This window comes from Micromonospora sp. NPDC049301, assembly GCF_040678715.1.
Taxonomy (GTDB): Bacteria; Actinomycetota; Actinomycetes; order Mycobacteriales; family Micromonosporaceae; genus Micromonospora.
In genome coordinates this window covers 267,433-380,980 of sequence record NZ_JBFAQO010000001.1, presented here as the reverse complement: position 1 = coordinate 380,980, position 113,548 = coordinate 267,433, and the positions used below count along the sequence as shown (strand labels likewise).

Here is a 113,548-nt window from a genome sequence, read left to right as displayed (position 1 = left end):
CGCGCTGCTGCCCGCGCCGGCGCTGCTCGGCGCGGCCACCGGCGGCCGGCTCGCCGAGCCGGTCGCCCGGATCCTGACCGCCGCCGGGGTCGAGCTGGCCGATCCGGCCGCCACCGCATCCACCGACACCCCGCAGCGGTACGGCGCGCTGCTCTTCGACGCCACCGGCATCACCGACTCGACCGACCTGCGCCAGCTCTACGACTTCTTCCACCCGCAGGCCCGGGCCGTGCTGCCCAGCGGTCGGGTGGTCGTGCTGGGCAGCCCGCCGCAGGAGTGCCCGACGCCGCGCGAGGCCACCGCCCAGCGGGCCCTGGAGGGGCTGGTCCGCAGCATCGGCAAGGAGTTCGGCCGCGGCGTCACCGCGCAACTCGTGTACGTGACCCGCGACGGCAGCACCGCCACGGCCGCCCCCGACGAACAGGCCGGCCCGGACCATTCGGCCAGCACGCTCACGAGCCTCGAATCGACCCTCCGATTTCTCCTTTCCGGCCGGTCCGCGTACGTCTCCGGGCAGGTGATCCGGGTCGGCACCGGCGACGCGAGCGCCCCGGCCGACTGGGACCGCCCGCTCGACGGGCAGGTCGTGCTGGTCACCGGCGCCGCCCGGGGCATCGGTGCGGCGCTGGCTCGGGTGCTCGCCCGCGACGGCGCTCGGGTGGTGGCGCTGGACGTCCCGGCTGCCGGGGACGCGTTGGCCGCTGTGGCGAACGACATCGGCGGCACCGCCGTCCAACTCGACCTGACCGCGCCGGACGCGCCGACCCGACTCGCCGACCACCTGGCCAGCCGGCACGGCCGGGTCGACGTGGTGGTGCACAACGCCGGCATCACCCGGGACAAGACGCTCGGCCGGATGGACGCCGACCGGTGGGACCAGGTGATCGACGTCAACCTCTCCAGTCAGGAGCGGATCAACGACGTGCTGCTGGAGCGGAAGCTGATTCCGGCCGGCGGGCGGATCGTCTCGGTCTCCTCGATCGCCGGGATCGCCGGCAACCGGGGGCAGACCAACTACGCCACCAGCAAGGCCGGCGTGATCGGGCTGGTCGACTCGCTCGCACCGGCCCTGCGTGACCGGGGCGTCAGCGTCAACGCGGTGGCCCCCGGGTTCATCGAGACCCGGCTGACCGCGCGCATCCCGCTGGTGGTCCGCGAGGCGGGTCGGCGGATGAACAGCCTCGCCCAGGGAGGGTTGCCGGTCGACGTGGCCGAGACGATCGGCTGGCTGGCCTGGCCGGCCAGCGGCGCGGTCAGCGGCAACGTGGTCCGGGTCTGCGGCCAGAGCCTGCTGGGGGCGTGATGAGCGCCGCGGACGACCAGCCGGTGCGGGCCACCGTCGAGCTGCCTCGGCTGCCGGCCACCGGCCCGCTGTACCGGCGGGCGCTGCGGGGCGCGCTGCCCGGTGGCCGACGCGACCGGGCGGTGCCGGCGGTCGCGCTGACCGTCGCCGGCGTCCAGGTCGACCGGGCACACCTCGCCGACTACGACCGGGTCTGCGGTTTCCCGCTGGCCGAGCGGCTGCCGGTGACGTACCCGCACGTGCTGGGCTTCCCGTTGGCGCTGCGGCTGATGACCGCGCCGGAGTTCCCGTTCCCGGTGACCGGCCTGGTGCACGTGGCCAACCGGATCACGACCCACCGCCCGGTGCTCGCCGGTGAGCTGCTGGACTTCACCGCGTACGCCGAGCACCTGCGACCGCACGAGCGGGGCCGGCAGCTCGACGTGGTGCTGGTCGCCTCGGCCGGCGGGACCGAGGTCTGGCGCGGCGTCGCCACGTACCTCAGCCGGGAGCGCGGCGACGGCGGCGGTGCCCGGCGCGACCGGGGTGACCGGCCCGCGACGCCGGCCGCCACCGCCCATTGGCGGGTCGGCACTCGCGTCGGCACCGACTACGCACGGGTCTCCGGCGACCACAACCCGATCCACACCTCGCGGCTGGGCGCCCGGCTCTTCGGCTTCCCCCGGCCGATCGCGCACGGCATGTGGACCAAGGCCCGCTGCCTGGCCGCACTGGAGAACCGGCTGCCGGACGCCGGCACCGTCGAGGTGGCGTTCAAGCTGCCGGTGGCGCTGCCTGGCACGATCGGCTTCTCCGCCGAGCGCGCCGAGGACGGCTGGGACTTCGCCCTGCACGACCCCCGCACCGGCCGGCCGCACCTCGCAGGCACCGTGCGCTGACCGAACGGGTCGGGTGGCGCAAAGTCGGCGAAGCGCCACCCCCCGGCGGCCGGCCACCGAGCATTGGGGGCATGGACGCCCTGCTCGACCTGCTCCGGGGGACGGTCACCTCACCGTGGGTGTACCTGGTGATCTTCGGGCTCACCGCGGTCGACGCGTTCTTCCCGGCGGTGCCGGGCGAGGCGGCGGTGATCACCGCGGGGGTGCTGGCCGCCGACGGAGCGAACCCCAACCTGGTCGCGGTGATCGCCAGCGCCGCGGTCGGCGCCCTGGTCGGCGACCACATCTCGTACGCCATCGGGCGGGGCGGGGGCGCGCACCGGCTGGCTCACCTGCCCACCGGCAGTCGTCGGCGGGCCAGCTCCGACTGGGCCCGGCGCGCGGTGGACCGGCGCGGAGGTCTGATCCTGACCACCTCCCGGTACCTGCCGGGCGGCCGGACCGCGGTCACGCTCACCATGGGCGCGGTGCGCTACCCACGCCGGTCGTTCCTGCTCTTCGACAGCATCGCGACGGTCACCTGGGCGTTGTACTGCGGCCTGCTCGGCTACTTCGGCGGGCTGGCCTTCGAACGTGATCCGATACGGGGTGTGCTCGCCGGCGTGGGGCTCGCGGTGATCGTCACGTTCGGCATCGAGGGCGTTCGTCGGCTGCGCCGCCGGGCGGCCGCCCACCGCTGACCGTCCCGGCGGGCCGGCCCACGCTCGGCGAACGAGCTGATCAGTCGCCGGGTCACCGTCGGGGCGAGCATCGCGTTGCCGGCGGCCACCGTGCGGACGGCCGCGGCCAACTCCCGAGCCGGCGAGCCGGACACCGGCGCGATGACCGGTCGGGGCGTCAGTCGGTGGGCGGGCGCCAGGTGACGCCGTGCAGGAGTTGGCCGGCGCCGAGCCAGGCCACGTTCATCATCCGGGTGGCGGTCTTCTCCGGGTCGGCATCCGGGTGGTCCGCGAGCCAGTCGGCCAGCGACTCGGTCGCGCCCACCAGGGCGTACGCGACGACCTCCAGGTCGGTGGCGGCCACCTCGCGCCCCTCGGCGCGCAGCGCGTGGTCGAGCATCCCGGCGACGACCTCGACCAGTCGGGCCCGCATGGTGGCCAGCTCGCCGGCGAACGGCTGCTCGCCCCGGGCCTGCCGGTAGAGCACCGCCCAGCCGTCGCGGTACGCGCCGACGAAGCCGAAGAAGGCCCGCAACCCTCGCCAGAGCCGCTCGTCGGCCGGCAGGTCGGGGGCGGCGGCGCCGGCGATGGCCTGCATCATCCGGGTGCCCTCCCGGTGCAGGCAGGCGACGAACAGCTCCTCCTTGGTGCCGAGGTACGCGTAGACCATGGGCTTGGAGATGCCGGCGTCCTCCGCGATCTCGTCCATGCTGGCCGCGTGGAAGCCACGTCGGGAGAAGACCTTGACGGCCGCGTCGAGCATCTGCTGCTCGCGGACGGCCCGTGGCAGGCGCTTGAAGGTGGGAGCGGTGGACACCTTGCGAGCATACCTACTCGTGCGTAGGGTTACGCCGGAGTAACCAAGTCGGACGGCCCGAGAGGTGTTTCCCCCATGACTGACTTCGACCCGGCAAACTTCGCCAACGTCGGCCCCAAGGAGTTCGCCCAGCTGGTCAAGTCCACCCCGGACGACAAGATCGCCCAGGTGATGTCCGGTGACCAGCGCGGCAAGATCCTGGGCGAGGTGTTCGGCCGGATGCCGTCGCTGTTCCGCGCGGACCGGGCCGGCTCCACCAACGCGGTCATCCACTGGGTCATCACCGGTCGCCCGGACGGCGGCAGCGACACCTACGAGGTGGTCATCGCCGACGGCAAGTGCGACGTGAACGAGACCCCGCAGCACGACCCCAAGCTGAGCCTCACCATGGGTCCGGTGGAGTTCCTGAAGATCGTCTCCGGTGGCGCCAACCCGGTGATGATGTTCATGACCGGCAAGCTGAAGGCGAAGGGCGACCTCGGTCTGGCCGCCAACATCGCCAACCTGTTCGACATCCCCAAGGCCTGACATGGCCGAGTTCTCGCTCGACCTGACCGAGGAACAGCGGGATCTGCGCGACTGGGTGCACGGCTTCGCCGCCGAGGTCGTGCGCCCGGCCGCCGCAGAGTGGGACGCGCGGGAGGACACCCCGTGGCCGGTGATCCAGGAGGCCGCCAAGGTCGGCCTCTACGGCTTCGAGTTCCTCGCCACCTGCTGGGCCGACCCGACCGGGCTGTCCCTGCCGATCGCCAGCGAGGAACTCTTCTGGGGTGACGCCGGCATCGGCCTGAGCATCTTCGGCACCTCGCTCGCCGTCGCCGCCATCTACGGCGCGGGCACCCCCGACCAGATGGTCGAGTGGGTGCCGCAGTGCTTCGGCGACGTCGACTCGCCGGCCGTCGCCGCGTTCTGCACCAGCGAGCCGGAGGCCGGCTCCGACGTCGGCTCGATGCGCACCCGGGCCGTCTACGACGAGGCCACCGACGAGTGGGTGCTGACCGGGCAGAAGGCGTACGCCACCAACGGCGGGATCGCCGGCGTGCACGTGGTCACCGCCTCGGTCGACCCCTCGCTCGGCTCGCGTGGCCAGGCGGCGTTCGTCGTACCGCCGGGCACCCCCGGCCTGGCCGCCACCCGCAAGCTGCGCAAACTCGGCCTGCGCGCGTCGCACACCGCCGACGTCTTCCTCGACGGGGTACGCGTGCCCGGCCGGTGCCTGCTCGGCGGCCGGGACGCCCTGCTGGAACGCCTGGACCGGGCCCGCTCCGGTCAGCGGGCCACCGGGCAGGCCGCGATGCGCACGTTCGAGCTGTCCCGACCCACCGTCGGCGCGCAGGCGCTCGGTGTGGCCCGGGCCGCCTACGAGTACGCCCTGGAGTACGCCAAGGACCGGGTCCAGTTCGGACGGCCGATCATCGAGAACCAGGCGGTCGCGTTCGCGCTGGCCGACATGCGGATGGAGATCGACGCGGCGCGACTGCTGGTCTGGCGGGCCTCCTGGATGGGCCGCAACAACCGCCCGTTCACCGCCGGCGAGGGGTCGATGTCCAAGCTCAAGGCCGGCGAGGTGGCGGTGTCGGTGACCGAGAAGGCGGTGCAGCTGCTCGGTGGGGCCGGCTTCCTGCGCGACCACCCGGTGGAGCGCTGGTACCGGGACGCGAAGATCTACACCATCTTCGAGGGCACCTCCGAGATCCAGCGGTTGGTGATCTCCCGGGCGATCTCCGGGATGCAGATCCGCTGATCACACCGGTTGGGCAGCAGGGCGGATCCGGTGCATGATCGACAAGAGAGCCCGCGGAAGGGTCCCTTCGGGGGCCCTTCCGCGCACCCCCCGAAGGAGGCCCGAGAGCATGGACCTGCCGTTCGTCGTCGCCACCCTGACCCGGCGCGGCCTGCTCACCCCCGGCCGACCCATCCGGGTAGCCTCGCAGCTCAACGCCCTGCGTACCTGGGGTTGGAGCCTCGCCGGTGAACTGCGCCAAGCCGCCGCCCGGGACCCCGGCCGGCCGGCGGTCATCGACGAGCACGGCACCGAGCTGACCTACCAGGAACTGCTCGACCGGTCCGAGCGGCTCGCCCGGGCACTACGCGCCGCGCTCGGCGTGCAGGCCGGCGACCGGATCGGCATCCTCTGCCGCAACCACCACGGCCTGATCGAGACCATCGTCGCCGCCACCCTGCTCGGCATCGACGCGGTCCTGGTCAACACCGGCCTCTCCGCCGCGCAACTGGCCACCGTCGCCGAGGAACAGCGACTGCGCGTGCTGGTGCACGACGACGAGTTCGCCGAGCCGGTCCTCGGGCTCCCAGCCGAGCTGCACCGCGTCGACGAGCGCGCCCACGCGGAGCTGATCGCCGGGGCGCTGCCGGGCGAGCTGCGCCCACCGGAGCGCGACGGCCGGATCATCGTGCTGACCTCCGGCACCACCGGCTCCCCCAAGGGTGCCCGCCGGCCCACCCCGAACGGCTTCGGCCCGCTGGTGTCCATCATCGACCGAATCCCGCTGCACGCCCGGGACACGGTGATGATCGCCGCGCCGATCTTCCACACCTGGGGCTTCGCGGCGCTACAGGTGTCCTTCGCGCTGCGGGCCACCATCGTGCTGCACCGCCGCTTCGACCCGACCGCCACGCTGGCCGCGCTCGCCACACACCGGTGCGACGCCCTCTTCGCCGTACCGGTGATGCTGCAACGGCTGCTGGAGGTGCCACCGCCGGACCCGCGCCCCACGCTGAAGGTGGCCGCGGTCAGCGGCTCGGCGCTGCCCGGTGGGCTCGCCCCGGCGTTCATGGACACCTACGGCGATGTGCTCTACAACCTGTACGGCTCGACCGAGGTCTCCTGGGCCTCCATCGCCGGGCCCGCCGACCTGCGGGAGGCCCCGACCACCGCCGGCCGGCCGCCGCACGGCACCCGGCTGGAGATCCTCGACGACAGCGGCGAGCCGGTGCCCGGTGGCCGGGTCGGCCGGATCTTCGTCGGCAACGAGATGCTCTTCGAGGGCTACACCTCCGGCGCGAACCGGGAGACCCACGACGGTCTGCTCGACACCGGCGACCTCGGCCGGGTCAACACCGATGGTCTGCTCTTCGTCGACGGCCGCGCCGACGACATGATCGTCTCCGGTGGAGAGAACGTCTTCCCCTCCGAGGTGGAGGACCTGCTCGCCCGGCTACCGCAGGTCCGTGAGGCCGCGGTGATCGGCGTGCCCGACCCGGAGTACGGCCAGCGGCTGTCCGCCTTCCTCGCCCTGCACCCCGGCGAGACGCTCGACCCCGAGGCGGTCCGCGAGTACGTGCGGCACTACCTGGCCCGCTTCTCCGTACCCCGGGACGTGGTCTTCGTGAAGTACCTACCCCGCAACGCCACCGGCAAGGTGCTCAGCCGCGAACTGCGCCGCTACTACGGCTGACCGACCGCTCAGGGGCCTGCGCCAGCTCGACTCGGTGTGATCCTGACCACTCAGGCTAGATCAAGTATCGGGCGACCCGGCAGCCTTGCCGCGTGACAACCCTGGTGCGGCCTGAGAGCAGCGGCGTCGCGGTCGCGCCCGCCACCCGCGACCCGTACATCGACAACGTCAAAGGGCTACTGATCGTCCTGGTCGTACTCGGCCACACCGTGGGTCAGACGGTGGGCTCCTCGCCGGGTGGCAGAACGATCTACACGTTGGTCTACCTGTGCCACATGCCGGCCTTCGCCATGCTGTCCGGGATGCTCTCGGCAACCGAGCTCACCGGACGCCGGGCGGCGTCGCTGGTCCGCGATCTGCTCGCGCCGTACGTGGTGTTCCAGCTGCTCTACATGGGCTTCTACACGGCCATGGACCAGCCCATGGACTGGACGGTCAACCAGTTCCTGTCCCCGGTCTACCACCTGTGGTTCCTGCCCGCCCTGTTCATCTGGCGGTTGCTCGCTCCGCTCTTCGCTCAGCTCCGCGGAGCCATCCTGATCGCGATCGGGGTCTCGCTCCTCGCCGGAGCAACGACGGTCCTCAGCCACGCCCTGGCGCTGAACCGGGTCGCCGGCATGCTGCCCTTCTTCGTCCTCGGCGTCTGGCTCGGACGCGGCAAACTGGCGTACCGCCCGTCTCCTCGGGTGCGGCTCGCCGCGGTCGCCGTTCTCATCGCTGCCGTGCCGATCGCCTACCTGGTCGGTTCGCGCCTGCCGAACCTCTGGCTGTACTGGAACAGCGCCTACCAGCGCATCGGGGTGGACCTGACCGACGGCGTCCTGATCCGGCTCGGACTGATGGCCGTCGCGTCGGCGATGACCTGGGCGATCATGATGCTGGCACCGCGCCGCCAGACGTTCCTCACGGGTTGGGGTGCCAACTCCATGTACCCGTACCTGCTGCACGGGTTCGGCGTGCTGGCCTTCGCGTGGTCCACACTCGACAGCCGAGTCGACAGCATCCCGGCCCTGCTGGCGCTCGTCGCCGTGGTGGTGGCGGTGGTCTGGATCACCGCCAGCCGGCCGGTGGCGTGGGCGCTGCGTCCGCTGGTCAGCCCGCCGGTCGGCTGGCTGCTCCGGAAGGGCCCCTCGGGGCAGCCCCCGGTGGGGGTACGCGCCTAGGACCTGGGCGGCGGAACTCGACCGTCCGGTCGTACGGCGGTCGGGTCGGCGCGACCCCCGCCACTCGATGCCACGATCATCCGACGTGGCCGTGCGGGTGGCGGCTGCGACGGGGGTTACCGATCAGCCGGGAATCGTGATCCGGCCGTCGACCGCGGCGGCGGCGATGTCGGTGCGGTGCTGCGAGCCGGCCAACTCCACGCCGTCCACCAGCGCGTACGCGGCAGCGCGGGCGGCGGACAGGTTGGGGCCGGTGGCCGTACCGCAGAGCACCCTGCCGCCGGCGGAGAGCAGAGCGCCGTCGTCGGCCCGGCGGGCGGTGCCGGCGTGGATGATGCCCGGCCGGTCCGCGCCGGTGATCACGTCGCCGGTGCGCGGCGCGGCCGGATAACCCTGCGCGGCGAGCACCACGGTGACCGCGGCACCGGGACGCCAGCGCAGCGGCGGGTGCCCGGCCAGCGTGCCGGTGGCCGCCGCGTGCAGCAGCCCGCCCAACGGCGTCTCCAGCAGCGCCAGCACCACCTGGGTCTCCGGATCGCCGAACCGGGCGTTGAACTCGATCACCCGGGGGCCGGCGGCGGTGATCGCGAGCCCGACGTAGAGCAGGCCGGCGAACGGGGTGCCCCGGCGGCGCAACTCGGCCAGGGTGGGGTGGACCACGTCACGCATGACCTCGTCGACCAGGCCGGACGGGGCCCAGGGCAGCGGCGCGTACGCTCCCATGCCGCCGGTGTTCGGGCCGGTGTCGCCGTCGCCGATCCGCTTGAAGTCCTGCGCGGGCAGCAGCGGCAGCGCCGCCTCGCCGTCGGTCACCACGAACAGGCTGACCTCCGGGCCGTCGAGGAACTCCTCGACCACCACGCGGCCACACTCCCGGGCATGCGCCAGCGCGGCGGACCGGTCGTCGGTGACCACCACGCCCTTGCCGGCGGCGAGGCCGTCGTCCTTCACCACGTACGGCGCGCCGAACTCGTCGAGCGCCCGTGCGGTGCTCTCCTCGTCCGTGCAGACGTACGCCCGGGCGGTGGGCACGCCGGCAGCGGTCATCACATCCTTGGCGAACGCCTTGGAACCCTCGAGCCGGGCGGCCTCGGCCGAGGGGCCGAACACGGCGATGCCCTTGGCGCGTACGGCGTCGGCGACCCCGGCGACCAGCGGCGCCTCCGGCCCGATCACCACCAGGTCAGCCGCGGTCTCCACGGCCAGCGCGGCCACCGCGGCCGGGTCGGTCGGAGTCACCGCCCGCAGCTCGGCCAACCCGGCGATACCCGGATTACCAGGCGCCGCGATCAGCGCGGTAACGGCCGAATCGTTGGCCAACCCGAGCGCGAGCGCATGCTCCCGCCCCCCACCACCCACCAGAAGAACCCGCACGACCCAGGATCCTACTGTCCCCCACCCCCACCCCCGTTGATCATGAAGTTGTTGCCCACCGCCTCGGCGTGTCCTGGCAACAACTTCATGGTCAACGGCGTCGGGCGGCGGCCATCGCCTGGCGGACGGTCCAGGGGATGTAGTCGGGACGGAGGGTGTCCGACCAGGTGAAGCGGAGCACGGTCCAACCGGCGTTGACCAGGCGGTTCTGGCGGCGGCGGTCCGCGAAGGCCGCCTCGGGAACATCATGCGGGCCGCGACCGTCAGCCTCGGCGATCACCCTCGGGCCGCGCCAACCCAGGTCACCGATGCCGAGGAGATGGCCGTCGTCGTCGCGGACCTCTAGCTGCAACGCGTCGGGCGGCACTCTGCCATCGACGCACCGGAGCCGGGTACGGGTCTCCAGCGGCGACTGCGCCCGCCCGTCCGCCTCGCCAAGGTAGCCACGCGCCGCCACCGCACCCCGCCGGCCCCGGATGAGACGCGGAACGGAGAGCAGGTCATCTGCCGCCACGAGGCGACGGTTCAACGCCGAATCCAGCACGCTCACCGCCGAGAAACGATCAGCCCGAAGGCAGAGGTCGGCAAGGGTTCGCAGCGGCCCGGTGGCGCCGATTCCGTCCACCCGGACGAGGTGCTCGGGCGGGATGACCAACTGATGGACCACCACCTCCGGATGGGCCAGTCGAGCCGGCCGGGCGACCGGACCCGGCACCGACAGATGAATCAGCTCGGTGACCCGCATTCCGGCCAGTCCGTGCAGCTCCGCGGCCGTCGCGAGAACCGCGGCGGCCGCCGGGCCGAAGGAGGCGACCGCCGCCCTGATGAGCGCCCGCCGGGGCACGCCGTCATACAGGTCGGCGTCCACGAGATAGCTGCCCCGAGCCACGACCCGCCAGCGCCCGGACCGGCACAACCGCTGCACCTCATGCGTGCTCAAACCGGCGGCTCGCGCCTGCGGGAGCGTCACGATGCCGTCCCGCTCGACCGCAACCCGCCGCACAACGTCCAAGGCATCCACCCGGCCACCCTGACCGACCCCGAAACCCCAGACATCCCCCTGTGGACAACCCGACCGCCCCTGTGGATAACCCCTGCGACTAGCGAACGTTGATCATGAAGTTATTGCCACGACACGCCGAGGTGGCAGGCAATAACTTCATGATCAACGCGGAAAGGGCCGGGCGGGTGGGGTGGGTTAGGGGAGGAGGGGGTGGAGGAGGACGTTTTCGTCTCGGCCTGGGCCTACGCCTACGACGCTCACTCGGGTGTTGCAGAGTTCCTCTACCCGGGCGATGTAGCGGCGGGCGTTCTCCGGCAGCTCGTCAGCGGTACGCGCCTTGGTGATGTCCTCCCACCAGCCGTCGAGCTCCTCGTAGACGGGCTTGGCGTGGTGGAAGTCCGTCTGGCTCATCGGCATGTCGTCGACCCGGACGCCGTTGATCTCGTAGCCGACGCAGATCGGCACCTTGGGCAGGCCGGTGAGCACGTCCAGCTTGGTGATGACCAGGTCGGTGACGCCGTTGAGGCGGCAGGCGTACCGGGCGACGACCGCGTCGAACCACCCGCACCGGCGCTCACGCCCGGTGGTGGTGCCGTACTCCGCGCCGATCTTGCGCAGGTGATCACCGTTCGCGTCGAACAGCTCGGTCGGGAAGGGGCCCGCACCGACCCGGGTGGTGTACGCCTTGCTCACCGCGATCACCTTGTTGATCGCGGTGGGCGGGATGCCGGCGCCCACGCACGCGCCGCCGGCGGTCGGGTTGGACGAGGTCACGAAGGGGTACGTGCCGTGGTCCATGTCGAGCATGGTGGCCTGGGCGCCCTCCAGCAGCACCGTCTCGCCCCGGTCCAGGGCGTCCCAGAGCATCGCCCGGGTCTCCGCGATGTACGGCTTGAGCCGCTCCGCGTACGCCAGGTACTCCTCGACGGTCGCCTCGAGGTCGATCGCCTTGCGGTTGTAGACCTTGAACAGGATCTGGTTCTTCTCGCGGAGCGCGAGTTCCAGCTTCTTGCGCAGGATGCCCGGGTCGAGCAGGTCCTGGAGCCGGATGCCGATCCGGGCGACCTTGTCGCCGTACGCCGGGCCGATGCCCCGACCGGTGGTGCCGATCCGGGACGAGCCGAGGTAGCGCTCGATCACCCGGTCCAGCGCCCGGTGGTGCGGCATGATCAGGTGCGCGTCGCCGGAGATCCGCAACCGGGACACGTCCACGCCCCGCTCGGCCAGCCCGTCGATCTCGGTGAGCAGCACCTTCGGGTCGACCACCACGCCGTTGCCGATGACGATCATCGCGCTCGGCGAGAGCGCTCCGGAGGGCATCAGGTGCAGTGCGTACTTCTGGCCGTCCGGGGTGATCACCGTGTGGCCCGCGTTGTTGCCACCGGAGTAGCGCACGACGTAGTCGACCCGCTCACCCAGCAGGTCGGTAACCTTGCCCTTGCCCTCGTCGCCCCACTGAGCGCCGATGAGCACGATCGCTGGCATCTTTTCCGCCTCCAGAAGGCTCGGGTGCCAGGTGGCGACCGGTTGGCGAGCCCGGGGTGTCAGGTTAACAAGTAGTGACGGCGCGGCCGGCAGGGGTCGCGGCGAGAGGCAGGAGGCTCCTTCCGTGTACGACGTGGTGCTGCTCACCCTCGGTTCGGAGCGGGACGCTGCCGGGGGCTGCGGCAGCGGCGGGGCCTGCTGCGGCGGGGCGACCGAAGCCGACCCGGCGACCGTTGCCGGCGGCACGACCGGGGACGACGGTGGGGCGCACGGCGACGCGGACGGGTGCGCCTCCGAGCGGCCCCGGGTGCCGGTGCTGGCCTGCGCCGACGCCCTGACCGCCCGGGGCGCCCGCGTGCAGATGGTCACCGCCCGCTCGAACACGGAGATCGACGAGGTGTTGGCGCAGCTCGACGGTCCGCCGCGCCCCGACGGCCTCACCTGGCCCGACCCGGACGGCAAGACCAGGCTGGTCGTCGCCACGGCCAGCGACGGGCAGTTGCGCGCCGTGCTGCGCCGGCTGGTCCGGCGGTACGCGCCAGCGCCCAGCCGCCGCCCGGCGGACCTGCCCGCTGACCGAACCCTGCCCGACCTGCCGCCGGTGGCCGTACTCCCGCTCGATCCGGCGCGCGGCGGCACCCAGCGGGATTTGGCCGCGCAGCTCGGGCTGCCCCGCGACCCGGCGGCGGTGGCCGCCGCGGTGCTGGACGGCACGCCACGCCGGCTGGACCTGCTGCGCAACGACGGCGGCTCGGTGACCCTGGACGGCGCCCTGCTCGGTGCTGCCGACGACGCCGGCCGGCCGCTGCACTGGCGGGCCCGGGTCGAGGTGGACGACACCATCCTCACCGACGGTGATGAACCGCTGCTGGCGTGCGCGATCGGCAACGCCGGCGGGTACGCGACGCTCGACGACGTGACGCTGCTGGCCGCACCGGATCCGGCCGACGGCCAGGTCGAGGTCGCGGTGGCCGTGCCGGTGGTCGTCCGCTCGGCGCTGGGCAGGAAGCGGGTACGCCTGGAGGTGCGCCGGGCCCGCGGACGGGCGGTGGCTGTGCTGCCCCGCGAGGAGAAGGTGCCCTACCTGGACGACGGTGTCGAGGGCGAGCTGACCCGCAAGCGGTCCTGGTGGATCGAACCGGGCGCGTGGGCGGTCTGGTCGATCTGACCCTGGCTGCGCCGACCGGCCCTCGTCGGCCGATGCGCCTATCCTCGCAGGAGGACCGGGGAGGAACCGTAATGGACGAGAACGCCGACCGGGCGCAGGTGCCCGGCCAGCAGCCGGTGCCGGAGCGGGACATCGAACCACTCTGGCCACCGGATCCGGCCGACCGGGGCGCGGACGCCGCGGCACCGCCATGGGCGTCGATCTCCGCGCAGCGGGGTGCCCCGTCGTCGGCCGTGCCGCCGTCGACCGTGCCGCCGCCCGTGGCCGCGCCGCCGACGGGCCGTCCGCCGGTTCCCGGGCAGCCCGGGGCCGCACCGCAGACCCCGCCGTCACCGTCCGACTACCCGTCGCTCACGGGTGCCGTGCCCCCGCCCGGCGGCTGGGGCGTCACCGGCCCCGCCGCGTCCGGCTGGGCCCCGGCCCAGCCGAGTTGGCCACCACCGGCCGATCCACCGGCGGCCAACACTCCCGCCCAGACGGCCGACGACACCCGGCCCACACCGTGGGCACCCAGCCCTGGGCCGGAGGCAGCGGGCGCCGCGTCGGAGGCAGCCGGTCTCGCGGCAACGTCGGGATCAGGGCCCACGACCGGCACGGAGACTCCCGCGTCGGGAGCAGGCGCCACGACCAGCGCGGTGACCCCCGCCTCAGGAGCAGGCCCAACGACCGGGGCGGCGGCCCCCACGTCCGTAGCGGGCTCCACGGCCAACGCGGTCACCCCTGCGTCCGTAGCCGACCGCACGACCAGCGCGGAGACCTCCGCGTCCGGAGCGGGCCCCGTGGCCGGCGCGGAGTCCCGCGCGTCGGGTGCGGCACCGGGGCAGGCCGTTGATCCGGCCCCGGCCGCCGTTCCGGCACCGACGATCGCGCCGGCCGGCGTCGACCTGGACCTGCCGTTCTCGCTGGACCGCCCTGCGGCGTCCGCCGGGCCCACCCCGGCTGGGCCGGCGGCGAGCGAAGCCGCCACGGAGGACCCCACCACGACCGGGCCGGCGGCGAGCCAGGCGGGCGACACCGGTGCCGGTGACGGCACCGCCACTCGGGAGGACGGCGCCGCCGCCGCGCGGCCGGCGACCGAGTCGCCGTGGGCGTACCCGCCCCAGCGGCCGGCCGGGGCGACTGGGACGGCACACGACGAGGCGGCCACCGGAACGCCGCCGGTCCCCGCCCCGCCCATCCCACAGCCACCGCAGCCGGACGGAACGGCCGTCCCGCAGGCCGGGCCCGGTCAGACGTACCCGGGTCAGACGTACTCCGGCCAGTCGTACTCCGCGCAGTCGTACCCCCCGCCGATTCCCGGTCAGGCCGGGCCGGCACCGATCCCGCCCCCGCCCGACCCGACGCAGTTCGCCGACCCGACGAACGGCGGCCCGGCGCCGCAGCAGGGTGGCCAGGTGGCTCCCCCTCCGGGGCCGTTCCCGCCGTCGCCGGGCTGGTATCCCCCGCCCTGGCAGCAGAACGCCCCCGGCGCGCCGCCACCGCCGCCGCAGCCGTACCAGGAGGCCGCCGGGGTGACCCGGGTGCCGGCCACCGACTATCCGGACGCCACCTGGACGCCGGAGACCACCGCGGCGCCTACCGCGGAGGACTTCGCCCGGCGCCGGCAGGTGCGGCCCGCCGACCCGGTCGCCACGATGGGTGTCCGCGCGGTGGTCAACAAGATGGGGCTGCTGCGGCTCGCTCCGGGGCGGCACGAGCAGGAGCTCAAGCGGGACATCGAGATGGTGCGCCGCAACTTCGGCGGGCTGCGCCAGGTGACCGTGGTCAACCCCAAGGGCGGCGCCGGCAAGACGGTGGCCATCCTGCTGCTCGCGATGACGTTCGGCCAGAAGCGCGGCGGATACGTGCTGGCCTGGGACAACAACGAGACCCAGGGCACTCTCGGGATGCGGGCCCAGCAGGACTTCCACTCCCGCACGGTGCGGGACATGCTGCGTGACCTCGGGCAGTTCCAGGGCGCGCACGGGCGGGTCGGCGACCTGTCGCAGTACGTCCGCTCGCAGGGCGAGGGGATGTTCGACGTGCTCGCCTCGGACGAGTCGGCCACCGGCGGCGAGATGCTCACCGCGGCGGCGTTCGCCGAGATCCGCGAGGTGGTCAGCCGGTTCTACAAGTTGATCTTCGTGGACACCGGGAACAACGTCCGGGCGCAGAACTGGCAGGCCTCGATGGACGCCACCGACCAGCTGGTGGTCACCATGTCCGCCCGTAACGACTCGGCGGAGACCGCCGCCCGGATGCTCGACCACCTGGAGCAGAGCGGCCGGCAACGGTTGGTGCGGCAGGCGGTGACGGTGGTGTCGATGCCGCCGTCCCGCAAGGAGATCGACCTGCCGGCCATCCAGGAGCACTTCGCGGCCCGGACCAGGGCGGTGCTGCTGGCGCCGTACGAGCGGCTCATCGACAGTGGCGAGCCGATCCGGTACGGCGCGCTCTCCTCAGCCACCCGGGACGCCTGGCTCAAGATCGCCGCCGCGGTCGCCGAGGGGCTGTAGCGCGCCGACGACGACAGCCCGCCGACGGCCGGCCGGCGCGTGTGCCGGACCGGCCGCCGGGTCGGATGTCAGTTGCTGGCCAGCGCGTCCGCCGCCGACGGGTCACAGTCGCGGAGGAACTGGGCGCAGCGCGCCGCCTCGTCGGCCTCGCCGATCTCGTCGGCGGCCCGGGAGAGCACGTACAGGCAGCGGAGGAAGCCCCGGTTCGGCTCGTGCGACCACGGCACCGGCCCGTGACCCTTCCAGCCGCTACGGCGCAACTGGTCCAGGCCACGGTGGTAGCCGGTACGCGCGTAGGCGTACGCCGTCACCACCTGGCCCTGCGCGAACGACCGGGCAGCCAGCTCCGCCCAGGCCGCACTGTAGGTCGGGAAACGGGCAGCCACCTCGGCGTACGCCTGGTCGTCGCCCGCCTCTTCGGCGGCGGCCAGGGCTGCGTCGGCCTCGTTGTTCGCGGGAAGGAGGGTGGCCGGTGGCTCTGGCAAAAGGTTCTGCATCGCCCCATTCAACCCGCTGGACGGGGCGACACGCGAGCGGGTCGGCCGACGCGTTCGACTGAACGGCTGAGGAGTTGGTCACGCCTGCGGCCTATGCCGCCGCCAGGTGTTTTCCACTACAACTAATGGTCCGGAGCCTCCCCAGGACCCGGTTACGCAGGAGCCCGGTGGCCACGGCCGCCGGGCTCCTGTCGGTTCCGCCCCGGCCCCAGGGTTTGGCCGGTCCATGCGGAGGGGCAGGATGGCCGGGTGCCGACCCCACCTCCCGCGGACGTCATCGAGCCGCAGCTGCACACCGACGAAATCCAGACCCGGGACGAGTTCGACCAGCGGCTGGCCACCGGCCGACTGACCGGGCTGACCGTGCAGGGACTGCGCCTCGACCTTGCCCCGGTACCGGACCTGACCGCAGTCGAGGTCACCGGCACTCTCTTCGTCGGGTGCCGGTTCGCGTCCCGGGACGTCGGCGCCGACCTGGTCCGGCGCGGCGCGAACGTCGTGCCGCCGTTCTCCGGGCTGCCGTACCCGACGCAGCCGGCGCACCTCTACACCCCGGAGGACCTGGCCGCCGGGTTCGCCGAGGGCGGGTTCACCGGGATGTACGACACCCGGGTGTACGAGCACTACCGGGCGCACGGCGGCGCGCTGCCGGACGTCAAGGAGGCGCTCGGTCAGCGGTTGCACGACCACGGCGTGGACAACGCGCTGGCCGACGCCACCCGGGCCTGGCTGACCCGGCACGGGCCGCAGTCGGTGGTGGGCATCATGGGCGGGCACGCGGTGCGGCGCGGCAGCGCGGCGTACCGGATGGCGGCCGTGCTGGGTTGGGAGCTGGCCCGGGCCGACCGGCTGGTGGTGACCGGCGGCGGCCCCGGGGTGATGGAGGCCGCCAACCTCGGCGCCTACCTGGCGGACCAGCCGGCGGCGGAGTTGACGGCCGCCATCGACCTGCTGGCCACCGCGCCCGACTTCACCGACCATCAGCGGTACACGGCCGTGGCGTTGACGGTCCGGCAGCGGTACGCGGGCGTGCCCCGGCAGCGCGGCACCGACGCGGAATGGGCGCGGGCCGGTGGGCTGGCCATCCCGACCTGGCTGTACGGGCACGAGCCGGCGAACCTGTTCGCCGGGCGGATCGCCAAGTACTTCTCCAACGCGATCCGGGAGGACACGATCCTCCGGCTCGCCCGGGGCGGCATCGTCTTCGCCCCGGGACGGGCGGGCACGGTGCAGGAGGTGTTCCAGGCGGCCACCAAGACCTACTACGGGACCGACGGCGCCAGCGGCGCGTACATCTTCCTGGACCGCGCGTACTGGACCGAGGAGCTGCCGGTGGAGGCGCTGTTGCGTCCGCTGCTGGCGGCCTCCCCGTTCGGCGACCTGTCGGCGACGATCCACCTGACCGACGATGTCCACGAGGCCGTCCGCCTGCTCACCGCGCCCGCCTGACGAAACGACGACGGCCGGCTCCCCGAGGGGAACCGGCCGTCGGTGGACGTCGTTACCTGGACATCGTGGTGCCGGTGGAGCGCAGGTGCTCGCACGCCTCGACGACCCGGGCGGCCAGGCCGGCCTCGGCGGCCTTGCCCCAGGTGCGCGGGTCGTACTGCTTCTTGTTGCCGACCTCGCCGTCGATCTTCAGCACGCCGTCGTAGTTGCGGAGCATGTGGTCGGCGACGGGCCGGGTGAAGGCGTACTGGGTGTCGGTGTCGATGTTCATCTTCACCACGCCGTAGTCCAGTGCCTCGCGGATCTCGCTGAGCAGGGAGCCCGAGCCGCCGTGGAAGACCAGGCTGAGCGGCTTGTCCTTGCCGTACTTCGCGCCGACCGCCTCCTGGATCTGGTTGAGGATCTCCGGGCGGAGCTTGACGTTGCCCGGCTTGTAGACGCCGTGCACGTTGCCGAAGGTCAGCGCCGCCATGTAACGGCCCTTCTCGCCGAGGCCGAGCGCCTCGACCATGGCCAGGCCGTCCTCGACGGTGGTGTAGAGCTTGTCGTTGATGGCGTTCTCGACGCCGTCCTCCTCGCCACCGACGACGCCGACCTCGATCTCGAGGACGATCTTGCCCTTGGCGGCCTCGTCGAGGAGCTGGGAGGCGATCTGCAGGTTCTCCGCCACCGGCACGGCCGAGCCGTCCCACATGTGCGACTGGTACAGCGGCTGCTCGCCGCGCTTCACCCGCTCCTGCGAGATGCCCATCAGCGGCCGGACGAAGCCGTCCAGCTTGTCCTTCGGACAGTGGTCGGTGTGCAGCGCGATGTTGACCGGGTACTTCTTGGCCACCTCGTGCGCGTACGCGGCGAACGCGACCGCGCCGGTGACCATGTCCTTGATCGACGGGCCGGAGAGGTACTCGGCGCCACCGGTGGACACCTGGATGATGCCGTCGCTCTCCGCGTCGGCGAAGCCCTTGAGCGCCGCGTTGAGCGTCTGGGAGGAGGTCACGTTGATCGCGGGGTACGCGTACCGGCCAGCCTTGGCGCGGTCCAGCATCTCCGCGTAAGCCTCGGGGGAAGCGATGGGCATGTCGAACGCTCCTTACTTACCACTCTCGGCCGTGCTGGCCGCTGTTGTTCACGGGTGCGCCGGACCGCGCTGTCCTCCACACGGCAGTATCCCGTAGGTGAGGTGCGCCGGGACAACCGACCCGGCCCTCGTCCACCCGTCGGGCCGTGCCGGGGATCCGGTCACCGGGCGTCCAGGCGGTCCGGCACGATCACGCTGATCAGCCAGGTGACGACGGTCATCACGATGGCTCCCCAGAACGCCGCCCAGAAACCGTCCACCTGGAACGGCAGGTCGAGCCCCCGGGCGATCCGGTCGGTGAGCAGGAACAGCAGCGCGTTGACCACCAGCGCGAACAGACCCAGGGTCAGCAGGTAGAACACGCAGCCGACCACCTTGATCACCGGTTTGAGCACCGCGTTGACCACGCCGAAGATCAGCGCGACCACGATCAGCGTGAGGACGGTGTTGCCACCTGAGCGACCGTGCACGTCGACCCCGGGCACGATCAGCGTGGTCACCCACAACGCGACCGCCGTGATCGCCAGCCGGATGAGGAAGCCCACGGCCCCATCCTGGCACCGGGTCGCGCCAGCCAGGGGTGATTCGGCCGACTCGGCTTCCGCGCGCGGCACCGGCACAGCCCGTACGGTGGGTGGGAACCGTGCACCGAGCCCCCGGGAGGAACCATGGGTCAGCCCGACGAGGACTTCACCCCCGGCGACCACCTCGCTCCGGACGAACGCGACCCCGAGGCGGAGCCGGCCGACGCGGTCGAGCAGGCCGCGGTGGTCGGCCCCGCCGACGTCGACGGTGAGCCGCAACGCGGCCTGGAGGTCGACGACTGGGACGCGATGGAACAGGCCCGGGTGGTCACCGGGGACGAGGACGACTACCGCTGACGGTTCACCGGCCGGCGTCGACCAGCTTCGGGTGACGGGCCGTCCAGTCACCGAGCCGGTCCTCCCGCAGCGCGGTCAGGAACTCCGGGGCGAGCTTCGGGTCCAGGCGCAGGTACCGGTCCTGCCCTGTCGGCTCGACGACCGGCAGGCTGAGCCCGACCGGCTCGACCGATCGCAGCGCGGGGACGAGCCGCAGCAGGTCCAGCACGGCGGCCCGGTCGGGTGACACCACGAGGTCCGGGCCGACGGCGGCCAGCAGCTTGGTGAGGCGTACCGGATCGGTGAGCACGCCCTGGTCGGTGGCCTGGCGGACCAGACTGGCAGCGAAGAGCCGGGCGTTCCGGTCCCGGTCGTGGCCGCCCTCGGGCAGACCGTTGCGCTGGCGGAGCAGGTCGACCGACGCGGCGCCGCCGAGACGCTGACAGCCCGCCGGGAAGACCCGCTTCGTGTGGACGGAGAGCACCCGCTCGGGCAGACAGACCGGCACTCCGCCCACCGCGTCGGTCAGCGCGCGCACGGTGGGGTACGTCAGCACCACACCGGCGTCCACCCGGATCCCGGTCAACTCGGTCACCGTGCGCCGAGCCAGCTCGTAACCCTTGGTCATCTCCGGCCGGGTGAACCCGGCACCGAACGGGAACGCGGCGTTCAACTTGTCGTTGCCGTGGCCCGGGATCGGCACCCCCAGGTCACGCGGCAGCGAGATCAGGTACGGACGACTGTGGTCGGCCGGGATGTGCACCAACAGCATCGCGTCGGTGCGTGACACCTCCCGCCCGTCGCCGTCGAGGCCGAGCAGCAGGATGTTCAGCGCGCCCGTGGGCACCGGCCGACCGGACTCGCCGATCAGATCGGCGGCCGGCGGCGGGCCGGTGCGCTCCGGAGTCAGCAGGGGCACCCCGATCCCCAGTACGCCGAGCAGCGCCAACGCCGCACTGCCGGCCTGCCACCGGCGGCGACGACGACGCCGCCGCGTCACCAGGCGGTCGATCGCGACCCGCAGCGGGCCGGTCGGCGGGGTCATCGGTTCGTGCCGGGCGAACGCGGCACGCAGGTCGTCCTCGATCATGAGCAGGCCTCCACGTACTCGGCCCGGAGCGTGGCCAGGGCGCGGGAGATGGACGAACGTACGGTCCCGACGGCGCAGCCGAGGATGTCGGCGATCTCGGCGTCGGGCAGGTCCTCGTAGTAGCGCAGCACCAGGGTGGCCCGCTGCCGGCGCGGCAGTCGGGACAGCCAGGACCAGATCTGGTCCCGGTCCACGGCGGACTGGGCATGGTCGGCGGGTGCCGCCACCGTCTCGTCAGGTTCCCCGCGCAGCAGCACCCGGCGCATCCAGGAGCCGCGGCGCCAGTCGACGTACTGGTTGGTGAGCATCCGGCGTACGTAGCGCTCGGGTGAGTCCGCCCGAGCGACCCGTCGCCAGTTGAGCTGGACCCGGACCATCGTCTCCTGCACCAGATCCTGCGCCTGGTGCGGGTCGCCGGTGAGCATCACCGCATATCGCAGCAGCGGGGCCAGTCGCGTGTCCGCGAACTCCTCGTACGTCACTGCACCTCCCGGGGCTCCTGCCTCAGATGACGGGAGCGGGCGGACCGAACGTTGCGGTGACCCTGATCAACCTTTCGGATTGTCTTGGCAGCCGGGGGGTGGTTGGGGCGGCGCTCAACCTTAGCGATTCCTTAAGATCCGCAGGCTCCACCTGAATCCCCCCTCTGGAGGAACCCCCTCATGCTCACCCACTCCACCCGGCGCTGGCTCGCCGGACTGGGCGTAGCAGGCGCGTTCGTCGCCGCCTCCGCCAGTCCGGCCGTCGCCGCCGAAGAAGCTCCAATCGAGCTGGGCGTGTACTTCGGCGACACGACGATCGCAATCGACTCCGCAGGCAAGATGGAATACGCGACCGTCTACAGCAACGCTCCGGTCGTGCTCCGCGAGCTCACTGTCCGCTACGACTACCGCGGCCTGGAGGGCAAGGTCACCATCGCGGAGGAGGCGGACACAGCGACCGACTGCACCACTCCCGAGAAGGGCGTCCTGCTCTGCACCGATCCCTTCGAGGTCGGTGTGGACGAGTGGGGCCTCGGCGGCCTCTTCCCCGTCGTCATCGCGCCCACCGACAGCGCGAAGGACGGGGACGCGGGCACGGTCAAGGTGACGCTGAGCGCCGCAGGTTTCGACGCCGTCAGCCACGATGCCAAGATCCGAGTTGGCGAAGGTGTCGACCTCGCCGCCGGGCCTGGCGCGGAAGTGTCGGCGGCACCTGGCGGGAACTTCACCACTGCGCTCAAGGTCAGCAACGCGGGTGAGACGACCGCCACGGGCGCGAGCGTCATCTTCTACAACGACTACGGCATCCGCGCCGACAAGCACTACAGCAACTGCACCTACGTCGATGACGAACTGCGCAGCTGCCACTTCGAGGAGAACCTCGCCCCGGGTGCCACCTACAGCGCCAACCTCGCCTACAAGCTCGGGAAAGACGCGTACGCTCCGGGCTCCCAGTACGGCGAGATCATCTGGATGACTCCTGCCGAGTTCGAGGACTTCGACGCGTATCTCGACAGCGCAGGTGTCTCGGTAGGCAAGCCGGGGACGGACGGGAAGCTCGCCCTCACCGAGCTGCCCACGAAGGCCGGAGCCCGCAGCTTCCAGGCCGACACCGAGCCGGACAACAACCGATCCTTCCTTGAAGTCAAGGTGACCGGCAAGAACGGCACCGACCTCGAGGCGATCGGCGACAAGGCCTCAGGCAAGAAGGGTGACGAGGTCGACGTCACCGTTGGCTTCCGCAACAACGGACCGGCGACGCTCGACCACAGCCGCGGCGGCTCTTCGGTCACCCACATGAACGTGGAGATTCCGAAGAACACCACGGTCGTGGCGGCTCCGGAGTTCTGTGCTCCGATCAACGGCGAGGAGTGGGGCGAGCCCGGTGAGCCGGGCGGCCGGGTCTACGGCTGCTACCCGACGCCGTTCATCAAGGCGGGCGACCAAGAGACCGTTGACTTCACCCTTCGGATCGACAAGGTCGTCGCGAACGACACGGGCGCAGTCAAGATCAACCTTCCCTGCGAGTGCGACGGCGGCTTCTACGCCGATCTGAAGCCGGCCAACGACACCGCCAAGATCGTGGTCAACGCGGCCAACGGCGGCGGGGGCGGTGGCGACGGTGGCGCGCTGCCGATCACCGGTGAGTCGACCGGCCTGATCGCTGGCATCGGCGCGCTGCTGCTCGCCGCTGGCGTCGGTGGCTATCTGGTGGCCAAGCGCCGCCGTACCCGCTTCGTCGCCTGATCCACCCCGCACCACCGGTGCCCGTCACCTACGCGGTGGCGGGCCCCGCCTCATCTGCCCAACTCTTCGGGAGGAACCCGGTAATGCTCAAGCATTCCACCCGGCGCTGGCTCGCCGGACTGGGCGTGGCAGGCGCGTTCGTCGCCGCCTCCGCCAGTCCGGCCGTCGCCGCCGAAGACCCGTTCGAGGTCGTCGCCCAGGACATCCTGGTCGCCCCGGACCACTCGGGCTTCGCGTACGTCTACGCCGAGCCGACCAACTGGGAGCAGCCGCACCAGTTCGGCCACACCACGTTCGACCTCGACTTCTCCGGCATCTCCGACTTCGCCGTCCTGGAGCAGCCCGGTGAGGGCTGGGGCTGGGCGTGCGAGACCTCGGGCCAGGTCGTGCACTGCGAGACCGATTTCGCTGAGGACGACGGTCCCTGGCTCGGCATCTACGTGAGCGGCAAGCACGAGGCCAAGCCGGGTCAGAAGGGTCAGCTCAAGTTCGCGATGACCTCCGGTGGCAAGACGGTCACGACGACCTCCACCGTCACCGTCGCCGAGGCCGTCGACCTCCAGACCGTTCCGGAGGCCAGCGTCAGCGGCGCGCCGGGCAGCAAGGTGGCCATGCCGGCGACCGTCCGCAACGGCAGCGAGACGACCAGCCAGGGCGCGGTCCTGCTGATGAACGGCGACTACCTGGTCGAGTACGCCGGCAACTACTCGAACTGCCGGCCGTCCGAGTACGCGGGGGTGCTCTGCACCTTCGACGAGGACCTGGAGGCGGGCAAGAGCTACCGCCTCTCCGCCGATCTGCCCTTCCAGCTCAACAAGGACGTTCGGACGGGTGCGGACCTGCTCGCGACGAGCGTCTGGTGGACCAAGGACGACTGGGAGCTGACCAGCGTCGACTGGCCGCAGGACGGCAAGCCGGGCACCGGCGAGAAGCTGCGCCTGGTGGAGCAGCCCGCCGCGCAGTCACTGACGCGGCAGACCGACCCCGACATGATGAACAACTACACCGACATCTCGGTGAAGGTGACCGGCGACAACCCGGCTGACCTCAGCGTCAAGGGCGCCACGGCCAGCGGCAAGAAGGGCGACGTCGTCCAGGTGCGGCCGTCCGTCACGAACCTCGGCCCGGCCCTGCTCGAGTACCAGGACCGCCCGGTGTTCCGGGTCACGGTCCCGGAGGGCACCACCGCGGTGGAGGTCTCCGGCGAATGCCAGCCGTACACCACGGACGACGAGTGGGACCAGTGGAACGGCAACTGGGGTGAGCCGGGCGCCAAGGAGTACGGCTGCCAGATCACCGAGACCCCGAAGGACTTCGAGAACCCGTACGAGTTCGGTCTGCGGATCGACACGGTCGTTCCGGACGCCTCGGGAGCCGTCGCCGCACGCCTGGCCGGCGACCCGAACAGCAAGAACGACACCGCCAAGATCGTGATCAACCCGACCACCGTGGGCGGCGACAACCCCGGTGACGGTGACGGCGACAACGGCACCGGCGGCCAGGGCGGTGACGACGGTGGCGCGCTGCCGATCACCGGCCAGTCCACCGGCCTGATCGCCGGCATCGGCGCGCTGCTGCTCGCCGCTGGCGTCGGCGGCTACCTGGTGGCCAAGCGCCGCCGGACCCGCTTCGTCGCCTGATCCACCCCGCACCACCGGTGCCCCGCCGACCATCCCGGTCGGCGGGGCACCGTCGTTGCGGCCACCCTGGCCCTGGGGATTGCGCCGGCGGGTGGTGGGGGCCGGTCCGGCGCGGCACGGGACCCGGACTTCGGTACCCTTTGTGGCCGTGGACACAGCTGAGAAGACCCGCACGCTCGCGGAGAGCGTCGCCCTGAACCCGCTCGATCCCAAGGAGCTGTTGCAGACCTTCGGGCTGATCGGCGTCTGGGTGATCCTCTTCGCCGAGACCGGCCTGCTGGTGGGCTTCTTCTTCCCCGGCGACTCGCTGCTGTTCCTCGCCGGGGTCGCCGCCTCGCCCGTGGCGGACGCCATCTTCGGCGACGGCACCCGGCTCTCCCTGGTCGGCCTGCTGATCGGCGGTCCGATCTGCGCGATCGTCGGCGCCCAGCTGGGGCACTGGCTCGGCGCGCGGTACGGCCGGCGGATGTTCGAGCGGCCCAACTCCCGGCTCTTCAAGAAGGAGTACGTGGAGAAGGCGGAGTACTACTTCCAGAAGTTCGGCCCGGCGAAGGCCGTGGTGCTGGCCCGCTTCATCCCGATCGTCCGGACGTTCCTCAACCCGGTCGCCGGCGCGCTCGGCATGCCGGCCCGGCAGTTCCTGCTCTGGAACATCGTCGGCGCGGTGCTCTGGGTGGACGGCATCCTGCTGATCGGCTACCTGCTGGCAGAGCAGATCTACCAGGCCATCGGGGACAAGATCGACCACTACATCCTGCCGGTGGTGGCCCTCATCATCGTGATCTCGGTGCTGCCGATCTTCTTCGAGTTCCTGCGCGACCGGCGGGCCCGTAAGCGTGGCGAGGCGGTCGCGGTGGTCGCGGCGGCGAGCGCCGTCGGGGCGGTCGAAGCGGTCCGCGAGACGTTCGACCACGACGAGCACCCGCACGGCCGCCAGCGTCCGGAGCACGGCCAGGAGCGCTGACCCTCGGGTACGACGACGGCCGGCCCCCTGGTGAGGGGGTCGGCCGTCGGCATGTCGGACCCGGCCTCCGGCGGTGCGGCCGGGGACGAGCAGGCGTCATCGAGCGGTGGCGCCACCCCTGGCTCGCCACCGAACACCATCCCGGAGCGGGACGGTGTGCGGCGCCTGCTTCAGCGGGCCTTCTTGGTGGCCCGCTTACGCGGCGGGGTCAGCAGGTCGGCGATCGTCGCGATCGCACTCGGGACCAGCCGGTAGTACGCCCAGACACCGCGCTTCTCCCGCTCCAGCAAGCCGGCCTCGGTGAGGATACGCAGGTGGTGACTGACCGTCGGCTGAGAGAGGCCGAGCGGCGCCGTCAGGTCACAGACGCACGCCTCGCCCTCAGGGGCCGACTGGATCAGGCTGAGCAGCCGCAACCGAGCAGGATCGGCGAGGGCCTTGAGGACCCCCGCGAGACGCTCGGCATCGGCACGTTCGATCGGCTCACCGGCAAGCGGCGAGATCTGAGGCATAGTCATTTCGGCCAACGCAGTTCCCACGTATTCCATCCTTCCACCAGCAGCATCGATCCGCCTGCATATCAGCAGATCCGAATCGGCAAACTTTTACGCCACAAGGCCGAGGTCAGCCAACGTATAGGCCGCCCGGTACGGCAATCCGGCGGCTCGCACCGCGTCGCCGGCGCCTCGATCAACAATAACCGCCACGCCAACGACGTCGGCTCCGGCCTCACGAAGCGCCTCGACCGCGGTCAACACACTTCCGCCTGTTGTGGACGTATCCTCCACCGCCAAGACTCGGCGGCCGGCCACCTCCGGTCCCTCGATTCGCCGTTGCAGACCGTGGGCCTTACCCGCCTTGCGCACCACAAAAGCGTCCAGGGCCCGACCGGTCGGAGCAGCGGCGTGCAGCATCGAGAGCGCGACGGGGTCCGCGCCCAGGGTGAGCCCGCCGACGGCGTCGTACTCCCAGTCGGCGGTGAGGTCGAGCAGCACCCGGCCGACCGATGGAGCGGCCTGGTGATGGAGCGTGACGCGACGCAGATCGACGTACCAGTCCGCCTCGCGCCCCGAGGAGAGCACGACCCGTCCGTGGACCACAGCCAGGTCGGTAATGAATTTACGCAGGTCGTCGTGGTCCCCCATGGCGATAGAGGTTACTGCGCAAGTCTGAACGCCGTGTGTGGGGTCCACCCTGATCAGCCCGCTGGGGGACAGATGGCTGGCGATGTTCGACTACGCTCAGCGATCGGTCTGGTGGCGGCGAGCCAACGTCGCGGCAGTGGCGCCGGCCGATCGACGGCCCGTGGAGGCTCAGCGCTCGTCGCGGCCGATCCGACCTCGGGTGTCCCGGGCGACCGCCTGGAGCAGTCTGCGCGGCGCGTGTCGCAGGCCGGCGACGGCCACCTTGTACTTCCACGCCGGAATGCTGACCAACTTGCCTTTTCCCAGGTCACGCAAGGCTTCGTCGACCACATCCTCGGCCCGCAGCCACATCCACTCCGGGGTCTTCGACATGTTGATGCCGGCCCGCTGATGGAACTCCGTTCGGGTGTAGCCGGGGCAGAGGGCCATCACCCGGACGCCGAACGGGCGCGCCGACTGGCCGACGGACTCGCTGAAATTGGTGACCCACGCCTTGCTGGCCGAGTAGGTGGAGCCAGGCATCACCGCGCCGAATCCGGCAACCGAAGAGACATTTATCACTGCCCCATCGCGCCGTTCGGTCATCGGCCTCAGCGCAGCCAGGGTCAACCGCATGACCGCGTGCACGTTGAGCCGCAGCAGCCGCGCCTCATCTTCCGCAGAGGAGCGCAGGAACGGTTTGTTCAGACTGATGCCGGCGTTGTTGACCAGCAGGTGCACCGGACCACCGTTGGTGAGCCGCTGCTCCACCACGACGCAGCCGTCGTCCGTGGACAGATCCGCCGATATCGTCTCCACCTCGCGGCCGTGTCGGGAACCCAGCTCGGCGGCCAGCTCGGCCAACCGGTCCGCGTCGCGCGCGACCAGCACCAGGTGCCAGCCGTCGGCGGCCAGCCGACGGGTGAACGCAGCGCCGATGCCGGCGGTGGCACCGGTGATCAGAGCCCGTCGCTCGGCGGTCGCGGGGTCGAGCGTCACGGGCGGTCCTCACCTGGGCGGGTACGGGGGCGCGGTCTGCGCCGGCGGGGGCTGGTGCGGGGCGGGCGGGAACCCGGGCGGAGCGGACGGCACGGTCGGTGCCGGGGGGCGGTGCCGACCGAACCAGGCGTTCGCCGCGGGCAGGGCCAGCAGCGTAGCTACCACAAGGTAACCGAGGCCCTGTCCAACGGAAAGCCCCGCGTTGAGCGGGATCCACCACGACGGGTACGCGTCACCGATCAGGCCCAGCAACTCGGCGGTGGCCCGCTCACCGCCACCCAGACGCAGCGGCGCGGCCCGTTCGCCGATGAGCACCGCCACGCTGCAACAGCCGGCGAGCAGGCCGAGCCCGCAGACCACCCAGGTGGCCACCCGGACCCCGCCACGACCGGCCAGCAGCCCGAGGGCCAGGCCGGCGAGCAGCAGCGCGGAGAGCGCGGCCACCACCGCCGACGCCGCCGCGGACGCGCGCAGCAGGGTCACCACATCATCGATCTGCTGCGGAGTCGCCGAGGTGTCGCGGGCGGCGGAGCGGAACACGTCGACCGTGCGACCGAGCACCGCCAGGTCGACAACGGTGTACGCGAGTGCGGCGACCGCCATCACCAGCAGCACGGCCGTGGCCAGCAGGACCACGGCGGGCCGGCGGGCCGGTGCCGATTCCGGGTACGACACGACGAATCCCTCCGGTAGGCGTCGGGTTGCAACCTACTCGGAGGGATCGTCGGCGTCGTCGTTATCGAGCGGTCAACTCGTCGACGGCGGGGTCGGCCCGGGGCGGTCGGCCGGCGGACTGTCGTCCGGCCGGTCCGTGCCGGTCGGGCCCGACGAGGGCGCGGGACCGGGCGGCGGCGGGTAACCCGGCTCCGACCCCGGCGTCTGGCCCGGCGTCGACGGGTAGCCCGGCTCCCCGGTGGACGGGTAGCCCGGCTGACCGGGGGCCTGCGGGTAACCCGGCTGGCCCGGCGCCTGCGGGTAACCCGGGTAGCTGGCGCCCGGGGTCGGTGGCTCCCAGCCCGCGGTGGGCTTGCGGAAGAACTCGTTGGCCTTCGGGAGCGCCAGCAGGATCAGCGCCGCGAGCAGCGCGATCAGGCTGATCACGCCGAGCAGGATGCTGACCGGGGTGATCCAGGAGGGCAGCGCCTCGTCCAGCCGGCGCTGGATCTCCTCGCCGCTCGGCATGTCGCCGCCGGTGTCCCCGCCGGTGGTGAAGCTGCCGGCGGCCCCGCTGAGCAGGGTGCCACCCGTGCAGCAGACCATGATGCCGCCGACGATCCAGGTGGTGATCCGGGCGCCGTTGCGGCCCTGGTTGTTGAACAGGGCCAGCACGGCCAGGGCGACCGCGAGCAGCAGCAGAAGGATGCTGCTGCCGATGCCGAAGGCGAAGAAGAAGTCCGCCACCTGCTCGGCGCCGTCGGCGGAACTGCCCTCGTACGCCTCGCGGAGCACGTCACGGGTCTTGCCGATGGTGGCGAGGGTGAGGATCAGACTGATCACCTGGCACGCCAGGAACAGGAAGAGCAGGTAGCTGGAAATCGTCACGATGGATGGCCGCTGGCGGGCCGGCGTGCTCTGGGAATCGACCACGATTCTCCTTCCCTAAGATCGCGCCCACACCGTATCGACAACTGGCCACTCTGGCATGCCGTGACGACCCCGGCGCGCCCGCCGCGTGTGGCTCAGCGTTCTTCGGCGGCGGGTCGGATCGTCAACTCGGCGGGGTCGAGCAGGTCGCCACGGGCGACCCGCCAGCCCTCCTCGCCGTACGCCTCGAAGGAGAGCCGCGCGCCGCCGCCGGACTCGTAGTCGTGGTAGCGCATCGTCCCGGCCGCCGGCAGCCCGGTCTCCCCGGTGGCGGTGTAGCGCGCCTGCCCGGTCTCGGACCACGTGTAGCGCCGTCCGTCGAGGTCGATGGTCGGGGCGCCCGGGGTGACGGTCGCGCCCGGTTCGGCGGTCCAGAGCACCAACTCCAGGTCGGGGCCGTCCTCCACGGACAGCCGGTGGCTGGCGCCGGAGGCGTCGTTGAGCAGGTGCTGCACCCAGCTCCAGTCCCCCTCGACCAGGCGGATCGTGCCGCTCACGGCGTACTCCCGCTCGCGGATCCGCACGCGGTCGCCCGGGGCCAGGCGGTGCGGGCCGCCGCGCGGCGACTCCGCCATGCGGCCGCGCGCCGGCCCGCCGGTGGGCAGCGCGCCGCCGGGCCGGGTCCCCGCCCGCCGCCGGGCCCGCACGACGATCACGAGCACGGCCACCACGAGTACGGCCACAGCCGCCACCAGGTACGCCACCGACAGGTCCACCGACCACCTCCCCAGGTACGTCGGCGCAGACGGTAACAACCACCGACACCGGCGCGACTCTCGTCGTGACGGAAAGCTCAGCTACTGACGGCGGCCGGGAAGTCGCCGCGCGTGGTCATCTGCACTGTGGACAGATCGGGTGGATCAGGCTGCGGCGAGTCGACGGGTGGCGTATTCACCGAGGGTGGAGCGCCCCATCACGCAGCCGACGAAGGTGCTGAACTCGGTCGGGTCGTCCCGCAGCGACGTCCAGACCGTCCGGGCCGCCACCGGGTCGATCCGCTCCAGCAGCGTCGCCGCGTACGCCCGGCCGGCGGGTGAGCCCTCGGCCAGCACCCGGTCGAGCTGCCGGCGCACCTCCTCGGGGTGGTCGTCGAGGGCGGCCTCGACCCGCTGGTACGCCTCGGTCACCGGCAACAGCGTGCCGGCGAAGCCGACGCCACCAAAGGCGAGCGTGTCGGCCACCACCAACTCGTCGACGGCCGCGCCCAGTTCCCGTTCCCACTTCTTCCCGATCCCGAACATGCCCCCATCCTTTCCCCGCCCACCCCCACTCCACCCTGTTGATCAAGAGGTTTGCGTCATGAAAATGAGGTCTCGATGACGCAAACCTCTTGATCACGGAGGCTGGGCGGGGCCCCGGAGGGGTGGATTAGGCCGGGGTTACCGTCAGGGTGTTGGTGGGGGTGGCCAGGTCGACCTTGACGGTGTCGCCGTCGCGGATCGTCCCGGACAGGAGGGCCTTGGCCAACTGGTCGCCGATCGCCGTCTGGACGAGGCGACGCAGCGGGCGGGCGCCGTAGATCGGGTCGTAGCCGTGCTCGGCGAGCCAGCCGCGGGCGGCGTCGGTGATCTCCAGGCCGAGCCGGCGGTCGGCCAGCCGGCGCCGCATCCGGTCCAACTGGATGTCCACGATGGAGCGCAGATCGTCGCCCCGCAGCGAGGCGAAGACCACGATGTCGTCCAGCCGGTTGAGGAACTCCGGCTTGAAGTGCGACCGGACCACGGCGAGGACGCCCTCCCGGCGCTGCTCCTCGGCCAGCGTCAGGTCGCCGATCACCGACGACCCGAGGTTGGAGGTGAGGATCAGGATCGCGTTGCGGAAGTCCACCGTGCGGCCCTGACCGTCGGTGAGCCGACCGTCGTCGAGCACCTGGAGCAGCACGTCGAAGACGTCCGGGTGGGCCTTCTCCACCTCGTCCAGCAGGATCACCGAGTACGGCCGGCGGCGCACCGCCTCGGTGAGCTGGCCGCCCTCCTCGTAGCCGACGTAGCCGGGCGGGGCACCGACCAGGCGGGCCACCGAGTGCTTCTCGCCGTACTCGCTCATGTCGATACGGACCATCGCCCGCTCGTCGTCGAAGAGGAACTCGGCGAGCGCCTTGGCCAGCTCCGTCTTGCCGACACCGGTCGGACCGAGGAAGAGGAAGCTGCCGGTCGGGCGGTCCGGGTCGGCGACGCCGGCCCGTGCCCGGCGCACCGCGTCGGAGACCGCGGCCACCGCCTCGGCCTGGCCGACGACCCGGCCGCCCAGCGACTCCTCCATCCGGAGCAGCTTGGCCGTCTCGCCCTCCAGCAGCCGGCCGGCCGGGATGCCGGTCCAGGAGGCGACAACCGCGGCGATGTCGTCGGCGCCGACCTCCTCCTTGAGCATCGCGCCTTCGGCCTGGAGCTGGGCCAGCTCCTCCTCGGCCTGCTTCAGCTCGACCTTGAGCGCGGGGATCCGGCCGTAGCGCAGCTCGGCGGCACGCTCCAGCTCACCGTCGCGCTCGGCCCGCTCGGCCTCGCCGCCCAGGCGCTCCAGCTCCTCCTTGGCGGTGGAGAGCTTGGTGATGTGGCTCTTCTCCGTCTGCCAGCGCTCGGAGAGCACGGTGAGCTGCTCGCGCTTGTCCGCCAACTCCTTGCGCAGCCGCACCAGCCGCTCGGCGGAGGCGGCGTCCGGCTCCTTGGCCAGCGCCATCTCCTCGATCTCCAGCCGGCGGACCGCCCGCTCGATCTCGTCCACCTCGACCGGCCGGGAGTCGATCTCCATCCGGAGCCGGGACGCGGACTCGTCGACCAGGTCGATCGCCTTGTCCGGCAGGAACCGGTCGGTGATGTAGCGGTCCGACAGCGAGGCGGCGGCGACCAGCGCGGCGTCGGTGATCCGGACGCCGTGGTGCACCTCGTAGCGTTCCTTGAGCCCGCGCAGGATGCCGATGGTGTCCTCGATGGTGGGCTCGCCGACCAGCACCGGCTGGAAGCGGCGCTCCAGCGCCGGGTCCTTCTCGATGTGCTCGCGGTACTCGTCCAGCGTCGTGGCGCCGACCATCCGCAGCTCACCGCGGGCGAGCATCGGCTTGAGCATGTTGCCGGCGTCCATCGAGCCCTCGCCCTTGCCGGCGCCGACGACGGTGTGCAGCTCGTCGAGGAACGTGATGACCTGCCCGTTGGAGTTCTTGATCTCCTCCAGCACGGACTTCAGCCGCTCCTCGAACTGGCCGCGGTACTGGGCGCCGGCGACCATCGCGCCGAGGTCCAGAGAGACCAGCTTCTTGTCGCGCAGCGACTCGGGCACGTCGCCGGCCACGATCCGCTGGGCCAGCCCCTCGACGATCGCGGTCTTGCCGACGCCGGGCTCGCCAATCAGCACCGGGTTGTTCTTGGTACGCCGGGACAGCACCTGAATCACCCGACGGATCTCCGAGTCACGGCCGATCACCGGGTCGATCTTGCCGTCGCGGGCGCTGGCGGTCAGGTCGACGCCGTACTTGGCCAGGGCCTGGTAGGTCTGCTCCGGGTCGGCCGTGGTGACCCGCCGATCCCCACCCCGGACGCTCGGGAAGGCGGCGACCAGGGTCTCCTCGGTGGCGCCGGCCGACGTCAGCGCGCCGGACACCGCACCGCCCACCCGGGCCAGGCCGGCGAGCAGGTGCTCGGTGGAGGTGTACTCGTCGCCCAGCGGCCGGGCGATCTGCTCGGCGGCGCCGATGGCGTTGACGAACTCGCGGGCCAGCGTGGGCTCGGCGATGCTGGAGCCCCGCGCCGCCGGCAGGGCGTCGACCGCGCGCTGGGCGGCCCGGCGCAGCTCGGCGGGGTCGGCCCCGACGGCGCGCAGCAGGCCGGCGGCGGTCGAGCCGTCGGTGTCCAGCAGTGACAGCAGCAGGTGCCAGGGCTCCACGGTGGCGTGGCCGCGCTGGTTCGCCAGCGCGACGGCACCGGTGATGGTCTCGCGGCTCTTGGTGGTGAGGCGTTCGGTGTTCATGGGCTCCCCCGGATCGGCGTTGTCCACTGGGTTGGACACAACCAGAGTTGAGCGTATTCCGCTCAACCCTAGCGCTGTGACGCCCATCACTCTCGACGCCGCCACCGCCAGTCGAACTCTCCGGCCGCCGGGGGCGGACCGGGCAGCGGGTCGGTGTCCGGCGCCGTCGACAGGCCGGCCAGCAGCACCGCGAGCTGCCGGCGGCGCAGCTGCCCGGTGCGCTCCGCATCGGGTACGCGCACCGCGGCGCACGCCTCCAGCAGCAGCCCCAGATCCTGCACGACCACGTCGGGGCGCAGCCGCCCGCTGGCCCGGGCCCGTTCGAACAACGCCGTGGCCAGCTCGTTGGCACGCACCGCGTCCCGGCCCATCTCCTCGGTCGGGGTGAAGGTGCCAGCCAGGTGGACGGTCAGCGAGTGCACGTCGGCGTCGACCACCCGGGCCAGGAACCCGGCGAACGCGGCCCAGTCGTCCCGCTGAGCGAGGGCGGCCTCGGCCTCGGCGACGTATCGGCGCAGCCCGTCGTGGCAGAGCTGACGCAGCAGGTCCTCCTTGCCCGCGTACCGCCGATAGAGGGCGCTGATGCCGACGCCGGCGCGTTCGGCGACGGCGGCGATCGGAGCCTTCGGGTCGTCGAGGAAGACCGCGCGGGCGGCTTCGAGGATCACCTCGTCGTTGCGGGCGGCCTGGGCGCGGCGGCCGGCCAGCGGGGCGTCCGTCTTTCCGGGGGAGGTCGACATGACGTCAGCCTAACAGTGGAACGGATCGTTCCGGTCTGCTACTGTGATTGCAGAACGAAACATTCCGTTCCGAAGGAGTCCCGAGATGACCGGCACCGCGATCCGCCCGTTCCGCGTCGAGATCCCGCAGACCGCCCTCGACGACCTGGCCGCCCGGTTGGGCCGCACGCTCTGGCCCGCCGAGCTGCCCGGCGTCGGCGACGCCTACGGGATGGGCACCGACCGGGTCCGCGCCCTCGCCGACCGGTGGCGGGACGGGTTCGACTGGCGCGCCGTCGAGGCCCGGCTGAACGCGTACCCGCAGTTCCGCACCGAGATCGACGGCGAGCAGATCCACTTCCTGCACGTCCGGTCGTCCCGGCCGGACGCCACCCCGCTGGTGCTCACCCACGGCTGGCCCGGCTCGGTGCTGGAGTACCTGGACGTGATCGCCCCGCTCACCGAGCCGACCGACGCGCACGCGCCGGCCTTCCACCTGGTCATCCCGTCGCTGCCCGGCTTCGGGTTCTCCGGCCCGACCCGCAGCGCCGGCTGGAACCGGTACCGCACCGCCCGCGCCTGGGCGGAGCTGATGAACCGACTGGGGTACGACAGCTACGGCGCCGTCGGCAACGACGCCGGTTCGATGGTCGCGCCGGAGCTGGGCCGGACGGATCCGGAGCACGTGCTCGGCGTGCACGTCACCCAGCTCTTCTCGTTCCCGTCGGGCGACCCGGCCGAGTTCGCCGGCCTCTCCGAGGCGGACCAGGCGGCGCTCACGCACCTCCAGTGGTTCTACGAGAACAAGTTCTCGTTCAACCAGGTGCACAGCCAGCAGCCGCAGACCCTCGCGTTCGGTCTGGCCGACTCGCCGGTCGGGCTGCTGGCCTGGAACACCCAGCTCTTCGACGAGAGCCTGGACGCCGACTTCATCCTGGCCAACGTGGCGCTCTACTGGTTCACCGGCACGGCCGCCTCGGCGATCCGGTTCTACTGGGAGGACGCGCACGCCGGCGAGCCGCCGGCCGCGCCGACCACCGCACCGACCGCGCTGGCCATGTTCCCGGGCGACTTCCAGTCGATCCGCCGCTTCGCCGAACGGGACCACGCGAACATCGTCCGATGGACGGCGTACGACACGGACGTCCAGGGCCGGGGCGACGTCGGCGGCCACTACGCCGCCCACCAGGCCACCGACGTGCTGGTCGCCGACATCCGCGGGTTCTTCGCCAGCCTGCGCTGACCATCGCGCGCTCCGGTGCCCGCCCCGCTCTGCGGGGGTGGGCATCAGCGCATCCAGGGCTTCGGCGTCGGGCGTCGGGCCCCGGGCGTCGGGCCCCGGGCGTCGGGCTCCGTAAGGGACAACCTGCGCGGCGTCCTTTGCTCTGCTTCAACCCACGCAACACACCACGTCCGACATCCGGACGCCGGGATGTTGCGCCTGTTGAAGCAGAGCAAAGGACGCCCCACAGACCCATGACCAGGCACCCGAGGCGCACACGAGTGGTAAATCCACTCCGCTTCCGGGAAGTCGGGGCGTCCGGACTGCCGGGACCCAGCGACATCGCCGAAACCGAGTCGATCATCTCGACGAACGGGTCATCCGCGGCCATTACTGGCCGGTTCGCCGGGGCAGGCGGGCGGTGCAGGGGGTCTCGTGGTCAGCGCGCAGCACGCAGCGGCGGCCACTGTCCAGCCGTCGGTCGCAGAAGACCCAGTGCCGTATCCCCTGATCGTCCTCGGTGGACACGGTGATCCCGCCGAGGTCGATCCGGGCGAGGAAGGCCAGCGACCGGCCTGCGGTCCGGGCCAGGATCTTGGCGCGAGCCAGGTCGGACGCGGCGACCGGCAGATGAATGACAAACCGCCCGGTCACAGCCGCTGCACCAGGTAAGACATGAGCGGTGGCTCCTCCTCGCGGACGCGGATCGCTGGCACGGCCGTTCACCCGGGCGGAGCGCCCGGCCGTGCCAGCGCGGCGCGGACGACCAGGCCGAGAGGCCGGCTGCCTACCAGGCTTTCCACTCCCAAGCGCCCGCACGGACAACATACAATGCAAAGCATTGTAAGGCAATCAGTGACCATGCTTAGCACGCGAAGTGTTGGCCGACCAGCCGCCCGCATGGGAAGATCTTGGGGCCTACCAGGAGTGCCCCATGCCCCGAGTTTCGGACCGCCAACGCATAGCGCAGGACATTCGCGACAAGATCAGTTCGGGCGAATACGCGCCCGGTGACAAGCTGCCCTCGTTGCGCGAGATGATCGCGCACTATGGCGTGTCCGCCGAGCCGGTCCGTTCTGCCCTGCTGATCCTGCAAGCCGAGGGCCTGATCGAGGGTCACCAGGGCAAGGGCACATACGTCAGCGAGAAGTCCTAGATCTTGGAGCGAAACTGCCCCTGGTGGGGCGGAATTCGACCAAGATCTACGACCGGTTCATGAAGCGGTAGCCTTGGCGGGGTGCGAGTACGTGTCGAGCAGACCGCCCTACCCGGGATCGGGGTACGCCACGATCTGGTGACGGAGTCCGGCCGCCGCCTGGGCGTGGTCTCCCACCGCAATGGCCGCCGGGATCTCGTCTTCTACGACCCCGACGATCCCGACTCCTGCCAGGCGGACATCCCGCTGACCGACGACGAGGCGGAGGCCCTGGCCGACATCCTCGGCGCGTCGCTGATGCTCGGCCAGTTGTCCGGGCTGCGCGAGCAGGCCGCCGGTCTGCTCACCGAGCAGATCGCCATCCCGGCCGGGTCGAGGTACGTCAACCGGCAGCTCGGTGACACTAAGGCGCGTACCCGCACCAGCGCCTCCATCGTGGCGGTGCTGCGCGACGGCGAGGTGATCGTCTCGCCGCTTCCCACCTTCCGCTTCGCGGCCGGTGACGTGGTGGTCGTGGTCGGGACCCGCAAGGGTCTCGACGGCGTGTCCGCCATTCTCGCCGACAGTGACCCGGACGGCTGAGGCGGATGCACGAATCGACAACACTGCTCGTCGAAGTCGGCGCGCTGCTGCTGCTGCTCGGTGTCCTCGGCCGGCTCAGTCGCCGCGTAGGTCTCTCGCCCATTCCCCTCTACCTGCTCGCCGGGCTCGCGTTCGGGCACGGCGGGCTGCTCCCGCTCAACGCCAGCGAGGAGTTCTTCGCGGTCGGCGCCGAGATCGGCGTCATCCTGCTGCTGGTGATGCTGGGTCTGGAGTACTCGGCCAACGAGTTGGTCGGCAACCTCCGCTCGGCAGCCCCCGCCGGCCTGATCGACGCGGTGCTCAACGCGCTGCCCGGTGCGGCGTTCGCCCTGCTGCTCGGCTGGGACTGGGTGGCCGCCCTGGTGCTCGGCGGCATCACCTGGGTCTCCTCCTCCGGGGTGATCGCCAAGGTCCTCGCCGACCTGGGCCGACTCGGTAACCGGGAAACCCCGGTGATCCTCTCGGTCCTCGTGATCGAGGACCTGGCGATGGCGCTCTACCTGCCGCTGGTGACCGCGGTGCTGGCCGGCACGGGCCTGCTCGGTGGCGGCATCGCACTCGCCGTCGCGGTGGGCACGGTGCTGCTCGTGCTGGTGGTCGCCATCCGGTACGGCCACCTGATCTCGTCCGCCCTCTCCGCGAAGGACCCGGAGGCGCTGCTGCTCGGCGTACTCGGTCTGACCCTGCTGATCGCCGGCCTCGCGGCGAAGCTCCAGGTGTCGGCGGCGGTCGGCGCGTTCCTGGTCGGCATCGCGCTCTCCGGGCCGGTGGCGCACCACGCCACCGAGTTGCTCTCCCCGCTGCGGGACCTGTTCGCCGCCGTGTTCTTCGTGTTCTTCGGGCTGGTCACCGACCCACGGGACATCCCACCGGTGCTGCTGCCGGCGCTCGCGTTGGCCGTGGTCACCATGGCAACGAAGACGTTCACCGGTTACCTCGCGGCTCGTCGGGTCGGCATCGCCGAACCCGGTCGATGGCGGGCCGGCCTGGCGCTCGTACCCCGTGGAGAGTTCTCCATCGTCATCGCCGGGCTCGCGGTGGCCGCCGGCAGCGTCGAGCCGCGGTTGGCCGCGCTGGCCACGGCGTACGTCCTGATCACCGTGGTGACCGGGCCGATGCTGGCCCGACTGCCCGACTTCCCGTGGTTCAAGCGGTGGCTGCGCACCCGCGCGGCGGCCCAGCGGCGGGAGGCCGTTCCGGTCCGCGACTGACGCGTCGTCGCCGCTGCCGAGAGCCCTCAGGGGTACGGCAGCGGCGGCGGCCGATCCGCCCGACCATCCGGTCGACCCGGCCAGGCCAACGGTTGCTGAATTGCTCCTCACGGGGACTACCGCAGCAACCGGCGGCGGGATACCGTTTCGCCGCAGCAGCCAGGGTCCGCGGTGGCCAGTGCCAGCGCGGGCGAAAGCGGAAGGTTGGCCGGTGAGCGTGCAGGAGTCGACGTTCCACGGCTTCGCCAACCCCGTCGATCCGACTCCGGCGGAGTTGCGAGCTTGGGCGTACCAGCCCGATTCGGTGCCGTTGGCTTCCATGCCACCGGACTGGGACCTGCTGGTCTCCGGTGACCGGCTCATACTCACACTCTTCGAGTTGGCGATGGACCCGACCTGCCCGGCCCGCCGCTTCGCGCTGCACTGCCTCTACATCTACGCGGCCGACGGCATCCGGACGAACTTCCGCGCCCATCCCAAGCGCCGCTTCCGCAAGCTGGTCGAGCAGGCCGAGCGCGACGGCGACGACCTGATGAAGATCTGGGCGCACAACGGCCGCGTCCTGCTGGCCCGACCGGATCTCTTCGTCTACCGGGACTGGTGCGAAGGCGGCCTGGTCCGCGAGAACCGCCGCCTCGGCTGACGCCGCCTCCGCGTCCCGGCCCGCACTCATGGACGGCGAACGGGCCGGGACCCCCCGTGGGTCCCGGCCCGCACGTCGGTCACCGGTCAGTCCTGCTTCCGCTGGGTTTCCGCCCGGGCCTGGTCGACGCCGTGGTCGACCTGGTCGGAGAACCGCCCCTCGGTGATCCGGTCCCGGAAGCTTCCCTCGGTCACCTTGTCGAACTTCTCGCGGACGGTGTCGGCCAGGTCCTCCAGCCGGTTCTCCGTCTGCTGGGCCATCTCCTTCGCCGGCTCCGCCATCGCTCCCCTTTGCCATGCCGGTAGGTCCGAATTCAGCCGATAGAACCCTTATCGACAGGCTAATGGAAACGGCCCGGCCGGCGCCGGAGAATCCGGTGCGGGCCGGGCCGAGGAAAGCCTGGTGAGCGGCAGGTCAGCGGTCGGGCGTGCGGCGGGGCCGCCAGACCACCAGGGCGGTGGACGTGCGGTTGGTCGGCACCAGGTCGCGGCCCGGGAAGCGGGCGAGCGACTCCAGCTCGGCAACCCTGCGGTACGCGGCGTCCAGTTCCGCCTCCAGCCGGGCCACCCGCTGCTGCGCCTGCTCCAGCAACCGCTCCAGCCCGATGATCCGCTTCACGCCGGCGAGGTTGATCCCGTCGTCCTGGCTGAGCCGCTGCACCTCGCGCAGCAGCACCACGTCGCGGACGCTGTAGCGGCGACCGCCGCCGGCAGCCCGGCCGGGCTGCACGAGCCCCAGCCGGTCGTACTGGCGGAGGGTCTGCGGGTGCATCCCCGCCATCCGTGCCGCCACCGAGATCATCAGCACCTTGGCCTCGTAGGCAGGGTCACCCGAACCGAGGAACTCGCCCGACATCCCGCTCACCTCCGCGTCCATCCACCGGCTAACTGACTCGACGCACCCGCGCGTCGAGATGTTCCCTGGCCGCCGGCGGGCTCTGCTCGGCGAACGCCTCCAGCGCCGTCCGGGCCTCGTCCGACAACCGGGCCGGCACCACCACGTCCAGCGTGACCAGCAGGTCGCCGGCCTGGCCGTCGCGGCGGACCACACCCTTGCCCCGGGCCCGCAGCACCCGCCCGCTCGGCGTACCCGGCGGGACCCGCAGCGTCACCGCGCCGTCGAGCGTCGGCACCCGCAGGTCCGTGCCGAACACGGCCTCCGCGAAGGTGACCGGCACGGTCAGCGTCAGGTCGTCTCCGGTACGACCGAACAGCTCATCCGGCCGGACCTTGACGTGCACGAACAGGTCACCGGCCGGGCCACCGCGCTCACCCGGCTCGCCCCGCCCGGCCAGCCGGATCTTCTGGCCGTCGGCCACCCCGGCCGGGAAGCGCACGTTCAGCGTGCGGGTCTTGGTGACCCCACCGCTGCCGTGGCACTCCGGGCACTTCTCCTCGACCACCGTGCCGACGCCCTGGCAGGTGCGGCACGGCTCGGAGAAGCTGAACGACCCCTGGTTGCGGGTGGTCACCCCCGCGCCGTGGCAGGCCGGGCAGGTGCGGGGCTGGGTGCCGGGCTTGGCACCGTTGCCGTGGCAGGTGTCGCAGACGCCCGGGGCGCGCAGCGTCAGCGGCAGGGTCACGCCCCGCACCGCGTCGCCGAAGTCCAGCGCCACCTCGGCCTCCACGTCCCGGCCGCGGGCCGGGCCGCGCGGCGCGGCCTGCCCCCCGGCAGTGCCGCCGGAGAAGATCGAGCTGAACAGGTCCTGGAAGCCGGCGCCGCCGAAGCGACGGTCACCACCTCCGGCCCCGCCACCGAACATGTCGGAGACGTCGAACGGCATCCCGCCCGGCTGGCCCCCTCCCCGGGCGTTACGCCGGAACGCGCCCGAGCCGAACAGCGAGCGCATCTCGTCGTACTCCCGGCGGCGACCGCTGTCCGAGAGCACGTTGTACGCCTCGGAAACGGCCTTGAACCGCTCCTCGGCCTTCGGGTCGCCCGGGTTGTGGTCCGGGTGCGACTCCCGGGCCAACTTGCGGTACGCCTTCTTGATGTCATCCGCGGAGGCGGCCTTGTCCACGCCGAGCACGGCGTAGAAGTCCTTCTCGAGCCAGTCCTTCGAACTCACCGGTCCACCCCCTTCCGACCGTCGTGGCCCGGCCGTCTCGCCCGCCGCAGCGCGGCGGGCGAGACAGACCGGTCACCGTCTCGCACTATTCCGGATCCGCGACCGCTACCAGCGCGGGGCGAAGCAGCCGCTCACCGAGCTGGTAGCCGCGCCGCATGACCTGCACGCAGGTCGGCTCGCCGACCTCGGCCGAGGTCTGGTGCGCGACCGCCTCGTGCCGGGTCGGGTCGAACGGGTCGCCCTGCTCGCCGAAGGCGTTCAGGCCGAACTTGCCCAGCGCGGTGGTGAGCTGTTCCGCCACCGTTCCGAACGGCCCAACCAGGTCGCCGTGTTCCCGAGCCCGGTCCAGGTCGTCCAGGATCGGCAGCAGCGCGGCCAGCACCGAACCCGTCGCCTGCTCCTGCACCAGGCTGCGGTCCCGGTCCACCCGCTTGCGGTAGTTGGCGTACTCCGCCGACACCCGCTGCAGGTCCCGGGTCCGTTCGTCCAGCTCCGCCCGGAGCGCCTCCAGCTCGGCACCCAGCGGCGTGCCGGTGCCGGTGCCTTCGCCGTCGACCGGCTGCGCCGGGGCGTCCACCACCGGCGGCGTGGACGGCGCCGGCCCGTCGACCAGGGTGCCCTCGATCTCGATCTCGTCGACCACGACCTCGGCGTCCTCGACCAGGCCCTCGGCCGTTGCGTCGCTGCCCGCGTCAGCGGCGGTGCCCTCGGGCTCCGTGTTGTCGCTGAGCTTGCGGTTGTTGCGGATGACGACCCGCTCCCCGTCGCCGGTGGCCGGCTCGGTGGGCGCGGAGCCACCCGGCGCCGACCCGGTGTCGTCCGGGTCGGCGGCTCGTGGCTTCTGCGTCATGCGGCTACCTCATCCCCTTCGCAGTGGATACGTGTCGGAAGCCGACGGTCACTTCTTGCCGTCCTCGTCCACGATCTCCGCGTCGACCACGTCGTCGGCGCCACCGGCAGCACCGGCCTGCGGGCCGGTCGCCCCGGCCGCACCCGGACCGGCCTCGCCGCCCGGCTGCTGACCCTGCTCGGCCTGCTGCGAGTAGAGCAGCGAACCGGCCTGCTGGGAGACCTGCGCCAGCCGCTCGTGCGCCGACTTGATCTTCTCGATGTCCTGCCCGCCGAGGGCGCCACGCAGCTCGCCGAGCGCCTCGTTGAGCTGCTCCCGGGTCTCGCTGGGCAGCTTGTCGCCGCTCTCGGCGAGGAACTTCTCGGTCTGCCACTGGAGCGCCTCGGCCACGTTGCGGGTCTCGGCGTCGTCGCGGCGGCGCTTGTCCTCCTCCGCGTGCTCCTCGGCGTCCCGGCGCATCCGCTCGATGTCGTCCTTCGGCAGCGAGGAGCCACCGGTGATCGTCATCTTCTGTTCCTTGCCGGTGCCCAGGTCCTTGGCGTGCACGTTGACGATGCCGTTGGCGTCGATGTCGAAGGTGACCTCGATCTGCGGCACGCCGCGCGGCGCCGGCGGGAGGCCGGTCAGCTCGAAGGTGCCGAGCTTCTTGTTGTAGGACGCGATCTCCCGCTCGCCCTGGAACACCTGGATCAGCACCGACGGCTGGTTGTCGTCGGCCGTGGTGAAGACCTCGGAGCGCTTGGTCGGGATGGTGGTGTTGCGCTCGATCAGCTTGGTGAAGATGCCGCCCTTGGTCTCGATGCCCAGGCTCAGCGGGGTCACGTCGAGCAGCAGGACGTCCTTGACCTCACCCTTGAGCACGCCGGCCTGGAGCGCGGCGCCGACGGCGACGACCTCGTCCGGGTTGACGCCCTTGTTCGGGTCGCGGCCGGTGAGCTGCTTGACCAGGTCGGTCACGGCCGGCATCCGGGTGGAGCCGCCGACCAGGATCACGTGGTCGACGTCGGAGACCTTGATCCCGGCGTCCTTCACGGCCTGCTCGAACGGACCCTTGCAGCGGTCCAGCAGGTCCTGCGTCATGCGCTGGAACTCGGCCCGGCTGAGCGTCACGTCGAGGTGCAGCGGGCCGGCGGCGCCAGCGGTGATGTACGGCAGGTTGATGTTGGTGGTGGTGGCGGCGGACAGCTCGATCTTGGCCTTCTCGGCGGCCTCGCGGAGCCGCTGGAGGGCCATCTTGTCCTGGCCCAGGTCGATGCCGTGCTCGCCGCGGAACGTCTTGACCAGGTGGTCGATGATCCGCTGGTCCCAGTCGTCGCCGCCGAGGTGGTTGTCACCGCTGGTCGACTTGACCTCGATGACGCCCTCGGCCAGCTCCAGCAGCGACACGTCGAAGGTGCCGCCACCAAGGTCGAAGACCAGGACGGTCTGCTCCTTGGAACCCTTGTCCAGCCCGTACGCCAGGGCCGCCGCGGTCGGCTCGTTGACGATCCGCAGCACGTTGAAGCCGGCGATCTCACCGGCCTCCTTGGTCGACTGGCGCTGGCCGTCGTTGAAGTACGCCGGGACGGTGATCACCGCGTCGGTGATCTGCTCGCCCAGGTACGCCTCGGCGTCCCGCTTGAGCTTCATCAGCGTCCGGGCGGAGATCTCCTGCGGGGTGTACTTCTTGCCGTCGATGTCGACGGACCAGTTGGTGCCGATCTCCCGCTTGACCGAGCGGATCGTCCGGTCCGGGTTGGTCACCGCCTGGCGCTTGGCGACCTCACCGACGAGCACCTCGCCGTTGCGGGCGAACGCGACGATCGACGGGGTCGTCCGCGAGCCCTCAGCGTTGGCGATGACGGTGGGCTCACCGCCCTCGAGAACGCTGACGCAGGAGTTCGTCGTGCCGAGGTCGATACCGACCGCACGTGCCATCTTCGCTTCCTCGCTTCGTAAGGTTGTGCAGGTGACGGGCACTGCCCGCGGGCTGCCTGGCGGGCGCCGCCCGCAGCGGGCCCCACCACAAGTTGAGTGAACTTGACTCAATAGTGCCACGCCTCGGCGAATCGTCAAGTTGGGTTGAGTCGACCCGACGCAACCCAGCCGTTATTACCGTCCGGTTGTCTTCTCTTGCATCGGTCGGGCACGCTTTAGCGGTGACGACGCACGGCGATTCCGCCACCCGTTCCGGCGCGCCCGCCGTCGCAGCCCGCACCGGCCCGCCGGACGCCGCGGAGGAGCCGCCCGCCACCACCGGGGACGACAGCCTCCCCGGCGCGCTGTCTGGTCTCCGGGCAGCGATCGGCGCGACCCGGTATCCCCTCGCCCTGCCCTCCGCAGGCCCCGCCCGGCACACCGCCGCCACCCTCACCGACCAGCTCGACGACTACCTGCTGCCCCGGCTCTCCCGGCTCGACGCGCCACTGCTCGTGGTCGTCGGCGGTTCCACCGGCGCGGGCAAGTCGACCCTGGTCAACAGCCTGGTCAAGGCTCGGGTGAGCGCTGCCGGCGTGCTCCGGCCGACCACCCGCTCCCCGGTGCTGGTCTGCAACCCGGCCGACGCCGCCTGGTTCCGTCAGGGTGAGCTGCTGCCCGGGCTCACCCGCACCACCGAGCCCAGCGAGGACCCACGCGCCCTGCACCTGGTCACCGCACCGGCCCTGCCCGCCGGGCTGGCCTTCCTCGACGCACCGGACATCGACTCGGTGGTCGACGCCAACCGGGCGCTCGCCGGCCAGCTGCTCGCCGCCGCCGATCTCTGGCTCTTCGTCACCACCGCCGCCCGGTACGCCGACGCGGTGCCGTGGGAGCTGCTGCGCAGCGCCCGGGCCCGGGGTGCGGTGATCGCCATGGTGCTGGACCGGGTGCCCGCGGAGGCCACCGACGAGATCGCCGCGCACCTGGCCGAGATGCTCACCGCGCAGGATCTCGGCCGGGCGCCACTGTTCGTGCTGCCGGAGACCTGGGTCGACGGTCAGGGCCTGCTGCCCGAGGGTGTCACCGCGCCCCTGGCCGACTGGTTCGCGCGGCTGGCCGCCGACGCCGACGCCCGGGCGGCTGTGGTCCGGCAGACCCTGGACGGGGCGCTCGCCGCGCTGCACCCGGCCGTCGAGGAGTTGGCCGACGCCGCCGACGAGCAGGTGGCCGCCGCCGACGGGCTTGACGAGCGGGTCCGGGCCGCGTACCGGGGCGCCGAGCGGACCGTCGAGGAGGGGCTGCGGGACGGCCGCCTGCTCCGCGGCGAGGTGCTCGCCCGGTGGCAGGAGTTCGTGGGCACCGGGGAGCTGTTCCGCACTCTGGAGGCGCGGATCGGGCGGCTGCGGGATCGGGTGGTCGCCGCCGTCACCGGCCGGCCGGCGCCCGCCGCCGAGCTGCGCAACGCCATCGAGTCGCAGCTGGTCACACTGCTGCGGGGGGTGGCTTCCGAGGCTGCCGAGTCCGCGCACACGGCGTGGAAGGCGCACCCGGCCGGGGCCGCGCTGCTCGACCCGGCGCTCGCCCATCCCAGTGACGACCTGCCCGAGCGCGCCGAGCGGATGGTCCGGGACTGGCAGCGTGGCGTGCTGGAGCTGGTCCGGGTCGAGGGCGGCGACAAGCGGTTCGTGGCCCGTACGGCCGCGTACGCGGTGAACGCCACCGGGCTCGCCGTGATGATCGCCGTGTTCGCCTCCACCGCGTTCATCCCGACCGGGCTGGAGGTGGCCACCGGAGCGGGCACCACCGTCGCGGCCCAGGCCGTTCTCCAGGCGATCTTCGGCGACCAGGCGGTGCGTACCCTCGCCGCCAAGGCCCGTGCCGACCTGCTGGACCGGGTGCGGACCCTGCTCGACGCGGAGGCCGACCGCTTCCTGACCCGCACCGCCGAGGCCCGCCCCGCCGCGGACGCCGGCGACGGCCTGCGCCGGGCCGCCGGCCGGGTCGAGCTGGCCCGACACCGCAGCGGCCTGGCGACCGGCGGCGACGACACACAGCCGGCCGCCGACGAGGAGGACTCCCGGTGAGCAACATCGCCGGCCGGGTACGTGAGGCGTTCCGGGGGGACCAGCGGATCGACCCCGACGCGCTGATCGCCCGCCTGGACGCGGTACGCCGGTTCCTGACCGCGGTGGACGGCCTGCTGCCGGACTCCGAGCTGGTGCCCGCCCACACCCTGGTGGAGCGGGCCGGCACCCGGCTCGCGCTGTCCCGGGACCACACCGTGGTCGCTCTGGCCGGCGCCACCGGCAGCGGCAAGTCGAGCCTGTTCAACGCGCTGGCCCGGCTGGAGCTCTCACCGGTCGGGGTCCGCCGCCCGACGACCGGCGTCACCCACGCCTGCGTGTGGGGGGCGCTGGAGGGCGCCAACCGGCTGCTCGACTGGATCGGCGTGCTGCCCCGGCACCGCTTCGTCCGGGAGAGCGCGCTGGACGCGGACGACGAGACGGCGCTGCACGGGCTGATCCTGCTCGACCTGCCCGACTTCGACTCGGTGCAGCGGTCCCACCGGCTGGAGGTGGACCGGCTGCTCGGCCTGGTCGACCAGGTGGTCTGGGTCGTCGACCCGCAGAAGTACGCCGACCGGGTGATCCACGACAGCTACCTGCGCGAGTTCCACCGGCACCGGGACGTCACCCTGGTCGTGCTCAACCAGGCCGACCGGCTGCCCCCGGCCGAGCTGCCGCGGGTGCTGGACGACCTGCGCCGACTGCTCGACGCGGACGGGCTGACCGGCGTGCCACTGCTGGCCACCACGGCCATCGACCCGGCCGGGATGGTCGGGCTGCGGACCGCGCTCGAACGGACGGTCGCCGAGCGGCAGGCGGCGCTGCGCCGGCTCGCCGGCGACGTCGACACGGTGGTCGCCGCACTGGACGAGCTGGTCGGCTCGGCCCGACCGGCGGGCGGCCCGGACGACACGGCCGTCGGTGGGCTGAACCGGGCGCTGGCCGGCGCGGCCGGCGTGCCGGCGGTGACCGAGGCGGTGGAGCAGGCGTACCGGCACCGGGCTGGCGCGGCCACCGGCTGGCCGGTGGTCCGGGGCTGGCGGCGGCTGCGGCCCGACCCGCTGCGCCGGCTGCACCTGCCCGGCCCGGCCGGTGATCGGGCCGACCCGGCGGAGAGCCTGGTCGCGGCGACCTCCGTACCGGACCCGACGGCCGCCCAGCGCTCGGCGCTCGGCCTGGCGATCCGCGCGGTGGCCGACCGGGCCGCCGCCGACCTGCCGGCCGCCTGGCCGACGGCGGTCACCTCCGCCGCCCGCTCCCGGCTCGGTGACCTGCCGGACGCGCTGGACCGGGCGATCGCCGGCACCGACCTCGGCGTGGGCCGTCGACCCGTCTGGTGGCGGTTCGTTGGCGGTGTCCAGTGGTTGGTCACCCTGGCCGCCGTTGTCGGGTTGGGCTGGCTGGTGCTCGGCTACGCGCTGCGGGCGCTCGGCCTGCCCGCACTGGACAACCCGATGGTCGGGGAGGTGCCACTGCCCACCCTGCTGCTGCTCGGCGGTCTGCTGGCCGGGCTGCTGGTGGCCGCGCTGACCCGACCGGTGGTGCGCTGGGCGGCCCGGCGGGCGCGGGGCCGCGCCGAGCAGCGCCTGACCGCCGAGGTCGCCGGCGTGGGCGAGGAGTACGTGCTCGCCCCGGTGCGGATCGTGCTCGCCTCGTACGCGCAGGCGCGCGACGCGCTGCGGGACGCCGCCCGCCGCTGACGCCCCGCACGGGCTCGCTACCGCTCTGCGTACCCCCAGAGCGGCGTAGGGTCGGAGCATGGCCACGCCTCAGACCCCCTACGACGCGGTGCTGCACGCCGCACGCGACGTGACCAAGCTCGAGTCGGCGCTGGACGCCGAGATGCTCGGCAGCGCCCTCCTGGGCAGCGTCTACGCGATCGCGGAGACCGACCGCGACACTGCGGTACGGGAGTTCGTCACCGGGTTCCTCGCCGCCACCGCGCGCCGCCGGGTCGCGGCGGCGACCACCATCCGGCAGGTCTTCGCCGCGCTCGTCCCCAACGCCGAGGGCACCGAACGGGTGCGCCCGGGCAGCCAGGCGCCGGCCTGGACCGGCCAGCTCGGCCAGGTGCACCTCACCGGCAGCTGGGCTTACGGCGACGTGTACGGCGACCAGACGTCCTACCTCGCCACCTTCGCCTACGACGACGCGGCCGGCGGCCCCGAGCACGCGCTGGTGGCCCTGGTCGACCACAACATCGGGATAACCAAGGACATCTTCGTCGGCGGGCCGGCCGAACGGATCCTGGACCAGGTCCGCCAGATGTGCGCGGACGACGAGCTGACCTGGTTCCGCACCGAGGACCCGGCCCAGCTCCGTGGCGAGGTGGCCCGCCACCTCGCGGTCACCGACGACCTGGGCGAGCTGCCCGGCGAGGGCTCGCTGGCGACCGACCGGGCGCTGGTGGGCGCCCGACTGGCGTTGCTGCCCACCGCCGCCGCCCCGACCAGCCTGGCCGAGGTCGAGCCGCTCTCCGCCGCCGAACGCACCGAGCTGGTCCGCCGGTTCCTGGCCGCGCCGGAGGCCGCACGGTTCGGGCTGGACGCCGTCGACGGCCCGGAGCTGGCCTCGCTGCACTTCTGCCTGAGCCTGCTGCTGGACCATTCGGCGACCTTCCCGGACGCCGACCCCATGCGGTGGAGTCCCGCGGTGTCCGGGCTCTTCCTGCTCGACTGGGTGCATCGCCGGGCTGTGCTGGACATGGACGACGCGGCGATGCTGCCCCGCGTGCTGCGCGCCTGGGCCCGGTACGCGTCGCGCCAGCGTGGGTTGCCCGAGACCGCCGCGACGCGCACCGACGAGGCGATCGAGGAGATGGTGCCGGAATTCGCCCGGCTCTACTCGACCGGTGAGCGGCGCAGCCCGGCCACCGCGGCGGTGGCCCAGCTGATGGCCGACGGGGTCGACCCGGACGACCCGGCGGCACTGGACGCCTGGATCGAGGCGAACCGGCACCGTCTCGCCGACGACGGCGCCTGACGGCACCCCGGGCGGGTGGCAGTCGCCGCCTGCCCGGGCCCGGCGCCCGCGCACAGGCCCGACAGGCACAGCGGCCCGTCAGTGCAGCAGGCCGAAGACCACCCCGGCGATCAGCGCGCCGAGCACGCCGCCGGCCAGCACCTGCGGGACGGTGTGGTCCCGCAGCCGCACCCGGGACCAGCCGACCAGGCCCGGCAGTGGCGCGGCGACGAGCAGCCCGGTCCCGAAGGTCAGCACCAGGATGACCAGCGTGCCGGCGGCGACCGCCGAGTGGATCGACATCTTCCACCAGTGGCTCATCGACACGGCGACCACCAGCCCGACGAGCCCGGCCACCGCCAGTGCCAGCACCGGACGGGGTGCGCCGAGCACGGCGAGCAGGGCCAGCCCGGCGGCGACGGAGCCGAGGCCGACCAGCAACGGCACCCGGCGCTGCTCCCGACGGCCGACGTGGTGGTCGGTGAGCCGGCCGCGGCGTACTCCGCCGACGATGTAGGCGAACGGAATGCCGGTGACGAAGAGCGTCGCGAGCAGCCCCCACGCAAGGCCGTGACCGGCGCTGCGGGAGCTGTGCCAGCTCACCGCGACCGTCAGCAGCGACACCAGCACGGCGGGCGCGGTCAGCTCGGTGACCAGCCGGGCGACCCGCAGCCCCGGGCCGGGCCGGGCGGTGACCGGGCGGGGTTCCGCACCGCCGCCCACGCCACCCCCTCCGGTACGCCCCTATCGCCGACACCGGGTCGGTCGCGCCTGATCGTCACCGTACCGCCGGGGACACCGTGGAGTAGGTCGGTCCGGCGAGCGGCGACAGACTGACGGTCGGGCTGGGCCGGCCGGGCGGTGAACCGGTGGTGACCGGCGGCGCGGGTGCGGTGGACGGCACGGACGGTGTGTCGCCCGGCTCGGAACGGGTGCTGGTCGGCACGGCGGTCGGGGACTCGGTCGCCGCCGGGGGATCGGTCGCCGCCGGGGGGTCGGACGCGGTGGGCGTCGTCGGCGGGGTGAGTGTCGGGGTGGCCGTCGGGCTCGGCGTCGGAGTGGGGTCCGGGTCCGGCGGATCGGTCGGTGGGGGCACCGGCGGGGGGCTGTGCGGGGGTGGGACCGGGGGCGTTGTCCGGACGGGCCTCGGTGGGGGCGGCGGGGGCACCACCGGGTGGACCGGCCCCGCGTCGGATCCGGTCGGCCCCGGATCCCTCCGATCCTGGTCGCGTCGGGGAGCCGCGGCCAGCCACCCGGCGGTCGCGGTCGCGGTCGGGGCGACGCTGGGCGTGGCGGGTGACGGCAGCGCCGGCTGGCTGGTCGCCGGCAGCGGGATCACCACCGGCCCGACCGACGGGGTGGGGATGAACGGAGTGCTGCTGTCCGGCAGCGCCGTGCTGCCCGGGGTGGCCGAGCCGGCGCTGATCGCGGCGAGAATCGGCATCGACGCGGTGCCGGCCAGGAGCGCGACGGTGAGCAGGTAACCGCGGGAGGGGCCGCCGGCGCCCGGGGCGCGGTGCGCGCCGACCACCCGGCGGTAGCCGCCGGCGGACCGGTGCTGGCCGAGCGCCGGCGTGCCGGGACCGTCACCTGGCTCGTACACCGCACACACCCCTTGTCGTCGGCCGTGGGAGGACGCGGAGGGACGTCACCGGCTGGAGAACCCCGGCAAATCACCCGATCGGCGCGATCCTGCGGTAATCAGCCTCACCCAATCACCCTGCGTCAGCCAACCTCCACCGCGTGTCGACACGCGGGGATGGCCCGAACGGTGACGAACCATCAGCGGAACACCCGGTGGGGGCGGTCGGGCACGACGACGACAAAGGCCCGCAAACAGAGGCCGGTGGGAATGCGGGGCGGGCGTACTGTGGGCGCGCTCACCTGCTCTGCAAATATGGAGCACGACGGCAACGCAGCCGTGACCTCCGCGCACCCTCGCGGCAGGCGCGGTTGAGCGCCGGCGCTCCCGAACCGGGTTCGGCCAGAATCCGGCTCACGCCGCGCGGCAACCCCCACCGGGGCTAGGCGCGGCCGCCAGGAACCGGTCCGGCAGCAGCCGGACAGGCGCACGAGTTGCGCGGCCGGGTGACCCCCCGGTGCCGACGCAGACACGACAGGGAGAGACGGATGGCAAAGGGCGACCCCGGGGGCACCACCCGCAGCAGGCGGGCGGCACCCCGCTCCAGGAAGAGCGCAGCCGGCGACCCCCAGCTGGTGCAGCTGCTCACCCCCGAAGGCGAGCGGATCGAGAGCGCCACCGGGCCGGACGGCACCGAGTATCGCGTCGACTTCACCGACGAGGAGTACCGCGGGCTCTACCGCGACCTGGTGCTGGTCCGCAAGCTGGACGCCGAGGCGACCGCACTCCAGCGCCAGGGCGAGCTGGGCATCTGGGCCAGCCTGCTCGGCCAGGAGGCGGCGCAGGTCGGCTCCGGGCGGGCGCTGCGTACCCAGGACATGGCCTTCCCGACCTACCGGGAGCACGGCGTCCTCTACTGCCGGGGCATCGACCCGATCATGCCGCTCGGCCTGTTCCGCGGTGTCGACCAGGGCGGCTGGGACCCGAACGAGTTCAAGTTCAACATGTACACGATCGTGATCGGGGCGCAGACCCTGCACGCGACCGGCTACGCCATGGGCATCACCATGGACGGCAAGACCGGCACCGACGACGGCGAAGCGGTCATCGCCTACTTCGGCGACGGGGCCACCAGCCAGGGTGACGTCAACGAGGCGTTCGTCTGGGCCGGCGTGTTCAACGCGCCGATGGTCTTCTTCTGCCAGAACAACCAGTACGCGATCTCCGAGCCGCTGGAGCGGCAGACCCGGATTCCGCTCTACCAGCGGGCCGCCGGCTTCGGTTTCCCCGGCGTCCGGGTGGACGGCAACGACGTGCTGGCCTCGTACGCGGTCACCCGCACCGCGCTGGACAACGCCCGGCACGGGCAGGGCCCGAGCCTGATCGAGGCGTACACCTACCGGATGGGCGCGCACACCACCTCCGACGACCCGACCCGCTACCGGATCGCCAGCGAGGTCGAGGCGTGGCAGGCCAAGGACCCGATCGCCCGGGTCAGGGCCTTCCTGGAGAAGCAGCAGATCGCCGACGCGGACTTCTTCGCCGAGGTCGACGAGCAGGCCCGCCGCGAGTCGGTGCACCTGCGCGAGCGGGTGCTCGCCATGCCCAACCCGGAGCCGGTGACGATGTTCGACCACGTCTACCCGAACGGGTCCCCGCTGCTCGACGAGCAGCGCGCGCAGTTCAGCCGCTACATGGAGTCGTTCGAGGGGAGCGTCCACTGATGGCCACGGAGACGCTCACTCTCGGCAAGGCCCTCAACACCGGCCTGCGCCGCGCCTTGGAGAACGACCCCAAGGTCGTCATCATGGGCGAGGACGTCGGCAAGCTCGGCGGCGTGTTCCGGATCACCGACGGGCTCCAGAAGGACTTCGGCGACCAGCGGGTGATCGACACCCCGCTGGCCGAGTCCGGCATCATCGGCACCGCGGTCGGCCTGGCCATCCGTGGCTTCCGGCCGGTCTGCGAGATCCAGTTCGACGGCTTCGTCTACCCCGCGTACGACCAGATCGTGTCGCAGGTGGCGAAGATGCACTACCGCTCGCGCGGCAAGCTGAGCATCCCCATGGTGATCCGGATTCCGTTCGGCGGCGGCATCGGCGCGGTCGAGCACCACTCCGAGTCGCCGGAGGCGTACTTCGCGCACACCGCCGGCCTGAAGGTGGTGTCCTGCTCCAACCCGCAGGACGCGTACGTGATGATCCAGCAGGCCATCGCCTCGGACGACCCGATCGTCTTCCTGGAGCCCAAGCGGCGCTACTGGGAGAAGGGCCAGGTGGACCTGGACGCGCCGCTGTCCGACGCGTACCCGCTGCACTCGGCCCGTGTGGTCCGGCCCGGCACGGACGTGACAGTGCTGGCGTACGGCCCGATGGTCCGGACGTGCCTGGAGGCGGCGACCGCCGCCGCCGAGGACGGCCGGGAGCTGGAGGTCATCGACCTGCGCACGCTCTCCCCGCTGGACCTGTCCGCGGCCTACGAGTCGGTGAAGCGCACCGGTCGCGCCGTGGTGGTGCACGAGGCGCCCTCCAACATCGGCCTCGGCGCCGAGCTGGCCGCGCGGATCACCGAGGAGTGCTTCTACTCCCTGGAGTCGCCGGTGCTGCGCGTGACCGGTTTCGACACCCCCTACCCGGCCGCCCGGGTGGAGGAGGAGTACCTGCCCGACCTCGACCGGGTGCTCGACGCCGTCGACCGCACCTTCGGCTGGTGAGCGGCATGTCCCGGATCAAGGAGTTCAACCTGCCCGACCTGGGCGAGGGGTTGACTGAGGGCGAGATCCTGGCCTGGCTGGTCAAGGTCGGCGACACCATCGAGCTGAACCAGCCGATCGTCGAGGTGGAGACGGCGAAGGCGGCCGTGGAGATCCCGGCGAAGTGGGCCGGCCAGGTGCAGGCGATCTTCCACCCGGAGGGCACCACGGTCGAGGTCGGTACGCCGATCATCGCGATCGACACCGACCCGGGCGCCGGCCCACTGGACGCGCCGTCGACCACGGCCACGTCCGGCGGTGACCTGCCCACCCCGTCGGCGGCCTCGCTGGCCGCCGTCGAGGTGGCACCGGCCGAGGGCATGGTCGAGCCCGGCCTGATCGGCGGGCCCGCCCCGGGTGGGCGGACCGCGGTGCTGGTCGGCTACGGCCCGCGTACCACCGCGGCCAAGCGTCGGCCACGCAAGGGTGGCGTCCCGGCCCAGGCCGCGGCGACGCCCACGGTCGCACCGACGCCGGCCCCGGTCGCGCCGGCTCCGCAGCCGGTGGCCGTGCCGACGCCGGTCGCTACGGCGACCGGCGGGCTGGTGCTGGCCAAGCCGCCGGTACGCAAGCTCGCCAAGGACCTCGGGGTCGACCTGAGCACGCTGACCGGTTCGGGTCCGCTGGGCTCGATCACCCGGGAGGACGTGCAGCAGGCGGCGAACGGGTCCGTGGCGGCGGCCGAGCCGGTCGCGGCGACGTCCACGGCCACGAGCGCCGCCAGCTTCGGTGCGGACCGCGAGCAGCGCATCCCGGTCAAGGGGGTACGCAAGCTCACCGCCGAGAACATGTCCCGGTCGGCGTTCACCGCGCCGCACGTGACGGAGTTCCTGACCGTCGACGTGACCCGGGCCATGAAGGCGCTGGACCGGCTGCGCGGCCGGCGGGAGTGGCGCGACGTCCGGGTCTCGCCGCTGTTGCTGGTGGCGAAGGCCGTGCTCCTGGCGGTCAGGCGCCACCCGATGGTCAACTCGACCTGGGCGGGCGACGAGATCGTGGTCAAGGAGTACGTCAACCTCGGCATCGCGGCGGCCACCGAGCGCGGCCTGATCGTGCCGAACGTCAAGGACGCCGGCCGGCTCTCCCTGCGGGAGCTGGCGGACGCGCTGAACGACCTGGTGCAGACGGCGAAGTCCGGCCGGACCTCGCCGGCGGACATGTCCGGCGGCACCCTGACCATCACCAACGTCGGGGTGTTCGGGGTCGACACCGGTACGCCGATCCTGCCGCCGGGTGAGTCGGCGATCCTGGCCTTCGGCGCCGTACGGGAGATGCCCTGGGTGCACAAGGGCAAGGTCAAGGCGCGTCAGGTCACCACGCTGGGGCTGAGCTTCGACCACCGGATCATCGACGGTGAGTTGGGCTCGAAGTTCCTGCGCGACATCGGCGACTTCCTCGCCGACCCGGAGGCGGCACTGCTCGCCTGGACCTGATCGTCCGAACGCCAGCCACGGCCGGTGTGCCACGGGTTAACGCCCGGCACACCGGCCGTGTCCGTTGGGCGACGGAACCGTCTGCGTGCGGGCCCTCTCACCTTTGATTGTTAGGCAAGTGGCTCAGCTCACCTAATAATCGATGGAAGTTCACCGGGTTCTGCGGTTGAATAGATGCATCAGGGGCCGACAACCGAATAGCCAGGGGGACCCACCAAATGAGCATGATCGAGCGAATCCGCAACCACCGCGACGCCACCCGCCGCGCCCGTGCCATCGAGCACGCGCTGCGCTCGGCGAACTCGCCGGCAGTCCGCGAGGAACTCCTCATCATCGCCCAGCGTCACATGGGCTGACGCTCCACGACATTCCTCACCTCCTCCAGATCGATGGCCCGCCCGGCCCACCGGGCGGGCCATCGGCGTTTCCTCACCTCGTGACACCGGGATTCCGCCATGCCGCAGCGCCCGGTACGGTGGGCTTCGGTCGCCGCCCGCCAGCCCGGCACAGGCCGAGCCGATAGAAGCTGCTCGACACCGTCCGGCAACGCGGAGTGACGACCGGTGCTCCTTGGACGCCCCGTGTGGCCACCGGATACGGTGCGGGGAGCCGGCACGGCGGTACGCCGGTGACGCCGGCAGCCATGCCGAGGAGACCGATCGGCACCCGGCGGCCGACATGTGATGGAGGAGGCGCACCGATGACGTCCGAGGGCCCGCACCGCCCCGGCCAGGAGCCGGACGAGGTGTCACCGGGCGCCGGCGGACCGGCGCCGTACGGCGACCGCCCGGCGCAGCCGGACAACGGCTACAACGCCCCCGGCCCCGACCTGGGCTGGGCACCCCCGCCGCCGGCGCGGCCAAACCCGTCGGCCCCGGCGTGGGCCGCCCAGCCGGAGCAGCAGCCGAACCCCGCCTGGGGTGCCGCCGCCGCGCCGCAGCCCACCGAGCCGACCCAGCCCGCCTGGGCCACCGGTGCCGCGAACGAGCCGCAGCAGCCCGGCACCTGGGCCGCGCAGCAGCAGGGCTGGACGCCACCCGAGCAGAGCGCACCCGCGTGGGCCGCCGGCGCCGCCCCCGAGCAGCCCGACTGGGCGCAGACCCAGCCGGCCGTACGGGGTGCCGCGCAGGCGCCACCCGCCACCGCCGCCTGGCCCGCACAGGACGACCCGGCCCGCTCTGGCGGATGGAACGCCGACGCCCAGCAGGCCAACCCGCCCGCCGGTGACTGGCGCGGTGCCGAGGCTCAGCAGTCCGAGTCGGCGCAGGCTCCCGGGTGGGCCGGCGGCGGTTCCGGTCAGCAGGACAATCCGGCCGGCTGGGCCGCCGGCACCGCGGGTCGTGACGACCAGCCGGTGTGGACGCCCGCCGAGCAGGCGCCATCGACCTGGGGTCAGGCGGCCGAGTCGACCGAGCAGCCGGCCCCCGGGTGGGGCCAGGCCGAGCCGGCCGCCGCCCGTGGCGCGGCTCACGTGCCGACGCCCGCGCCGAACTGGCCCGGTCAGGACGACCCGGCCCGCTCCGGCGGCTGGGCCGCGCAGCAACAGCCGGCGCAGCCCGGCGGATGGGGCGACGGCGCCGACGGGAAGCAGGACGACGCCGCGCAGCCCGCCGCCTGGGGCGGCGCCGAGGAGCGTCCGCAGCAGCCGGACTGGGTGCTCTCCCAGGACCAGCCGGCCCAGCGGCCGGAATCGGCCGAATGGACTCCGGAGACGCCGGGCGCTCCCGCCCGGGCCAGCGCCAGCGTGCCCAGCAACGACGGCGCGCCCGCCTGGGCCGCTACCCCGGACAATGCCGCTCAGGGCAGCGCCGGCGTGCCGGAGGCCCAGCCGTGGGCGCCCGGCGAGGTGTGGGGTCGCGCCGAGGCGGAAGCGTCGCAGTCCCGCGGTGGCTGGGAGGCGGGCCGGGGCGACGAGTCCCCGGTCTACCAGCCCGCTCCCGCGCCGGGCATCTCGCCGGCCAACGCCGTGCCACTGCCCCCGCAGGAGCAGCGCGTGCCGGGGGCTAGCCTGGCTGCCGCCCCGCCGGCCAACTACGCGCCGCCGGCCCAGTACGCCTCCGTCCCGGAGCAGCCGGCGTACGCCGAGCGGGAGAACCCGGACGCCGCCGCGCAGTACGAGGCGGAGCAGACCGGTTGGGGCCGGGCCGAGGAGGCTCCGGCGGCCGGCGCGATGGTGCCCGCCCCGCGTACCTCTCCGGAGGCTGGAGCGGGTCGTGCGGTCGTACCGGTGCCGGAGGCCGAGTCGGCGGCCGGCGCGGCTGGCCGGGCCTCGGCGAGTGCCTCGGTGCCGCTGGCCAGCCGGGTCATGCCCCCCACCGACGAGGTCGTGCGACCGGCCGGCGCGCCCGCGCCGCAGCCCCGGGTGTACGGCAGGCCGTCCCGACCGGAGCCGGAGAACGAGCCGGAGCAGGCAGCGCCGGAGGCGTTCCAGGCCGACCAGGGCCCCGAGCGGCAGAGTGCACCGGACTGGCCGAACGCCCCGGAGCGCCAGGCCGCGCCCGACTGGCAGAACGGCCCGGACCGCCAGAGCGCACCGGAATGGCCGAACGCTCCCGAGCGCCAGGCCGCACCGGACTGGCCGAACGCTCCGGAACGCCCCGCCGCGCCCGACTGGCAGAACGCTCCCGAACGCCCGGCCGCGCCCGACTGGCAGAACGGCCCGGAGCGGCAGGGCGTCCCCGCATGGGGCGGTGAGGCGCCGCCCGAGCCGCGCTTCGACGACCGGGACCGGCCGGCGGCGCCGAACGGGTTCGGTGAGGCGGCCTCCGCGCCGCCCGCGTTCCCGCCGGGTGTGCCGTCGTTCGTCGACACGCCGGGCAGCAACCGGCCGGTGAACGGGGTCCGGCCGCAGGCCGGAGCCGAACGTCCGGCCGACCGGTTCGGCGCCCCGGGGTCACCGGCCGCCGGTGCCGCCTCCGTGAACGGCACGCCCGGCTTCGGCGGACCGGGCTTCGGCGGCGGGCCGGCCACCGAGCCGGCACCGGGCGGTTTCCCGCCGTCCTTCCCGCCGGCGCCCCAGCAGCCCGCGCCATCGTGGGGCCAGGAGGCCGGCGAGTCGGATCAGGGCCGGTTCGACGCGTTCAAGCCGGACGCCGAGGAGCCGAAGGCGGAGCCGCCGGTGCCGAAGGTGCGCAACGGGCGGGTGCTGGCGGCGGTCCTGATCGCCGCGGTGCTCATCCTTGCGGTGCCGCTCGGCCTGCTGATGCTGCTGGGCAAGTTCGGTGGAGATGACACGCCGGCCTTCGACCCGGCGGTCGGCACCTGCGTGAAGCAGTCCGGCCAGGGCGCCTCGGCGGTGGACTGTGGCGAGGCGGGCGCGTTCACCATCGTTTCCAAGGTGGATGCGAAGGACAAGTGCGCCGACCCGGCCCAGCCGCACGTGGTGCTCCCCGGTGACGGCATCAACCGGGTGCTCTGCCTGAAGCCGGCCACCAAGTAGCGCGTACCGACGGCGGGGCCACGGGTGACCGTGGCCCCGCCGTCGTCGTTCCCCCGCCCCACGGTCAGGCCAGATCTCGCTGGCTCGCCCCCCTCCGGCCGGCGGCGGGCCGGTGATCAGGCACGATGGGCACATGAGCGCACGAGTACGGGCCCCCGAGCTGCGCGGTCGGGGCTGGCTGAACACCGGTGGACGCGACCTCAAGCTCGCCGACCTGCGCGGCAAGATCGTCCTGGCCGACTTCTGGACCTTCTGCTGCATCAACTGCCTGCACGTGCTCGACGAGCTGCGCCCGCTCGAGGAGAAGTACGGCGACGTGCTCGTCGTGATCGGCGTGCACTCGCCGAAGTTCGAGCACGAGAAGGACGCCGACGCGCTGGCCGCCGCCGTGGAGCGGTACGGGGTGCACCACCCCGTACTCGACGATCCCGAGCTGGACATGTGGCAGCAGTACGCGGCCCGGGCCTGGCCGACCCTGTCGGTGATCGACCCCGAGGGGTACGTGGTGGCGACCATGGCGGGCGAGGGGCACGCCGAAGGGCTGGCGCGACTGATCGACGAGTTGATCGCCACCCATGAGGCCAAGGGCACCCTGCACCGGGGCGACGGCCCGTACGTCCCGCCACCGGCACCGGAGACCACCCTGCGTTTCCCGGGTAAGGCGGTGCTGCTGCCGGACGGCAACCTGCTGGTCTCCGACTCGGCCCGGCACTCCCTGGTGGAGCTGGCTCCGGACGGCGAGGCGCTGGTGCGCCGGATCGGCTCGGGTGAGCGGGGCCGGGCCGACGGGCCGGCGGGCGTGGCGGCCTTCTCCGAGCCGCAGGGGCTCTGCGTGCTGCCGCAGCACGTCGCCGAGGTGGCCGGCTACGACCTGGTGGTCGCCGACACGGTCAACCACCTGCTGCGCGGCGTACGCCTGTCGTCCGGCGAGGTGGTGACGGTGGCCGGCAGCGGCCGGCAGTGGCGGGCCTCGGTCGACGACCACGCGCACGACGCGCTCGCCGTGGATCTCTCCTCCCCGTGGGACCTGGCCTGGTACGACGAGAAGCTGATCATCGCGATGGCCGGCATCCACCAGCTCTGGTGGTTCGATCCGATCAAGCGGACCGCCGGCATGTACGCCGGCACCACGGTCGAGGCGCTGCGCGACGGCCCGCTGGCCGAGGCGTGGATGGCGCAGCCGTCCGGGCTCTCCGTCTCCGCGGACGGCACCCGGCTCTGGATCGCCGACAGCGAGACGAGCGCCGTCCGGTACGTGGAGAACGGGATGCTCGGCACCGCCGTCGGGCAGGGCCTGTTCGACTTCGGTCACGTGGACGGGCCGGCGGAGTCGGCGCTGCTCCAGCACCCGCTGGGGGTGTGCGCGCTGCCGGACGACTCGGTGCTGATCGCGGACACCTACAACGGCGCCGTGCGCCGCTTCGACCCGGCGACCGGTCAGGTGTCCACGGTCGCCGACGGGCTGGCCGAGCCGAGCGACCTGGTCCTCACCCCGGACGGTGAGGTGCTGGTGGTGGAGTCCGCCGGGCATCGGTTTACCCGGCTGGCCCCGGGTTCGCTGTCGGCGGCCGGTGCCAGCACGGTGGACGGCCCCCGGCACCGCGCCGAGCGGAAGCCCACCGACGTCGCGGCGGGTGAGGTCACCCTCGACATCGTCTTCACCCCCGCGCCGGGGCAGAAGCTGGACGAGACGTACGGGCCGTCGACCCGGCTGGTGGTCTCCGCCTCCCCGCCCGAGCTGCTGGTGGAGGGTGCCGGCACGGGCACCGAGCTGTCGCGCCGGCTGGTGCTCAACAGCGAGGTCACCGACGGGGTGCTCCAGGTGACCGCTCAGGCGGCGACCTGTGACGCGGACGTGGAGCACGCCGCCTGCCACCTCACCCGGCAGGACTGGGGCGTCCCGGTCCGGGTGGTCGACGGCGCCGCGGCCCGGCTGCCGCTCGTGCTGCGCGGCCTCGACGCCTGACGGTCCGGAAGGGGCCCATTTCTCAGGCGAACGGGGCCAGGGGCACGTCGGCGTCGATCAACGTGGCGCGGACCAGCTCCGTGGCGGAGACCGCGCCGGGTGTGTCGCCGTGCACGCAGATCGAGGCCGCCGGGCAGGGAATGACGGTGCCGTCCACCGCCACCACGGTCCGTTCGGTGGCGATCCGTAGCGCCCGGGTCGCCACCTTGTCCGGGTCGGTGATCAGCGCACCGGGGGCGCCGCGGGGCACCAGCGCCCCGTTGGGCAGGTAGCCGCGGTCCGCGAAGGCCTCGGCGACCACCGGCAGGCCGGCGCCGACCGCGAGCTGGGCGAGCATCGAGCCGGGCAGGCAGAGCACGGGCAGCTCGGGGTCGTGGCCGGTCACCGCGGCGACCACCGCCGCCGCCTGGGCCTCGTCGGTGACGACCGCGTGGTAGAGCGCGCCGTGCGGCTTGAGGTAGCGGACCTGGGTGTTGAACAGCTTGCAGAACGCGCTGAGCGCCCCGAGCTGGTAGGTCACCTCGTCGCGGAGCTCGGCGAAGTCGTACGCGATGTGCCGCCGACCGAAGCCGGGCAGGTCCCGGTAGCCGACCTGCGCGCCCACCGCCACCCGGCGCTGCGCCGCGCCCTCGCAGACCCGCCGCATGGTGGACGGGTCGCCGCCGTGGAAGCCGCAGGCGACGTTGGCGGAGGTGACCAGGTCCAGCAGGGCCTCGTCGTCGCCGAGTCGCCAGATGCCGAATCCCTCGCCCAGGTCAGCGTTGAGGTCCATGGAATCTGACGGTAGTACCTGGCCGGGCCTGCGCGAGCGGGGTCACGTCGCTGACCACCCCGATGACCGGGTATCCGCCGGTGGTCGGGTGGTCGGCGAGGAAGATCAGGGGTTGCCCGTCCGCGGGCACCTGGACCGCGCCGAGCACGATCCCCTCGCTGGGCAGTTCGCCGGCGACCGCGCGGGGCAGGGGCGCGCCGGCGAGCCGCGCGCCGACCCGGTTGCTCACCGGGCTGACGGTGTACGCGGTGCCGAGCAGCCGGTGGAACGCGGTCGGGGTGAACCAGTCGTCGCGGGGGCCGGGGCGCAGGGTCAGGTGCAGCTCGGTCGGGGGTGGCGGGCCGATGGTGACGTCCACCGAGGCGGGCTCGCCGAGCGGCGCGCCGAGCGGCAGCCGGTCGCCGTCACGCAGCGGGGACGGGCCCAGCCCGGAGAGGGTGTCGGTGGCCCGGCTGCCGAGCACGGGCGGCACGTCGATCCCGCCGGCCACGGCCAGCCAGCTGCGTACGCCTCGGCGTGCCGGGCCGATCCGCAGCACCGTTCCGGCCGGCAGGGTGAGCGGGCGTCCGGTGTCGCCGGGCCGGTCGCCGGCGCGGACCGCCACCTCGGCGCCGGTGACCGCCACGGTGGTGGCCCGGGTCAGCCGGAGCGCGCAGCCGGTCAGGGTGATCTCCAGGCCGGCGGTCCGCTCCGGGTTGCCGACCAGCCGGTTGGCCAGCCGCAGTGCGGTCGGGTCGAGGGCGCCGGACCGGGGTACGCCCAGGTGCGCCCAGCCGGGGCGGCCGAGGTCCTGCACGGTGGTGAGCGCACCGGCGCGGAGCACCTCCAGCTCGCCAGGACGGGTCACGCCGCCGCCAACCGGACGCGGGTGCCCGGGCCGAGCAGGGCCGGCGGGTCGGCGTGCACGTCGAAGAGGACCAGCTCGGTCCGGCCGACCAGCAGCCAACCGCCGGGGGACGCGCTCGGGTAGATGCCGGCGTACGCACCGGCCAGGGCGACCGAGCCGGCCGGCACGCGGGGGCGCGGGGTGGCCAGCCGGGGCAGCGCCAGTTCGGCGGGCAGCCCGTCCAGGTACGGGAAGCCGGGGGCGAAGCCGCAGAAGGCGACCCGGAACCGGGTGCCGGTCAACCGGCGCACCACGGCCGGCACGTCGACCCCCCAGTGCTGGGCGATCTCCGGCAGGTCGGGCCCGTCGAAGTCGACCGGGACGATCACCTCGGCCCGGTCCCGTTCACTCGTCCGGCCGGCCGCGCGGTCGGCGTCGTCGATGGCGGCGGCGACCGCTGGCGCCCAGCGGGACAGCAGGTCGGCCGTGGCGGCCGGGTCGGGCAGGCCGTCCAGCAGGACGGTGGCGGCCGCCGGCACGATCTCGACGGCGGTCAGCTCGCCCCGCTCGCGACGGTGCCACAGCTCGGCTCGCCACGCGTCGACCAGGGCGGCCTGGGCCACGTCGGTGGGCGCGGAACAGTCGAGCAGCAGGGCGTGCGCCCCGACGGGTCGGATCCGCATCCGCTCATCTTCGCCGATGCCGTGCGGGTCGGTGTTCACGGCGACGGTGCCGGGCGTCACCAACACGACTACTTGCAAGTAACCTACGGTGCCGTAACCTGATGACGTGACCACCTCCGCTCCGCTTCGACTCAAGCCGGTCGACATCGGTAAGCCCCGGATGCGCGGCTGGCTGCACACGTACGCCTTCTTCGTCGCCGTGGTCTGCGGCATCGTGCTCTGCTCGATCGCCGCCACCCGGCCGGGGTGGGCGCCGTTGGTCAGCTGCGTCATCTACAGCCTGACCGTCTGCGGGCTCTTCGGCACCAGCGCGCTGTACCACCGTCGTGTGTGGTCGGAGCGCGGCTACCAGGTGATGCGCCGGATGGACCACTCGATGATCTTCGTGTTCATCGCCGGCACGTACACACCGTTCTGCGCGCTGCTGCTCACGCCCCGACCGGCCACTGTGATGCTGGCCCTGGTCTGGGGCGGCGCACTGGCCGGCGTGGCGCTCAAGGTGGTCTGGCCGCACGCGCCGCGCTGGGTCTCCGCGCCGCTCTACCTGGCGCTCGGCTGGGTGTCGGTGGCCATGCTGCCGGAGATCCTGCACGGCGGCGGAGTCGCGGCGCTGGTGCTGCTGATCATCGGCGGCGCGATCTACAGCGTCGGGGCGATCTTCTACGCGTTGCGCCGGCCCAACCCGTGGCCGACCGTCTTCGGCCACCACGAGTTCTTCCACGCCTGCACGCTGCTGGCCGCGCTCTGCCACCACATCGCGATCTACTTCGCACTGTTCGCCTGATCCACCGGGCAGGACGAGCCAGGCGCGGGCGCGAGCCGGACGCGGGCAGACGCGAGTCGGGGCCCCGCGTCGCCGCGGGACCCCGGTGTGCGCGAGCGGAAGGTCAGACCGGCCGGCCCGGCCGACGCACCTCGCGGTACTCCCGCATGACCTGGTCGTCCTGGACCGGCACCACGCGGTCGGTGACCACGCGGTCCTGGCGGACCGGCGTGGCGACCACCGTGCGGCGGCGGCTGTTCCAGAAGTGGAGGGTGAGGAGCAGGCCAGCGACACCGGCCAGCATCAGCACCCAGCCGACCACGGCCAGGTTCAGCCAGCCCAGGTCGGCCTCCACGGCGAATGCGAAGATCGCGCCCAACGCGATCAGGAAGATGCTGCCACCAATGCCCATGTCTCGCTCCTCGGCTCTAACCTGGCGTACGTCCCGCCGCGGCCGTCGGTAGGGGTGCGGCAACCATCGACTTACCCCGGCACGGAGATCGCCAATCGGGCAAGCTGAGGACATGACGGACGCCCATCCCGAGACACGGATTCTGGTGCTGCTCCGCCACGCGAAGGCCGAGCAGGGCGGCGAGGGGACGGACGACGCCCACCGGCCGCTCTCCGCGCGGGGGCACGCCGACGCGGCGGCTGCGGGCGCCTGGCTGGCCCGCCAAGGGCTGCTGCCCGACGTGGTGATCTGCTCCACGGCGCTACGCACCCGGCAGACCTGGCACGGGGTGGCGATGGGGATGACCGGTTCACCCCCCGAGGGCGGCCCGGCCGGCCCCCGCCCGACCGTCCGCTACGAGCCGGGCGCGTACGACGCCCACCCGGAGGAGTTGTTGGCGCTGGTCCGCACCATCGATGCGGTGGCACGCACGGCGTTGCTGATCGCCCACAATCCGGGCATCTCGCTGCTCTCCGCACTCCTCGATCCGGAGGGCGCGGACGCGGAGGGGTTGCGGACCGCCGAACTGGCGGTGCACCGGGGCGCGCTCAACTGGACGGAACTGGCCCCGACGCGGGCGCCGATCACCGAACGGCACACGGCACGAGGCTGAGCCACCCGCCGAGGTCGGCGGGTGGCCCGGGCGTACGCGGCTCAGGAGGGTGGCGCGGTCGGCGGCGGCGGGTCGGGCGGCGGCGGCATCATCGCCGTCGGATGCGAGAGCCGGTTCTCCTCGACGATGAGGGTCCGGGCCCGCTTGCGCCGGTCCTGCCAGAACCAGAGCGTGGTCAGCAGCACGGCCAGCCCCGCCAGGATGAACACCCAGCCGACCGCCCGCAGGTCTATCCACCAGACGTTGGCTCGTATCGCGAAGGTCAGGATGGCGCCGATCGCGATGAGAAAGATGCCGCTTCCTACACCCATGTGCGCTGCACTCCCCCGTGCGGTGGCTCTGGGCGTTCCCTGTCGTGACCACGCGACGATTACCCGCCACGCCGCCGGCCTACCCGGGTCGGGTCACGGAATAGGAGGAGCGACGCGGACAGCGCGACGGCCGGCGGGGCAGGGTGCCCCACCGGCCGTCGGTGTCCGGTGCCGAGTGCCGTCCCCGGAGCCTTCAGGCGTGCCGCGGCACGGTCAGAAGGCCTCCTCCGGGAGGTCCATGATGTCGAGGTCGGCGCCCTCGATGATCCGCCGGTCGGCGCCGATACGCGGCAGCACCTCGCGGGCGAAGAACCGGGCAGCCGCCACCTTGCCGGTGTAGAACGCCTTGTCGGTGGTGGAGACGTCACCGGCCAGCGCCTGCAGCGCCACGTCGGCCTGCTTCTGGAGCAGCCAGCCGACCACGAGGTCGCCGATGGCCAGCAGGAACCGCCGGCTGCTGAGCCCGACCTTGTAGAGGGCGCGGGTGTCGCCGCCCTGCGCCTCGCCCAGCCAGCCGGTCAGCACGCCGAGCATGTTCTGGATCTCGGCGAGCGCCTTGCCGAGCGCCTGCCGCTCCTCCTTGAGCTGGCCGTTGCCCGCCTCGGAGGAGATGAACTCCTGGATCTCGCCGGCGACCGCCATCAGCGCCCTGCCGTTGTCCCGGACGATCTTGCGGAAGATCAGGTCCAGGCTCTGGATGGCGGTGGTGCCCTCGTACAGGGTGTCGATCTTGGCGTCTCGGACGTACTGCTCCAGCGGGTAGTCCTGGAGGAAACCGGAGCCGCCGAAGGTCTGCAGCGCCTCGTGCCCGAGCAGCTCGTACGCCCGCTCCGAACCGACGCCCTTCACCAGCGGCAGCAGCAGGTCGTTGACCCGCTTGGCCAGCTTGGTGGCCTTCTCGTCGCCCCCGGCCTCGGCGATGGCGACCCTGTCCTGCCAGGTGGCCGTGTAGAGCACCAGGGCACGCAGGCCCTCCGCGTACGACTTCTGAAGCAGCAGCGAGCGGCGCACGTCCGGGTGGTGGGTGATGGTGACCCGCGGCGCGGTCTTGTCGGCCTGCTGGATCAGGTCGGCGCCCTGCACCCGGTTCTTCGCGTACTCCAGGGCGTTGAGGTAGCCGGTGGAGAGCGTGGCGATGGCCTTGGTGCCGACCATCATCCGGGCGTACTCGATGATCATGAACATCTGGCGGATGCCGTCGTGCTTGTCGCCCAGCAGCCAGCCCTTGGCCGGTACGCCGTGCTCGCCGAAGGTCACCTCGCAGGTGTTGGAGACCTTCAGGCCCATCTTGTGCTCGACGTTGGTGGCGTAGACGCCGTTGCGCTCGCCCAGCTCGCCGGTGGTCTCGTCGAAGTGGTACTTCGGCACCACGAAGAGCGACAGGCCCTTGGTGCCGGGGCCACCGACGCCCTCCACGCCCACCGGGCGGGCCAGCACGTAGTGCACGATGTTGTCGCTCAGGTCGTGCTCGCCCGAGGTGATGAAGCGCTTCACGCCCTCGATGTGCCACGTGCCGTCCGGCTGCTGGATGGCACGGGTGCGGCCGGCGCCGACGTCCGAGCCGGCGTCCGGCTCGGTGAGCACCATGGTGGAGCCCCACTGCTTGTCGATGAAGAGCTTGGCCCACTTCTGCTGCCGCTCGGTGCCCTCGACGTGCAGCACGTGCGCGAAGGACGGGCCGGAGGCGTACATCCAGACCGGGGCGTTGGAGCCGAGCACCAGCTCGGCGAGAGCCCACCAGAGGGCGCGCGGCGCGTTGGTGCCGCCCAGCTCGGGCGGCAGGTCCAGCCGCCAGAACTCGGAGTCCATGAACGCCTGGTAGGACTTCTTGAACGACTCCGGCAGCGGCGCGGTGTGCGTGGCCGGGTCGAAGACCGGCGGGTTGCGGTCGCTGTCCGTGTAGCTGGCGGCCAGGTCCTCGCGGGCGAGGCGGTCGACCTCGGCGAGGAAGCTGCGGGCGGTGTCGGTGTCGAGATCCGAGTACGGCTCCTGGCCGAACGCCCGGTCAGCCCCGAAGACCTCGAACAGGTTGAACTCGAGGTCCCGGAGGTTGCTCTTGTAGTGGGTCATGCTCACTGGCCCCGCTTCCGGACAGGTGTTACCGATCAGTAACCCCGACTGTATTACTCGCGGGTAGCCACCGACAAGCCGATCACATAAGTGACGGGCATTACACACTTCCGTGCGACACCCGCACCGGCCCGACCGGTCAGCTCTCGGTGGCGCCGACCTCCCAGCTCGGCACGGCCGCCGTCACGCCGGTCCGCGCGCCGGTGTACTCCATCAGGACCAGGGCGATGTCGTCGTCTAGCCGGCCGTGCACCCACTCGACCAGGGCCGTCTCCAGCGAGGCCAGCCCGTCGGCGACCGTGCCGTGCCCGAGCAGTCGCCAGGCCCGGTCGGCGGTGGGAAAGAACTCGCCGTCCCGCCGTGCCTCGCCCAGACCGTCGGTGAACAGCAGCAGCCGGTCACCGGGCTCCAGGCGTTCCACCCGGGGCCGGACCACCGGCATGAACCCGAGCGGAGGCGCCGGCGCCGGTGGTTCCAGGGGGATCACCGCGCCCCGGCGCAGCAACAGCGGCGGCGGGTGCCCGCAGTTGACGATGGTGAGCGTGCCGCCACGCTCCTCGACCAGCGCCGCGGTCACGAAGTCCTCGTCGCCGACGTTGCGGGCCACCGCGCGGTCCAGGTCGGCCACCACCGCGCGCAGGTCGGCCCGCTCGTAGGCGACGTGCCGGTAGGAGCCGAGGACGATGCTGGCCAGCCGGACCGCCTCCAGGCCCTTGCCGCGCACGTCACCGATGATCATGCGAACGCCGTAGGGCGTGTCGATCGCCTCGTACAGGTCCCCACCGATCTCGGCGGTCGCGGTGGAGGAGATGTAGCGGCCGGCCACCGACAGCGTCCCGACCTGCGGGCCGAGCGAGCGCAGCACCGCCTGCTGGGCCACCGAAGCGAGCCTGGTCAACTCGGCGATCTTCACGGCCTGCCGCTGCCGCACCGACGCCACCGCCACCGCCAGCGCGGTGGCGAGCGCGACCCCGACCACGTTGACCGAGGTGACCAGCGACATCTCCGGCTCGGCCAGGGCGAAGCCGGCCCCGAGCAGGGTCGCCGTCGCGCCGACCCCCAGCACCACCTGCCACGCCGCCAGGGCGGCGGCCAGGAACGGGGCGGCCACCAGCAGCGTGACGTAGTGCGCGGGGCGGCCGTCGGCCAGTTCCACGGCCGAGACGATCGCGAGCAGAACGAGGGCCGCGCCGAGGCCGGCGCGGGATCCGGGGCTCAGCGGGCGACGGCCCGACTGGAGGAGTCGCGTGGGTACGAGGGACAGCATGCCTGATCCCCGTGAGCGGGTGAATGAACCTGGCCCCTCGTCCGAGGAGGTTCTGTCCGGCCGGCCGGGGTGTCCGGCCGGAACGGCATCGCCCGCTCCGCTCAGCCGAGCACCTCGTACCGGACGGTGAGCGCGCCGACGTCGACCGAGGCGATGGTGGCGAACGCGGCGCGGGAGAGGTCCAGGCAACGGCCGTCGATGAACGGGCCGCGGTCGTTGATCCGCACCACGACCGACTTGCCGTTCGCCGGGTTGGTCACCCGGACCTTGGTGTTGAACGGCAGGGTCTTGTGCGCCGCGGTCAGCTCGTTCGGGTTGAACGACTCGCCGTTGGCGGTGAGCTGCCCCTCGGAGTAGAAGGAGGCGCCGCACGAGCCGCTCTCCAGCACCTTCGCCGCCACCGTCTTCTTCGTCGCGGTCGGGCTCGGCTTCGGCGCCGCGGTGCGGGCCTTGTTCCGCGAGGCGGCCTGCGGCGACCGGCTGGCGGACGGGCTGGCCGTCACGCTCGGCGAGGCGCTGGCGCTCGGGGAGGCGGTCGGGGAACTGGCGGCGGGGCTGCTGGCAGGGATGGTCGGGGCGAACTCGATGGTGGCCTGCCCGGGCTGCGCGGACCCTGAGGTCAGCTGCACGGCGCCGACGGTGCCCCCGACGGCGAGGGCGACGGCGACCGCCGCGGTGGCCGCGATGCCCGCCGGGGAGGAGAACATGCGGGTACGGGAGTGCCTACCAGCCACCGGCCCGGTCCTTTCGTCGACTGAACAAACCGGGTCGGACCGTAACGAGAGAAGCACTTCCGAAGTCAAGGTGATCATCATGGTATGCCCGTATTTGCACTGGTACGTGTAGCCGATCATCCGAGCCGGCATGGGCCGGCCGGCCCGGGTGCCGAGGCGCTGGCCCGTCGGTCGCGGCGACACGACGGACGCGCGTGCCGCAGGATGGACCGATGCCGGCCGAGCTGACCGAACGCCTCACCACCCTGTTCCGGTGGATCGACCCCGGGCCGGGCACCAGCCACCTGGTCAGCGACATCTCCGGTTGGTGGCGGGACCCGGCGGTGCTGGCCGAGCTGGGACCGGCCCTGGTGGCGCCGTACCGGGCCGCCCGGCCGACCGTGGTGCTCGCCCCCGCGGTCACCGGGCTGCTGCTCGGGCCGCTGGCCGCCACCGCCCTCGGAGTCGGCTTCGTGGCCGCGCACAAGCCCGGCGACGGGCGGCTGCCGGCCGGGCCGCTCACCTGGGCGCAGAGCCCGCCGGACTACCGGGGCCGGCAGGTCGACCTGGCCGTGCGGGACCGGCACCTCGGCCCCGGCGACCGGGTCCTGGTGGTGGACGACTGGGTGCGCACCGGGGCGCAGATCCGCGCGCTCTACGACATCTGCGCGGCGCGCGGCGCCGAGGTGCTGGGCAGCGCCGTGGTGGCCGTCGACTGCCCGCCCGACGTGGCGGCCGAACTGCGGATCACCGGTCTGATCAGCGGCGCGGATCTGCCGGCTTGACCTGAACCTCGGTTCACCTTCGACGATGGGCGCATGAGCGACGGGATCCTCGACGAGGCGTACGAACGGCTGCACCGCACCGGCCCGGAATACGAGGGCTGGCTCTCCAACCACGGGCCGATGGCCGTCGAGGCGCTGGTCCGACACGGGCACCAGGAGCGGGTGCACCGCTGGCTCGACGACTACCTCGGGCGCCTCGACGAGCTGCCCCGGGGGCTGCGCCCGATCGACGACTGGCACTCGGCACTCGGCGACCCGAAGCGGGCCGGTGACCGGCTGGCGTACTTCGACCGGGAGCTGCGCGAACGCCCGTGGCGGGAGGTGCTCGGCACCTGGTGGCCCCGACTGCTGCCCGGCATCGCCGCCGGCGCCACCCACGGTGTGATCCGGGTCGGGCACGCCGTGCGCGCGCTCGACCCGGCCGGCGCGAACCCGCAACGACTCGCCGAGCTGGGCCAGGCCCTCGGCTACTGGGCCGCCCGCTGGCAGCCGGTTCCGGGGGCCGACCGACTGCTCGACCCGACCCGCGTCCGGGCGACGTCCGGCGGGCCCTTCGCCGTAGGGGCGGACGATCCGGCCGTCGCCGAGCTGGACGTGGCCACCGCCCTGGCCGGGCTGCCCCGGATCGAGGACCAGTCCGGGGGCATCCTCAGCCGGCTGGGCCAGCTTCCGGGCGTACCGCGATGGGAGCCGGCACTCGCGGCGCTGCGCCCCGCGCGGACCCCGGCCGAGGCGGAGCGGGGGCTCGCCACGCTGGTGCACCGGGCCGGCCTGGACTACCTGCGCTTCGGGCACGCCGCGCCGGTCATGCTGGTGCACGCGGTCACCGCGCCGACCGCGGTGCTGCGTACCCTGCCGGCACTGGATCGGGCGCTCTGGGCGCCGAGCCTCGCCGCGGCCTGGGCCGCGACGGCGGCTCTGACCTCGGTGTACGCCCCAACCGACGGGATGGCGCCGCCGACCGTGCCGGCCGCGACCCCGGCGGAGGTCTTCGCCCGCGCCGCCCGGCACGGCGACGAGCACGTGGTCAAGTTGGCCGACGCTGTCCTCGACGCGCACGCGGCCACCGGCGACGAACGGCTGCTCACCGCCGCCGGCTACGCCGGCCAGCTGATCTGACCGGGCCGGCATATTGCGGCGGCGGTACCGGCCGCGCTCGCCTAGCCTCGGCAGGATGTGGCCTCGGATCGGTGAACTGCGCACCCTCGCCCTCGGCACCCCCGGCGAGCTGCGGACGACCCTGAACACCCTGGTGCTGGCCGGCGTGAAGACCGCCACGGCCGGCCGGCTCGCCGAGTACGCCGAGGAGGGCGAGGAGTTGGAGCGGGTCGGCGAACGGCTGGCCCTGATCGACGACGACGACGCGCTTGTCGGCGTCGTGGAGATCACCGGGGTCGAGGTGGTCCGCTTCACCGACGTGCCGTGGGACTTCGCCCGCTCCGAGGGCGAGGGTGACCGCTCGATCGAGGAGTGGCGGGCCGGCCACTCGGCCTACTGGGCGCGGCTCGGCACCCCGGTCGACGACGACACCCCGATCGTCTGCCTCCGCCTGCGGCTGGTCTCCGCCGGCGAGGGCGGCGTGGCCGGCGGCGACCTCGGCACCTGACCCCGTTGGCCGCGCCCGCTCTGGCGACAGGCTCAGGCGCGTAGCTCCGGCAACAGTCGGGTGGCCACGTCCACGAGGACGGCCTCGTCACCGGCGTACCAACTGCTGGCACGCGGCCAGTGCGTCACCACGTCGGTGAAACCCAGCTCGGCGGCCCGGCCGACCTGGTCGGCGAAGAACTGCGCGCTGCTGAGCGAGAAGACCGGCGCCGCGTCCAGCGAGAGACAGCGGTCCAGGGTCGCCGGGTCACGGCCGGCCTCGTCCAGCGTCCGATCCATCCGGCTGGACAGCGCCGACACGGTGGCCCACCAGCCCTCCACGTCGTCGGCGTCGGTGCCGGTGGTCACCCACCCCTGGCCGAACCGGGCCACCAGCCGCATCGACCGCGGCCCGTTGGCGGCCACCACGAACGGCACCCGGGGCTGCTGCACGCAGCCCGGGTTGTTGCGGGCGTCCACCGCGGCGAACCAGTCACCGCGCCAGGTGGTGCCGTCCTCCCGCAGGATCAGGTCCAGCAACTCGGTGAACTCGGCGAACCGGTCGACCCGCTGGCGAGGCGGCAGCGTCTCGCCGCCCAGCACCGCCGAGTCGAAGCCGATACCGCCCGCACCAAGACCGAGCAGCAGCCGGCCGTCGGAGACATCGTCCACCGTGGTGATCTGCCGCGCGAACGCGGCCGGGTGCCGGAAGTTCGGCGACGCCACCAGGGTGCCGAGCCGGATCCGGGAGGTGACCGTCGCGGCGGCGGTCAGGGTGGTCATCGAGTCGAACCACGGGCCGTCCACCAGGTCCCGCCAACCCAGGTGGTCGTACGTCCAGGCGTGGTCGAAGCCCCACTCGTCGGCCTGGCGCCACCGTCGCTGCGACTCCGCCCAGCGCTGGTCCGGCAGGATCACGATGCCAATCCTCATGATCGCCAGCCTAGTCGCGCCGACCCCTCGTGGCCGGCGCGGTTTTCGGGGACACCACGGCCGCCGGGTCTTCGCTACCGTTCCGGTGTGGACCTACGGTCGCGGCGGGTCGACACGGTACGAGCATTCGGCACCGTGGCGCTGGTGGCCGGCTTCATGACCTCGCTACTCACCATGTCGTCCGGCTACAACGGGCTCAAGCCGCACATCCTTGCCGCCCTCCTCATCCTGACCGGCATCGGTCTGCGGATCGAGGCGGCCATCACCGACCGATCGTCGTAGTTCCACCGTTGCTGCCGGCCCGTACGCTCCCGCCATGCCCGTCGGACCAACCGCTGCCCGCGTACCCCTGAGCCGCCGGCCGCGCACCGCCCTCGCGGCGGCGATGGTGGTCGCGGTGGTCGTGCCGTCCCTGCTCGTGCGCGAGGTGATCGAGGTCCGGTTCGGCCATGGCCCGGCGGCCGACCTCAGCGCGATCGTGGTGCCGGTGGCGGTGACCGCCTGGCTCGCGCCACGCGCCTCCTACCGACGTCGCGACGCCCTGCTGTGGGTGGTCGGCCCGGGGATCTACATCTTCGCGGTGATCGCCTGGCGGCTGGCCCTCGCGCCGTACCGCGACTGGAAGCCCCGCCCGGAGGAGGTGCCCCGCATGCGCTGGCTGCGCGGCCCCGAGCACGCCGGAATGTGGTACCTGCCAACGAATGACCGGCAACCGGACAGCAGCCCCGCCTGACCCGATGTGGCTCAGGTCACATCACCGCCGGTAGGAAGTTCCCGGTCGACTCCGACCCATCGGTGAGCGGGCACCCGGGCGGGGTGCCGCCCGAGCAGAGGAGCGCGCGAGATGACGAAGGTGACCGCACAGCTGTCGGTGTCGGCGGACGGGTTCTACGCCGGCCCGCAGTTCGCCGGCGAGGGCGACTGGATGGACTCGGCCGAGAGCGCCGGCTTCTTCCGGGTCACCCGCTGGGTGACCAACGCGACGGCGTGGCGCGAACGGCAGGGCTTCGCCGGCGGTGAGCGGGACACCAACTCCGACGTGGTCGCCGAGTCGTTCGGGGCGGCCGGCGCGTACGTGATGGGGCGGCGGATGGCCGACGGGGGTGAGGTGCCCTGGGGTGAGGAACCGCCGTTCCGCGCGCCGGTCTTCGTTGTCACGCACCGCCCCCGCCAGCCTCTGCTGCGCGGCGGTGGCACCAGCTTCACCTACGTCACCGACGGCGTGGCCAGCGCGGTCGAGCAGGCACGCGCGGCGGCCCGTGGCAAGGACGTCGCCGTGGCCGGGGGCGGCAGCCTCGTACGGCAGGTCCTCAAGGCCGGCCTGCTCGACGAGTTGGAGCTGCACGTCGTACCGGTCGTGCTCGGCACCGGTCTCCGGCTGTTCGACGCTGACCTCGACCTCGGCGAGAAGGAGGCGATCGAGCTGACGCCCACCCGGGTCATCCACACCCCGGAGGTCACCCACATCCGGTACGTGGTGCGCGGTCGCGCCCCGCTCGTGCTCGACGATCGGGGCAGCGGTGGCGGTCCGACGGTGACCGCTTGATCGTCGGCGAACGGTGACTACAGGCGTGCCAGCACCAGCAGCCGGTTGCCGTCCGGGTCTTCGACGCGGGCGGAGCGCTCACCCCACGGCTGGTCGACCGGCTCCTCGGTGACGGTCGCACCAGCGGCCCGCAGCGCGTCCACGGCCGCGTCGCAGTCGTCGGCGTAGACGCACAGCTCCCAGCGGTGCGAGGCGGAGGGTTCGCCGGCCTTCGGGTCGGCGGCCAGGCCCAGCTCACTGTTGCCCAGCCGGAGCGCGACGAACTCCGGGTCACCGTCGTCCGGGAACCGGTACGTCTGCTCGAAGCCGACGACATCCCGGTAGAACGCGATCAGTCTCGGCAGGTCGGGCGTAGTCACGATCGGAAACGCTTCGGTGAACACGGGGACCACCTCCAAGCCGGACACTAGCCGCCAGGGGGTTCAGCGGCATCAATATCGGTCGCGTTCGGGGGTGCGATGCCGCTCAGTGTCGACCGACCCGCTTGTGCTTCGAACGGCTCGTGAAGCCGACGCCCTCCCTGCTCGGAGCGCCGGACCGCCGCGGCCGCGCACGAGGAGGAAACCACTTCCGGAACGGGATGCGGGAGAGTGTCAGGGGCACCGCCACGACCAGGATCACGAACCCGGCGGCGCCCACGACGCCCTGGATGCGGCCCCGGTGTCCGCTGAGCGCGTCGAAGTCGGTGACGAAGTCGCTCGGATCGGCGCGGTTCACCCAGATCGGCACCTCGTCGCCGGCCGGCAGGCACACCTCGACGCAGCCGATCTCCTGCTCGTACGTCCGGCCGGCCACCTCGTACCGGAGATACATGGTGGTGGAGGTGCCACCGCGCTTCGACACCCGGTCGTAGATGACCCCCCGCGCCGGTACACCGGTGGCCCGCAGGTCGGTCTTCCAGTCGTCGAGCGCGGACTGGGTGCGTATCGGCAGCCAGAGCAGCGCACCGCCGGCCACCACCAGCAGCACGCAGCCCACGGTCACCCAGACCGGGCGCCTCAGCATCATGATCAGGCGAGTCACCGGCTCATCGTGCCGCTGCGACGCAAGCCTGGTGACCGTGAAACATCGAAGACCCCGGGCCGGGACACGCGTCCTGGTCGGGGACTTCGCAGTGGAGCGGGTGACGGGAATCGAACCCGCACTGTCAGCTTGGGAATCGCCTTGATTAACACTCCGGGTAGCTGCGCGGCCAGCGGACAGCACAGAGCGTTCAGCTCGACACCGTGGAAGTGCCAGTGCTGGCCGATGTTGACCGTTGCATCGGGCACAGATCGGGCACGCCTATCGTTCCGGTTTCTCCCGGTCAGAGGGTCTGCGGCGGCTCCTCGCGCTTCCGACGACTGCTCCGGTGCCAGCAATCAGGAGGAATAGACCAAGGGCCGATCCGAGGTAGAGCAGACGGTCGGACGCGGCAACCTCCTTGTCGTACTGCTGCGCCATCTCTGGGGTGGGGTCCTGGTAAGGGATCGTTGCTCCCATGCAGCAAGCGAACAGCGGAAGCATGATGCCCCCGCCGATCATGAGCCAACCAACTGCCCCAACAACCCTCAGCCGTCGCATCATTCAATGATCAATGAAGAGGCCCGTGCAGGATGCCGACGAGGCGATTGCCGAGTTGCTGCGCGCGATGGATCTCGTCCTCGCCAACCGCGGTCCGCTGTCGGCGGGGAACTCACCAGCGCCCTCAAACTCAGCCCAGCCGCGACCACCACGGTCATCGACCGCCTGGAACGCGCCGGCAGAACGAGCCTAAGCATGTGTTGCAGACGGCCCCGACCAGTCTGGACTGTCTGCGGACCCCTGATGAACCTGGTTGTTCAGCCAGTCGGTGACGCGCCGGAGCACTGCCTGGTCGACCGGCTCGCGGATCTCCTTCTTGTAGGCCCGCAGCGACGCGGGGCCGGGCTGTACCCGCAGTAGGTGGGACACGTCGGGTGCGAGCCACGTCTCCACCGGCCCGGGCACGAGTCGGGCGATCTCCACAAGGTCCCCCGGGTCGACTTGCAGGTCTTTGGTGCCGGTGATCGCCAGTACGGGGAGGTCGAGCCGTCGGAGGTCGGGTCGTGGGTCGTAGTCGAGGTACTCCCGGAACCATTTGGCGTTGAGCTTGGCACCGCCGACCCGCGCGACGTCGCCGGTGGTTCGGCGGATCCTGTCGTGGTTCCTGCTCACCTTGGCCACGAGGTCAGTGCGGGTGAGCCGCAGGATCGCGCGTACCGGTGCCGGCAGTGTCGGCGCGATCGCGGCGGCCTGCCACCGCAGCACCGCGTCGCCCGGCGCGGCCGCGGCGGCGAGCAGGACGACGCCGGCCGGTTTCGGTCCGTGCGTGTTGGTGAGCGCGTGGGCGGCGACCTCGGTGACCAGGACGGCTCCTTCGCTGTGCCCGATGAGAAAGACCGCGTCGGGGTCGACTTCGTCGCGGGCCGCGAGCGCAGCCATTGCGGCGGCCGCGTCGGCGCTGTTGTCGTGGAGTCCGGCGTGCCGCCAGGCGCCAGCGCCTTCGGTGGTGCCGTCGTGCAGCCGCCGGCTCTCACCGACGCCGCGCTTGTCGTAGCGCAGCGACGCGATGCCGGCCTGAGCCAGGGCGTGGGCGAGCTGGCGGACGACGTCCAGCCGCATCCGCGGGTGGTTGGAGTCGCGGTCTACCGGGCCGGAGCCGCTCGCCAGCACGGCCGCCGGGAAGGGACCGGGTCCCTGCGGCAGGGCGACCGTCCCAGCCAGGTCGCGGTCCGGGCCGGCGAAGCGGATGGCGACCTCGCGGATGCCGGCGCCGATCGCGGTCGGCGCGGGGCCCGGCCGGGTGACGGCACTCATCGCAGCACCGCCCTCAGCCGGGACGCCAGCCCCTCGGCGTCGTCCACCCCCACCAGGACGGAGGACAGCTTCTGGCCGCGCAGCGAGATCCGCACGGCCGCCTCGCCGCGGCTGACGACGACCAGTTCGCTCCCGGCCCTGGTGCGCCAGGTCCCCACCTTGCGCACTCCGGGCAGGGACAGGCCGGGGGCGCGCAGCCCGTGGGCGGCCGCGAGGCCGTCGGGAACGACCTCGACACTGGTGATCGCCGACAGGGGGATGTGGACGTCGCCGTGGAGTCCGGCGACCTTCTCGGCCGGCGTCAGCTCGATGTCAAGCCGGTCGGCGTGGAGGGCGACTGTGCTCATGGCCCGTACTATTCTCGACTTTGATAACGTTGTCAAGCGTGAGAATCTGAAGACGGAGGTGATCTGTATGGCATCCGCCGAACTGCTGCTGCACCCCGTGCGGCTACGGATCGCGCAGGCCTTCCTCGGCGACCGCGCGCTCACCACGACGCAACTGCGCCAGGAGCTGTCCGACGTGCCCACCGCCACGCTGTACCGCCACGTGGCCGCCCTCGTCGAAGGCGGGGTACTGCAGATCGCCGAGGAGCGCCGGGTGCGCGGCGCGTCCGAGCGGACCTACCGGCTGCGCGCCGAAACGGCGTCGGTGGGGCCCGAGGAGGCCCGTACGATGAGCGTCGAGGAGCACCGGCAGGCCTTCATGACCTTCGTGGCGGCACTGCTCGCCGACTTCGACCGCTACCTCGCCCGCGACCAGGTCGACCTGGCCCGCGACCTCGTGGGTTACCGGCAGAGCGGAATGCACCTAACCGACGAGGAGTTGCTCGAGCTGATCCGCGACCTCGGCGAGGTCCTGGCACCGCGACTGGCCCTGCCTCCGTCGCCCGAGCGGACCCGGCGGATCCTCACCACGATCCTCGTCCCGTCGACCTGAGTCTTCACTGATGATGGGATGGGCGGCCGCACGCCTGGCCGTCAACCCGGCCAGGCCGACTACCCTGCCGCCAAAGCCCATCTCCGGCTCTGTTGCGTTGGGCGTGGGCAGGATCGCGGCATGCTTGACGCGTGATGCGCTCGACCCGTCCCCGCCCCCTTGCTGCCACCGAAGTCGGCGTTCGCCGGGTTCCGGTTCCCGCCCGAGGTGATCGTGATCGGGGTGCGGTGGTACCTGCGCTACAACCTCTCCCACCGCGACGTAGAAGAGCTGCTGGTTGAACGCGGTGTCGAGGTCGACCACGTCACCGTATTCCGGTGGGTGCAGCGGTTCACCCCGATACTGGCCGCCGCTCGATTCTCTCGTCACGCCCCCGGTGACAGGTCGTATGTCGACGGGACATACGTCAAGCTCAACGAAGTCTGGCGGTACGTCTACCGGGCGGTCGACCAGTACGGGCAGATCATCGACATGCTGGTCTCGGCGAGTGGCACGGGGCGGACTGCAGCTGGCCGCTTCGCTGCCCGGCCTCCTTTGACCATCCGCCCGTCACCGCCATGCAGTGATCGTCCCTGATCGTCGGCTCGCGACCGACGCACTACTTTCGGCAGTTCAGGATGCCGGCACCACGGGAGGCCGAACACCGAGCGTGACGGCTCGTCGTCTGCCTGCGCGCACGGACGGCGGCAGATGCGGATGCCCGTCGGCAGCTCGCGCTGGACGTAACGGGTTGTGTTCCTCATGCTCGGCACCGCCCCGCGCAACGTCGACAGCGACCTCATGAAGGGTGTGGTACGCAAAGTGGGCCGGCACAGTCCTGGACGTCGACGTCGAGGCTCTGAGCCAGGAGGTGGCCGTCTCTCGCGACCGAATCATGGCTGCGGCGGGCAGCTGCGGCGGGCGGGCTGGACCCTCCCACTGGGGCCGCTCCAAACCGGAAACTCCGGTATAACCAGCGTGCAGTTCCGCTTGGCCGACATCGCCCTTTCGGAGTGCCCCATGACGACGCAGTTGCGTGCCCGCCTCAACGAAATACTCCAAGCTGGCCAAGTCAGCGGTCTGCACGCCGTCGCGGCGGTTCGCGGTGGCCAAACCTTGCTGGAGTACTACAGGGCCGGCGAGGACTTCGCCTGGGGCGACTCGCTGGGCTTCGTTGAGTTCGGGCCCGAGACGCTGCACGACATCCGGTCAGTCACCAAGAGCGTGACCGCGCTGTTGTACGGCATCGCGCTCGGCGAAGGGCTGGTCCCGCCGCCGGCGGAGCCGCTCCTGCAGGGGTTCCCGCAGTACCCCGACCTGGCGGCCGACCCCCAGCGTGCCCGGCTCACCGTCGAGCACGCGCTGACGATGTCGTTGGGCGTGGAATGGCGCGAAGATCTCCCGTACAACAGCCCGGCCAACGCCGAGATCGCGATGGAGCTGGCGCCGGACCGGTACCGGTACATCCTGGAGCGGCCGATCCTCGGGCCGCCCGGCGCCCGATGGACCTACTGCGGCGGTGCCACGGCCCTGCTCGGCCGACTGATCGCCGACGGCACCGGGCAGTCGCTGCCGCAGTACGGGCAGGCCGTCCTGTTCGCGCCGCTGGGCATCGGCAGCTTCGAGTGGATGACCGGCGCGGACGGAGTGGCCTCCGCCGCGTCCGGGCTGCGACTCGCGCCCCGCGACCTGGCCAGGATCGGCGAGCTGGTGCTGGCCGAGGGAGCCTGGGACGGTCAGCGGATCGTCCCCGCCGAATGGATCCGCACAATGCTCCAGCCACGCCTGCAGACCAGCTGGGGCGCGCAGTACGGCTACCAGTGGTACATCGAATCCATCGAGGGCTATCGGCTGGTGGCAGGCATGGGCAACGGCGGCCAGCGCCTGTTTGTCCTGCCCGACCTGGACCTCACCGTGGCAATTACCGCCGGCAACTACGACGACCCCGACCAGTGGCGGACCCCGCTCACGGTGCTGGAGCGGGTCATCCTCTCCGCAATGGCCTGACGGCGCCGGGTCCTCCAGTCAGCCGTGTCGGCACGGCAGGTATCTGGAAGGGCCGCGATCGGGCACGCAACGGGCACGGCAAGCGCAAGAAGCGACCGGCATGCATGAGGCTCAGGTCGGGAACGTGTCCTGACCTGAGCCTCGTACGTGGAGCGGGTGACGGGAATCGAACCCGCACTGTCAGCTTGGGAAGCTGATGTTCTGCCATTGAACTACACCCGCAAGCGGCACCACTGTACCTGAGTCACCCAGCCGGTGCACCCAGGTACCCCCGTGCGCCGGACCCGCCAACCCGGCCCCGCCACGCAGAACCACCGTCGCTCCCCGTGATCCATTGCTAGCGGAAAGAAGTTTCCTGATGGCAAGGTATGGCCGTTCTCAAATGCGTCGATGAGTTGTAACGTCTGCCGCACATTGCCAGCCACGGCGTGACACACCCCCCTGCCACGCCGCCAGAAAGAGGTGGGCCCATGGGACTCCGTCCCAACCTGCTGACCCGGCGCGCCGCCGGCGTCGCGTCGACGACCCTCGCGCTGCTGCTCAGCACCGCCGCGGTGGGCGTCGTCCCGGCTGCCTCGGCATTCTCCGCAGCCCCCGGTGGCGCCTGCGTGGAGCCGACCGACAGCCACGCCGACGCCCGGATGAAGCCCGGCGCCGCGGCCAGGCACGACCCGAACGAGCTGACCGCACAGCAGGTCCGCGAGCGGGACGCCGACCTCGCCGCGGCGCTGCGCGAACGCGCGAACTTCCGGGCCGGCGCCGGCGCCACGCCGCTGGCCACCGTCACCATCCCGGTGGTGGTGCACGTGATCCAGCGGGACAGCACCCGCGCCGGCGGCAACATCCCGGACTCGCTGATCACCGCCCAGGTCAACGTGCTCAACCAGGCCTACGCCGGCGCCACCGGCGGCGCGGCCACCGCGTTCGCCTTCCGGCTCGACAAGATCAACCGGGTGACGAACCCGTCCTGGTACCCGATCGTGCAGGGCTCGTCGGCGGAGCGGTCGATGAAGTCGTCGCTCCGGGTGGGCGGCAAGAACACGCTCAACCTCTACCTGGGCGAGTTGAGCGACGGCCTGCTGGGCTGGGCGACCTTCCCGCAGCGGAACCTGAACAGCATGGACGGCGTGGTCGTGCTCAGCGAGTCGCTGCCCGGTGGCACCGCCACCAACTACAACCAGGGCGACACCGGCACGCACGAGGTGGGCCACTGGCTGAACCTCTACCACACCTTCCAGGGCGGTTGCGGTGGCTCGGGTGACAGCGTCAGCGACACCCCGGCCGAGGCCTCGCCGGCGTACGAGTGCCCGACCGGGCGGAACACCTGCTCGGCGGCCGGGCTGGACCCGATCACCAACTTCATGGACTACACCTACGACTCGTGCATGTACCAGTTCACCCCGGGGCAGGCGAGCCGCATGCTGACCGCGTGGAACGCGTACCGCGCGGCGTAGCTTCCCCGCGTACACCTGGTGCCGGCTCCGTCACGACGGAGCCGGCACCGGTGTCTTTCCCCCAGGACCGCCGCGGTCAGGCCGCCGAGCGTTGGACGTCACGGCTGCGACGCGCCGGGCGCGTCTGCGGTACGGCGACCGGCGGGGCCGCCGCCGGCGGGGCGTGCGGGTCGAGCCAGACCTGGACGGCCGGCCGGCCCGGCGCGCCACCCGGGATGCCCATGGCGTGCTGGTCTCGGCGGGTCAGCATCGCCACGTCGACGGTGAACTCGAACAGCCGCCAGTCGACCTGCGGCTCCGCCCGGGCGCTCTGCGCCAGCCGCGCCACCCGGGCCGGATCGGTCACCGGCCAGGCGCGCCCCGCCACGTACGCCTCGTCGTCGCTCTCCTCCGGCGGGAACGAGTGCAGCGCGTAGCGACCGTCGCGTTCGAGGTCGCGGCGCTTCGGCGAGTCGATGATGAAGCAGAAGAGGCCCTCATCGGTGATGACCGGGGAGACCGGATGGACCCGGGGCCCGCCGTCGGCGCGGACCGTGGCCAGGTAGCCGAAGCCCGGCCCGTACTGCTGGAGGAGAACGCGGATCCCGTCGGCGAGTCGGGGCTCGTCGGCGGCGAAATCGGACCAGGAAGCCATGCGGGCATTCTATCGAACAAATGTACGAGCAGCGACCTCGACGCGCTGGTCACCGGCACCGAATCCTGCCCGCGCGGCCGACGCCGCTATGGTGGTCGGATGCTGCTCTCCGACCGCGACCTGGTCTCCGAGATCAAGGCCGGCACGCTGGGCCTGGAGCCGTTCGAGCCCACCCTGGTCCAACCGTCCAGCATCGACGTACGACTCGACCGGCTGTTCCGGGTCTTCAACAACCACCTCTACACCCACATCGACCCGGCCATGCAGCAGGACGACCTCACCTCGGCCGTCGAGGTGCCCGACGGCGAGCCGTTCGTGCTGCATCCGGGGGAGTTCGTGCTCGCCTCGACGCTGGAGGTGATCTCGCTCGGCGACCAGCTCGCCGGCCGGCTGGAGGGCAAGTCGAGCCTGGGCCGGCTCGGCCTGCTCACGCACTCCACCGCCGGCTTCATCGACCCGGGCTTCTCCGGGCACGTGACGCTGGAGCTGTCCAACGTGGCGAACCTGCCGATCACCCTCTGGCCGGGCATGAAGATCGGGCAGCTCTGCATCTTCCGGCTGTCCTCGCCGGCCGAGCACCCGTACGGCTCGGTGGTGTACGGGTCGCGCTACCAGGGCCAGCGGGGGCCGACGCCGAGCCGCGCCTGGCAGCACTGGCGCACCTGGCCGACCCGCTGACGCCGTGACGACGAGGGCCCGCCGCGACGAATCGCGACGGGCCCCCTCGGTCGTCCGGGATCAGCCCGGGCGGCCGTAGCTGTGGATCGGGCCGTCGTCGACCTTCTTCATCTTGATCGGTTGACCGGCCTGCGAGGCGTGCACGACCCAGCCGCCGCCGACGTACATGCCGACGTGGTGGATGTCGCTGTAGTAGAAGACCAGGTCACCGGGGCGCAGGTCGGCCCTGCTCACGTCCTTGGTCACCCGGCTCTGCTGGGCGGCGTTGTGCGGCAGCGACACCCCGGCCTTGGCCCAGGCGGCGAGCATCAACCCCGAGCAGTCGTACGAGTTCGGGCCCTCGGCGCCCCACACGTACGGCTTGCCGATCTGCGCGCAGGCGAACTTGACCGCCACGCCGGCACCGCCGCCGGGGTAGCTGGCCGGGCAGGGCGCCGGACGCAGCGGCCCGCCGCCACCGTTGCCGTACACCTTGAGGCGCAGCTTCTGCAGCCGGTCGATCTCCTCGTTGATCTGCTTCTTCTTGGCCGCCAGCTGGGCCTCGGTGCGGGTCAGCTGGGCGACCATCTCGTCCAGGGGCGCCTTCTGCCGGGCCAGCTCGTCGCGCAGGTCGGACACCTGCCGTACGTCCTGCTGCTGGTCGTGCGCGAAGCGGTCGAGCATCTCGAGCTGCCCGACCACCTCGCTGGGCGAGCTGCTGCCCAGCACGGCGTTGACGGTGGAGACGTTCTCGCCCTTGTACGCGCGGACGGCCAGGGAGCTGACCTTGTCCATCGCGGCGTCGACCTGGCGCTCCAGCGGGGCGATCCGGGCGGCCAGCGCGTCAGCCTGCCTGCGCTTGGCGGCCAGGTCGACGCGGGTGGCGTTGTGCCGTTCGATGATCGGTTCGAGCTTGTTCCAGTCGGCGTCGATCTGGCGCTCGATCTCGGCGACGGACGGGTCGGCGTGGGCGGCCGTGGCGCTGCCCGTCAGGACGACGGCGACGCCGACCAGTGCGGCGAGGGAGGTGGTGAAGCGGGACCAGCGTGGGCGCGGCACGATCGACGTCGGGCCGGCTGACGCCGACCGCTCGGACGACGGCCGCGGGGCATGGTGAGCCACCGGGTTCCGTACTCCTTCTTCCTGACCGCCTACCGGGTTAGCTGACGGGTTCGGGCGGGAAGGTGGACGCCCTACCGCAGTGGCTGCGGATTCACCCCGGAAAACCTGGGTCCCCGGCTCGCTCGGAAGCGACTCGGCGGTGTCGGTCCGTTACCGCCCGGGTGGGCGGAGCTGCTGTCGGCCCGACGAATGACCAGAGTAGAGACGGCCGTTACCAATCCGCAACCGGGGGGGCCGTGACACTCCGTACCAATTCGCGGCGCGGCCGCCGTCGACCGATCGCAGCGACGGCCGGCAAAAGACTACGAGCATTCTCTCTGAGTAGTAATTCATTTACATACCGCTGCGCAGCGGCTAGATTGGTCATCGTCGATAGATCACGGGGGCGTGGATCTACAAGACATACCGGAGGTTGCTCTCCCGCGGTCAGACGCGCACACCGTCGACGAGGGAGGCACGGTGCAAACAGGCATGGCGGAGGTTACCCAGCTCGCCCTGTTGGGCGTGGTTGCGGTGACGGTGGTCGTCCGAGCCAGGGGGAGACGCCGCTGGACGTACCTAGCCGGCGGACTGCTCGCCGGCGCGTGGCTGGCGCTGACGGGCGGCGCGGTCTGGGCGATGTCCACATCGATGGCGGCCGACCTTCCACCGAAGGCGACGAATCCCGGCAGTCCGTGCGTGGCGGGCGCGCCGGCACGGTCCTTCGACGTCTCGCTGATCAACATCCCGATCTTCCTGAACCGCTTCGGGGACGTGGTGCCGGAAGGCCGGATGTACGTTCTCGACGAGAACATCGGGAGGGTCCGTCAGGAGTTCGCCCAGGCGGCCGATCCGTTCCACCAGGCGGATCTGATCGAGCCCCTGGTGCTCCGCGCGCACCGGGGCGACTGCGTGACGATCCGGTTCACCAACCGGCTCCACGAGGCCGCACCGTCGTTCGTCCGGGACAACTCGATCTTCCTGCTGCCCGGCGAGCAGTTGGCGGCAGCGGGCACGGTTACGCCCGAACCACGCCGGTTCGCGCCGGCGCGGACCCGGCCACACAACGACTTCAACCCTGCTGCGGCGCCCGCGGCCTCCATCCACATGGAGGGACTGGCCTACGACGTCAAGGGGTCGGACGGGACGGCGGCCGGCTCGAACCCCGACTCGACGGTGGCACCCGGAGCCAGCGGCACATACCGGTACTCCGCGACGGTGGAGGGCGAGTTCCACTTCAACGACGGCGCGGATCTCTCGTCGGTCGAGACCGGGGCCGGCAATGCGATCGGGTCCCACTCCTTCGGCGCATTCGGCGCGATCGTGGTGGAGAAGGCCGGCACCAGTTGGGTGGACGCGCGCACCGGAGCGCCACTCACCTCCGGCACCCGCGCCGTCATCAAGGACCCGGCGTCCGGCGCGCCGGACCACCGCGAACACGTGATCTTCATGCACGACGAAGTGGAAGCGGCGTCCGGCATTCTCACCCGGTTCTGTCGCGGACAGGACGGCGCCGACGACGATCGGGCCGACGGCGAGTGCGTGGACCCGACGGCCGCTGAGCTGAGCAAACTCAAGCGGGGCACGCTGCCCGGGCTCTCCGGCGGGGACGCGGACGCACTCGTTCAGGGTGAGATTCCGGTGAAGCTGGAGTGGTTCGCCTTCAACTACCGCGCCGAACCCGGGTTCAACCGGGAGGAGATCGGCTGTCCGCAGGCGAGCCGTGCCGGTCAGGGCTTCGACGCCCAGGCCTGCCACGGCGAGGAGACCGCCCTGTCGTCCTGGGCGTACGGCGACCCGGGCGGCGGCGACCTCGTCTTCGCGAACTACCGCGGTGAGCCGATGCAGATCCGGCTGCTGCACGCCGCCGAACGGGAGACCCACACCTTCCACTGGCACGTCAACCGGTGGCCCTTCGACCCGAAGGACGAGGGCGGTCTGGCCGAGGTGAGCAAGCCGAGCCACCACATGTCGGTCACCAACATCCTCGACGTGCAGGCGGTGTCCCCGGGCGCCCACTACGCGCTCATGCCCGAGGGCGGAGCGGGCTCGGCGCACGACACCAAGCCGGCGACGTTCGGTGACGTGATCTTCCACTGCCACCTCTACCCGCACTTCGCCAACGGGATGTGGGCGTTGAACCGCACCCACGACAAACTGGAGGACGGCACCCGGAAGCTGCCCGACGGCACGATCGTGCCAGCGCTGCTGCCGCTCGAGGACTTCGACTACCAGCCGGCGGTGTCCGGCATCAACCCGCCACCCGCGCCGACGGCGACCAAGCCGGGCTATCCGCACTTCGTGCCCGGGAAGTTCGGGTTCAAGGCGCCGAAGCCACCGCTCGGGGTCGCCTCCCGACAGGCCGTCGGCGTCTTCCCGCCCACCCAGCTCGAGCGGGACGCGGCCGATGCGGGTGCGCAGACACCCGGCGGGTTCTTCCAGAACCCCTGCCCGGCCACCCGTTCGGACGGCCGGCCGACGCCGGTGAAGACCTTCGACGTGGCGGCGATCCAGGTGGCGCAGTACTACAACGAGGAATTGCGCTGGAAGAACCCGCAGGCCCGGGTGTACGTCCTCCAGGACCAGAAACAGGCGGTCCTGGACGGCCGAAAACCCGAGCCGTTCGCGCCCCTGTTCAACGTCGGCGACTGCGTGGTCTACAACTTCACCAACGAACTGCCGGAGAACTTCGGCGGTAACGTGTTCGACCGCGCCCAGATCACCAACGAGGCGGGAATCCACCAGCACCTCGTCCAGTTCGACGTGCTGACCTCCGACGGTGCCGCGAACGGGTGGAACTACGACCAGGGCGCGGACCGCAATCAGACGATCACCTACCGGTCGTTCGTCCACGAGGATTTCGCCACCAGCAGCTTCCACGACCACTTCTTCCCGAACGTGCACCAGGACAACGGCCTGCTCGGCGGAGCCTCGGTGCACCCGGCGGGCTGCACGTACCACGATCCGAAGACCGGTACGACGCTCCGGGTCGGGACGGTGGTCGACATCCACTGTTCACCGGGCACCGACTACCACGGCAAGCCCATCGACGACAAGGACTACCGAAACTTCTCGGTCTTCGTCGAGGACCACGTACCGATGTTCAAGCCGGCCGATCCGAACGATCCGAACGACGACCAGTTCGTCACACCGGACGGCGTGCCCATCTATCCGCCCAAGTTCCCGTCCAGCCCCGACGACCAGGGGGTGGTCGGGCTGAGCTACCGATTGGAACCGTTCGAGGGTCGCCGGGGCGCCGACCCGTCCAGGGTCTACGACCAGCGGACGCACGGCGCGGCGTACACCACGACGTACACGGCGCACGAGGGCGACCGGGTCAAATGGCGGCTGTTCCAGCTTTCCCAGGAGGAGTCGCACGGCTTCACCGTGGACCGGTTCCCCTGGAAATCGGAACCGCGTGATCCCGAGTCGAACCTCATCCAGGCACAGCACCTGGGAGTGCTGGAGTACTTCGACATGAATCTCGACATGGGCGGGGAGTTCGGCTGGCAGGACTGGATACAGACCCGCAGATACGTCTACGGGCTGACCGGCTCGGACGACCGGTTCCTCGGGGCCTGGGGGCACCTGCGGGTGATGGACTGCGATGACCCCAAGGGCGAAGGCAACTACGAGGTCCAGCTCCTACCGGACAATCCGCAGTGCACGGGCGTCGGTGGCGGCACCAAGATCTGTGATGGATCGGTACCCGGTCCCGGCGTCAAGCAGTTCACCGTGGTCGCGTTCAACCATGACATCGTCTACAACAAGTCGGGCGACCACGATCCGAACGGCGCGATGTTCGCGCTCGAGGAGGACGTCAACGCGATCAGGTCCGGCCAGAAGCCACCGGAACCACTCGTCCTGAGAGCACATGCCGGCGACTGCATCCAGGTGACCCTCAAGAACCAGCTCGATCCGACCAAGATGCAGCAGACCTGCTTCGAGGCCACCGAGCCGGGCCAGCTGGGCTGGCGGCGGGGCAACGGCAACACGTTGCCCGGTTGCCTCGACCAGCCGCCGAAGGACGAGCACAACGTCCCCGGGTTCAAGCCGTACCCGGTCAGCTCCCGTGTCGGGCTCACGCCCACCCTGCTCGACTACTACCTGGAATCGCGGGGTTCCAACACGGGCGACGACGGGGAGCTCGTCGGTGATCTCACCGTGGGTGTCGGCGAGTCCCGAGTCTTCACCTGGTACGCCCCGCAGGACGTGACCGGGCTGGCCCTCCTGCAGGACCAGGCCGATCCGCTGCACCACGGGCACCACGGACTCTTCGGTGGCCTGGTGATCGAGCCGAAGGGCACCAGCTGGGTCAGCCCCAAGGACGGCACGCCGCTCAGGTCCGGGACTCAGGCGGTCGTCGTGGATCCCAACGGCACGGACTACCGGGAGAACATCGTGCTGCTCAACAGCGATCTGGCGTTGTTCCGCAGCAACGGCTCCGACGTGCCCGACAACGTCGACCTCGCGGTGTCTCCGAGCCGCGAGACCGACGATCCGGAGGACTCCGGGGAGGTCGCGGTGAACTACCGGAACGAGCCATGGCATCACCGGTACGCGGCCGATGCCAACCTGTCCAGGATCTTCAGCAGCTATCCGCACGGCGATCCGAGCACACCGCTCATGGAGGCCTACACCGGGGACAAGACCGTGATCTGGGTCGGCCAGGCGGTCGGAAAGCCGCGCTCGACGGGCTTCACGCTGCACGGGCACACCTGGCGGGCGGCGCCCAAGGACCCCCAGTCACAGATCAAGGCGTTCCAGGGTGAGTTCAACCCCGGCAGCGTCTACCAGGTGGTGCTCGATCCGGACGTGACCAACGGCGCTGGCGGTCCCGCCAGGGCCGCCGGTGACTACCTCTACCGCTCCAACACCCTCTCGCCGCACCTCACCGGAGGACAGTGGGGCCTCTTCCGTGTGTACGGCAGTTCTCGACCCGGGCTGATCCAGCTTCCGGACCATCCCGTCGGCTGACTCGTCACGTGGGTGGGCGGCACTGCCGCCCACCCACGGGAAGGACGGACCCATGACAGCGCCCTCGAAGTGGCGGCTCGTCGAGCCGGCACCGACCCGGAACCGTCCGAAAGGACGGTCGACCACCTCGCGGACGAGGAAGGCCCCGGCTTTCGTAGCAGGCGTCGGCACCGGTCTCACCCTCGCTGTCGCCATCGGCGGTCTGGCATTCCTGACGACCGACCGGGGTCGACCGGCGCCGGATCCGGTCGGGGCCGCAGCGACGGCGGCACCGCACGCAGCGCCCAGCTCGACGTCCGCGGTCTTGAACGTCACCGCACGGCACACGGGCAACCTGCAGGTACAGATCGAGGTGCAGGCGGTGAGCCCTGGTTCGTACCAACCGATCACGATGGGACGGATGGTCGCCTGGACCGACATGATCGCCATGCCCATGTCCCACCGGCAGGGCCCGATTCCGCTGATGGAGGTGCCGGGCAAACACGGCACCTACAGTGCGGTGACGGCGGTGCCGATGATCGGTGAGTACGACGTCCGGGTCGAACTCCAGCAACCGATGCCCGCCGAGGCACACGAGCGGCTGACGGTGCAGACGGTGAGCGGCGGGGGCTGAGCGTCTGTGCGCGGCGCCTCCAGAGGAAGCGCCGCCCATGGGCAAGGGCCCCCGGTCGTCCGACCGGGGGCCCTCATCGTGCCTGCTGGGATCAGCCGGGTCTGCGGAACCCGGCGACCGGCATGTAGTTGATGCTGGCCACCTGCACCGGCTTGCCGGCGCGCGGCGCGTGCACCATCTTGTCGTTGCCGAGATAAAGGCCGACATGGTGCAGGTCGCTGAAGAAGAAGACCAGGTCACCAGGGCGGGCGTCGGCCCGGGAGATGGCCTTGCCCTCGTGCCACTGGTCACCCGTGTGGTGGGTCAGGCTGATCCCCGCCGCCTTGTAGGCGTACTGGGTCAGGCCCGAGCAGTCGAACGAGTTCGGGCCGGTGGCGCCCCAGACGTAGGGATCGCCGACCTGCTGGCAGGCGGTCTTGATCGCCTTCTGGGCCGCCGCGTTGGCCACCCCGTTGATGGTCGGGCAGCCCTCGGTCTTGATCGTCGTCTTCGGCAGCGAGGCCTCGAGCCGCTTGATCTCGACGTCGATCTGCTTCTTCTTGGCCGCCAGCTCGTTCTGCTGCCTGGTCTGGGTGGCGATCAGCGCGTCCAGCTTCCGCTTCTCACCGTCGTACTTGGCCCGCACGGCCAGTACGCCCTCGACCTCCTTGCGCTCCCGCGCCGCAAGCCGGTCGAGGACGGTGAGCTGCTCGGTGAGCGTGTCCGGCTTGGCACTGACCAGCAGCGCGCCGATGTCGTGGGACGGACCCGACATGTAGTACCGGGAGGCCAGGTCACCGACCCGGTTGAGCGCCAGCTCGCTCTGCAGCGCCAGCGGCTCGATCTTCTTCTGCAGGTCGGACGACTTCTTCCGGTTGGTCTTCAGCTGCGACCGCACCTTGTTGTACTGCTCGATCGTGGGCTCCAACTGCTCCCACTGCTTGTCGATCTGCGCCTCGATCTCGTCGACCGTGGGCGCGGCCTGCACGGGCGCGGAGAGCATGCCTGCGCCGACAGCCGCGGCGGCGACCAGAACGAGTAGACGGTGGGCGACCCGGCGCAGACCGCCCGGCCGAGCGGGCAGTCCCGGGGCGTGACGATGAGGGGGCATGGTTGCCACCGGCACCGACTCCTTTGCAACCGACCGCCGGGCGCCTCGCGTGAGGGAAGGGCCGAGGCAGACGACCCACAGCGGTCGGTGCCTCACATTAGGGAAGCGCGGCACCGGAATCAAGGCGAGCGACGTCACCATCACCGTGGCGCAACCGCTTGCGTACCAAGGGTGTTGGTCGATCAGCCAACGATTGCCGTCAATACGTCGTCGAGCGTGACCACACCGAGCGGGCGCCGGCCGTCGCTGACCAGCACCATGTGCCTGCGCTCGCGGCGCATGGCCAGCAGCAGGTCGGCCAGCGTACGCTCCGGCGGCACCACCGCCAGCGGCCGGTAGACCTCTGCCGGCACCGGTGCCCGGCGAGCATGCCCGGAGTACCCGAGCACGTCCTTGACGTGCACGAAGCCGAGCACCCGGCGGGTGGACCGCTGCACGACCGGGAACCGCGACCGGCCGGTCCGGGTCGCCAGCACCTCCAGCGACGCGGGCGAGACGTCCTCGGCCACCGTCACCACCGTCGACCACGGCTGCCAGGCGTCCGCGGCCGTCCGGGTGTGCAGCGCCAGGGCGCCCGTGATCCGGGCGTGCTGCTCCTCGTCGAGCAACCCCTCCGTACGCGCCTGGGAGACCAGCCCGGCCAGCTCATCGGCGGTGAACACCGTCTTCACCGCCTCGGACGCCTCGATCCGCCAGAACGCGAGCACCCGCCGGGCCGCCCACTTCATCGCCAGCAGCAGCGGCTTGGTGGCCACGCAGAACGCCAGCATGGCCGGGCCGAGCCAGAGCGCGGAGAGTTCCGGACCCGCCAGCGTGATGTTCTTCGGCACCATCTCGCCGACCACCGTGTGCAGGAAGACCACCACGCCCAGCGCCAGCACGAACGCGACCGGGTGCACCGCCCGCTCGGGCAGGCCGGCCGCGTGGAACGGTGACTCCAGCAGGTGGGCCAGCGCGGGCTCGGCGATCGCGCCGAGACCCAGGGAGCAGACCGTGATGCCGAGCTGCGCTCCGGCGATCATCAGGGGGATCTGGTTCATCGCCGACAGCGCCCAGCGGGCCCGCTTCGAGCCGGCGGCCAGCGGCTCGATCACCGTCCGCCGGGACGCGATGAGCGCGAACTCGCTGCCCACGAAGAACCCGTTGCCGAGCAGCAGCAGCACGGTCACCAGCAGCTCAGGCATCGTCGTCCGGCTCCGCCGGGCGCAGCACCCGGACCTGCTCGATCCGGTGCCGCTCCACCTCCACCACGGTGAACTCCCAGCCACCCGCCTCGACCGTCTCGCCGGCCAGCGGGATGTGCCCCAGCCGGGCCATCAGGTACCCGGCCAGCGTCTCGTACGGCCCCTCGGGCAGCCGGAAGCCGGTCTGCTCGGCCAACTCGTCGGAGCGCAGCACCCCGTCGACCAGCACGGTGCGCTCCCCGCCCGGCACGGTCAGCTCGACCGGACCGGTGTCGTCCACACTGGCCGGGTCGAACTCGTCGGCGATCTCCCCGACCAGCTCCTCGACGAGGTCCTCGATGGTGACCACGCCGTCCGTGCCGCCGTACTCGTCGACCACGATCGCCAGATCCGCCCCGGCCGCCTTCAGCGCGGCCAGCACGCCGTCCAGGTCCAGGCTCTCCGGCACGTACACCGGCTCGCGGGCCACCGAGCCGACCATGGTCGACGACCGGGCGGCCAGCGGCACCCCGAGCGCGTCCGGCACCCCCGCCACGCCGGTGACCAGGTCCAGGGTCTCCTCGTACACGGGGAACCGGGTCCGCCCGGTCGCCCGGGACAGGTCGAGCAACTCGGCCACGCTGGCCGTGGCGCGCAGCGCCACCACGTCCACCCGCGGGGTCATCGCCTCGGCGGCCCGCTTGTCGCCGAAACGGATGGTGCGGCGCAGCAGCATCGCGGTGTCCGTGGGCAGCGCCCCCGCACGGGCGGAGATGGCCGCCAGCAGGCCCAGCTCCTCCGGTGAGCGCGCGCTCGCCAACTCCTCCTGCGGCTCCACCCCGAGGGCCCGGACGAGCCGGTTCGCCGACCCGTTCAGGCCCCGGATCACCCAGCCGAACGTCCGGGAGAAGGTGTGCATGGGGCCGGCGGTGGCCAGCGCGGCCGGCATCGGCCGGGCCAGCGCCGCGTTCTTGGGCACCAGTTCACCGAAGAGCATGGAGAGCAGGGTGGCCAGGGCCAGCGCCAGGAACGGCGTGAACCGCTCGGTGTCGTCCCCGGCCACCGGGCGCAGCAGCGGGGTGAAGATCCGGGCCAGGGCCGGCTCGGCCAGGTAGCCGGTGAGCAGCGCGGTGATGGTGATGCCGAGCTGCGCACCGGAGAGCTGGAAGGACAGCTCGCGCAGCGCCGTGCGTACCGTCAGGGCCGCCTCGTCGCCGGCGGCGGCACGGCGGTCGATCTCCGCGCGGTCGACCGTGACGAGGGCGAACTCGGCCGCGACGAAGAACGCGTTGCCGGCGGTCAGCGCAGCGAAGCCGACCAGGGGCAGCAGCGTGGTCAGGAGAATCCCGTCGATGTTCGCCTCACCTCGGCGCGATTGTGCCACGGCGGGTGCCGAGCCACCGGCCGGGCCGGCCAACTGGCGGTCGAGGCGGGTGCGCGGTGCCCGGAGATGGCGCCGGTGCCGCCGTGGACCGGCATGACGACGGCGGTGGCACCCCGTGGGTGCCACCGCCGTCCGGTGTCCGTACGCGGTACGCGGCTCAGCCGGCGACCGGCGCGGCCTCCTTGTCGCCCTGCGGCTGCTCCGGCTTCACCGAGCGGAGCAGCACGCTGGCCACGTCGATCACCTCGACCTGCTCACCGGCGCCCTTGCCGTTGACCCCGTCGTTGAGCATCGTCGAGCAGAACGGGCAGCCGACTGCGACCGTCTTCGCCCCGGTGGCCATGGCCTCCTCGACCCGGTCCACGTTGATCCGCTTGCCGATCTTCTCCTCCATCCACATCCGGGCACCGCCGGCGCCGCAGCAGAAGGAGCGCTCGCTGTTGCGCGGCATCTCGGTGATCTCACCCTCGATGGCGTCGCCGAGCACCTCGCGGGGCGCCGCGAAGATCCGGTTGTGCCGGCCCAGGTAGCAGGGGTCGTGGTAGGTGACCCCGCCGTCGACGGGCTGCACCGGGGTGAGCTTGCCGGTGGACACCAGGTGCGCCAGGAGTTGGGTGTGGTGGACCACCTCGAACTCGCCGCCGAGCTGGCCGTACTCGTTGCCCAGGGTGTTGAAGCAGTGCGGGCAGGTCGCGACGATCTTGCGCTTGGCCTTCTCGCGGCCCTCGAACGCCTCGTTCAGCGTCTCCACGTTCTGCTGGGCGAGCATCTGGAAGACGAACTCGTTGCCGATCCGCCGTGCCGGGTCACCGGAGCAGGTCTCGCCCTCGCCGAGGATGGCGAAACTGACGCCCGCCTCGTTCAGCAGGGTGGCCACCGCGCGGGTGGTCTTCTTGGCCCGGTCCTCGAACGCGCCGGCGCAGCCGACCCAGAACAGGTACTCGAAGTCGTCCACCTCGCCGACCCGGGGCACCTCGAAGTCGAGGCCCTTGGTCCAGTCCTCGCGGGTGTTCTGCGGGGCACCCCACGGGTTGCCCTTGTTCTCCAGGTTGCGCAGCATCACGCCGGCCTCGGAGGGGAAGCTCGACTCGATCAGCACCTGGTAGCGGCGCATGTCGACGATGTGGTCCACGTGCTCGATGTCCACCGGGCACTGCTCGACACACGCGCCGCAGGTGGTGCAGGACCAGAGCACGTCCGGGTCGATGACGCCGCCTTCCTCGGCGGTGCCGATCAGCGGCTTGTCACCCTCGGCGAGCGACAGCACGTCCAGGTGGGCGAGCTGCGCCTGGGTGGCCTTCTCCTCGCCGGTCAGGTCCTTGCCGCCGCCGGCGAGCAGGTAGGGCGCCTTGGCGTACGCGTGGTCGCGCAGGCTCAGCACGAGGAGCTTGGGCGAGAGTGGCTTCCCGGTGTTCCAGGCCGGGCACTGCGACTGGCAGCGACCACACTCGGTGCAGGTGCTGAAGTCCAGCAGGCCCTTCCAGCTGAACTGCTCGACCTGGGCGACGCCGAACTGGTCCTTCTCCGGGTCGGCCTCCTCGAAGTCGAGCGGCTTGCCCTGGCTCGTCATCGGGCGCAGCGCGCCGAGGCCGGAGCCGGCGGGCTTCGCCGGCTCGCGCTTGAAGAAGATGTTGGGGAACGCCAGGAAGCGGTGCCAGGCGACACCCATGGTGACGTTCAGCGAGATGACGATCAGCCACGTCATCGAGATGACGATCTTGATGAGGGCGGCGACGCTCGCGCCGTCCTGCCAGTCGGGCAGCACCGCACCGACGGCGTGGCTGACCGGGGTGGCCCAGAGCGGGTACTCGAAGTGGTCGGTGGCGACCTTGAAGCCCCGGATCACGAACCCGAAGATCAGGACCAGCAGCACGATCCACTCGACGAAGTAGCCCTGCCACATGGTCGAGCCGGTGAAGCGGGACCGACCGCCGGGCCGGTTCGGCCGGTTGCGCAGCCGGATCGCCATCAGCACCAGGATGCCGACCAGGCCCAGCACGCCGATGATCTCGGTGGCCAGCCCGAAGACCGTCCAGTGCCCGATGATCGGCAGCCCGCCGGTCGGGGTGACCACCTCGAAGTACGCCTCGAGCACCAGCAGCGACAGCACGATGAAGCCGACCATCACGAACCAGTGCGCCGCACCCACCACGCCCCACTTGAGCATCCGGGTGTGGCCGGCGGTCTCCACCAGCATGGTCCTCGTACGGGTGACCTTGTCGGTGAACCGCTCCGGCGCGGGCTGCCCGAGCCGGATGACTGCCACCATCTTGAGGACCGCGCGCACCGCAAGCCACACCGCCACGGCGGTGATGGCGGCCGCGAGGATCGTGGTGACGATCTGGACGCTGCCCATCGAGTTGGCCTCCCCGGTCTGCTGCCTGTCGAGCGGCTCGGCGACCGGGGGCCGGGTCAGGACGGAGCCAGCGTAGCGCCGCTGCCGCACCTGCGACCGGACCGGTCGATGACCTCGCTCCGCTCGGTCATGCAGTGCAGCCTACGCGCAAGGTTACCCAGCAGTAACGTGAGTCATCTCGCAGTCGGCCGCGCCGCCCTGCGGACACCATAGGGTGCCCCGCCCGGTCCTGCCGGGCAGGGGCTCCGTGGGGTGACGTGGATCCTCCGGCGTGACGACGCCGGGCCGGCTCAGCGCCAGCGGGAGAGCAGCGCCAGCGAGGCGACCATCGCGCCGAAGCCCACCGCGAGGTTCCAGTAACCCCACGACATGACCGGGTACTGCTGCTCGGAGAGGTAGTAGACGACCAGCCAACCGATGCCGGCGACGATCAAGGCAACCGCGGTGACCGGCAGCCACACCGGGCTAGGCTTGCGCGACGATGCCGCCGTCGTCGGACGGACGTCCGTCGGCGGGGTGTACACCTTCTTCTTGCGGACCTGAGACTTGGGCACGACGCTCTCCAGAGGGGTGACGACCTCGTCCGGCCTGACAACCGGGCGCGGGGGCGACGGTCCATGGCCAATAATGTTCGAAAGCTAGCGTAGTCCGGAACGCCCGCCCGGACCACGAATGGGGTCAGGCCGGTGCGCGGAGTGACCGAAAAAGGCGGGACTGTTCGCATCACCGGCCCGGCCGGCGCGGACCGATCCCCGAAACGCGGAAGGAACGCTCGGTGGAGTACACATCCGGCGCCGCCTCCTGGCAGAAGGTCCTCCGACGGGCCGGTGCCGGGCTGCTGCCCCGGCGACCGCGTCAACGCCGACCGGGCTGGTCGATCGGGGTGCCCCTGATCGCCGCCGCGGCGGGGCTGCTCTTCACCACCACGGCGACCACCGCCGGCGGCACCGCACTGCGCGAGGACCGCCGGCCCCAGCTCAACCAGCTCATCGAGGACCGGCGCGAGCAGGTTGCGGCGAGCGAGCGCCGAGCCGCCACACTGCGCGGCGAGGTCGAGCAGCGGACCGACGCGCTGGCCGACTCGGACAGCCCGATCAAGGCCCAGCAGGACCGCGCCCAGGGCAGCCTCCAGGCCGCAGGGTTCACCGCTCTGGCCGGCACCGGGGTGACGGTGGAGCTGAACGACGCGCCGCGACGCAGCGACCAGACGCCCTCCGACGCCAGCAACGACGACCTGGTGGTGCACCAGGGTGACGTGCAGGCGGTGGTCAACGCGCTCTGGGCCGGCGGGGCGGAGGCCATGTCAATCATGAACGTCCGCGTGCTCGCCACCAGCGCGGTACGCTGCGTCGGTAACACCCTGCTGCTCCACGGGCGGGTGTACTCCCCACCGTTCAAGATCGTAGCGATCGGCGATCCCGCTGCCCTCCAGCAGGCCCTCGCCAGCTCTGAGGGAGTCCGGTTGTTCAAGGACGCAGTCGACGACTACCAACTCGGCTACAAGGAGACCGTCTCCCCGGTGACAGTCCCGGCATTCGAGGACTCGACCGCCCTGCGCTCGGCGACGGTGCCCAAGTGAGCGGCCCGGACGACCGGCGCGACGGCCGACATCGGGACCAGGCCGACGAGCCGACGGCGTACCTGCCCAAGGTCGACCGGCCCGAGCACACACCTGACCGGCCGGCCCCGGCCGGCAACTGGCCCGATCCGGTGCTGCCCACCCGGCCCCGGGCGACGCGTGCACCGGCCGTACCCGAGCCGCCGGCCGCCGGCCCTCAGCGCGGCCACACGGGCAGCGAGGCGCCGCCACCCTGGCCCGGAGCCGCACCGGCCGGGCCGGGCTCACCCGGCCGTCCCCCCGCAGCCGCACCCGGCCGACCCGCCACCCCCAACCAGGGTCAGATCCGATCGGCCGTCCCCGGCAACGTCCCCACCAGCCCGCCGGCCCCGGGTGGCGCCTTCACCCGCCCGCCGGCCACCGCCGGCCCGCCGGGTGGCACGCCGACCCGGCCACCGATGCCCGGCACCCCGGCCTCTCCGGGTGTCGACTCGCCCACCGCGTTCATCCCCAAGCTCGGCTCCGGGCCCGCGCGCGCCACCGGGTACCCGGCCACGCCGGACCGCCCCGCCGACCCGGGTGCGACCGCGCTGATCCCGAAGGTTCCCGCCCGGCCCTCGGCCCGGCCGCCGGCCATGGACTCCACGGCGCTGATGGGTGCGGTCCCTCGCACGCCGACCACGGATGAGCCCGGCGGCGCCGATGACGGTCCCGCCGAGCCACCGCGACCGCGACGCGGCGAGCGGGTGGTCCAACTCCGCCCGCACCAGACCGGCGAGGGGTACAAGAGCGTCTACTCGGAGCTCACCCGCCCGTCGCTCGCCTCCCGGCTGCGCACCGGCATCCGGGTCACCGGCGAGGTCCTGATCACCTTCGGCCTGGTGGTGCTGCTCTTCGCCGGCTACGAGGTCTGGGGCAAGTCGGCCATCGTCGACGCCCACCAGAACGACCTCAGCCAGCAACTCGCCCAGGCGTGGGGCCCGACCGACGACCCCACGGTCACCCCGTCGGCGGCCGCTCCGAGCGCCAAACCGTCGCCGCCGGTGCGCGGCAAGCCGATCGCCGGCCTCTACATCCCCAAGCTCGACAAGAACTGGGTGGTGGTCGAGGGCGTCACCCAGGCCGACATCCGGTACGCCCCGGGCCACTACCCGACCAGCGCCCTGCCCGGACAGGTCGGCAACTTCTCCGTCGCCGGCCACCGCAACCGGGCCACCTTCTGGCGGCTGGACGAGCTGGACGATGGCGACGCGATCGTGGTCGAGGGCAAGACCGACTGGTACGTCTACCGGGTGTCGCAGTCCCGCATCGTCAGGCCGACGCAGGTCGAGGTGGTGGCGCCGGTCCCCGGTGAACCGGACAAGAGGCCCACCAAGCGGATGCTCACCCTGACCACGTGCAACCCGAAGTTCGACAACTACCAGCGCCTGATCATCCACGCCGAGCTGGACCGGACCCAACCCAAGTCGGCGGGCCGGCCGGCGGAGCTGGGAGGCTGACCGATGTACGCGTTCATCTGGCGCAAGCTGCCGTTCGGCCTGGCCGGCAAGCTGACCGGGTCGGTGCTGCTCGCCGCCGCCGCGGTGGCCCTGCTCTGGTACGTGGCCTTCCCGTGGGCCGAGCCGCTGCTGCCCTTCGACGACGTGCAGGTCACCCAGGACTCCGGCGTACCCGGGGACCCGGGCGGCGGGGACGCGGTCACCGGGGAGACGCCGGCGGGCGACGAGCACGAGCTGCCGTACGACACCGATCAGAACAACACCGCGCCACCCTCCCCGGACAGGTGACCATGCGCGTCCTGGTGATCGACAATTACGACTCGTTCGTCTTCAACCTGGTGCAGTATCTGGGCCAGCTCGGGGTGGACTGCGAGGTCCGCCGCAACGACGAGATCGACGTCGCCGAGGTGGGCAGGGTGGGCGCGGCCGGCATCCTGCTCTCACCGGGGCCGGGCAGCCCCGACCGCGCCGGCATCTGCCTGGACGTGATCCGGGAGTACGCCGGCCGGCTGCCGATCTTCGGCGTCTGCCTCGGCCACCAGGCGATCGGCGAGGCGTTCGGTGCGACCGTCACCCGCGCGCCCGAGCTGCTGCACGGCAAGACCTCCGAGGTGCGGCACCACTCGGTCGGCGTGCTCGCCGGTCTACCCGACCCGTTCACCGCCACCCGGTACCACTCGCTGGCCGTACTGCCCGAGACTCTCCCCGACGAGCTGGAGGTCACCGGCTGGACCGGCTCCGGCGTGGTGATGGCGATGCGGCACCGTACGCTGCCGATCGAGGGCGTGCAGTTCCACCCGGAGTCGGTGCTCACCGAGGGCGGCCACCTGATGCTCGCCAACTGGCTGGCCGGCTGCGGTCACCCCGAGGCGTTGGAACGGGCCCCGGAGCTGGCCGCCGAGGTCGACGCCCGCCGCCGGGCCGCCTTCGCCACCACCTGACCGCGACCGGCCCGCTCCGGTCCGGACGTTCAGCCGCGCAGCGCTTCCTGAACCGCCGGGCTCGCGGGCGAGCGCACTGCCGGTGCCCGGCCCCGGCCCGCGTCCCAGGCCGCTTTGCCACTGGCGAAGTAGTCCCGGACGGACTTCCCGGCCAGCAGGACGGGGCCGCACCCGGCGCAGCGGGCAACCACCCCGTCGACGTCGAGGCCGAGATGCCGGCACAGCGTCACGGCCCGGGACAGGTGGTAGGACTGCGTCACGATCAGCGCGCGCTCGACTCCGTACACCTCGCGCGCCCGGGCGCAGCTGTCGTAGGTGTCCAGGCCGAACGGGTCGGCCACCACGCGACGCGGATCGACACCGAGCTCGGTCAGGTACGACGTCATCACCGCGGGCTCGTCACCCGACGTGCCACCGCCGTCGCCGGACACCAGGACCACCCGGGCCCGCCCGCTGTTCACCAGCTCGGCGGCGGTCTCCAGGCGGCCGGTCAGCCGGTCCCCGGGTTGACGTCGATCAGCAGCCACGGCGGTGCCGAGGACGATCACGACGTCGGCGGCCGGCGCGTCGGCCTCGTCGTACAGGTGGCCACGTGCCGCGATCGTCGTCCACAGCCACGGAAGGCTGGCGACGAGCAGCGCGACGGCCAGCCCCAGGGCGGCTGCCCGGGTCCGGCGATGCCGCCACCACGTCGCCCGGCTCGGCGGGTCGGCCGCAGAGGGTCCGACGGCCGTCACGCCGACGGTCCCCGGAAACCGAGCCACCGGGTCTACTCCTCGTTGAGCCGGGTCGGCGGGGGCGGGAACGGCAGTCCGCCGCCGCCTCCGGTGCCGGGGGTCGTCGGCGTGGCGCTCGGCGTACCCGTCGGCGTCGCCGTCGGGGTCGGCGTCGGGTCGACCTTCTCTGGCTGACTCACCTTGATGGTCACCCTGGTGCTGCTCGGCTTCTTCTCCTTGCCATTCGGACTCTGGTCGGTGACTCTTCCGGCCTCGGCAGCCGGCACCTCCGGCCCGTCCTGCACATTGACCGAGAAGCCAGCGTTCCGCAGGGTCCGGGTGGCCTCGTCCTCGCTCAGCCCGACAACGTCCGGCACCTCACGCACGTTGCCCTTTGACACGGTCAGAGTCACCTTCGTGCCCTCGGGGACGCGCTCTCCCTCCGGCGGGCTGACGCTGAGGACGATGTCCTGGCTCTCCTCGTTGTCTACGGTCTTGATGATGTAGCCGAGCTTCGCCTCTTCCAGGCGGGCGATTGCGCTCTCCTGCTTGCTGCCCTTGAGCCCAGCTGGGACGGGCACCTCAGGCTTACCGCCACAGAGCTGAATGGTGACCTGACGGGTCGGCTCCAACTGGGTGCCCGGCTGCGGGGTCTGCCGAACCACCGTGTCCTTCTGGCAGTTGCTCTCCAGCACCGGCTCGCCCACCACCGGCTGGAAGCCGGCGTTGGTGATCTCGGCGAACGCGACGGCTTGGGTCTTGCCGGTGAGGGTGGGCACCGACTTCAGGTCCTTGTCCTTCTGCTGATTCCAGAGCAGTGCCGCGACCAGGGCGATCACCGCGAGCACGCCGACCGCGCTGAAGGTCGCGATGAGCCAGGAGGACGCCTTGCGCTGGCGCGGGTCGCCGACCCGGGCCGGAATCTGGCGGGTCTGCGGCCCACCGGCGGCCGGCGGGTAGCCGCCCCCGCCACCGGCCGGGGCCATCGCCACCGTCTCCGCCTCGCGCATCACCGGGGTGGCCAGCACCGGCCGGCCAGCGGCAGCGCGGAGCAGGTCGGCCCGCATCTCGCCGGCGCTCTGGTAGCGGTTGAGCGGGTTCTTGGACAGCGCCTTGAGCACGATCGCGTCGACCGCGGGGGTGACGTCCGGGTTGATGTCGCTCGGCGTCGGCGGCGTCTCCCGCACGTGCTGGTACGCGACGCTGACCGGGCTGTCCCCGACGAACGGCGGGTGCCCGCAGACCAGTTCGAAGAGCACGCAACCGGCCGCGTACACGTCGGAGCGGGCGTCCACAGCCTCGCCGCGCGCCTGCTCCGGCGAAAGATACTGGGCCGTGCCGATCACCGCGCTGGTCTGCGTCATGGTGGTCGCGCCGCTGGCCAGCGCCCGGGCGATGCCGAAGTCCATCACCTTGACCTGGCCGGTCTGGGTGAGCATGACGTTGCCCGGCTTGATGTCGCGGTGGATGATGCCGTGCCGGTGGCTGAACTCCAGCGCCGCGCACATGTCGGCGCAGATCTCCAGCGCCCGGCGGGGCTGCAACCGGCCCTCGACGCCGAGCACCTCCTTGAGAGTCCGCCCGTTGACGAACTCCATCACGATGAACGGCAGCGTCTCGCCGGTCGGCGCGGTCTCCTCGCCGGTGTCGTAGACCGCCACGATCGCCGGGTGGTTGAGCGAGGCGGCGTTCTGCGCCTCCCGACGGAACCGCATCTGGAACGTCGCGTCCCGTGCGAGGTCGGTGCGGAGCATCTTGATCGCGACGTCCCGACCGAGCCGGAGGTCGCGACCGCGATGCACCTCGGCCATGCCGCCGTAGCCGAGCAGCTCGCCGACCTGGTACCTGCCACCGAGCAGGCGGGCCTGCGCTGTCATCGCGTCTGTCGTCCTTCGCTCGTCGTCGTCCCGCCGTCGTCCGGCTGGAGCCGTACCTGAAGACGGTACGACGTCCGGGTCGCATCGTCGCGTCCGTCGAGCCGCAGCGCGCCGGACGTCACGGTGTGCGGAGCCAGCGCGCCGGGTTCACCGGCTTGCGACTGCTTCCGCAGGTTGTAGGAAATCACGCCGGAACAGACCAGAACCAGTACGGCCAGCAGGATGGCGAGGAGCACCATTCCGGGCCGGGACCGGCGTGGATCGGGTGCCGGCAGCGCCGGGCCGGCCTGCCGGGCGTACGCCGGCTGATGCTCCTGTCGAACCGCTGCCGGCGGCACCGCGGCGGCGCCGCGCGGGTAACCGGCGGGGGCGACGGGCGGCCGGCCGTGCGGGACGGCCGGCGCGACGGCGGTGGGGCGGGGCTGCTGCGCCGGCGCGACGGCGGTCGGGCGCTGCCCGGCGGACGGCGGCCGGTGCGGGGCGCCCGGCGGGCGGAGCTGCTGCGCGGACGGCACCTGCGCCCTGCCGGGTGCGCCGGGCGAGGCCGGCGCCGCGGAGACCGGCCCCGGGTGGCCCCCGGCCCGGGCCTGCTGGGAGAGCGCGGCCTTGAGCTGGCGGGCGACCCCGGCGAGGGCGGCGGCACTGGGCCAGCGGGCGGCCGGGTCCTTGGCCAGCGCCCGTTCCACCACGGCCCGGACCTGCGGCGGGATGTCCGCCGGCAGTGGTCGGGGGGTCTCCCGGACGTGTCGCATGGCGATGTCGAGCGGGTTGTCGCCCTCGAACGGTCGCCGTCCGGCGAGGCACTGGTAGGCGACCACGCCGAGGGCGTACACGTCGGACGCCGGGGTGGCCACCCCACCGGTGGCCTGCTCCGGCGAGATGTACGAGGCGGTGCCGAGCACCGAGCCGGCGGCGGTGAGCTGGCCGACCATGTCGGAGCGGGCGATACCGAAGTCGGTCAGCACCAGCGTGCCGTTCGGACGGACCAGCAGGTTGCCCGGCTTCACGTCGCGGTGCACGATGCCCTTCTCGTGGGCCGCGTGCAACGCGTCGGCGGCCTGCGCGACAAGTGCCATCGTCCGGGCCGGAGTGAGGCGGCCGACCCTGCTCAGCGTGGACGACAGAGCGTCGCCCTCGACGTACTCCATGACCAGGAAGGCGATCTGCTGGTCGTTGCCGAAGTCGTACACGTCCACCACACCGGGGTGGTTGATGGTGGCCATGGTCCGGGCCTCGCCGCGGAACCGCTCGGCGAAGTCCGGGTCGTCGAGCAGCGCGGGGAGCAGGCTCTTCACCGCGACCGTCCGGCCGAGCACCTGGTCGGTGCCGCGCCAGACATCGCCCATGCCGCCGCTGGCGATCCGCTCGTCGAGACGGTAGCGGTTACCGAGCTGGACGCCGGGACTGAGCATGTCAGCGGCCCCCCGGATCGGCGATGGCGGCCCGCATGATCTGACCGCCGATCCGGGCCGCCTCGGCGCTGCCGCCGCTGCCGGCCTGCTCCAGCACCACGCAGACCGCGGAGACCGGGTTGCCGTTCTTGTCCAGGGCGAAGCCGATGAACCAGCCGTGGTCGGGCCGGTCCGGAGCGGACTGCGCGGTGCCGGTCTTGCCGCCGACCGTGTAGCCGCTGATGGCGGCCTTCTGGCCGGTGCCCTTCTGCACCACGCTGACCATCATCTCGCGCAGGTCGCCGGCGACCTGACCGTTGACCGGCTGGCGCAGCTCCCGCGGCTTGGCGGTGTAGTAGCTGGTGGTCCGGTCCGGGGCGAGCAGCTGCCGGACCAGGTACGGCCGCATCTGGCTGCCACCGTTGGCGACGGCGCCAGCGATCATGGCGCCCTCCAGCGGGGTCATCCGGACGTTGTTCTGGCCGATCGACGACTGGGCCAGTGCGGCCGGGTCGGTGCTGCCGTCCGGGTTCTGCATGTCGCCGGTCCGGCTGGGCGCCGTGGGCAGCCCGTCCTCGCCGAGCTGGCCGACGGTGAGGTCGTCCTGCTCGAAGCCGAACTGCCGGGCCTTCTCCTTGATGGCGTCGGCGCCGAGCCGCACGCCGAGCTGCGCGAAGCCGGTGTTGCAGGATTCGGTGACCGCCTCCAGCAGGGTGACCTGCGGCTCCGGGCAGATCGACGCGGCGGCGTTGCGGATCGGGCTGCCCGAGGTGGGCGGAGTCCAGCTGGAGCCGGCCGGGATCGAGGTGGATTTGCTGACCCCGTTCTCCAGCGCGGCCGCGGCCACCACGATCTTGAAGGTGGAGCCCGGCGGCAGGGTCTCGGAGAGCGCGCGGTTCTTCAGCGGGCCGTCCGCGTCCTGCTCGAGCTTGTTGTACGCGGCCGCCGCCTCGGTGGAGTTGTGGCTGACCAGCGGGGTCGGATCGAAGCTGGGCATGGAGACCAGCGCCTGCACCGCGCCGGTGCGCGGGTCGATGGCGATCGCCGCGCCCTTCTTGACCCCCTGCTGGTTGTTGCGCAGCTGGTCGTACGCCACGTCCTGCGCCCGCTTGGAGAGGGTGAGCAGCACGTTGCCGCCACCGGTGTCGTCGCCGGTGAACATGTCCTTCAACCGGTCGCCGATCAACTGGTCGCTGGTGCCGGCCAGGAAGTCGTTCTCCACCCGTTCGATGCCCTGATCCGCCAGGTTGACCGGCTTGTAGCCGAGCACATGGGCGTACTTGGCGCCGCTCGGGTAGGTGCGCTGGAACTTCAGCGTGCCGGTGGTCTCCTTGCTGGTGGCCACCGCCGTGCCACCCGCCTCGATGTTGCCGCGCTTGCGCTCGTACTCGGCGACCTGGACGCGGCCGTTGTAGTCGCTGGTGCGGTACTCGTCGGCCTTGTAGGCCTGGATCCAGTTGAGGTTCGCGAAGAGCAGGCCGAACAGGACCATGACGACGACGCCGACACGGCGCAGGGGTGCGTTCACGGCTTGATCACCTCCGTGGGAGCACCGTGCAGCTGCTCCGGCGGGCCGCCGGTGGGCCGGGCCGCCTTGCCGGCGCGCCCGCTCACCGGCCGACGGGCTCCGTCGGAGACCCGCAGCAGCACCGCGATGAGCAGCCAGTTCGCCATCAGCGACGAACCACCGGCGGACAGGAACGGGGTGGTCTGACCGGTCAGCGGGATGAGCTTGCTGATCCCGCCGACGATGACGAAGACCTGGAGGCCGAGCGTGAACGCAAGGCCGCCGGCGAGCAGCTTGCCGAACGAGTCCCGGACGGCGAGCGCGGCGCGCAGCCCCCGCTCCACGATCAGCAGGTAGACGACGAGCAGCGCGGAGAGGCCGAAGAGGCCGATCTCCTCGCCGATGCCGGCGAAGATGAAGTCGTTCTGCACCTCGGGCAGGATCTCCGGCTGACCGCCGCCCGGCCCGGCGCCGAAGAGCCCACCCGTGCCCAGGGCGAGCAGCCCCTGGACGAGCTGGTAGCCCTTGTTGGTCGGGTCGGCGAACGGGTCGAGCCAGATCTCCGCCCGCACGTAGAAGTTGGCGAACGGCCCACCGACGGTCGAGCCGAGGAAGTAGGCGAGGTACGCGCCGCCGAAGAAGAGGACCAGGCCGATCAGCAGCCAGCTCACCCGTTCGGTGGCGATGTAGAGCGTCACCACGAACATGCCGAAGTAGAGCAGCGAGGTGCCCAGGTCCTTCTCGAAGACCAGCACCAGGACGCTGATCAGCCAGACGCCGACCACCGGGCCGAGGTCGCGGCCACGCGGAAAGTCGATGCCGAGGAAGCGCCGACTGGCCAGCGACAGCACCTCACGCTTGCGCACCAGGTAGTAGGCGAAGAAGACCAGCAGCGCCAACTTGGCGAACTCACCCGGCTGGATAGAGAAGCTGCCCACCCGGACCCACAGCTTCGCGCCGTTGATCTCGGAGATGCTGCGGGGCAGCACCGCCGGGAGCATCACCAGGACGATGCCGGCCAGGCCCAGGGTGTACGCGTACCGGGAGACCGAACGGTGGTCGCGCATGATGGCGAGCAGACCGGCGGCGAGGAGCACCGAGACGAGCGTCCAGGCCAGCTGCCGGCCGCCGATGCCGGCGAAGATGGCCAGGCTCTCCCGGTCGGGCACGGGCGCCTCGCCCAGGTCGATCCGGCGCAGGAAGCCCACCCCGAGGCCGTTGAGCAGGGCCACCGCCGGCAGTAGGGCCGGGTCGGCGAACGGGGCGAGGAACCGGATGACCAGATGCAGACCGAGGAAGACCGCCCCGAGCGCGGCGGCGGGCATCCAGAAGTCCGGGGTGACCGTGTCCAGCAGGTTCGCCTCGACGGTCGCCCCGTACGCGGCCACCAGCACCATGGCGAGCAGCAGCAGGGACAGCTCTGCGTTGCGCCGGGACCGGGCCAGGCGTACGCCGGACTGCCCGCCCGTGGTGGCGGGCGAGGGTGCCGGTGTGGCCGCTACGGTCACGGGTGGAATCCTCGGAATCTCAGCTGACGCTCACTCGGGAGACCGGCAGCCGGCGGGGTCGAGTGCCGGCGGGGCCGAGTCGGAGGGCGTCGCATCGGTTGTGGTGGTCGGTCCGGTCACGCCGACAGCCGCGGTGGCGCGGGTGGTCGGGCTCGCGCTGACGACCCCGTTGGGGGTCGACTGCGCGCTGGCGCTGGGGCTGCCGTTCGGCGTGGGCGTCGTCCCGGCCGGGGTCGGGGTCGGCGTCGGCGTCGGCGCGCTGCCCTCCGCGGTCGGGTCGGGCGGGCAGATCGGCTTCAGGTTGGGGTTGCTCGGGGTGTCGCTGGTCAGCTCGGCGAGCTGGCGCTCGGCGTCCGGCTCGCTCTTGGCCCGGATGCCCACCTTGACGGTGTCCTGCGCCGCCACGGTCAGGTCGTCCAACCGGGTGCCGCTGGTGCGGTGCACGGTGGAGAGGTCCATCCCGGCGATCTGGCCCTGGATGCCACGGAAGACGGCGACCTGGCCCTCCTCGGTGGCGCCCACGTAGTACTGCCGCTGGGTGTAGGTCCAGCCGGCGAAGAGCCCGCCACCGATGATCACCAGCAGGGCCAGCGCCATGGCGGTGGCCCGTACCGGTCGGCGCTTCGGCTCCTGCTCGTCGTCCGCGGTCGACGGCTCCTCCGGCGCGGCCGGGCGTGGCGCGGAGAGCGCCGAGGCCCGGGCGGCAGGGGTCGAGTCGTCAGCGGAGGTGGCCATGCCCCGGTCCCGGGCGGCGGCGCCGCCGACGATCGGGGTCGCCTCGACGATGTCCTGATCAGTGGCGTCGGCGATGATCACGGTGATGTTGTCCGGACCACCGCCGCGCAGCGCCAGCTGCACGAGCCGCTCGACGCACTGCTGCGGGTCGGTGTACTCCCGCAGGGTCTCGCCGATGGTCTCGGCGCTGACCACACCCGAGAGGCCGTCGCTGCAGATCAGGTACCGGTCGCCGGGCAGCACCTGGCGCACCGAGTACTCCGGGTCGATGTCCCGGCCGTCCAGGGCCCGGGTGAGCAGCGACCGCTGCGGGTGGCTGCTCGCCTCCTCGGCGCTGATCCGACCCTCGTCGACGAGCATCTGGACGTAGGTGTCGTCCTTGGTGATCTGCGCGAACTCGCCGTTGCGCAGCAGATAGGCCCGCGAGTCGCCAATGTGGACCATCCCCAGCTTGCTGCCGGAGAAGAGGGTCGCCGTCAGCGTGGTGCCCATCCCCTCCAACTGCGGGTTGGCGTCCACCGTGTCGCGGAGTTGTTGGTTGGCGGTGCCCACGGCCGAACGCAACGCGTCGACGAGAGCGTCCCCTGGGACGTCCTCGTCGAGCGGCGCCATGGCACCGATGACGATGTTGCTGGCGACGTCACCGGCGGCCATGCCGCCCATGCCGTCGGCAACGGCGAGTAGCCGCGGGCCGGCGTAGACGGAATCTTGATTGCCGTCTCGGATCAGACCGCGGTCGCTGTGGGCCGCATAGCGCAGGGTCAGAGTCATGGCCGTAATTCGAGGGAAGTGCGGCCGATCCGGATCGGCACGCCGAGGGGGACGGGGGTTGGTCCGGTGACCTTAGCGCGATCTAGGTACGTGCCGTTAGTCGAGCCGAGGTCCTCGACGAACCACTGCCCGTCGCGCGGCACGAGCCGGGCGTGCCGCGCGGACGCGTAGTCGTCGGTGATGACCAGGGTGGAGTCCTCGGCCCGACCGATGGTGATCTGCGCTTCACCGAGCGTGATCCGCGTGCCGGCCAGTTGACCGGCGGTCACCACAAGCTGGTGTGCGGCCCGCCCCCGCTTCACCTTCGCCGGCTTGGCCGCCTGCCCCGTCGAGGCGCCCACCGCGCGCGGCGCGGCCACCAGACGACCGGACCGGGCCCCCGCGAAGAGGTCCCGGCGGATCACCCCGACCACCGTGAACACGAAGATCCACAGCAGGATCAGGAACCCGAACCGGGCGACGGTGATGACCAGTTCCGGCAAGGCGGGTCAGCCGTCCACGCGGAAGGTCAGCGTCGTGGTGCCGAGCTGGACCATGTCACCCGGGTTGAGGGCGACGGCGGAGACCCGCTGCCCGTTGACCATGGTGCCGTTGGTCGACCCCAGATCGGTCAGCACGACCTGTCCGCCGTCGAAGTCCAGCCGGGCGTGTCGCCGGGAGATGCCGACGTCCGGCAGGCGCAGGTTGGCCTGGTCGCCACGACCGATCACGGTCGACCCCATCTGGAGGGGATAGGTGCGCCCGTCGCCGGAGACCAGCCGCACGTTGCGGCCGCCGCCGTGCCCGGGCGGCGGGCCGTAGCCACCACCCTGGTCGTACGCGGGGTAGGCGGGCGGGCCGGCGTCGTAGCCGGGCGCCGACACCGGGGCGACCTCGCCGCCGGTGTAGACCTCGGCGGTGACCCGGAACATTCCCGTGTCCAGGCCCTCCCCCCGTTCGATCTCCACGATCACGTCGCCGTAGACCGTCCAGGCCTGCTCGCCGATGAACTCCGCCTGCGACTGGGCCAACTCCTGGGCCAGCGCGGCGGCGTACGGCGCCAGCCGACTGTGGTCGAACGGCGAGAGATCGATCACGTAGCGGTTGGGCACCAACGTGCGCCCACCGGCCAGGATCGCCTTGTGCGCCTCGGCCTCCCGCTGCATGGCGTTGAGGATCTCCACGGGGTGGACCACCCCTTTGAAGACCTTGGCGAAGGCCCCTTCGACCAGGCCTTCCAGACGCTTCTCGAAGCGTTGCAGCACGCTCACCGGCTCCTCCTCGGGTCCCGAGGACATGATGGTATCCGGCCGGCGCGCGCGCAGCTCACACGCCGCTCGGCCGCCTGCTACCGGCCCGTTCGGATGGGCCGGTGTTCCCGTGCTAGTCTTTCGTCCGCCACGAACGGTAACCGCTCGTGGCGAGCACCTGGAACAGCGTAGTATCTCCGGGGCCCGTTGGAGACAGCGGGCTCGGGGCGGCTAGAGTGTTCCGGGTTGTGCCACGGGGATGTGGCGGAATGGCAGACGCGCACGGTTCAGGTCCGTGTGCCCGAAAGGGCGTGGGGGTTCAACTCCCCCCATCCCCACCAGCGACGAGGGCTCCGCAGAATGCGGGGCCCTTCCGTCATATCGGGGCGTGCCCGGCGTCACGCTATGCTCCGATGGTTTCTGCCTCCGATGGACCAGGAGTGGCGTGTGAGTGTCGCGTTGGTGACCGGGTCGGGTGGTCTGATCGGCTCCGAGGCGGTCCGGCACTTCGCCGGCCTCGGTCTGGACGTCGTTGGCATCGACAACGACATGCGCCGGTACTTCTTCGGCGAGGACGGCTCCACGTCGTGGAGCCTGGAGCGACTCGGCCGGGACCTGGGGACCGCGTACACCCACTTCGCGGTCGACATCCGGGACCGGGACGGCCTGGAGCAGGTGTTCAAGAAGTACGGCTCGGACATCGCCGTGGTGATCCACAGCGCCGCGCAGCCGAGCCACGACTGGGCGGCCAAGGAGCCGTACACGGATTTCGACGTGAACGCCGGCGGCACGCTCAACATCCTGGAGAACACCCGCCGGCACGCGATCGACGCGCCGTTCATCCACTGCTCCACCAACAAGGTCTACGGCGACCGGCCCAACAGCCTGCCGCTCATCGAGCTGGAGACCCGGTACGAGCTGCCCGAGGACCACCGCTGGTACCAGGGCATCACCGAAGAGATGTCGATCGACCACTCGCTGCACTCGGTCTTCGGCGCCTCCAAGGTCGCCGCGGACGTGATGGTCCAGGAGTACGGGCGCTACTTCGACATGAAGACCGCGTGCTTCCGGGGCGGCACCCTGACCGGTCCGGCGCACTCCGCGGCCGAGCTGCACGGGTTCCTGGCCTATCTGATGCGCTGCGTCATGGAGGGCCGGACGTACAACCTGTTCGGCTACAAGGGCAAGATGGTCCGCGACGCCATCCACTCGCGTGACGTGCTGACCGCGTTCGAGGCGTTCTTCCGGGCCCCGCGCTCAGCGGAGGTCTACAACCTCGGCGGAGGCCGGCACGCCAACACCTCGCACATCGAGGCGTTCCGGATCGCTGAGGAGATCACCGGCCGCGAGGCGCAGATCAACTACGTCGAGCAGAACCGCACCGGCGACCACCAGTGGTACGTGAGCAGCATGGCTCGATTTGAGGAGCAGTACCCGGAGTGGGAGATTACGTATGACGTCCCGATGATTCTGCGGGAGATCTACGAGGCCAACGTGGACAAGTGGGTGCCCCAGGCATGACCGCCCAGACCAAGCGCAACGTGCTCGGCGTCCTGGTCGACGCCACCGACTACGCCACGGCGACCGACGCCGTGGTGACCGCGGCGCACGAGCGGCGCCCGCTCGCGCTGACCGCGCTGGCCGTGCACGGTGTGATGACCGGGGTGCTGGATCCGGCGCACAACGCCCGACTCAACTCCTTCGACGTGGTCACGCCGGACGGGCAGCCGGTGCGCTGGGCGCTCAACCTGCTGCACCACGCCGGGCTCACCGACCGGGTCTACGGGCCCACGTTGACGCTGCACGTGCTCTCGCGCTTCGCCGACGAGGGGCTGCCGGTCTACCTGTACGGCTCGACCGAGGAGACGCTGGCCAAGCTGATCCCGGCGCTGGAGCGGATGTTCCCGGCGCTGAAGATCGCCGGGGTGGAGCCGTCCAAGTTCCGCGCGGTCCAGCCGGGCGAGGACGCGGAGATCGCCGACCGGATCCGGTCCAGCGGTGCCCGGCTCGTCCTGGTCGGGCTCGGCTGCCCGCGCCAGGAGGTCTTCACGTACGCCATGCGGCCGTTGCTCGACATGCCGCTGATGGCGGTCGGCGCGGCCTTCGACTACCACGCCGGGCTGCTGCGCCAGCCCCCGTCGTGGATGCAGCGCGCCGGCCTGGAGTGGTTCTGGCGGCTCGGTCTGGAGCCGAAGCGGCTCTGGCGCCGCTACGTCATCCTCAACCCGGCCTACCTGGCCCGGCTCGCCGGCCAGAAGACCGGCCTGTGGAAGGCCCACCCGCCGGCGCCCGCCACCGAGCGGCCGGCCACCTTCGCGGTCTGACCCCTGATCAGTACGGCACGAGGCCCCACCCGGCGTTGCGGGTGGGGCCTCGGCCGTGGGAACCAGGTCAGAGGGTCAGGGTCCAGGTGTTGATATAGCCGGTGTCCCCGGAGTAGACGTCCCGCACCTGCAACCGCCAGGTGCCGTTCGCCGCCTCACTGGAGACGTTGGCGGTGTAGGTCGTGTTCACGTTGTCGGCGCTGTCGAAGTAGCTGCTGTTCTTCAGCCGGTACGCCGAGCCGTCCGGGGCGACCAGGTCGATCACCAGGTCACCGCGGTAGGTGTGCACGATGTTCACCGCGACGGTCGAGCTCGACGAGGCGTTACGGCCGCAGCCGGCGATCGTGATCGAGCTGGACACCGTGGCGCCGGTGTCCGGGATCGCGACGTCGGTGCCGTTGCTGCCGGAGCAGCCGCCACCACCCGAACCGGTCACGGTCAACGTGTAGGTGGCCGTGCGGGTGCCCGCCGCGCCGCTGCCGGTGATCGTGACCGGGTAGCTGCCGGCGGGGGTGCTCGCCGAGGTGGCGATGGTGAGGGTGGACGAGCCGCCCGAGGTCACTGTCGACGGGCTGAACGACGCGGTCGCGCCGGCCGGCAGGCCGCTGGCGGAGAGGCTGACCGACTGGGCGGAGCCGGCGGTGGTGGCCGTGCCGACGGTGGCCGTCACCGAGCCGCCCGGCGCGGTGGAGCCGGAGGTCGGCGACACCGAGACCGAGAAGTCGTTGGCCGGCGGGGTGCCGTTGACCACGTAGAGCAGCTGGTTCGGCGTGCCGGTGCCGACGTTGGTCACCACGTTCGGGGTGGAGTTGTTGACCAGGTTGTCCCGGACCTGCTGCGGGCTCCACGACGGGTTCGCCGAGAGCACGAGCGCCGCGGCCCCGGCGACGTGCGGCGAGGCCATCGAGGTGCCGCTGATGGTGTTCGTCGCGCTGCTGCTGGTGTACCAGGCCGAGGTGATGTTGACGCCCGGCGCCAGGATGTCGACGCAGGTGCCGAAGTTGGAGAAGCTCGCCGCGGCGTCGTTGTTCTGCGTCGCACCCACGGTGATCGCGGAGGCGACCCGGGCCGGCGAGTAGTTGCAGGCGTTCTGCCGGACGCCGAGGGCGTTGCCGTTGCCGGCGGCGACCGCGTACGTGACGCCGGAGTTGATCGAGTTGGTGACGGCCGTGTCGATCGAACTGTTGGCGCCACCACCGAGGCTCATGTTCGCCACCGCCGGCTTGACCGCGTTCGCGGTCACCCAGTCGATACCGGCCACCACCTGGGCGTTGGTGCCGCTGCCCTGGCAGTTGAGCACTCGGACGCCGACGATCTGGACGCCCTTGGCCACCCCGTACGCCGAGCCGCCAACCGTGCCCGCCACGTGGGTGCCGTGGCCGTTGCAGTCGTCGGCGGAGCCGCCGTCCACCGCGTCAAAGCCGGAGACGGCCCGTCCGCCGAAGTCGTTGTGCCCGTACAGCACGCCGGTGTCGATGATGTAGGCGCGGACGTTCGACGCCGTGTTCGGGTAGGTGTACGAGCTGTTCAGGGGCAGGTTCCGCTGGTCGATCCGGTCCAGGCCCCAGGATGGCGGGTTGGTCTGGGTGCCGGCGATCGAGACGGTGTGGTTCTGCTCGACGTACGCCACCGCCGGGTCGGCGGCGATCCGGGCGGCGGCCTTCGCGCCGACCCGGACCTCGAAGCCGCGCAGCGCCGCGCCGTAGGTGCGGGCGACCGTGCCGCCGTGCCGGCCGACCAGCCGGTCCGCGTTGTCGCCGACCGCGCCCCGGCTGACGGCGGTGTCCTTGAAGACGACGATGTAGCTGTCCGCGACGGCCGTGTCCCCACCCGCCGCCCGGATGGCTCCGGTCGGTTCGGCGGCCAGGGCGGGTGTGGCAGCGGCCAACAGCGTCAGTGTGGCCACCCCGACGAGTACGGACCTGTGGGCGAGACCCATCTCCTACCTCCCTCCGACCGGCAGTCGCCCGACGCGGGTCCCGCTCGGATTCATGACGGCCGATCTTTACGAGAGTAGGTCACTGGATTGACGGAGATAAACATGTCGAATGTTTCATAACGCGGGAAGGATGCCCCTACGGGACGGCGTCCGGGACGATCGAGGGCTGCGCCCGGATTCGCGGCCGGCCGCGATCGGGAAGGCTTTCCAGCATGGAGAGCCCCCTCGCCGCCCTGCTACCGATCGCCGTCCTGTGGCTGGCCGCTGGCGTGGTCGCGGACGGCCTGCCCCGACTGGACCGCGCCCGCGCGCTGCGCCGGCGGGCCGGACACCTGCTCGTCCTGACTCTCGTGGGCCTGACGCTCACGGTGACCGTGCTCGCGGCCGGGCTGTTCAGCGCCGGAAACACTCCGGCCGACCGGGCCGCCGCCACCCTCGGTATCGCCGGGCTTCCCACCCTCGTGGTGGCGGTCTGCACGGTACGGCGGGTGCGCCGGCTCCGGGCCGGCGCGGGAGCGCTCGCCGCAGCGCCGGAGACGCCCGCGCCGCACGGCCTTCGGGCCGCCGCCGCGCACCCGCTGATCGGGTTTCCGTTGCAGGTCACCGCTGTGCTGACGGTGCCCGCAGTGGTCACGGCGAGCGGCACCGACCTCTTCGCCGCACCGGGCGTCACCGGGCCAGCGATCACCGTCGGCGCGCTCGGCGTCCTGGTCATCGGCGTCCGGCATGCGCTACGGCACAACCGGCTCGTCGAGCGGGCCCAACCGGGCGCGCCGCGGTCAGGTCAGCGCGAGCGCCCGGGCCCCTGCACGTACAGCAGCTCCAGGATTGCCCGGGTCGCCTCGAACCAGCGGTCCAGCCAGCCCGGCGGCGGCACGCTGCCCTTCGGCGGCAACTCCATCAGCAGGCCACGCAGCAACGGGTGGTCAGCCAACGCGCCGGTGGGCTCCATCGGCCAGCCGCTCGGCGGGAAGGAGGGCTCGACCAGGGGGTTCGGGTCCAGCGAGGGCAGGGAGAGCGGCGCGTCGGTCGCCTCGGCCGCCGGCGCCTCCCGCCCGCTCATCTCCTGATCGCTCGAGACCACCTCGGTCAGTACGCTGTCCCGACGCGCCCCGCGGTACTTGCCACCGAACCGCTCCGGCTTGCCCGGACCGTTGGTGAGGTTGTCTGACCCGATCGTCGTCATCCGTCTCGCCTACCTCGCTCGGTTGCGGATCGGTGCGGCGGGTCGTCGACCAGCGCCGTACCGACGGGTTCAACGAGGCGGAACCGCTGTGGCGAC

General features: G+C 71.9%; 105 protein-coding genes, 2 tRNA genes, 1 pseudogene and 1 riboswitch (1 of these 109 cut by a window edge). Of the genes and pseudogenes, 50 read left to right on the top strand and 58 right to left on the bottom strand.

Annotation, left to right across the window (positions count from 1 at the left end; genetic code table 11):
* The 3 genes from AB0K07_RS01825 to AB0K07_RS01815 form a co-directional block, all read left to right on the top strand.
* On the top strand, positions 1-1,303 hold the 3' portion of the coding sequence (locus AB0K07_RS01825) for a 3-oxoacyl-ACP reductase (protein WP_363750210.1). Its footprint begins 107 nt before the window's first position; the window shows 1,303 of its 1,410 coding nt (coding positions 108-1,410); its start codon lies beyond the left edge, outside the window; the stop codon is at positions 1,301-1,303.
* The gene (locus AB0K07_RS01820) at positions 1,303-2,181 is read left to right on the top strand and encodes a MaoC/PaaZ C-terminal domain-containing protein (RefSeq protein ID WP_363750209.1); all 879 of its coding nucleotides are present in this window, start codon (positions 1,303-1,305) and stop codon (positions 2,179-2,181) included. The genes AB0K07_RS01825 and AB0K07_RS01820 overlap by 1 nt, the downstream gene beginning before the upstream one ends.
* A 71-nt stretch (positions 2,182-2,252) precedes the next feature.
* Complete coding sequence (locus tag AB0K07_RS01815; RefSeq protein WP_363750208.1) at positions 2,253-2,861, top strand: DedA family protein; 609 nt, start codon at positions 2,253-2,255, stop codon at positions 2,859-2,861.
* 29 nt (positions 2,862-2,890) lie between these two features.
* Here the strand turns inward: AB0K07_RS01815 and AB0K07_RS01810 are convergent.
* Positions 2,891-2,986 (bottom strand): annotated as a pseudogene (locus tag AB0K07_RS01810) (DNA-binding response regulator); the annotation flags it as partial.
* A 32-nt stretch (positions 2,987-3,018) separates the two neighbouring features.
* On the bottom strand, positions 3,019-3,657 hold the full coding sequence (locus tag AB0K07_RS01805) for a TetR/AcrR family transcriptional regulator (protein ID WP_363750207.1): 639 nt from the start codon (positions 3,655-3,657) through the stop codon (positions 3,019-3,021).
* Positions 3,658-3,732: 75 nt separating this feature from the next.
* On the opposite strand from AB0K07_RS01805, the gene AB0K07_RS01800 reads away from it, so the two are divergent.
* From AB0K07_RS01800 to AB0K07_RS01785, 4 genes are all read left to right on the top strand, one after another.
* Entirely contained in the window at positions 3,733-4,185 is a 453-nt protein-coding gene (locus AB0K07_RS01800) for an SCP2 sterol-binding domain-containing protein (protein WP_363750206.1), read from the top strand.
* A gap of 1 nt (position 4,186) precedes the next feature.
* On the top strand, positions 4,187-5,401 hold the full coding sequence (locus AB0K07_RS01795; protein ID WP_363750205.1) for an acyl-CoA dehydrogenase family protein: 1,215 nt from the start codon (positions 4,187-4,189) through the stop codon (positions 5,399-5,401).
* 109 nt (positions 5,402-5,510) lie between these two features.
* Positions 5,511-7,073, top strand: a complete 1,563-nt coding sequence (locus AB0K07_RS01790; protein WP_363750204.1) for an AMP-binding protein — start codon at positions 5,511-5,513, stop codon at positions 7,071-7,073.
* A 92-nt stretch (positions 7,074-7,165) separates the two neighbouring features.
* Positions 7,166-8,236 carry an acyltransferase family protein gene (locus AB0K07_RS01785; protein WP_363750203.1) on the top strand — a complete coding sequence of 357 codons (1,071 nt, stop codon included), beginning with the start codon at positions 7,166-7,168 and terminating at the stop codon, positions 8,234-8,236.
* Positions 8,237-8,359: 123 nt separating this feature from the next.
* Here the strand turns inward: AB0K07_RS01785 and purD are convergent, their stop codons facing one another.
* The 3 genes from purD to AB0K07_RS01770 all read right to left on the bottom strand — a co-directional run bounded on the left by purD (position 8,360) and on the right by AB0K07_RS01770 (position 12,098).
* Complete coding sequence (purD, locus tag AB0K07_RS01780; RefSeq protein WP_363750202.1) at positions 8,360-9,610, bottom strand: phosphoribosylamine--glycine ligase; 1,251 nt, start codon at positions 9,608-9,610, stop codon at positions 8,360-8,362.
* A 91-nt stretch (positions 9,611-9,701) separates the two neighbouring features.
* Complete coding sequence (locus AB0K07_RS01775) at positions 9,702-10,631, bottom strand: type IV toxin-antitoxin system AbiEi family antitoxin domain-containing protein (RefSeq protein WP_363750201.1); 930 nt, start codon at positions 10,629-10,631, stop codon at positions 9,702-9,704.
* Between the two features lie 177 nt (positions 10,632-10,808).
* On the bottom strand, positions 10,809-12,098 hold the full coding sequence (locus tag AB0K07_RS01770; RefSeq protein WP_363750199.1) for an adenylosuccinate synthase: 1,290 nt from the start codon (positions 12,096-12,098) through the stop codon (positions 10,809-10,811).
* Positions 12,099-12,222: 124 nt separating this feature from the next.
* On the opposite strand from AB0K07_RS01770, the gene AB0K07_RS01765 reads away from it, so the two are divergent.
* Both AB0K07_RS01765 and AB0K07_RS01760 read left to right on the top strand, forming a co-directional pair.
* A complete protein-coding gene (locus AB0K07_RS01765) occupies positions 12,223-13,266 on the top strand; it encodes a diacylglycerol kinase family protein (protein WP_363750198.1) in 1,044 nt (347 codons plus the stop codon).
* Between the two features lie 71 nt (positions 13,267-13,337).
* Positions 13,338-15,761 carry a chromosome partitioning protein gene (locus AB0K07_RS01760; protein ID WP_363750196.1) on the top strand — a complete coding sequence of 808 codons (2,424 nt, stop codon included), beginning with the start codon at positions 13,338-13,340 and terminating at the stop codon, positions 15,759-15,761.
* Positions 15,762-15,829: 68 nt separating this feature from the next.
* On the opposite strand, the gene AB0K07_RS01755 is transcribed toward AB0K07_RS01760, so the two are convergent.
* Entirely contained in the window at positions 15,830-16,258 is a 429-nt protein-coding gene (locus AB0K07_RS01755; protein WP_363750194.1) for a DUF3151 domain-containing protein, read from the bottom strand.
* A 249-nt stretch (positions 16,259-16,507) separates the two neighbouring features.
* Here AB0K07_RS01755 and AB0K07_RS01750 point away from each other — a divergent pair, with 249 nt between their 5' ends.
* Entirely contained in the window at positions 16,508-17,707 is a 1,200-nt protein-coding gene (locus tag AB0K07_RS01750; protein WP_363750192.1) for a hypothetical protein, read from the top strand.
* 52 nt (positions 17,708-17,759) lie between these two features.
* Here the strand turns inward: AB0K07_RS01750 and fbaA are convergent, their stop codons facing one another.
* Together fbaA and AB0K07_RS01740 are read right to left on the bottom strand one after the other, a co-directional pair.
* Entirely contained in the window at positions 17,760-18,785 is a 1,026-nt protein-coding gene (fbaA, locus tag AB0K07_RS01745) for a class II fructose-bisphosphate aldolase (RefSeq protein ID WP_363750190.1), read from the bottom strand.
* Between the two features lie 161 nt (positions 18,786-18,946).
* Positions 18,947-19,330: a phage holin family protein gene (locus AB0K07_RS01740; protein WP_363750188.1), complete on the bottom strand. Its 384-nt coding sequence runs from the start codon at positions 19,328-19,330 to the stop codon at positions 18,947-18,949.
* A 123-nt stretch (positions 19,331-19,453) separates the two neighbouring features.
* Between AB0K07_RS01740 and AB0K07_RS01735 the strand changes: the two genes are divergently transcribed.
* A complete protein-coding gene (locus AB0K07_RS01735; protein WP_363750186.1) occupies positions 19,454-19,666 on the top strand; it encodes a hypothetical protein in 213 nt (70 codons plus the stop codon).
* A 4-nt stretch (positions 19,667-19,670) separates the two neighbouring features.
* On the opposite strand, the gene AB0K07_RS01730 is transcribed toward AB0K07_RS01735, so the two are convergent.
* Together AB0K07_RS01730 and AB0K07_RS01725 are read right to left on the bottom strand one after the other, a co-directional pair.
* Positions 19,671-20,735, bottom strand: coding sequence for an LCP family protein (locus tag AB0K07_RS01730; protein WP_363750184.1), 1,065 nt, complete (start codon positions 20,733-20,735; stop codon positions 19,671-19,673).
* Positions 20,732-21,217 carry a SigE family RNA polymerase sigma factor gene (locus tag AB0K07_RS01725; RefSeq protein ID WP_363750183.1) on the bottom strand — a complete coding sequence of 162 codons (486 nt, stop codon included), beginning with the start codon at positions 21,215-21,217 and terminating at the stop codon, positions 20,732-20,734. The genes AB0K07_RS01730 and AB0K07_RS01725 overlap by 4 nt, the downstream gene beginning before the upstream one ends.
* Positions 21,218-21,397: 180 nt before the next feature.
* Between AB0K07_RS01725 and AB0K07_RS01720 the strand changes: the two genes are divergently transcribed.
* The 3 genes from AB0K07_RS01720 (at position 21,398) to AB0K07_RS01710 (ending at position 25,567) form a co-directional block, all read left to right on the top strand.
* Entirely contained in the window at positions 21,398-22,963 is a 1,566-nt protein-coding gene (locus AB0K07_RS01720) for an LPXTG cell wall anchor domain-containing protein (RefSeq protein ID WP_363750181.1), read from the top strand.
* Positions 22,964-23,046: 83 nt separating this feature from the next.
* Entirely contained in the window at positions 23,047-24,603 is a 1,557-nt protein-coding gene (locus tag AB0K07_RS01715; RefSeq protein ID WP_363750180.1) for an LPXTG cell wall anchor domain-containing protein, read from the top strand.
* Between the two features lie 142 nt (positions 24,604-24,745).
* Complete coding sequence (locus AB0K07_RS01710) at positions 24,746-25,567, top strand: DedA family protein (protein ID WP_363750178.1); 822 nt, start codon at positions 24,746-24,748, stop codon at positions 25,565-25,567.
* 170 nt (positions 25,568-25,737) lie between these two features.
* Here the strand turns inward: AB0K07_RS01710 and AB0K07_RS01705 are convergent, their stop codons facing one another.
* The 9 genes from AB0K07_RS01705 to AB0K07_RS01665 form a co-directional block, all read right to left on the bottom strand.
* Positions 25,738-26,115 (bottom strand): metalloregulator ArsR/SmtB family transcription factor, encoded by a 378-nt coding sequence (locus AB0K07_RS01705; protein WP_007454255.1) that lies wholly within the window; start codon positions 26,113-26,115, stop codon positions 25,738-25,740.
* Positions 26,116-26,172: 57 nt separating this feature from the next.
* Positions 26,173-26,712, bottom strand: a complete 540-nt coding sequence (gene pyrE / locus AB0K07_RS01700) for an orotate phosphoribosyltransferase (protein ID WP_363750176.1) — start codon at positions 26,710-26,712, stop codon at positions 26,173-26,175.
* A 168-nt stretch (positions 26,713-26,880) separates the two neighbouring features.
* A complete protein-coding gene (locus AB0K07_RS01695) occupies positions 26,881-27,690 on the bottom strand; it encodes an SDR family oxidoreductase (protein ID WP_363750174.1) in 810 nt (269 codons plus the stop codon).
* Between the two features lie 9 nt (positions 27,691-27,699).
* Positions 27,700-28,365 (bottom strand): hypothetical protein, encoded by a 666-nt coding sequence (locus AB0K07_RS01690; RefSeq protein ID WP_363750172.1) that lies wholly within the window; start codon positions 28,363-28,365, stop codon positions 27,700-27,702.
* A gap of 72 nt (positions 28,366-28,437) precedes the next feature.
* Complete coding sequence (locus AB0K07_RS01685) at positions 28,438-29,277, bottom strand: hypothetical protein (protein WP_363750170.1); 840 nt, start codon at positions 29,275-29,277, stop codon at positions 28,438-28,440.
* 92 nt (positions 29,278-29,369) lie between these two features.
* Entirely contained in the window at positions 29,370-29,990 is a 621-nt protein-coding gene (locus tag AB0K07_RS01680) for a DUF4178 domain-containing protein (RefSeq protein ID WP_363750168.1), read from the bottom strand.
* A gap of 144 nt (positions 29,991-30,134) precedes the next feature.
* Positions 30,135-30,515: a hypothetical protein gene (locus tag AB0K07_RS01675; RefSeq protein ID WP_363750166.1), complete on the bottom strand. Its 381-nt coding sequence runs from the start codon at positions 30,513-30,515 to the stop codon at positions 30,135-30,137.
* A 127-nt stretch (positions 30,516-30,642) separates the two neighbouring features.
* On the bottom strand, positions 30,643-33,234 hold the full coding sequence (gene clpB, locus AB0K07_RS01670; RefSeq protein WP_363751378.1) for an ATP-dependent chaperone ClpB: 2,592 nt from the start codon (positions 33,232-33,234) through the stop codon (positions 30,643-30,645).
* An 86-nt stretch (positions 33,235-33,320) separates the two neighbouring features.
* Positions 33,321-33,974, bottom strand: a complete 654-nt coding sequence (locus AB0K07_RS01665) for a helix-turn-helix domain-containing protein (RefSeq protein WP_363750164.1) — start codon at positions 33,972-33,974, stop codon at positions 33,321-33,323.
* Positions 33,975-34,059: 85 nt separating this feature from the next.
* Here AB0K07_RS01665 and AB0K07_RS01660 point away from each other — a divergent pair, with 85 nt between their 5' ends.
* Positions 34,060-35,196 (top strand): epoxide hydrolase, encoded by a 1,137-nt coding sequence (locus AB0K07_RS01660; RefSeq protein WP_363750162.1) that lies wholly within the window; start codon positions 34,060-34,062, stop codon positions 35,194-35,196.
* Between the two features lie 369 nt (positions 35,197-35,565).
* Here the strand turns inward: AB0K07_RS01660 and AB0K07_RS01655 are convergent, their stop codons facing one another.
* On the bottom strand, positions 35,566-35,829 hold the full coding sequence (locus AB0K07_RS01655) for a hypothetical protein (RefSeq protein WP_363750160.1): 264 nt from the start codon (positions 35,827-35,829) through the stop codon (positions 35,566-35,568).
* 280 nt (positions 35,830-36,109) lie between these two features.
* Here AB0K07_RS01655 and AB0K07_RS01650 point away from each other — a divergent pair, with 280 nt between their 5' ends.
* The 4 genes from AB0K07_RS01650 (at position 36,110) to AB0K07_RS01635 (ending at position 38,767) form a co-directional block, all read left to right on the top strand.
* Positions 36,110-36,331, top strand: a complete 222-nt coding sequence (locus AB0K07_RS01650) for a winged helix-turn-helix domain-containing protein (RefSeq protein WP_363750158.1) — start codon at positions 36,110-36,112, stop codon at positions 36,329-36,331.
* 81 nt (positions 36,332-36,412) lie between these two features.
* Complete coding sequence (locus AB0K07_RS01645) at positions 36,413-36,913, top strand: TrkA C-terminal domain-containing protein (protein ID WP_363750157.1); 501 nt, start codon at positions 36,413-36,415, stop codon at positions 36,911-36,913.
* Positions 36,914-36,918: 5 nt separating this feature from the next.
* Positions 36,919-38,124, top strand: coding sequence for a cation:proton antiporter (locus AB0K07_RS01640; protein ID WP_363750155.1), 1,206 nt, complete (start codon positions 36,919-36,921; stop codon positions 38,122-38,124).
* Between the two features lie 211 nt (positions 38,125-38,335).
* On the top strand, positions 38,336-38,767 hold the full coding sequence (locus AB0K07_RS01635; RefSeq protein WP_363750153.1) for a hypothetical protein: 432 nt from the start codon (positions 38,336-38,338) through the stop codon (positions 38,765-38,767).
* An 86-nt stretch (positions 38,768-38,853) separates the two neighbouring features.
* Here the strand turns inward: AB0K07_RS01635 and AB0K07_RS01630 are convergent, their stop codons facing one another.
* The 5 genes from AB0K07_RS01630 to dnaK form a co-directional block, all read right to left on the bottom strand.
* Positions 38,854-39,048, bottom strand: coding sequence for a hypothetical protein (locus tag AB0K07_RS01630; RefSeq protein ID WP_363750151.1), 195 nt, complete (start codon positions 39,046-39,048; stop codon positions 38,854-38,856).
* Between the two features lie 133 nt (positions 39,049-39,181).
* Complete coding sequence (locus AB0K07_RS01625) at positions 39,182-39,622, bottom strand: helix-turn-helix transcriptional regulator (RefSeq protein WP_030332087.1); 441 nt, start codon at positions 39,620-39,622, stop codon at positions 39,182-39,184.
* 28 nt (positions 39,623-39,650) lie between these two features.
* Positions 39,651-40,835, bottom strand: coding sequence for a molecular chaperone DnaJ (gene dnaJ / locus AB0K07_RS01620; RefSeq protein ID WP_363750149.1), 1,185 nt, complete (start codon positions 40,833-40,835; stop codon positions 39,651-39,653).
* An 85-nt stretch (positions 40,836-40,920) separates the two neighbouring features.
* Complete coding sequence (grpE, locus tag AB0K07_RS01615) at positions 40,921-41,685, bottom strand: nucleotide exchange factor GrpE (RefSeq protein ID WP_363750147.1); 765 nt, start codon at positions 41,683-41,685, stop codon at positions 40,921-40,923.
* Positions 41,686-41,733: 48 nt separating this feature from the next.
* On the bottom strand, positions 41,734-43,602 hold the full coding sequence (dnaK, locus tag AB0K07_RS01610) for a molecular chaperone DnaK (RefSeq protein WP_363750145.1): 1,869 nt from the start codon (positions 43,600-43,602) through the stop codon (positions 41,734-41,736).
* Positions 43,603-43,823: 221 nt separating this feature from the next.
* On the opposite strand from dnaK, the gene AB0K07_RS01605 reads away from it, so the two are divergent.
* Genes AB0K07_RS01605 through AB0K07_RS01595 form a run of 3 tightly spaced genes read left to right on the top strand, consistent with a single transcriptional unit; the run spans position 43,824 to position 48,632 of the window.
* Positions 43,824-45,668 carry a GTPase domain-containing protein gene (locus AB0K07_RS01605; protein ID WP_363750143.1) on the top strand — a complete coding sequence of 615 codons (1,845 nt, stop codon included), beginning with the start codon at positions 43,824-43,826 and terminating at the stop codon, positions 45,666-45,668.
* Positions 45,665-47,350 carry a GTPase gene (locus AB0K07_RS01600; RefSeq protein ID WP_363750141.1) on the top strand — a complete coding sequence of 562 codons (1,686 nt, stop codon included), beginning with the start codon at positions 45,665-45,667 and terminating at the stop codon, positions 47,348-47,350. Before AB0K07_RS01605 ends, AB0K07_RS01600 begins: the two co-directional genes overlap by 4 nt.
* A gap of 58 nt (positions 47,351-47,408) precedes the next feature.
* Positions 47,409-48,632: a hypothetical protein gene (locus tag AB0K07_RS01595; RefSeq protein ID WP_363750140.1), complete on the top strand. Its 1,224-nt coding sequence runs from the start codon at positions 47,409-47,411 to the stop codon at positions 48,630-48,632.
* Between the two features lie 78 nt (positions 48,633-48,710).
* Here the strand turns inward: AB0K07_RS01595 and AB0K07_RS01590 are convergent, their stop codons facing one another.
* Both AB0K07_RS01590 and AB0K07_RS01585 read right to left on the bottom strand, forming a co-directional pair.
* Positions 48,711-49,334: a phosphatase PAP2 family protein gene (locus AB0K07_RS01590; protein ID WP_363750138.1), complete on the bottom strand. Its 624-nt coding sequence runs from the start codon at positions 49,332-49,334 to the stop codon at positions 48,711-48,713.
* Between the two features lie 55 nt (positions 49,335-49,389).
* Positions 49,390-50,214, bottom strand: a complete 825-nt coding sequence (locus AB0K07_RS01585) for a hypothetical protein (RefSeq protein ID WP_363750136.1) — start codon at positions 50,212-50,214, stop codon at positions 49,390-49,392.
* 527 nt (positions 50,215-50,741) lie between these two features.
* Here AB0K07_RS01585 and pdhA point away from each other — a divergent pair.
* The 6 genes from pdhA (at position 50,742) to AB0K07_RS01555 (ending at position 59,783) form a co-directional block, all read left to right on the top strand.
* Complete coding sequence (pdhA, locus tag AB0K07_RS01580; RefSeq protein ID WP_363750134.1) at positions 50,742-51,917, top strand: pyruvate dehydrogenase (acetyl-transferring) E1 component subunit alpha; 1,176 nt, start codon at positions 50,742-50,744, stop codon at positions 51,915-51,917.
* Entirely contained in the window at positions 51,917-52,906 is a 990-nt protein-coding gene (locus tag AB0K07_RS01575; protein ID WP_363750132.1) for an alpha-ketoacid dehydrogenase subunit beta, read from the top strand. Before pdhA ends, AB0K07_RS01575 begins: the two co-directional genes overlap by 1 nt.
* A 5-nt stretch (positions 52,907-52,911) precedes the next feature.
* Positions 52,912-54,378, top strand: a complete 1,467-nt coding sequence (locus tag AB0K07_RS01570; protein WP_363751376.1) for a dihydrolipoamide acetyltransferase family protein — start codon at positions 52,912-52,914, stop codon at positions 54,376-54,378.
* Positions 54,379-54,602: 224 nt separating this feature from the next.
* Positions 54,603-54,734 carry a hypothetical protein gene (locus tag AB0K07_RS01565; protein WP_280175172.1) on the top strand — a complete coding sequence of 44 codons (132 nt, stop codon included), beginning with the start codon at positions 54,603-54,605 and terminating at the stop codon, positions 54,732-54,734.
* Positions 54,735-55,078: 344 nt separating this feature from the next.
* Entirely contained in the window at positions 55,079-57,817 is a 2,739-nt protein-coding gene (locus tag AB0K07_RS01560; RefSeq protein WP_363750131.1) for a hypothetical protein, read from the top strand.
* Between the two features lie 133 nt (positions 57,818-57,950).
* A complete protein-coding gene (locus AB0K07_RS01555) occupies positions 57,951-59,783 on the top strand; it encodes an NHL domain-containing thioredoxin family protein (RefSeq protein WP_363750129.1) in 1,833 nt (610 codons plus the stop codon).
* Between the two features lie 22 nt (positions 59,784-59,805).
* Here AB0K07_RS01555 and AB0K07_RS01550 read toward each other — a convergent pair whose 3' ends face one another.
* The 3 genes from AB0K07_RS01550 to AB0K07_RS01540 are packed head-to-tail and all read right to left on the bottom strand — an operon-like array spanning position 59,806 to position 62,064.
* Positions 59,806-60,555 carry a 5-oxoprolinase subunit PxpA gene (locus tag AB0K07_RS01550; RefSeq protein ID WP_363750127.1) on the bottom strand — a complete coding sequence of 250 codons (750 nt, stop codon included), beginning with the start codon at positions 60,553-60,555 and terminating at the stop codon, positions 59,806-59,808.
* The gene (locus AB0K07_RS01545; RefSeq protein ID WP_363750125.1) at positions 60,539-61,402 is read right to left on the bottom strand and encodes a biotin-dependent carboxyltransferase family protein; all 864 of its coding nucleotides are present in this window, start codon (positions 61,400-61,402) and stop codon (positions 60,539-60,541) included. Before AB0K07_RS01545 ends, AB0K07_RS01550 begins: the two co-directional genes overlap by 17 nt.
* Positions 61,399-62,064 carry an allophanate hydrolase subunit 1 gene (locus AB0K07_RS01540; protein WP_363751375.1) on the bottom strand — a complete coding sequence of 222 codons (666 nt, stop codon included), beginning with the start codon at positions 62,062-62,064 and terminating at the stop codon, positions 61,399-61,401. Before AB0K07_RS01540 ends, AB0K07_RS01545 begins: the two co-directional genes overlap by 4 nt.
* Positions 62,065-62,170: 106 nt before the next feature.
* Here AB0K07_RS01540 and AB0K07_RS01535 point away from each other — a divergent pair, with 106 nt between their 5' ends.
* Positions 62,171-62,848, top strand: a complete 678-nt coding sequence (locus tag AB0K07_RS01535; RefSeq protein WP_363750123.1) for a hemolysin III family protein — start codon at positions 62,171-62,173, stop codon at positions 62,846-62,848.
* 103 nt (positions 62,849-62,951) lie between these two features.
* Here the strand turns inward: AB0K07_RS01535 and AB0K07_RS01530 are convergent, their stop codons facing one another.
* Positions 62,952-63,239 (bottom strand): DUF6458 family protein, encoded by a 288-nt coding sequence (locus AB0K07_RS01530; RefSeq protein WP_363750121.1) that lies wholly within the window; start codon positions 63,237-63,239, stop codon positions 62,952-62,954.
* 112 nt (positions 63,240-63,351) lie between these two features.
* Here AB0K07_RS01530 and AB0K07_RS01525 point away from each other — a divergent pair, with 112 nt between their 5' ends.
* Positions 63,352-63,891, top strand: a complete 540-nt coding sequence (locus tag AB0K07_RS01525; RefSeq protein WP_363750119.1) for a histidine phosphatase family protein — start codon at positions 63,352-63,354, stop codon at positions 63,889-63,891.
* Positions 63,892-63,932: 41 nt separating this feature from the next.
* Here AB0K07_RS01525 and AB0K07_RS01520 read toward each other — a convergent pair whose 3' ends face one another.
* The 4 genes from AB0K07_RS01520 to AB0K07_RS01505 all read right to left on the bottom strand — a co-directional run bounded on the left by AB0K07_RS01520 (position 63,933) and on the right by AB0K07_RS01505 (position 68,273).
* Entirely contained in the window at positions 63,933-64,202 is a 270-nt protein-coding gene (locus AB0K07_RS01520; RefSeq protein ID WP_074315731.1) for a DUF6458 family protein, read from the bottom strand.
* Between the two features lie 213 nt (positions 64,203-64,415).
* Positions 64,416-66,272, bottom strand: a complete 1,857-nt coding sequence (locus AB0K07_RS01515; protein WP_363751374.1) for an acyl-CoA dehydrogenase — start codon at positions 66,270-66,272, stop codon at positions 64,416-64,418.
* A 139-nt stretch (positions 66,273-66,411) separates the two neighbouring features.
* Positions 66,412-67,539, bottom strand: a complete 1,128-nt coding sequence (locus AB0K07_RS01510) for a PP2C family protein-serine/threonine phosphatase (protein ID WP_363750117.1) — start codon at positions 67,537-67,539, stop codon at positions 66,412-66,414.
* A 101-nt stretch (positions 67,540-67,640) separates the two neighbouring features.
* Complete coding sequence (locus AB0K07_RS01505; protein ID WP_363750115.1) at positions 67,641-68,273, bottom strand: septal ring lytic transglycosylase RlpA family protein; 633 nt, start codon at positions 68,271-68,273, stop codon at positions 67,641-67,643.
* A 212-nt stretch (positions 68,274-68,485) separates the two neighbouring features.
* Here AB0K07_RS01505 and AB0K07_RS01500 point away from each other — a divergent pair, with 212 nt between their 5' ends.
* From AB0K07_RS01500 to AB0K07_RS01490, 3 genes are read left to right on the top strand one after another with little or no spacing between them, the layout of a single operon-like run.
* On the top strand, positions 68,486-69,037 hold the full coding sequence (locus AB0K07_RS01500) for a phosphoribosyltransferase family protein (protein WP_363750113.1): 552 nt from the start codon (positions 68,486-68,488) through the stop codon (positions 69,035-69,037).
* Between the two features lie 33 nt (positions 69,038-69,070).
* Positions 69,071-70,156, top strand: coding sequence for a hypothetical protein (locus tag AB0K07_RS01495; RefSeq protein WP_363750111.1), 1,086 nt, complete (start codon positions 69,071-69,073; stop codon positions 70,154-70,156).
* Positions 70,157-70,211: 55 nt separating this feature from the next.
* The gene (locus AB0K07_RS01490) at positions 70,212-70,643 is read left to right on the top strand and encodes an ASCH domain-containing protein (RefSeq protein WP_363750109.1); all 432 of its coding nucleotides are present in this window, start codon (positions 70,212-70,214) and stop codon (positions 70,641-70,643) included.
* 32 nt (positions 70,644-70,675) lie between these two features.
* Here the strand turns inward: AB0K07_RS01490 and AB0K07_RS01485 are convergent, their stop codons facing one another.
* Positions 70,676-71,554, bottom strand: coding sequence for an LLM class flavin-dependent oxidoreductase (locus tag AB0K07_RS01485; protein ID WP_363750107.1), 879 nt, complete (start codon positions 71,552-71,554; stop codon positions 70,676-70,678).
* An 87-nt stretch (positions 71,555-71,641) separates the two neighbouring features.
* On the opposite strand from AB0K07_RS01485, the gene AB0K07_RS01480 reads away from it, so the two are divergent.
* From AB0K07_RS01480 to AB0K07_RS01470, 3 genes are all read left to right on the top strand, one after another.
* On the top strand, positions 71,642-71,836 hold the full coding sequence (locus tag AB0K07_RS01480) for a hypothetical protein (RefSeq protein ID WP_363750106.1): 195 nt from the start codon (positions 71,642-71,644) through the stop codon (positions 71,834-71,836).
* A gap of 34 nt (positions 71,837-71,870) precedes the next feature.
* Entirely contained in the window at positions 71,871-72,287 is a 417-nt protein-coding gene (locus AB0K07_RS01475; protein WP_363750104.1) for a hypothetical protein, read from the top strand.
* 111 nt (positions 72,288-72,398) lie between these two features.
* Positions 72,399-73,100, top strand: a complete 702-nt coding sequence (locus tag AB0K07_RS01470) for a dihydrofolate reductase family protein (RefSeq protein WP_363750102.1) — start codon at positions 72,399-72,401, stop codon at positions 73,098-73,100.
* Between the two features lie 17 nt (positions 73,101-73,117).
* Here the strand turns inward: AB0K07_RS01470 and AB0K07_RS01465 are convergent, their stop codons facing one another.
* The 4 genes from AB0K07_RS01465 to AB0K07_RS01450 form a co-directional block, all read right to left on the bottom strand.
* Positions 73,118-73,483, bottom strand: a complete 366-nt coding sequence (locus AB0K07_RS01465) for a VOC family protein (RefSeq protein ID WP_363750100.1) — start codon at positions 73,481-73,483, stop codon at positions 73,118-73,120.
* Positions 73,484-73,565: 82 nt separating this feature from the next.
* A complete protein-coding gene (locus AB0K07_RS01460) occupies positions 73,566-74,123 on the bottom strand; it encodes a DUF3592 domain-containing protein (RefSeq protein WP_363750098.1) in 558 nt (185 codons plus the stop codon).
* Between the two features lie 729 nt (positions 74,124-74,852).
* The gene (locus AB0K07_RS01455; RefSeq protein ID WP_363750096.1) at positions 74,853-75,917 is read right to left on the bottom strand and encodes an alpha/beta hydrolase; all 1,065 of its coding nucleotides are present in this window, start codon (positions 75,915-75,917) and stop codon (positions 74,853-74,855) included.
* Complete coding sequence (locus AB0K07_RS01450) at positions 75,914-76,264, bottom strand: hypothetical protein (protein ID WP_363750094.1); 351 nt, start codon at positions 76,262-76,264, stop codon at positions 75,914-75,916. Before AB0K07_RS01450 ends, AB0K07_RS01455 begins: the two co-directional genes overlap by 4 nt.
* 67 nt (positions 76,265-76,331) lie before the next feature.
* Between AB0K07_RS01450 and AB0K07_RS01445 the strand changes: the two genes are divergently transcribed.
* From AB0K07_RS01445 to AB0K07_RS01435, 3 genes are all read left to right on the top strand, one after another.
* Positions 76,332-76,856 carry a helix-turn-helix domain-containing protein gene (locus AB0K07_RS01445; protein WP_363750093.1) on the top strand — a complete coding sequence of 175 codons (525 nt, stop codon included), beginning with the start codon at positions 76,332-76,334 and terminating at the stop codon, positions 76,854-76,856.
* 162 nt (positions 76,857-77,018) lie between these two features.
* On the top strand, positions 77,019-77,432 hold the full coding sequence (locus AB0K07_RS01440) for a DDE-type integrase/transposase/recombinase (protein WP_363751373.1): 414 nt from the start codon (positions 77,019-77,021) through the stop codon (positions 77,430-77,432).
* Between the two features lie 423 nt (positions 77,433-77,855).
* Positions 77,856-78,842, top strand: coding sequence for a serine hydrolase (locus tag AB0K07_RS01435; protein ID WP_363750091.1), 987 nt, complete (start codon positions 77,856-77,858; stop codon positions 78,840-78,842).
* A 148-nt stretch (positions 78,843-78,990) separates the two neighbouring features.
* Here the strand turns inward: AB0K07_RS01435 and AB0K07_RS01430 are convergent.
* Positions 78,991-79,064, bottom strand: a tRNA-Gly gene (locus tag AB0K07_RS01430).
* A gap of 248 nt (positions 79,065-79,312) precedes the next feature.
* Here AB0K07_RS01430 and AB0K07_RS01425 point away from each other — a divergent pair.
* On the top strand, positions 79,313-80,296 hold the full coding sequence (locus tag AB0K07_RS01425; protein ID WP_363750089.1) for a zinc metalloprotease: 984 nt from the start codon (positions 79,313-79,315) through the stop codon (positions 80,294-80,296).
* 76 nt (positions 80,297-80,372) lie between these two features.
* Here AB0K07_RS01425 and AB0K07_RS01420 read toward each other — a convergent pair whose 3' ends face one another.
* A complete protein-coding gene (locus AB0K07_RS01420) occupies positions 80,373-80,930 on the bottom strand; it encodes a pyridoxamine 5'-phosphate oxidase family protein (protein WP_363750087.1) in 558 nt (185 codons plus the stop codon).
* 99 nt (positions 80,931-81,029) lie between these two features.
* Here AB0K07_RS01420 and dcd point away from each other — a divergent pair, with 99 nt between their 5' ends.
* Positions 81,030-81,608 (top strand): dCTP deaminase, encoded by a 579-nt coding sequence (gene dcd, locus AB0K07_RS01415; protein WP_030332009.1) that lies wholly within the window; start codon positions 81,030-81,032, stop codon positions 81,606-81,608.
* A gap of 60 nt (positions 81,609-81,668) precedes the next feature.
* On the opposite strand, the gene AB0K07_RS01410 is transcribed toward dcd, so the two are convergent.
* Positions 81,669-82,646, bottom strand: a complete 978-nt coding sequence (locus AB0K07_RS01410) for an NlpC/P60 family protein (RefSeq protein ID WP_363750085.1) — start codon at positions 82,644-82,646, stop codon at positions 81,669-81,671.
* A gap of 75 nt (positions 82,647-82,721) precedes the next feature.
* Positions 82,722-82,858, bottom strand: a riboswitch (cyclic di-AMP (ydaO/yuaA leader).
* 322 nt (positions 82,859-83,180) lie between these two features.
* On the opposite strand from AB0K07_RS01410, the gene AB0K07_RS01405 reads away from it, so the two are divergent.
* Positions 83,181-87,665, top strand: a complete 4,485-nt coding sequence (locus AB0K07_RS01405) for a hypothetical protein (protein ID WP_363750084.1) — start codon at positions 83,181-83,183, stop codon at positions 87,663-87,665.
* A gap of 361 nt (positions 87,666-88,026) precedes the next feature.
* The gene (locus AB0K07_RS01400; protein ID WP_363750082.1) at positions 88,027-88,278 is read left to right on the top strand and encodes a hypothetical protein; all 252 of its coding nucleotides are present in this window, start codon (positions 88,027-88,029) and stop codon (positions 88,276-88,278) included.
* A 91-nt stretch (positions 88,279-88,369) separates the two neighbouring features.
* Here AB0K07_RS01400 and AB0K07_RS01395 read toward each other — a convergent pair whose 3' ends face one another.
* The 5 genes from AB0K07_RS01395 to AB0K07_RS01375 all read right to left on the bottom strand — a co-directional run bounded on the left by AB0K07_RS01395 (position 88,370) and on the right by AB0K07_RS01375 (position 94,825).
* Complete coding sequence (locus AB0K07_RS01395; protein ID WP_363750080.1) at positions 88,370-89,368, bottom strand: NlpC/P60 family protein; 999 nt, start codon at positions 89,366-89,368, stop codon at positions 88,370-88,372.
* Between the two features lie 182 nt (positions 89,369-89,550).
* Positions 89,551-90,552: a hemolysin family protein gene (locus AB0K07_RS01390; RefSeq protein WP_363750078.1), complete on the bottom strand. Its 1,002-nt coding sequence runs from the start codon at positions 90,550-90,552 to the stop codon at positions 89,551-89,553.
* Complete coding sequence (locus tag AB0K07_RS01385) at positions 90,545-91,858, bottom strand: hemolysin family protein (RefSeq protein WP_363751371.1); 1,314 nt, start codon at positions 91,856-91,858, stop codon at positions 90,545-90,547. The genes AB0K07_RS01390 and AB0K07_RS01385 overlap by 8 nt, the downstream gene beginning before the upstream one ends.
* A 214-nt stretch (positions 91,859-92,072) precedes the next feature.
* Complete coding sequence (locus tag AB0K07_RS01380; protein WP_363750076.1) at positions 92,073-94,271, bottom strand: (Fe-S)-binding protein; 2,199 nt, start codon at positions 94,269-94,271, stop codon at positions 92,073-92,075.
* A gap of 290 nt (positions 94,272-94,561) precedes the next feature.
* Positions 94,562-94,825, bottom strand: a complete 264-nt coding sequence (locus AB0K07_RS01375) for a cell division protein CrgA (protein ID WP_363750074.1) — start codon at positions 94,823-94,825, stop codon at positions 94,562-94,564.
* Between the two features lie 221 nt (positions 94,826-95,046).
* Here AB0K07_RS01375 and AB0K07_RS01370 point away from each other — a divergent pair, with 221 nt between their 5' ends.
* The 4 genes from AB0K07_RS01370 to AB0K07_RS01355 are packed head-to-tail and all read left to right on the top strand — an operon-like array spanning position 95,047 to position 98,269.
* Positions 95,047-95,850: a DUF881 domain-containing protein gene (locus tag AB0K07_RS01370; RefSeq protein ID WP_363750072.1), complete on the top strand. Its 804-nt coding sequence runs from the start codon at positions 95,047-95,049 to the stop codon at positions 95,848-95,850.
* A complete protein-coding gene (locus tag AB0K07_RS01365; protein ID WP_363750070.1) occupies positions 95,847-97,328 on the top strand; it encodes a class E sortase in 1,482 nt (493 codons plus the stop codon). Before AB0K07_RS01370 ends, AB0K07_RS01365 begins: the two co-directional genes overlap by 4 nt.
* Before the next feature lie 3 nt (positions 97,329-97,331).
* A complete protein-coding gene (locus AB0K07_RS01360; protein WP_363750068.1) occupies positions 97,332-97,616 on the top strand; it encodes a hypothetical protein in 285 nt (94 codons plus the stop codon).
* A 2-nt stretch (positions 97,617-97,618) separates the two neighbouring features.
* A complete protein-coding gene (locus tag AB0K07_RS01355) occupies positions 97,619-98,269 on the top strand; it encodes an aminodeoxychorismate/anthranilate synthase component II (RefSeq protein WP_363751370.1) in 651 nt (216 codons plus the stop codon).
* A 29-nt stretch (positions 98,270-98,298) separates the two neighbouring features.
* Here AB0K07_RS01355 and AB0K07_RS01350 read toward each other — a convergent pair whose 3' ends face one another.
* Genes AB0K07_RS01350 through AB0K07_RS01315 form a run of 8 tightly spaced genes read right to left on the bottom strand, consistent with a single transcriptional unit; the run spans position 98,299 to position 108,051 of the window.
* The gene (locus AB0K07_RS01350) at positions 98,299-99,006 is read right to left on the bottom strand and encodes an ElyC/SanA/YdcF family protein (protein WP_363750066.1); all 708 of its coding nucleotides are present in this window, start codon (positions 99,004-99,006) and stop codon (positions 98,299-98,301) included.
* 32 nt (positions 99,007-99,038) lie between these two features.
* Positions 99,039-100,862, bottom strand: a complete 1,824-nt coding sequence (gene pknB, locus AB0K07_RS01345) for a Stk1 family PASTA domain-containing Ser/Thr kinase (RefSeq protein WP_363750064.1) — start codon at positions 100,860-100,862, stop codon at positions 99,039-99,041.
* Positions 100,859-102,274, bottom strand: a complete 1,416-nt coding sequence (locus AB0K07_RS01340; protein WP_363750062.1) for a protein kinase — start codon at positions 102,272-102,274, stop codon at positions 100,859-100,861. Before AB0K07_RS01340 ends, pknB begins: the two co-directional genes overlap by 4 nt.
* 1 nt (position 102,275) lies before the next feature.
* Entirely contained in the window at positions 102,276-103,781 is a 1,506-nt protein-coding gene (locus AB0K07_RS01335; protein ID WP_363750060.1) for a penicillin-binding transpeptidase domain-containing protein, read from the bottom strand.
* A complete protein-coding gene (locus tag AB0K07_RS01330) occupies positions 103,778-105,268 on the bottom strand; it encodes an FtsW/RodA/SpoVE family cell cycle protein (protein ID WP_363750058.1) in 1,491 nt (496 codons plus the stop codon). The genes AB0K07_RS01335 and AB0K07_RS01330 overlap by 4 nt, the downstream gene beginning before the upstream one ends.
* Positions 105,269-105,298: 30 nt before the next feature.
* Positions 105,299-106,774 carry a PP2C family serine/threonine-protein phosphatase gene (locus AB0K07_RS01325; RefSeq protein WP_363750056.1) on the bottom strand — a complete coding sequence of 492 codons (1,476 nt, stop codon included), beginning with the start codon at positions 106,772-106,774 and terminating at the stop codon, positions 105,299-105,301.
* Positions 106,771-107,256 carry an FHA domain-containing protein gene (locus AB0K07_RS01320; RefSeq protein ID WP_074315675.1) on the bottom strand — a complete coding sequence of 162 codons (486 nt, stop codon included), beginning with the start codon at positions 107,254-107,256 and terminating at the stop codon, positions 106,771-106,773. The genes AB0K07_RS01325 and AB0K07_RS01320 overlap by 4 nt, the downstream gene beginning before the upstream one ends.
* A gap of 6 nt (positions 107,257-107,262) precedes the next feature.
* On the bottom strand, positions 107,263-108,051 hold the full coding sequence (locus AB0K07_RS01315; RefSeq protein ID WP_007454122.1) for a DUF3662 and FHA domain-containing protein: 789 nt from the start codon (positions 108,049-108,051) through the stop codon (positions 107,263-107,265).
* A gap of 207 nt (positions 108,052-108,258) precedes the next feature.
* On the opposite strand from AB0K07_RS01315, the gene AB0K07_RS01310 reads away from it, so the two are divergent.
* The 3 genes from AB0K07_RS01310 (at position 108,259) to AB0K07_RS01300 (ending at position 110,327) form a co-directional block, all read left to right on the top strand.
* A tRNA-Leu gene (locus tag AB0K07_RS01310) sits at positions 108,259-108,344 on the top strand.
* 64 nt (positions 108,345-108,408) lie between these two features.
* A complete protein-coding gene (locus tag AB0K07_RS01305) occupies positions 108,409-109,524 on the top strand; it encodes an NAD-dependent epimerase/dehydratase family protein (protein WP_363750054.1) in 1,116 nt (371 codons plus the stop codon).
* Positions 109,521-110,327 (top strand): WecB/TagA/CpsF family glycosyltransferase, encoded by an 807-nt coding sequence (locus tag AB0K07_RS01300; protein ID WP_363750052.1) that lies wholly within the window; start codon positions 109,521-109,523, stop codon positions 110,325-110,327. The genes AB0K07_RS01305 and AB0K07_RS01300 overlap by 4 nt, the downstream gene beginning before the upstream one ends.
* Positions 110,328-110,394: 67 nt before the next feature.
* Here AB0K07_RS01300 and AB0K07_RS01295 read toward each other — a convergent pair whose 3' ends face one another.
* Positions 110,395-112,266 carry a S8 family serine peptidase gene (locus AB0K07_RS01295; protein WP_363750050.1) on the bottom strand — a complete coding sequence of 624 codons (1,872 nt, stop codon included), beginning with the start codon at positions 112,264-112,266 and terminating at the stop codon, positions 110,395-110,397.
* Positions 112,267-113,050: 784 nt separating this feature from the next.
* Positions 113,051-113,452, bottom strand: a complete 402-nt coding sequence (locus AB0K07_RS01290) for a hypothetical protein (protein WP_363750048.1) — start codon at positions 113,450-113,452, stop codon at positions 113,051-113,053.
* Positions 113,453-113,548: the final 96 nt, after the last annotated feature.

Coding starts and splice junctions, on each gene's coding strand:
- AB0K07_RS01820 (WP_363750209.1), top strand. CDS start 1,303: ATGAGCGCCGCGGACGACCAGCCGGTGCGGGCCACCGTCGAGCTGCCT.
- AB0K07_RS01815 (WP_363750208.1), top strand. CDS start 2,253: ATGGACGCCCTGCTCGACCTGCTCCGGGGGACGGTCACCTCACCGTGG.
- AB0K07_RS01800 (WP_363750206.1), top strand. CDS start 3,733: ATGACTGACTTCGACCCGGCAAACTTCGCCAACGTCGGCCCCAAGGAG.
- AB0K07_RS01795 (WP_363750205.1), top strand. CDS start 4,187: ATGGCCGAGTTCTCGCTCGACCTGACCGAGGAACAGCGGGATCTGCGC.
- AB0K07_RS01790 (WP_363750204.1), top strand. CDS start 5,511: ATGGACCTGCCGTTCGTCGTCGCCACCCTGACCCGGCGCGGCCTGCTC.
- AB0K07_RS01770 (WP_363750199.1), bottom strand. CDS start 12,098: ATGCCAGCGATCGTGCTCATCGGCGCTCAGTGGGGCGACGAGGGCAAG.
- AB0K07_RS01760 (WP_363750196.1), top strand. CDS start 13,338: ATGGACGAGAACGCCGACCGGGCGCAGGTGCCCGGCCAGCAGCCGGTG.
- AB0K07_RS01755 (WP_363750194.1), bottom strand. CDS start 16,258: ATGCAGAACCTTTTGCCAGAGCCACCGGCCACCCTCCTTCCCGCGAAC.
- fbaA (WP_363750190.1), bottom strand. CDS start 18,785: ATGCCCATCGCTTCCCCCGAGGCTTACGCGGAGATGCTGGACCGCGCC.
- AB0K07_RS01735 (WP_363750186.1), top strand. CDS start 19,454: ATGGGTCAGCCCGACGAGGACTTCACCCCCGGCGACCACCTCGCTCCG.
- AB0K07_RS01730 (WP_363750184.1), bottom strand. CDS start 20,735: ATGATCGAGGACGACCTGCGTGCCGCGTTCGCCCGGCACGAACCGATG.
- AB0K07_RS01720 (WP_363750181.1), top strand. CDS start 21,398: ATGCTCACCCACTCCACCCGGCGCTGGCTCGCCGGACTGGGCGTAGCA.
- AB0K07_RS01715 (WP_363750180.1), top strand. CDS start 23,047: ATGCTCAAGCATTCCACCCGGCGCTGGCTCGCCGGACTGGGCGTGGCA.
- AB0K07_RS01705 (WP_007454255.1), bottom strand. CDS start 26,115: ATGGAATACGTGGGAACTGCGTTGGCCGAAATGACTATGCCTCAGATC.
- pyrE (WP_363750176.1), bottom strand. CDS start 26,712: ATGGGGGACCACGACGACCTGCGTAAATTCATTACCGACCTGGCTGTG.
- AB0K07_RS01675 (WP_363750166.1), bottom strand. CDS start 30,515: ATGTTCGGGATCGGGAAGAAGTGGGAACGGGAACTGGGCGCGGCCGTC.
- clpB (WP_363751378.1), bottom strand. CDS start 33,234: ATGAACACCGAACGCCTCACCACCAAGAGCCGCGAGACCATCACCGGT.
- AB0K07_RS01665 (WP_363750164.1), bottom strand. CDS start 33,974: ATGTCGACCTCCCCCGGAAAGACGGACGCCCCGCTGGCCGGCCGCCGC.
- AB0K07_RS01660 (WP_363750162.1), top strand. CDS start 34,060: ATGACCGGCACCGCGATCCGCCCGTTCCGCGTCGAGATCCCGCAGACC.
- AB0K07_RS01650 (WP_363750158.1), top strand. CDS start 36,110: ATGCCCCGAGTTTCGGACCGCCAACGCATAGCGCAGGACATTCGCGAC.
- AB0K07_RS01640 (WP_363750155.1), top strand. CDS start 36,919: ATGCACGAATCGACAACACTGCTCGTCGAAGTCGGCGCGCTGCTGCTG.
- AB0K07_RS01630 (WP_363750151.1), bottom strand. CDS start 39,048: ATGGCGGAGCCGGCGAAGGAGATGGCCCAGCAGACGGAGAACCGGCTG.
- AB0K07_RS01625 (WP_030332087.1), bottom strand. CDS start 39,622: ATGTCGGGCGAGTTCCTCGGTTCGGGTGACCCTGCCTACGAGGCCAAG.
- grpE (WP_363750147.1), bottom strand. CDS start 41,685: ATGACGCAGAAGCCACGAGCCGCCGACCCGGACGACACCGGGTCGGCG.
- dnaK (WP_363750145.1), bottom strand. CDS start 43,602: ATGGCACGTGCGGTCGGTATCGACCTCGGCACGACGAACTCCTGCGTC.
- AB0K07_RS01595 (WP_363750140.1), top strand. CDS start 47,409: ATGGCCACGCCTCAGACCCCCTACGACGCGGTGCTGCACGCCGCACGC.
- pdhA (WP_363750134.1), top strand. CDS start 50,742: ATGGCAAAGGGCGACCCCGGGGGCACCACCCGCAGCAGGCGGGCGGCA.
- AB0K07_RS01575 (WP_363750132.1), top strand. CDS start 51,917: ATGGCCACGGAGACGCTCACTCTCGGCAAGGCCCTCAACACCGGCCTG.
- AB0K07_RS01570 (WP_363751376.1), top strand. CDS start 52,912: ATGTCCCGGATCAAGGAGTTCAACCTGCCCGACCTGGGCGAGGGGTTG.
- AB0K07_RS01565 (WP_280175172.1), top strand. CDS start 54,603: ATGATCGAGCGAATCCGCAACCACCGCGACGCCACCCGCCGCGCCCGT.
- AB0K07_RS01560 (WP_363750131.1), top strand. CDS start 55,079: ATGACGTCCGAGGGCCCGCACCGCCCCGGCCAGGAGCCGGACGAGGTG.
- AB0K07_RS01555 (WP_363750129.1), top strand. CDS start 57,951: ATGAGCGCACGAGTACGGGCCCCCGAGCTGCGCGGTCGGGGCTGGCTG.
- AB0K07_RS01550 (WP_363750127.1), bottom strand. CDS start 60,555: ATGGACCTCAACGCTGACCTGGGCGAGGGATTCGGCATCTGGCGACTC.
- AB0K07_RS01540 (WP_363751375.1), bottom strand. CDS start 62,064: ATGCGGATCCGACCCGTCGGGGCGCACGCCCTGCTGCTCGACTGTTCC.
- AB0K07_RS01530 (WP_363750121.1), bottom strand. CDS start 63,239: ATGGGCATTGGTGGCAGCATCTTCCTGATCGCGTTGGGCGCGATCTTC.
- AB0K07_RS01525 (WP_363750119.1), top strand. CDS start 63,352: ATGACGGACGCCCATCCCGAGACACGGATTCTGGTGCTGCTCCGCCAC.
- AB0K07_RS01520 (WP_074315731.1), bottom strand. CDS start 64,202: ATGGGTGTAGGAAGCGGCATCTTTCTCATCGCGATCGGCGCCATCCTG.
- AB0K07_RS01515 (WP_363751374.1), bottom strand. CDS start 66,272: ATGACCCACTACAAGAGCAACCTCCGGGACCTCGAGTTCAACCTGTTC.
- AB0K07_RS01510 (WP_363750117.1), bottom strand. CDS start 67,539: ATGCTGTCCCTCGTACCCACGCGACTCCTCCAGTCGGGCCGTCGCCCG.
- AB0K07_RS01500 (WP_363750113.1), top strand. CDS start 68,486: ATGCCGGCCGAGCTGACCGAACGCCTCACCACCCTGTTCCGGTGGATC.
- AB0K07_RS01495 (WP_363750111.1), top strand. CDS start 69,071: ATGAGCGACGGGATCCTCGACGAGGCGTACGAACGGCTGCACCGCACC.
- AB0K07_RS01490 (WP_363750109.1), top strand. CDS start 70,212: ATGTGGCCTCGGATCGGTGAACTGCGCACCCTCGCCCTCGGCACCCCC.
- AB0K07_RS01485 (WP_363750107.1), bottom strand. CDS start 71,554: ATGAGGATTGGCATCGTGATCCTGCCGGACCAGCGCTGGGCGGAGTCG.
- AB0K07_RS01475 (WP_363750104.1), top strand. CDS start 71,871: ATGCCCGTCGGACCAACCGCTGCCCGCGTACCCCTGAGCCGCCGGCCG.
- AB0K07_RS01470 (WP_363750102.1), top strand. CDS start 72,399: ATGACGAAGGTGACCGCACAGCTGTCGGTGTCGGCGGACGGGTTCTAC.
- AB0K07_RS01455 (WP_363750096.1), bottom strand. CDS start 75,917: ATGAGTGCCGTCACCCGGCCGGGCCCCGCGCCGACCGCGATCGGCGCC.
- AB0K07_RS01450 (WP_363750094.1), bottom strand. CDS start 76,264: ATGAGCACAGTCGCCCTCCACGCCGACCGGCTTGACATCGAGCTGACG.
- AB0K07_RS01445 (WP_363750093.1), top strand. CDS start 76,332: ATGGCATCCGCCGAACTGCTGCTGCACCCCGTGCGGCTACGGATCGCG.
- AB0K07_RS01435 (WP_363750091.1), top strand. CDS start 77,856: ATGACGACGCAGTTGCGTGCCCGCCTCAACGAAATACTCCAAGCTGGC.
- AB0K07_RS01425 (WP_363750089.1), top strand. CDS start 79,313: ATGGGACTCCGTCCCAACCTGCTGACCCGGCGCGCCGCCGGCGTCGCG.
- AB0K07_RS01420 (WP_363750087.1), bottom strand. CDS start 80,930: ATGGCTTCCTGGTCCGATTTCGCCGCCGACGAGCCCCGACTCGCCGAC.
- dcd (WP_030332009.1), top strand. CDS start 81,030: ATGCTGCTCTCCGACCGCGACCTGGTCTCCGAGATCAAGGCCGGCACG.
- AB0K07_RS01405 (WP_363750084.1), top strand. CDS start 83,181: ATGGCGGAGGTTACCCAGCTCGCCCTGTTGGGCGTGGTTGCGGTGACG.
- AB0K07_RS01395 (WP_363750080.1), bottom strand. CDS start 89,368: ATGCCCCCTCATCGTCACGCCCCGGGACTGCCCGCTCGGCCGGGCGGT.
- AB0K07_RS01390 (WP_363750078.1), bottom strand. CDS start 90,552: ATGCCTGAGCTGCTGGTGACCGTGCTGCTGCTGCTCGGCAACGGGTTC.
- AB0K07_RS01380 (WP_363750076.1), bottom strand. CDS start 94,271: ATGGGCAGCGTCCAGATCGTCACCACGATCCTCGCGGCCGCCATCACC.
- AB0K07_RS01360 (WP_363750068.1), top strand. CDS start 97,332: ATGTACGCGTTCATCTGGCGCAAGCTGCCGTTCGGCCTGGCCGGCAAG.
- AB0K07_RS01355 (WP_363751370.1), top strand. CDS start 97,619: ATGCGCGTCCTGGTGATCGACAATTACGACTCGTTCGTCTTCAACCTG.
- pknB (WP_363750064.1), bottom strand. CDS start 100,862: ATGACAGCGCAGGCCCGCCTGCTCGGTGGCAGGTACCAGGTCGGCGAG.
- AB0K07_RS01340 (WP_363750062.1), bottom strand. CDS start 102,274: ATGCTCAGTCCCGGCGTCCAGCTCGGTAACCGCTACCGTCTCGACGAG.
- AB0K07_RS01325 (WP_363750056.1), bottom strand. CDS start 106,774: ATGACTCTGACCCTGCGCTATGCGGCCCACAGCGACCGCGGTCTGATC.
- AB0K07_RS01315 (WP_007454122.1), bottom strand. CDS start 108,051: ATGTCCTCGGGACCCGAGGAGGAGCCGGTGAGCGTGCTGCAACGCTTC.
- AB0K07_RS01305 (WP_363750054.1), top strand. CDS start 108,409: ATGCTCCGATGGTTTCTGCCTCCGATGGACCAGGAGTGGCGTGTGAGT.
- AB0K07_RS01300 (WP_363750052.1), top strand. CDS start 109,521: ATGACCGCCCAGACCAAGCGCAACGTGCTCGGCGTCCTGGTCGACGCC.
- AB0K07_RS01295 (WP_363750050.1), bottom strand. CDS start 112,266: ATGGGTCTCGCCCACAGGTCCGTACTCGTCGGGGTGGCCACACTGACG.
- AB0K07_RS01290 (WP_363750048.1), bottom strand. CDS start 113,452: ATGACGACGATCGGGTCAGACAACCTCACCAACGGTCCGGGCAAGCCG.